Here is a 102,895-nt window from a genome sequence, read left to right on the forward strand (position 1 = left end):
TCCTTGGTCATGCTGAGATCAGCCTCGGACGGCGTCGGATCACCCGACGGGTGGTTGTGGATCAGGATCAGGGCGCTGGCGTTCAGCATCAGCGCCCGCTTGATCACCTCGCGCGGATAGACTGGGACATGGTCAACCGTGCCGGTCGAGAGAAGCTCATCAGAAATGATGCGGTTCTTGCGGTCGAGATAGAGGACGTGGAACCGCTCGATTGGGCCGCGAACGGTGAGCGCACAATAGTCCATCAGCGCCTGCCAGCTGCCGATCACCGGGTTCTGACTGAGGTAGCGGCCGAGGATGTCGCGTGCCTCGAGGATGACGGTTTCTTCCTGGGGGGTCATGAAGGTTCTCGCTGAATTGCGCAGGCCGAAGCCCCCCGCCCTCTCGGGGCGGGGCCAGTGGCGTGCATGTGGAAGGAGAAAGCGCGACCGCCGCGCGCGAGGGCGGTCGCGATGTCGGACCAAGCGTCAGCCGACGCGGTCGAGGAGCTTCTTGGCGCGCCCTTCCATATCGAGGCGGGCATCCTGCTGGGTCTTGTCGCGCGCAAGCCGCGTGATGCCCTGCACGAAGTCGAAGATGCTCTCGGGCGGGCGGCCTTCCTCCATCAGCACCTTCTCGATGATCTTGCCGGACTCGGCCTTCGAGAAGCCGCGCTTGCGCAGGAAGTCATCCCGGTCCTCGTCCGTCCGTGCCACGATCTGCTGCCGCGCCGCCTTGATCCCGTTCACGAAGCCCTGCGGCGAGGAATTGGCGAAGCGCGTCAGCGCGGGAGCCGCTTCATGGGCGAAGCGCGAGGCGGCGTATTTCGAGTGGCGGATCTTGATCTCCTGAAAATCCTCGACGCCCCAGAGGTTCCGGTTCTGGCACACCGCCCGCAGGTAAAAGCTCGCCATGCCGAGCGTCTTGGCGCCCACCTCGGAGTTCCAGCAATAGAAGCCCCGGAAATAGAGATCGGGGGAGCCGTCGGGCAGCCGCCCCGCCTCGATCGGGTTGCGATCATCGACCAAGAACAGGAAGACGTCGCGGTCCGAGGCATAGAGCGTGGTCGTGTCGCGGCTGATTTCGACATCGGGGTTGTAGACCCCAGTCGACCAGTCAAGCACCCCCGGCACCTTCCAGCGCGTGTCGCCGGTGCCATTGCCCGCGATGCGCTGTACCGCTTCGACCAACTCGTGATCATGGATGCGGCCATAGTCCGGGCCAGTCACCGCGCGCAGTTCGGTGCGGCCGTCTTCCGTCTCGAAGGTCTTCACCTGCTCAGCCCGGTGATTGGTCAAGCCGTATTGCAGGTTGATCCCTGCCAGCGGCGCGGGCAACTGCCGCAGGTAGGACGCCGGGGCACCGACGATGCTGGCAAGCTGGCCGAAGGCCCAGTGCGTGGGCGCGACCGGTTCATGCGCTTTCGGCAGCATAAGATGCAACCGCTCGGGGTTATCGCGCGCGGCCTCCACGCGGATGTCCGCCGTCTGCACGACCCGGCTGCGGCTGCGCTCGGAGCGACCTTTCACACTGGCCCAAAGATCGTCTAGCGACAGATACCGCTCGTCATCGGGCCGGTTGAACCATTCGGACGACACCCGCCCGTTCCGCTCACCCCGGCTTACATCCACTTTCCAGCCACCAGCCCGCGTCGGTGCGACCGGATCCAGAACTTCCACAACGCCCATCGGCTATCTCCCGCGACGGGCGCCGGGAGCCACTCTCCCAGCCTCAACCCGTCACCGGTAAACCGGCCAAACTCGGACTCTCAGACGCAGGACGCAAACGTTTGTTTCATGGCCAAAATGGAAAACTCCTGCGCTTGCTGTCCGGCGCCAACCTTCACACTGTGTGCCACTAGATGCTTTCGTCGCAACTGCCCATCGGCGGTGCGTAATCATAGACTTTCGAAGCCAATTGGACGAAAAATGAAGTTGAGTGGGCGGTTTGGGTCTTAGGTAGAATGGGGAGCAGTATGCTCAGGAACGCTTTGCTGCTGGACGCCAAGGGAAACCCGATCCACCAGGATCACAAGGTGCTTTCCGATGACTGGGATGAGATCAAGGATTGGTCGAGCAAGGTCTACATGCCTTATGACGTTTCACCGACGGGCAAATTCGACCGGCCGCTTTCCACAATGCACTCAGCGATGATCGGCCGGATCACCGTCACGCGCTTTGCCTATGGCATCCCGGTCAACATCCGCGACTGGTCGCAGGATGCCGGAAACGCCGTGGTGCTTACGACGATCGGGGGCACCGCGCGGCACTGGGTAGATACCGACAACGCGGTGGAAACACCGATCGGCGGGTCGTTCGTGGTGGATTGCAGCCGCACCGACTACAACGTTGATTTCGATCCCGACCACCTGCAACTGAACCTGACCATCCCCCACCGGGTGCTGGAACAGGTCTGCAAGGACTGGTTCGGCTTTGTACCCGGCGATGCACTCTGGCAGCACAAGTGCCGGATCGGCGGCGAGAATTCCAGTTGGCTGGCATTGATGCACTATGTCGTGGCCTGCCTTGCCGAAGCGCCGGACCGCCTGGCGCATGACCGGGCCGGGCGGCATCTGGAACAGACGATCTGCATCCATCTGCTGAACGAATGGGCCGCAAGGGCCGGGCTTGGTCTGGACGATCCGGCCCAGACCCTCGCACCAAAGACTGTGCGTTTGGCCGAGCAATACATGACCGATCACGCGGCCAGCCTGCCAACCATGGGCGAGGTCGCCGCGGCGGCCGGCACGTCAATCCGCAGCCTGACGGCGGCCTTTCGCAAGTTTCGCAACTATGCACCGTCAGACTTTCTGCGCGAACAGCGGCTGCAAGGCGTGCGGCGCGACCTGATTTCGTCCGAGGCAGGGAAAACCGTCTCGATGGTTGCGTATCGCTGGGGCTACATTTCGCTTGGTGAATTCGCCAAAGCCTACAAGGCGCGGTTCGGGGAACGTCCTTCCGATACCCTGCGTCGCTGAATATCTGCCGATGGCAGACAGGGCTTTCCGATGGCAGACAGACGGGCTGCCGTTCCCTTCCTAATTCTGGTGCATCCCGTCGAGGAGGACGGGCAAACGCACTCGGCCATCTCGGCAGCCGACCAAAGCGTGGCGGCGAAGATGATGGCGGAGTGGTCATTTGGGAGGATGAACATGAACACATCGCTGAAATCAGCCGCTGACGCGGTTCTGGCGCGGGCGGTTTCCGGCACACCCGGCGTTCCCGGCGTGGTTGCCGTTGCGACAGACGCAAAGGGCAACATCTATGAAGGCGCCGCCGGGAAACGGCAACTCGACGGATCGGTTGACATGACGACTGACTCGGTCTGCGCCATCTTTTCCACCACCAAGGCCATCACCGGCACCGTGTGCCTGCAACTGGTCGAAGAGGGCAAGCTGGACCTTGACGCGCCGGCCAGCACCTATGCCCCCGAAATCGCCAAATGCCAGGTCATCACCGGGTTCGACGCGTCGGGCAATCCGACCTTCCGCCCGCCCAAGCGCGAAATCACCACGCGCATGTTGCTGTTGCACACGGCCGGGTTTGCCTATGACTTCTTCAACGAAACCTACAATCGGTTGGCCACCGACCACGGGCAGCCGTCGGTCGTGACGGCATCGCGCGCGGCGATCACCACGCCCATCCTGTTCGATCCCGGCGAAGACTGGGAATATGGATCGAACATCGACTGGGCGGGACAGGTCGTCGAAGGCATCCTCGGCCAACGTCTGGGTGTCGCCATGCAGGACCGCGTGTTCGACAGGCTGGGCATGACCGACAGCGCCTTTGCGATGCGCCCCGACATGCGGGCGCGTATGGCAACCATGCACCAGCGCGATGCCGCAGGGGTGCTGTCGCCGCTGGTGGACTGGACCCTGCCGCAGCCGCCCGAGATCGACATGGGCGGGCACGGCTTGTATTCGACGGCGCTCGACTACGCCAAGTTCATCCGCATGTGGCTGAACGACGGCAACGGCCCAAACGGCCGCGTCCTGAAACCTGAAACCGTTGCGATGGCTGAAAAGAACGGCCTTGGCGAGTTGAAGATCAAGGGCTTGCCCAGCGTCATCCCCAGCCTGTCGAACTATGCCGAGTTCTTCCCCGGCATGCCAAAATCCTGGGCGCTGACCTTCATGGTGAACGAAGAAGACGCCCCGACCGGCCGCCCCGCAGGCGCGCTGGCGTGGGCGGGGCTGGCCAATCTCTACTACTGGATCGACCGAAAGAATGGCATAGGCGGCTTCTGGGCCACGCAGATCCTGCCATTTGCCGATCCGGCGTCAGTCGGGGGTTATGTGGACTTCGAAACGGCCGTCTACCGCAACGCGATCAAGGCCGCAGCTTAATGAAGTGAACCCGGCGGGTTTCCCCGCCGGGCCCCGAGGGGGAGACCCCGTTCTTTTCAGAACGGGATCTCGTCGTCGCGGTCGACCAGCTCGGGGGACTCAAACTCGGCCGATTTCGGGCGGCTCAGAAAGTCGACCTTCTCGGCGATGATCTCGCAGCCGTAGCGGTCGGTGCCGGTCGCGTCGGTCCACTTGGTGTAGTGAATGCGGCCGTGGACGAGGACCTTCATGCCCTTTTCGCAGTGCTCTGCGACAGTCTTGCCGAGACCGTTGAAGCAGGTGATGCGGTGCCATTCGGTGTCCATGACCCGGTAGCCGTTCTCGTCGCGCATCACGCGACCTTCCGAGAGGCGCGGTCGCGAGGTGGCCAGGGTGAAGTTGGTGATCTTCGTGCCGCTTTGGGTCGCGCGCACTTCGGGCTTTTGACCGATGTTGCCGGCGAGGATGACGATGTTCTGCATGGTAAGCTCCTGTGTTTTCTGTCCCTGGGACCGTCCCTTCGACAAGACCCGGAAAAAGCCAGTCGGCTGAGGCGTGCACGGGAGACGGAACGGCGACCGGAAACCTCCAGAGGGCCGGGGTGGAGCGGGCAGCCCTGAAAGGGCAACTCGGCCCGGACTGACGCGGGGTTGCGCGCCAGAGGCCGAACAGGCTTAGGGGATTGTCAGTCGAAGGGATGGCGCCGGGGACAGGAGCGACGTGGGGCTCTTGCAGAACTCGGCCTTCCTGGCCAAGGCAAAGGGGTTCAAGCCCTTGCGAAAGAATTGACCATGCGGCTCAAGCTAACCTCATCCCCCTGCCCTATCGCGGTGACCTCCGTGCGAGTTGCGATGTTGCGACCTGTCGGCTATCCCGGATGCATCATTCGGACACGAGGACCCAATGGCTGATTTCAATTTCGAGGCGATGTCGCTCAAGGAACTGCGGCAGTTGCAGAAGGACCTCGCCAAGGCGATTTCCACCTATGAAGACCGGCACAAAGCCGAAGCCCGCGCTAAGCTAGAGGCCATAGCCAAGGAGATGGGCTACTCTCTAGCCGAACTGATCGGCGTCGAGGTCAAAGCTATGCGTGCGCCAGCCGTGGCGAAATACCTGCACCCTGAGAACGCAGGCATCACCTGGTCTGGCCGAGGCCGGAAACCGCAGTGGTTCGCAGACCACATCAACGCCGGCAAGGACCCGAGCGCTCTGGCGGTCTGACGGAGTTGGGTGACCCCGCCCGGGCGAAGCATGGCCCAAGTTAAGGAAACCGGTTTTTGCTGACACGACTGTTCGATCATGTTAGAAAAACGACGATTTCTTAACACGACGCGGAGCACATGTTAAAGCCGACCTATGCCATTCCCGCCCTGCCACCCCCGGCCGAGATCGAAACCGTTCCGGTCCTGAAGGCGCTCGCTCGCGCCAGCCGCGCGCTTGCAGATCTGAAGGGTCAGGCCAAGACCATTCCGAACCAAGGCATCCTGATCGATACCTTAGCGCTTCAGGAAGCCAAGGCTTCGTCGGAAGTCGAAAACATCGTCACAACGCAGGATGAACTGTTTCAGGCGGATGTTTTCCCTGACGATCCGCAGTCCCCGGCGGCCAAAGAAGTAGCGCTGTATCGCGACGCTCTGCGGCTCGGATACGCACGCTTGGGCGAAACCGGCGGCCTGATCCCAAATTCGGCGCTCATCGACATGTTCCGCTTGCTGAAGGGCCGCAGCGATGGATTTCGAGTGACACCGGGTACTGCCCTCAAGAACGAGCAAACAGGGGAGATCGTCTTCGTCCCCCCCCAGGATGCGCACGAAATTGTCCGCCACATGACGGCGCTCGAACGGTTCATCAACGACGATGAACTCAGCGAGCTCGATCCGCTCATCAAGATGGCTTTGATCCATCATCAGTTCGAAAGCATCCACCCGTTTCCGGATGGCAACGGACGTATCGGGCGCATCCTCAACGTACTTTATCTGACCAGAACGGGGTTGCTCGACATCCCGGTGCTCTACCTGTCGCGGTTCATCACCCGTAACAAAGCGGACTACTACAGGCACCTTCAGGCGGTGCGCGACACGGGCGATTGGGAACCCTGGGTCATCTACATGCTGGAGGCCGTTGCAGAGACTTCTGCCACAACAGTCGAGATCGTCACCGGCATCCGACAGCAAATGGCGGACGTGAAGCATCGGCTACGTGAAGACTTGCCGAAGATTTACAGCCAGGAACTTCTGAACAACTTGTTTCGCCATCCCTACACCCGGATCGAATATCTGCAGAACGATCTGGATGTCAGTCGGCAGACGGCCGCGAAGTATCTCGATACTTTGGCTGAGCAGGGCTTTGTCGAAAAGCATCGCTCTGGAAAGCACAACTACTTCATCAACGTCGCCCTGGTGAAACTCTTCCTCGACGTTTCGGGCGGACCGTAAACTCGACACCGGGCGTTCGGCTCCTTGGGCAGTCGTGCCGACCTCCGCGTCGGTTCAGATTTCCGGGCCACCGAGAGGTCTGAAAGCCGAACGGACCGGATCGGGGACCCTGCCCCGATGCCGAGCTCTCGGGACAAACCGTGGGCCTTATGCCCACGGGTCGACCTCAGCGATCACTTGAACCTCGTCGCCGTCGATTTCATCAGCGGGGACGGCGCCGAAGGTTCCATCCCCTGCCTGGAAGACGACGATCGAGACCATGAGCGTGGCGGCGAGGGAGGCGGCGAAGGCGTGTGCATCTTTGCGGGACATCTGTTTGGCTCCTGTCTTGGAGGCGGGGGACCATCCCCCGCGCGACAGGACCCCGCAGGCCCGAAGACTGGCTGACATCATCGGGTGCGTTCGGCTCGCCCGAATCCACCCGGCGGCACGGGCTCGCCCGTAGTCCGACCCCTTGCGGGTTGATCTCGAAGACAGGATTCGGGGCAAGGAAGGGAATGGCGAGCGGGGGATGGTGCCCTGACGACTGGAGCCGGTTGTCCCGCTGATGCTTTCAACGCCGCAAGCCTCCCGGGCAGGCTCTTGGTTGGAGGCCTCCGTCTTGGAGGATGGATCCTTTGGTGCCCCGCGATTTCGCGGGACGAGAGTGTGGTCGGTGAGAGGCCCGCCCTTCGGCAGGCCCCTCACGCATTCTCAGGGCTCAGGCGGCCATGTCTGCGCCCCTGGCATTAGGAACCGGATGCGGTGCAAGAGCGCATCATCAAGGCCGACAGTTCTTCTCACGACATCCTCTACCCGACCGTCACGCCGAAGAGCATACCGACTGCTGCTGTCGCTGCCATGGCGAGCCCGCCCCAGAAGGTGACGCGGACGGCTCCCTTGACGATCCCCGCACCGCCGGCTGAGGCACCGAGCCCGCCCAGCACCGACAGCGCGATCAAAGTAGTGACCGCGACGATGAGAGTTATCTGAGCGGCAGGCACGAGGGCCGAGATGATAAGGGGAACGACCGCGCCGACGGCGAAGGTTGCCGCCGAAACGAGGGCGGCCTGGATCGGATGCGCAGTCACAGTTTCCGAGATGCCCAACTCGTCACGCGAATGGGCGCCAAGCGCGTCCTTCTCGGTCAGCTGAAGCGCGATCTGCCGTGCGAGACCTTCGTCGAGCCCGCGCCCGACATAGATACGTGTGAGCTCGACGAGCTCGGCCTTGGGCGTATTTTTCAGCTCGCGCGTCTCGCGGGCGATGTCGGCCTGTTCCGCATCGGTCTGCGAACTGACAGAGACGTATTCGCCGGCAGCCATCGACATCGCTCCGGCGACGAGGCCGGCAAGTCCGGCGATCAGGATTTCGGGACGACCAGATCCGGCCGCGGCGACCCCTACGACCAGGCTCGCAGTTGAGACGAGGCCGTCATTCGCCCCGAGAACGGCAGCCCGCAACCAGCCGATGCGATGCACCATGTGGATTTCTGAATGCGACAGACGACTCATCAGAGAAAACCTTTCCAAGCCGCAATCGTGCGTATGCGTTACGATAGCGGGACCATCAGACGATAGCCCATCAGCTTCGTCGCGCAATGCTCGGGGTCAGGTCTCATCTGGCCTTGACCTTCCAGTCACGGGAAGGTCCACATTGGCATCGAAGGCCATGCCTTGGCCTTCGCGCGGCACGGTCCGCGAAAGGAGAACGTCATGTCCACCGTCGATCCCCACGCAAGCCACGTCCGCACCGACGACGAAATGCCGACGCAACACGATGCGCCTGCAACCGGCCCGACGGACATCGACCCCGTCTGCGGCATGACGGTGACCCTGAAGCCGGACATTCGGACCGAGAACTTCGGCGGCAAGGACTTCCATTTCTGCTCGGGCAAGTGCCAGACGAAGTTCAAAGCCGATCCGTGGTTCTACGCCTCGGGCCGCGCCGCTGGCCGCAAGAAGGCCGCCCCGGATAACGTCCAGTACACCTGCCCGATGCATCCGGAGATCGTCCGAGATGCGCCGGGAGCCTGCCCGATCTGCGGCATGGCGCTGGAGCCGATGGTCCCCTCGGACGAGCCGAGCGAGGAACTGACAGACTTCACGCGGCGGATGTGGATCTCGGCCGCCGCGGCGGTGCCGCTCATCATTCTGACGATGGGCGAGCTGGTGGCGCTGCCGGTGCGTGACTGGGTCGGCCACCAGACGGCCAGCTATCTCGAGTTCGTGCTGGCGACGCCGATCATCCTCTGGGCGGCGCTGCCGTTCTTCCGGCGCGGCTGGGAGTCGGTTGTGAACAGGTCGCCCAACATGTGGACGCTGATCAGCCTCGGGGTGGGCGCGGCGTATCTCTATTCGCTGGTCGCGACCTTCCTGCCCGGCGTGTTCCCGGACGCCTACCGGATGGGCCACGGGGTCGGCACCTACTACGAGGCGGCAGTGGTGATCGTGGCGCTGGTCTTCGTGGGCCAGGTGCTGGAGCTGCGCGCGCGAGAACGAACCGGCGACGCGATCCGCGCCCTTCTGGACCTCGCGCCCAAGACCGCGCGGCGCATCTTGCCGGACGGTACCGAATACGACGCGCCGCTGGAAAACATCATGGCAGGCGACAGGCTGCGCGTCCGCCCCGGCGATGCGGTCGCGGTCGACGGGACGGTAATAGAGGGGCGATCGGCACTGGACGAGAGCATGCTGACCGGCGAGTCGATGCCGGTCGAGAAAGGCCCGGGTGATGCGGTGACCGGGGCCACGATCAACAAGAACGGCTCTCTCGTGATCGAGGCGGGCAAGGTCGGGTCCGACACTGTGCTCGCACAGATCGTGGCGATGGTGGCGAACGCGCGCCGGTCGCGCGCGCCGATCCAGGGGCTCGCCGACCGCGTGTCGGCGGTGTTCGTGCCGACCGTGGTGGTCATCGCCATCGCGGCCTTCGTCGTCTGGCTGACCGTGGGCCCCGAGCCCGCGCTGGTCTTCGCCATCGCCTCGGCGGTGTCGGTCCTCATCATCGCCTGTCCCTGCGCGCTGGGGCTGGCCACACCGATCTCGATCACCACGGCGGCGGGACGCGGGGCACAGGCCGGCGTGCTGATCAAGGACGCCGAGGCGCTGGAACGCATGGCGGGCGTCGATACGCTGATCGTGGACAAGACCGGCACCCTGACCATGGGCAAGCCGAAGCTGACGGACACCATCGCGATATGGAACCTGCCGGAAGCGGACCTGTTGTCGCTGGCCGCAGCGCTTGAGCGCGGTTCGGAACACCCGCTGGCCGAGGCGATCGTCGAGGGCGCCGAGGCGCAGGGTGCGCCGCGTCAGGAGGCGACCGACTTCGAGGCCGTCACCGGCAAAGGCGTGCGCGGCCAGGTCGGCGGACGCGCGGTGGCGCTCGGCAATGCCGCGATGATGCTGGAGATGGGGCTGGACCCGGGTGCGGCCGAGGTGAAGGCGGACACGCTACGCGCCGAGGGGAAGACGGCGATGTTCGTCGCGGTCGATGGCGCGCTTGCCGGGATTGTGGCGGTAGCCGACCCGATCAAGGACTCCACCGCCCAGGCCATCAGGGAACTTCATGCCCAGGGGCTGCGGGTGCTCATGGCGACGGGCGACAACGAGCGCACGGCGCAGGCGGTGGCGGGCAAGCTCGGCATCGACGAGGTGCGCGCGGGCATCCTGCCCGAGGGCAAGAAGGACCTGATTGAGCAGTTGCGCCGCGATGGCCACAAGATCGCCATGGCGGGCGACGGGGTGAACGACGCGCCCGCGCTGGCCGCCGCCGATGTCGGCATCGCCATGGGCACCGGCGCGGATGTGGCGATGGAAAGCGCCGGGATTACCCTGCTGGGTGGCGACCTCATGGGCATCGTCCGGGCCCGCAAGCTCGCCCGCGCCACCCTGCGCAACATCAAGCAGAACCTGTTCTTTGCCTTCGCCTACAACACGCTCGGGGTGCCGGTCGCAGCGGGGCTGCTCTACCCGCTCACCGGGATGCTGCTGTCGCCGATGATCGCCGCCGCAGCGATGAGCCTGTCGTCGGTGTCGGTGATCACCAACGCGCTTCGGCTCAGGCAGATCGACTTGTGAGGGACTGACGATGGCCGAGGAACCGAACCGCTGGGAAGACGTCTACCAGAGCAAGAAGGAGGGCGAGACGAGCTGGTTCGAGGACCGCCCGCAGGTCTCGCTCGATCTCATCGCCGCGACGGGCGTGGGCAAGGACGCGGCCATCGTCGATGTCGGCGCGGGATCCTCTCGGCTGGTGGACTGCCTGCTGGAACAGGGGTTCCGCGGGATAACTGTGCTCGACCTCTCAGACACCGCTCTTGCGAAAGCCCGCTCGCGACTGCCTCAGGATGCGCCGGTCGAATGGGTGGTGGCGAACATCCTGCACTGGCAGCCTACCGGCCGCTTCGACGTCTGGCATGATCGGGCCGCGTTCCACTTCCTGACCGGGGCCGCCGACCAGGACGCCTATCTGCGGGTCATGGATCGCGCCCTGCTCCCCGGCGGCCACGCCATCATCGGAACCTTCGCGCCCGACGGCCCGACGCAATGCAGCGGCCTGCCGGTCGCGCGCTATGACGCGGCCCTGCTTTCGGAACGGCTGGGTAGCGGATATCGGCTTGTCCGATCGCTGAACCACGAACATCGTACACCCTGGGGCAGCGTGCAGCGGTTCCATTTCGGGCTTTTTCGGAAGGTCTGACGGGGGTCGGGAAAACGTCAATCTGCAGCCGCGTTGGACCGCTGCGCCTGCGCGTCGCGAATGTGTTCGGGCCAGGTCGACTTGATGTAGTCGAGAATGGCTTCGATCTCGCTTTCCGCAAGCACGGACTCGAAGCCCGGCATGCTCGACGTGAAGGTCACACCCATGTCGTCCAGGACAGCCTGCCCGCCACGGGCAATGTAGTCGATGAGCATGGCGTCATCGTGATGCCAGGTGTGGCCCGTCTCGTCATGGGGCGGCGCCGGATAAAGGCCGTTGGCGTCAGGGCTGCGCCAGTCGGGCTGTCCCTCCAGATCCACGCCGTGGCAGGCTGCGCAGTGCTCGACGTAAAGCGCGCGGCCGGAGTCGGTGTCCGTCTCGGAAGCGTGGAGGAACGCCGCAGCCGGAACCGGCATGAGCCCGATCATCAGGGAGAATGCAGGCAACAGATGCCGACCGGGCAAGAGCGGTTTGACCGGCATTCGGTGCCCCTGTCGGCGCCACGACCCAGCCATCAGCGAAAGAAGACGTATTTGACCAGTGCGGCAACGACGAGCACCACTAGAACGGCGACCACCACGCCCCACAGCCCCATTCCCCACATCATGCCGTCGCCCATCATCGTTCCGATCTCCTGACTCCTAGTGGTCGCGCGACCTTCCCGAGAGCCCGTCGATGATCGGGCAATCCGGGCGGGCGTCGCCGTGACAATTCTCGACAAGATGCCCGAGCATCTCCCGCAACCCGGTCAGTTCCGCGATCTTGCGGTCGATCTCGCCAAGCTTCTCGGTGGCGATCGCCTTCACATCCGCGCTGGCGCGGTCCCGGTCGGTATAGAGGGAGAGCAGCTGGCGACATTCCTCGACCGAGAAGCCGAGGCTGCGGGACCGCTGGACGAAGCGCAGCCGGTGGACGTCCTCGTTGGAATAGTCGCGGTACCCGTTGGCAGCCCGGTCGGCGGTCAGCAGACCGATCTCCTCGTAGTAGCGGATCGTCTTGGGCGGCAGGCCCGATTGCCTAGCGGCAGTCCCGATGTTCATGGAGCATCTCCTGACCTTGCCGTTCCAGTATAGGGGTTCTAGTTACTGGAAGCTCAAGAAATTTCGAAGCGACAAACGGACGTGGCCGCGCGGCTGAACCGCGCGGCCATCCGGGTCTCAGTTGGCGTTCTCGGCCAGCCAGGCGGTCATCCGCTCGATCTCGGGGCCCTGCGCTGCGATGATCTCTTCGGCGAGCGCGCGCATCTGCGGATCGTCCCCATGTGCGAGCAGCACCTCCGCCATGTCGATGGCGCCCTGATGGTGGGCGATCATTCCACAGGCGAAAGCCACGTCGGCATCCTCCATCATCATGCCGTCGTGCATGGCCGGCATGGTGATCATCATCCTGCGCATGTTCTCCTGAACGTGTTCCGGCTGGGCCGCGAGGTCCACACCTCCCATGCCCATCATGTCCATCATGGCCGAGCCCATGGCGCCGCCATGATTACCGTGCATGCCGCCATGACCCATGGCCGAATGGTCAATGCCACCCGAGGCAGCGGCTGTCGTGCACTGTTCGGGCAGCTTGAACTCCGCGTCCTGCGCCAAAGCGGGCGCCGAGAAGGCAGTTGCGGCGACAGCCGCGGCGAAGATCGTCTTTGCGATGTTCATCGTGAGTTTTCCTGATTGTGTGAATTTCATTGGCGATCAGACAGCCATACGTCGGGGCGGCGGCAGCACCATCCCCGGATCGCTGCCCGTGTCATGGACTGCTGATGCAGAAGTCGCCCCGTCTCCGCAGACAATCACGGACAGGTCTTGCGGTCCGACCGAAATGCCCGGACGGAAGTGCGCCATCATGCAACAGGCCATTGCCGCAGCGCCACAGTCTGCGTTCGACTTGACGTTGAGATGGCCGACCTGATCATCCTGTTCCATGCGCGCATGGTTGCGATGCATTTCTGCCTGCACCACGTGGTCTTCGGCAGACGCGCTCTCAGTGCCGACGGGCGGCCAGACAAGGACGAAGGCCAGCGTGAGCAACGCTGCCAATCCCATTCTCCAGATCCACGCCGTCTTTTTCATCAGTACTGGTCCATCAAGGGAAACCGCTGTGCCAGAAAATACAACCCGCTCGCCATCAGCACGTTCCTCCTGGCATCGTCACCGACAGTCGGCAGGACATCACGCCGCGCGGCGCGGCGGAAACCCCGCGTCCTCAAGCACGGCCGCCACGGCGGACTGATCGGCGCCCGACACCACGGTGACGCGCTTCAAGTCGAGATCGATATCGACCTTCGCCTGCGGATCGACTGAATGGATCGCCTTGGTGACGCTTCTGGCGCAACCGCCACACGCCATGTCGTCGACTTGGAATTGCATGAGAGTCTCCCGAGCATCTGGTTTGCTTTGAAGATGGGGCTTCCAGTTGATGGAAGGTCAAGGGTGGCCTTGCTTTGATCCGCGCACTTCGGCTCAAGCTTCCGTGTATGGAAGTCGATTGCGTTGCGACTGGATGGATTTCCCGACTAAATCAGCAAGAATCAGGGCGTGGTACGGATGACCTGAAAACCACGCGACTTGGCGCGGGTGCGCTATTGCGAACAGGAGGGCCTACAATGCGATTGATGATATCTCGCCGCGGTTTCGTGCTTGGCGCCTGCGCTGTTTCAGTAACGGCAGCGGTGCCGGCCACGGCCGAGTCCAGACCTGGTCTTCACGTCCTCAGGGATCCCAACTGCGGATGTTGCTCGGCCTGGGTCGACATCCTGCAGGCCGATGGCTTCGAAGTAACGGTCGAGGAGAGCGAAGGAGCGGCGCTCGCGCAGTACAAACTCGACAACGGTATCCCGCCGGCCATGGGTTCGTGCCACACCGCCAAGATTGCGGGATACATGATCGAAGGACATGTTCCGCCTGCCGATATCCGCCGTCTGCTGGACGAGCGTCCGGACGCCATCGGAATTGCCGTGCCCGGCATGCCCTACGGGTCGCCGGGCATGGGGCCGGCAGGCGAACGTGAAGCCTATGAGGTGTTCCTCATCCGGCGAGACGGATCAACAGAAGTCTATGCCAGCTACGCCGCAGCGTGACTTCAGCGCGGGCCAGTTGATGACCGCGTCCGCATCATCCGGCCAAGGCTGCCGGCAGCTCCGGTCCGACAGGGACGATGCCGGTGGGATTGAGCGCCGTCATCGAGTAGTATCCGGCATTGATGTGGTCGAGGTTGACGGTTTCCTGCACGCCGGGCAGGCGCAAGACGCGTTGCATGTAGGCGGAAAGGCGCGGGTAGTCGGCGATGCGGCGCAGGTTAGTCTTGAAGAGGCCATGGTAGGCGGCGTCGAAGCGGATTAGGGTGATTAAGGTTGTCGGCCTCGGAAAAGGGAGAGCCAAAAAGGTATTCGCCGGTCAGGCGATTCTCCAGCTGGCCGAGCGTTTGGAACACGCCCGCTAACGCCTCATCATAGGCGGCTTGGCTGGAGGCAAACCCGGCCCGGACTGACGCGGGGTTGCGCGCCAGAGGCCGAACAGGCTTAGGGGATTGTCAGTCGAAGGGATGGCACCGGAGATGGGGGCGACCTGAGGCTCTCACAGAACTTGGCCTTCCTGGCCACGGCAACGGGGTTAAAGCATTTACGAAAACACCGACCCTGCGACTCAAACCGACCTCACCCCCCTACCCTATCGCGGTGACCTCCGTGGGATTTGCGATGTTGCGACATGACGGCTATCCCGGACGCATCATTCAGGACACGAGGGCCAAATGGCTGATTTCAATCTCGAGGCGATGTCGCTCAAGGAACTGCGGCAATTGCAGAAGGACCTCGCCAAGGCGATTTCCACCTATGAGGACCGTCACAAGGCCGAAGCCCGCACCAAGCTGGAAGCAATCGCCAAGGAGATGGGCTACTCCCTCGCCGAACTGATCGGTGTTGAGGTGAAAGCCACCCGTGCGCCAGCCGTGGCGAGGTATCGCCACCCTGAGAACGCAGGCATCACCTGGTCTGGCCCTGGCCTGAAACCGCAGTGGTTCGCAAACGCGCTGGCATCTGGGAAGACCACTAGCCAAATGGAAATCTAGTCAGGGGACGTGGAAACTGCGCAGGGCAGTTTTTCAGCCACGCTAGCGAGTCCACATCCGGCAAATGAGTGCGATCTAGAAACATCGGGTACGGCTGGGGCAGACAGATTTGGTCTGCCCCAGCCGAAGTGATCACGGAGCCTTGATCTCTGCGTAATCCCCACCCGTGCGCAGTGTCACGGTGACCGGCGCCTCGGTGCGGTTGCGCCAGAACCAGCCGTGGTTGCCAGTGAAGGCGGCAGTGAGGTCGCCTGCGGCATCGGGAATGGCGCGACCTTGCTCATAGCTGATTTTCTGGCCGCTGCCGTCGCCGTGAAGATCAAAGTTCACCACGCTGCCGTTCGCCGTCCAGAAGAACCGGGCGGTCTGGCCTTCCTCCATGGAGAGCTTCACCTCGATCCCCTCGCCAGGGTTCAGGGTGTAGCTGACCTCGTCGCGCCATTCGGGGGTGGCGGGTTCGGCGGTCGGTTCCAGAGCGGCGGCCTCGGCGACAGCGGCGTCGACCGGGTCGGGCGCAGGTGTTGCCGCCGCGTCGGGCGCTGGCTCTGCCGCGACCGGGGCCGCTTCCGCGGCCTCGGTCAGGCCCGGCGGGGTGCCGATCACGGCAGAGATGGCCGCAAGCTGGGCGTCGATCCGGTCAAGCCGCGCGAGGATTTCAGGCGCGGGGGCGGCCGTGGCAGGCGTGGCTTCAACGGCGGCGAGAGGCGCCGCTGCGGCTGCCTGTGCATCAGCCGCGGCTTCCGCAGCAAGCTGCTGCTTGATCTCGCCCATCTCGGTCAGCCCGGTCAGGGCACCAACCCCGGTCGGGTCGATCCCGTATTCGGCGGGCAGCCAGAACAGGACAAGGATCGCCCCTGCCGCGCCGGCGGCCAACAGGGTGGACCGGATCAGCCCGCCCGGCGTGGCCGGAACCGACTGGACAGGTGCGGCCGCCGCAGGGTGGCGGGGTTCGGCCCGCAAGGGGGCTTTCGAGATATCGAAACGGTTGGTCATGGGTCTCGCCCTCCTTTCAGGCGACGAAATAGCCGGTGATCTGCAGGCCCATCAGGGCAAAGCCAGCCACCATCATCAGGACATTCGCGGCATAGGCCTGCCGCGCGAAGGCAGGCCGCGCCCGCCAGTGGGTCATCGCCGTCAGGATCAGGGCGAGCGCCATCAACTGGCCAAGCTCGACCCCCAGGTTGAAGGCGATGAGGTTGCCCAGAAGGCCGTCGGCCGAGATGTCGTAATCCTGAATCTTGGTCGCCAGACCAAAGCCGTGCAGCAGGCCGAAGATCAGCGTCGCGGCCTTGGTGTTCGGCTGCACCCCGAACCACAGGCGGAAGGCACCGAGGTTGTCGAGCGCCTTGTAGACCACCGAAAAGGCGATGATCGCATCGATGATGTAGGCGTTGATCGAGATGGACCACCAGACACCGGCGATCATCGTGACCGAATGGCCGATGGCGAAGATGCTGACGTAGGTGGCGATGTCCTTCGCCCGGTAGAGAAAGAAGATCACCCCGGCGAGGAACAGCAGGTGGTCATAGCCCGTCACCATGTGCTTGGCGCCGAGGTAGATGAAGGCGATGGGGCGAAAGCCCGTCACCTCTTGCACGTACCCTGCGTCGCCTTCGGTGACGTTGTGGGCAAGGGCCGCGCCTGCAAGCAGCAGGGCGGTGAACAGCGTGGCGAGGGCGATCAGCGCCTGCCATGGCATCGGGGGGCGCCAGTGCGCCCGAAAAAACTGAATCATGTGATGTTTCCTGACGTGAGAGATCTGACCGCCCTGGATGCCGGGCGGCGGCTCAGATCAACGTCAGTCGGGGCGGCCGTCGCGGGCCATCACGGATGGTGCCGGAGGCGACAAGGGAGTCCGGGCGCAGCGTCCGCTCGGGTGGCGGAGGAACTTCCGCCTCGGGCGGTGCGAGCAGCGCGGCGCCGACATGGTCGTGGTCGCTTGAATCGTGATGATCCGCACCAGCGATGTCATGTGCATGGCCATGCTCAGCGTGATAAGCGCGGTGGTCGGCCTCTGCCGCCATCGCCCCCGGACCATGCTTGACGGCTTCAACGGTGGGGGCACTGGCCAGCGACAGAGCAAGGCATAGGACCGCCCAAAGCGCCCTTACCCCCCGCCATGCTGGTTCCGCTGCACGCATCATTTTTCTGCCGGGTTGACCCCGCTTCGCTTCTTGCCTCATCCCCCCTGGGGGGATAGCATCGGTATATGCCGGAAGATCACACCCACGCAAGCCACCCTGCCATCGCCACTCGGCTGAAGCGCGCCGAGGGGCATTTGCGCCGCGTCATCGGCATGATCGAGGAGGGACGGCCCTGCGTCGATCTGGCGACCCAACTGCATGCCGTCGAACGCGCCGTGGCCGAGGCGAAGCGGGCGCTGATCCACGATCACATCGACCACTGCCTGACGGGCGGGGGCGCGCATGATCTGGCCGAGATCAAGGCCCTGACAAAGCTGCTCTGATGCTTAGCACCCTGCGCAACCCCACATTCCGCCACCTCTTTGCCGCGCAAATCGTGGCGCTGGTCGGGACGGGGCTGGCCACGGTGGCGCTTGGGCTGCTTGCCTGGCAGTTGGCGGGCGACAACGCGGGTGCGGTTCTTGGCACGGCGCTGGCGATCAAGATGGTGGCCTATGTCACCTTGGCTCCAGTTGCAGCAGCTGTCGCCGAACGCCTGCCGCGCCGTGCGTTTCTGGTTGCACTGGACCTGGTCCGCGCAGCCGTGATCGCCTTCCTGCCCTTCGTGGATCAGGTCTGGCAGGTCTATGTCCTGATCTTCTTCCTGCAGGCCGCTTCTGCCGGGTTCACCCCAGCCTTCCAGGCGGTCATCCCAGACGTGCTGAAGGACGCGGATGACTACACCCATGCCCTGTCCCTCCTCCGGCTTGCCGAAGATCTGGAACAGCTCGCCTCGCCCATGCTGGCAGCGGCCCTGCTGACGGTCGTCAGCTTCCCGGTGCTGTTTCTGGGCACGGTCGCGGGCTTTATCGCCTCGGCCCTTCTGGTCGTGACAGCGCGCCTGCCCGCGCGGGCGAAGGCAGAACCCGGCCACTTCTGGGCCGACGTGACCAAGGGCATCCGCATCTACATCCGCACCCCCCGCTTGCGCGGGCTGATGGTGATGGAGGCCGCCGTTGCGGCAGCTGGAGCCATGGTTTACGTCAACACGGTCGTTCTGGCGCAGGCCCGGCTTGGACTGGGCGAGGAAGCCGTGGCGCTCGCCTTTGCAGGCTTTGGCGCGGGGTCGATGCTGGCGGCCTTCCTTCTGCCGCGCATCCTGAACCGTCTGGAAGACCGCTCCGTGATGATCGGTGGCGCTGCCCTAATGGTCGCAGGCGTCGCGCTGGTGCCCCTGGTGGGCAGCCTTCCCGCGCTGATCGCGCTTTGGGTCGTGATCGGCTTCGGCTTTTCACTGACGCAAACGCCCATCGGACGGATCATCAACCGATCCGCGCGCGAGGCCGACCGGGGCGCGGTATTTGCCGCGCAATTCGCCCTCTCTCACGCCTGCTGGCTGGTCACCTATCCTCTTGCTGGCTGGATCGGTGCGGGAGCCGGGCTCTCAACGGCCGCAGTTACTCTGGCTATGATCGGAACGGCGGGCCTTGCTGCCGTTTGGCACCTGTGGCCCGCGAACGACGAGTCAGTCCTCCCGCATGACCACCCAGACCTTCCACCGGGGCACCCGCATCTGGTCGAGCATGGCGAGCACCACACCCACGTCGTAGTGATCGACGACCTGCATCGCCGCTGGCCGAAGGCTGCCTGATCCCGCCTAGACAAGTCCCGCCAAATGTAGCGCCACACCGAGCGCGGCGGCCCCACCCAACACCGTGGCCATCCCGAGTTTCAACCGGAAGACCGCCAGCAGTGCCAAGGCGGACAGGATCGCCGCAGCCCAGTCAACCGAGGCGATGACCGGCAGTTCGAGAGACAGTGGGCCGGCCTCCACACGCGCCACCTCGCGCCAAACGACGTGGATCGCGAACCAGATGGCAAGGTTGAGGATCACGCCGACCACCGCCGCTGTTACAGCCGAAAGGGCCGCCGACAGCGCGCGGTTTTGGCGCAGCCGCTCCATGAACGGTGCACCGAGGAAGATCCACGCGAAGCAGGGCGCGAAGGTGACCCAGGTGGCAAGGAGCCCGCCGAGTGTTCCGGCCAAAAGTGGCGCGGCCCAGCCCGCCTCACGAAACGCCCCCATGAATCCGACGAATTGAAGAACCATGATCAGCGGCCCTGGCGTCGTTTCCGCCATGCCAAGGCCGTCCAGCATCTCACCCGGTTCCAGCCAGCCATAGGTGCCCACTGCCTCCTGCGCGACCCAGGCGAGAACCGCATAGGCGCCGCCGAAGGTCAGAACCGCGAGTTTCGAGAAGAAGGTTGCGATGTCAGCGAAGACACTGCCGGGCGCCAGCAGGACCAGCGCGATCACGGGCAGAACCCACAGAACCAACGCGGCTGCCCCGGCGCGGAAGGCGCTCGCACGGGCCGCGCCGGTGAGGTCGCCATGTTCCTCGCCCAGAAGCGTGGTCGCATCATCCACATGGGTCTTGCCGACCGATCCGTGTCCGCCGCCGCCCTGAAACGCCGCAAGTCCCGCTTTGGCACCCGCCCAGCCGATCAGCGCCGCTGCAGCGACGATCAGTGGGAAGGGCGCGGCAAAGGCGAAGATTGCGACGAAGGATGCCGCCGCGATGGCCTGCATCGCGACGTTCTTCAGCGCCCTCTTGCCCACCCGCACCACGGCCTGCAGGACGATGGCCAGCACCGCCGCCTTCAGCCCGAAAAATAGCGCCGAGACAAAGCCCACGTCGCCCCAGATCGCATAGACCCAGGACAGGGCCATGATCGCCACGATCCCGGGAAGGATGAACAACAGCCCCGCCACCAGCGCGCCGCGCACGCCGTGCATCAGCCAGCCGATGTAGGTTGCCAACTGCTGCGCCTCCGGCCCCGGCAGCAGCATGCAAAAGTTCAGCGCATGCAGGAACCGCCCATCGCCGATCCAGCGTTTTTCCTCGACCAGGATACGGTGCATCACCGCGATCTGACCTGCCGGACCGCCGAATGACAGCGCGGCGATACGCGCCCAAACCTTCGTTGCCTCGGACAGGGTGGGATAGGTCGTCTCGTTGTTCATTTCTGTTTGCCCGTGTTGGTCGGCCAGTTGTGTTGTTCTTCGGTCGCGTCCCGGGCCCAGCGATAGAAGGCGTCGTAAAGTGCGATCCCGGCCTCCAGTTGTTCGAGGTCGTCGGAATACATGCGCGATAGGCCCAGCGAAGCCGCCAGCAGACCGGCACATTCGGGTGCAAGATCGGGACGCGACGTGTCTGCGCCCCGCACGATCAGTGCGAGCCGGTCCAGCGCCGGGGTCGACAAGCCAAACTCGGCCAGCAGCACATCGAAGGTGCACAGGTCGTCCCGGTGGCTCCAGAAGACGCCCTCGATGTCATAAGGCATGGCGCCGAAGCGTTCGGCTACGCCCTGCACCTCGGCGGGTGCCACGAACAGGAACACCGCGTGCGGGTCGATGAAGCGGCGAATGAGCCATGGACAGGCGATGCGGTCGATTTTGGGCCGAGACCGGGTGACCCAGATTGACCGCTCCTGTGCATCACGAGCAGTGATCTTGCCGGGGTCGATGAGCGGAAGATTTGCCGCCGTCCACGCGGCCTGTCCACCCATCAGATACTCGGCATGCACACCCTCATGCCTCAGCCAGGCCGCAGTGCCCTGGCTCAAACGGTGGCCCTCGGCGCAGACCACGACCACGGGGCCTTGGAACCCGGCGGCAATCCGTGCCAGCCCCTCGAGCGACAGATCCACCTCGGCCAAGGCGCGCGCGCCAGGCAAAAGGCGGGGATCGCCCGCCCGTACGGCTTCGCGCCGCACGTCGAGGATGGTAGGGGCTTTCGGTGTGCCCACGAGGCGGGCAAGTTGTTCACAAGACATGGCGTCGGGCGCAGGCATATGCGTTCCTCCTCGGAAGAAATCGGTCGGGAATGGAACGCGATCTTCAGCTGACGCCTCGTGGGGAGGTCGCGGATCCCCATGCCTTTTTGTCGCGGGAAGGTGGCGGATTGTCAATCACTTGAACCGGAGCCTTGCCAGCTCCGTTCGCAGGGCAAGAAGCTGATCCGATTGGCAACCAATGGCGCAAAGCCTAAATGATGGCGACGACTTTTGGGAAAGAACTGAAGGGGACCACAGCCAAATGGAACAGCGGCCGTTGGTTGAACCGAGTGAGCTGGCCGGTCTCGGCCCGATCCGCCTGCTTTACGTACCCGCAGCAGACGAAAAGATCGAGGGATTGCGGACCGTTCCGATTGCCGATTGGGTCCGCCACGCCCTGAAGAGCCGGTCAGGTCTGGATGACGACGCATATTGGCTGGAGGCATTCACCCGGCTCGGTGTGGGGCCTGACGCTCTGACAGTCGTCATAGACGATGGCCGCATGACCGAAGCGGCGCGCGTCTGGTTCATGCTGCAATACTTCGGTCTTCCCGCTGCTGTGCTGAACGGTGGTGTGGATGCTCTCGATATGTCTCCACAGCAGGCTCCGGACTACACTGGACAGCTTGTTCTGGTTCCGGGTTCGGGATCGGTCGAATTGCGTGACCGGGATACGCTGAAGGGCGAACTGGATCGGGTGCAGATATTCGACGCGAGGACGCAAGCCGAGTATCGCGGGGAGGATCTGAAAGGGAACAACCGTGGCGGACACCTGCCTGGTGCACGGAACCTCTCCCATGCCGACCTTCTGGACGGAACGCGCCTGAAGCCAGCGGCAACTATTGCGCGGATGCTGGATGAAACGGGTCTCGACGGCGGTAAACCCATCGTCAGCCACTGCAACGGCGGGGGTCGCGCCGCACTCGCCGCCCTTGCGGCCATGGTCTCCGGACGTTCGAGAGTCAGCGTCTACTACTTGAGCTTTGCCGATTGGGCCGCTGACGAAAGCTGCCCAATCCATCTGCAAAGCTAGGGAAATCAATCGGGCCACGGTGGGCCATGTGGCGCACCGCTACCCTTCCCAGGCCCTCGAGAAGTGAGGCCGAAGCCTCACCCGAAGGGATCGTATTCCGAGACGATCACAACCTCGTCGCCGTCGATTTCATCGGCGGGGACGGCGCCAAAGGTTCCATCCCCTGCCTCGAAGACGACGATCGAGACCATAAGCGTGGCGGCGAGGGAGGCGGCGAAGGCGTGAGCATCTTTGCGGGACATCTGTTTGGCTCCTGTCTTGGAGGCGGGGAACCATCCCCCGCGCGACAGGAGCCCGCAGACCCGAAGACTGGCTGACATCACCGGGTGCGTTCGGCTCGTCCGAATCCACCCGGCGGCACGGGCTTGCCCGTAGTCCGACCCCTTGTGGGTTGATCTCGAAGACAGGATTCGGGGCAAGGAAGGGAATGGCGAGCGGGGGATGGTGCCCTGACGATTGGAGCCTGTTGTCCCGCTGATGCTTTCAACGCCGCAAGCCTCCCGGGCAGGCTCTTGGTTGGAGGCCTCCGTCTTGGAGGATGGATCCTTTGGTGCCCCGCGATTTCGCGGGACGAGAGTGTGGTCGGTGAGAGGCCCGCCCTTCGGCAGGCCCCTCATGCATTGTCAGGGCTCAGGCGGCCAGGTCCGGGCCCCCTGCCCTATCGGCCTCCTCGGCACCGACGATTTCGAGCCGCGCGTTGCGATAGCCCTCCCGCGCAATCCAGAGCTCGGCCGCGGTGACAGACTCCGCCAGATGCAGCAATTCAGTGTTGCCGCCGAAGTCCAGAAGCACGCGGACCTGCCCGGGCTTCGGTTCCTCGGCCACCTCGAAGACCAACCGGCTGTCGGCCGAATGGCTGCGCATGATGGTGACGAGGATCACCCCGTCCGTAGAGAAGTTCCCTTCATGCAGGGTGAAGGAGGCCGGAGCGGTCCAGGTCGGATAGACCCGGGGAGGCTCCTTCTTCACAAGGCGGCCGACGCCGTTCGAACGCTCCCAAGCTGCCAGCCGCTTGGTGAAACGTGCCGGCGGCTTGGGACTGCCGTCGGTATAGCGGATCAGCGCCCCCAAAGGTGCTGAGTCGATGATGTTTGTTGCAGACATGATTCCTCATACCGAATGCGAGTATTCGCATTCATCATATTGATATTGCTGTATTTTGTGAGATTGGAGGCGGGTTTCCCCGCCTCCACGGATGGCTCAGGTCACTCCGCAGCCATCATCGACGCGGCGGTCTCCGGCAGATCAGCCGTCAGGAAGGCCGGGAGATCGACATCCTCGGCCTCGCACGCGTCCTCCCCCTGCCCTTCTGCAATCCCCTCGCCGTCGTCCACCGCCAGATCAGCGCGGCGCAGGACCTCGGGCAACCAGCCGCTACCCTTGAGAAGCCGCTCGGCCTCTGTGGCCATCTCGCCCTTCTTGAGGTGATCAAGAAGTTGCGCGGTGCTGTCCCCCTTCGCCTCGCGCACGGCCTCGAGGATCCGGGCCTTGGGCACGCGGTTGAGGTAGCCATCGACCGTCGGCTCCCAGCCCGCCTCGACCATGTCGAGATCGACCGCCCGCGCCACCAGATCTGCATGGGCCATGCGGCGGGTCAGGCCGCTGGCGGAGATGCCCGCCCCATAGGGGTTCACCTTCTCATGGAGCGCGTTGATCCCGAAGCTGAGGCAATGCGCCAAGAGCGCCAGACGGCTGCTTTGGTCGAGAACGGACAGATAGTCCCAGAGCGCGGCATCATCGCCAAGAGGCAGATCGGCTTCCCAGGCTGCATGACGCTCATCGACGAGCTTCGCCACGATGCTGTCCTTCAGATCGGACGCCTGGGCCGACATGTAGACGTGACGCACGGAAGCTTCGAGACAGCTGCCCGTGGCAGAGGAGGTGCGGAACGTATCCGTCACCAGCTTCAGGAGCAGGAGCGTCAGCGCCACGTCGGGCGAGCGCCCGATGGCCTCCCGCAGCGCCAAGGTCCGGTGGGCCGTCAGTTCCATGATCAGTCGCTCGGGCAAAGGCTTCTGCGCGCCGTCATCTTCCTCATCGGACGCATCCGCACTGATAGGCTGACCACCCGAGGTGATGACGGTGCCCGGTGTGGAGGAGGCAGTGGGCTGCCAGCCCGAACCAGCGACATCACTCCCCTGCCCCATCGCGTCCGCGCCATCGCCATCCTGGACCGCGGTCTCCGCACGCGGCTCGTCCTCGGGCCGGATATAGCCGCGATAGACCGCGAGACTGCCATCCCGATCCAGCGTGACGAAGACGCCCGCGCGCGTAACCTCGGCCGGGTCGTAGATCAGCGGCCGCTGTTCGAGCGATTCCATCGCCATCTCGAGCTGCCCGAGCCGGGCATCGATCTCCTCGGGGTATTCGTCCTGACCGGAGTATTCCTCCTCCAGCCCGCGATACTCGGCGAGGAGAACAGCGTGGGCAGCGCTTTCCTCGTTGGTCATCGGTGCCGGATCACCGGCCAAGCGCCGCAAACCATGGCTGTAGCCATAGGGCAGGTCGGTCGCCACCTCGATCCACTTCCAGCCCTCGGAGACCAATGCCTCGGCTTCGGCCTGAAGCGTCTCGGCGACCAAGCGGTCGAGCAGGGCAGGGTCCTCCAGCCAGCCTCCGTCGTCGCTTTGGAAGAGATCGCGCAGGACAACACCGCCCGCGGTCTCATAGGCATCGACACCAACGAAGACCGCGCGACGATCCGAGGCCCGGACCGAGGTCTCCGTGAGCATGCGCCGGATGGCATAGGGTTCCTTGTTCCAGGAGTTCTTCACCGCATCCCAGACCTGGACCTGACGCGCATGATCCGGGTTCACCGTGAAGGCCATGAGCTGTTCGAGCGTCATGCCATCCTCGGCATAGACCTCGAGGAGGGCAGGGGCCACGGAAGCGAGTTTCAGGCGCTGCTTCACGATCTGCGGCGTGACGAAGAAGGCCGCCGCGATCGCTTCCTCGCCCTGACCCTTTTCACGCAAGGCCTGAAACGCGCGGAACTGGTCGAGCGGATGCAGTGCGACGCGCTGCATGTTTTCTGCGAGCGAGTCGTCCTCGGCCAGGATCTCCGACGCGGCATCCCGCACGATGCAGGGGATCGGCGAGGTCTTGGCCAACCGCTTCTGCTTGACCAGCAGCGACAGTGCCTGAAAACGACGACCACCGGCCGGGATTTCGAACATGCCGGTCTCGACCCCATCGGCATCGAGCATGGGCCGGACGTTCAAGCCCTGCAGCAGGCCGCGCCGCGCGATGTCCTCGGCCAGTTCCTCGACCGAGACGCCTGCCTTGATGCGCCGCACGTTGGACTGGCTCAGCACGAGCTTGTCGAAGGGGATGTCCCGCGAGGGGGACAGGGTGATGTTCTGGGCAACTTTCGCCATCAGATCTTCTCCACGACGGGCGCCGGAAGCCACTCTCCCGATCTCACCTCCCGTCACCCCTCAAACCCCCAACCTTTCCCTCTTCGAAGTGGGCTCCATGTTTACCGGGGTATACATGGATCAGAGGGGCTATGTTTACCCGGGTATACATCAAGCACTGGTCATACGACGCGCTGACGCAGCGCTGCAGTTTGTGAGGGAGCGGAACATACGGACAAAGTCGATGCCTTCACTGGCCGCCCGATTGGCTAGTGCTTGTAGATAGGCCCTCGGTTGCCGAATTCTGTCGAACGCCTCAATGATACCAAGAATGGCGAGTGCTGACCCAAGAGCGCCCATCGCTTTTCGTGCAGTCTCTACGTCGGTTTTCGCTAGTCCAACCGCCGGAGCAAGGGTGTCGGACAATCGAACGACATCGCCCCAATCCTTTGCAGTTACGGCAGCGAAGGATGCTGCATTCTTGGCCAGGGCCATGCACTCAGACACCGTGATATCGTTGGCTTGTCCGACATCAGTGCTTTCTGGATCGCTGGATCGATTGGCCGTGCTTACTTTCTCAGGCGCAGCTTCAGATTCATAGTTTTCTTTTTTTGACTTCTGAATGTGCCGGTCATTTTGACTGTCGTTGGCGGTCACTGCATCTGCAACGGACGATGTCTCAGCGCTTGTCTGGGGAAGGTTTTCCTGCAGTTCCTGAATGAGACCGGCCAGTTGTTCTGAAGACAATGAACGACGCAGTGAGCGGCACGCAAGGCCGTGAAGTGCGGGCTGAATGGTCGCAGCCCCGTGGTAAAGAATGTCCCTGATCACTGACCGGAGCGCTTTGCACCGAATTTCTTCTCGGGAGCATTCTTCTGCAAGTGCGATTAGGTGATCGCGGATGCCGAAAAGTGGCGCGAGGTCGATGCCGTAGGTTAGTTTGGCTTCGGCGCACTCATCTTGTACCCGATATCGCTTTCCGTTTGGGCTCGTCTTTCGAGCCAGCAATCCGTTTGCCTTCAGATTGGTGAGGCGGCGCCTGAGTGTGCGTTCGTCGATCCCGTCACAGCGCTCGATCAACGCCCTGTTGGAGGCAAAGACAACAAGTGAGTTTGGGTCGGCCGACTGGGGCACGAACGACAGAAGACCTCGCAGAACCGCAATGTCGCGGTCTCTCAGACCAAGAGGTTTGCGGCAACGGCGTACCAAATCCAGAAGTGACCAGCGCGCGTCTTCCGTCTTAACCGGCGTCACAGTGCTGCGGTCGGTCAGATATGAGGAATTGGTGCGCCGAACGTGCCGCTGCACGGGCGAAGACATGACATGTTCCATGTTGAATCGGGCGGAACGCTCGGGTCAGCCGAGTGAAGACCTTGCAACCCTGCCTGTCGGTGTCCGTTCTTCTCCAGAAAAAGGATAAAAGATATCGGATCACCGCGAAGCGATGTTGCGTGCGATTCGGGCCTGCGCTAGTCTGCTCGTGCTAGAAGATGAGCATTCTCAGGGTTGGCGCCCTGTGTTTTGCGCGGGCCTTCCGGGTGGTTTCCATTCGGGAGGCCTATCCTTTTCCGACACTGCTCCTCTGTTGTTGTCGTTGCATTCCCTCAGTCCTTCTTCTTGGACTGACTGAGAAATTCTTCATGTAGGCGCGAGAAGACGTCATCCGCATTTGCATGCAGCCAGGCCACGAAATCCCTGTGTTGCGCCGTTGGCCGGAAGCCCAATGCCCCTTTGGTAAGGGCGACCTCTCCCAGAGCAGACCCATCTTGCGCCATCAGCGTGAAGGGCGTTGTGCCCCTCGGTTGGCGTTTCTCCTTAGGGGTATCCGGCCTTGGAAGAGCTTTCACCCAGGCCGCAAATCGCTCGTCCGAGCTGGAACCTTCAGGGAAGGGGGCAGGGTGGACGGAAAGAACGTCGATCTTCTTCTCAAGCACCACAACGGCGAGTTCGTACCAGCGTTTCCATCCGATCGACGGCGCGGCACCGATGCGTTCCAGCACTTGTCTCGGAAATGCCTCGCGCACCTTGCGCATGTGCGACGTATGGCTGCGGTTCACGTTTAGCGCGTCCTGAACCACGCGCGCATCGTAGCCCGCCTCCTCCAGATCGCCTGCAAACAAGGCTTTCTCGATGAAAGACGGGTCCTTGCGAAGGTTGTTTTCCTGGCCTTGCGCCAGGACCGCCTCTTCGTCGGAAAGGGTGCGGATCAGGGCTTTGACCGGCGTTCCTAGGCCACGGATTGCAGCAAGCCTGCGCCGCCCGTATACCACCTGATACCGACCGCTCAGTTTCGGGTGCGGCCGCAGCAGGATCGGAACCTGCTGGCCGTGGTTGGAAATGCTTTCGCGCAGGTCGGCAATGTCGTCGTCTAGCGCTCCGATGCGATCCTTTAACCCGGTGTCTTCAATCAGCTCAGGATCGATGTCCTGCACTGATCGAGACCCGACACTGCGCAGATCGTTGCGGATGGCTGCGATCGGCCCAGCACTTTGAAATACTTCTGGCATCTTGGCGGCCGGGCGGGGCAGGGGTGCCTTGGCATCTTCTTCCGACCGAGAGGCAGGAGTGATGCCTTCGAACATGTTCTTCCTGGCCATATCAGCCGCGCCCCCATGCTCTGTGGATGTCTTGTTCCAGCTCCCGCGCGACAGCGTTGATTGATTCCATCGCGCGGTCATAAGTGTTGCGGTTCATGCTACCGCGACCGACCTCGAACAACGTCTGATGTGTAAGGCCAGCGTCCGAGACGGCTGTGGACTTCAGAAACGTCTCGGTCAACACGCGTTTGCCAAAGTTGGCGCGTAGCAGTCCGGCAACCTGCGCTTGCGGCCCGTCAGAGGGTTCGAAGCGAGAGACCAGGTAGCGGAGAAAGTCGTACTCCAACGTCATTCCAGCGTCCCTGATCGTATCAAGCAAGGATGAGGTCATGGTCAGGAACTGGGCCAAGGATGCCACGTCGATAAAGTTCGGCACCACTGGAATGATGATCGAAGACGAGGCCACAAGAGCCGAGAGCGTCAAGAACCCAAGCTGTGGAGGGCAATCGATGAACACCAGATCATAGTTGGCTTCAACCGAGAGGATTGCTTCGCGAAGCCGCAGGTAAAAGGGTGGTTCGGAGCCACGTCGAAGGGCGTAGGGGGTCTCGGTCTCATACTCCGACAGGATCAGGCCACCGGCGGCTATGTCCAGGCCGTGGAAGTAGGTTTTCCGCACCACCTCGCTCATCGGCACAGGGTTCTCATACCGGATGGCATCATAGATCGTGCCTTGATGCGTGAAGTCGATTTCAGGCCGCAAACCGGTCATCGACGAAAGCGAGGCCTGCGGGTCCATGTCGATAACGAGCACCCGGTAGCCGTGCAGGGCATACCATTGGCTGAGATATGCCGCGGTCGTCGTCTTCGCTGACCCGCCCTTGAACGACACGCAAGAGATTATCTGCAGCGGCTCTGATCCGACCCGCCCGCGCAGATAAAGCGAAGGGTCGCGGGTGGTTCGCGCCAGAGCCAAACGGATCTGCGCAAGGTCGTCGGCTGAGTACAGTTTCCTTCCACGCTCATCGAGCGGGACGTCGGGGATCTTGTCCTCCGCGTGGAGTTTGCGCAGGTGACCAGGCGCGAGCCCGAGAAATTCCGCCGCTTCTGTCGATGAAAAGTTTCTCAAGTACTTCCGGGCGTCAGGCGCAAAATTGCGCTCCAAATGCATCCGGATCGACTCATGCAGTGTGGATGCGTCGCTCTGGAGCTCTGCAAAAACACGCTCTTCGGTCATACTGCCCTCATCTAGATCGTGGTGCGGTTTACCCACACTCACTGTGCTCCTTGGAGCAACGTTTTCTTTGTAGCGCAGAAAACCGAAATTCTCGCGATTTTCTGCTACGACAATGAATGCGTTATGTCTGACAGTGGTGCAAGAAAATTCTACAGCTCGTGGCTGATGCTGACGGATGATCGGGCACGTCGTCAGCCTTACTGACCGTCATGACATTGAAAAACATGAACTTCTACCAGCTCAGGCAGAGTTCACGCTTGCTACATGTTGTGGTGCTGTCGCCCGTACTGCCTTCTAAGGATGAGCGCACTTTCGAATCGTCAAGGCAACAGCCCTAGCTTCTCCGCCCGTTCCAGCAGCATCGTCACCGAAGAAGGCTGCCAGCTTGTCCGCCCGCGAGGCGTGCGCTCGCGCATTGCTTCCAATCGAGTGCAGATCGCCTGAAGCGTGATGTCGGGGTCCGCTCCCTTAATGGCGGCGACGATGGCGGGCAGGCGGTCGTCGGTTTCGCGGCGGCCAGCGCGGTCCAGTACCGTCGGCGGTAGGAAGCCGTCCCGGACATAGGCGTTGACCGCGCGCAGAAGCCGACCTTGCGTCCATTGGCGCTCGCGGGGCAAGGGACCGTTGATGATGCGCACTAAGTCTTCCCAGGCCAGGTCCGGGCGCAGGCGGCGAACATGGGGAACCCAGTCCTGCGCCGTCTCGTTCAGGCGCTCCATGTATCCGTCCCGCCGCGCCAGCCGTACCTTGCGCAGCGCGGCGGGATCACCGGCGCGCAGGCCCGGATTGCCGCCAACCCGACCTTTGGTCCGTGCGCTAGCCAGCCCGGCCTTGGTGCGTTCGCGGATCAGGGCGCGCTCAAACTCAGCTGCGGCGCCGAGGACCTGGAGGGTGAACTTGCCCTGCGGCGAGGACGTGTCGATCGGGTCCATGAGCGAGCGGAAGAATGCGCCCTTGGCCTCCAGCCGTTCAATCACCTCCAGCAGATGCGACAGCGACCGCGCCAGGCGGTCGATGCGCACAACGACCAGCGTGTCGCCCTTGCCGATCCGCTCCAACACGCGCGCCAGCACCGGCCGCGCGCGGTTCCCGCCCGAGGCCTGCTCCTCGTAGATCTCGACGCAGCCTGCGGATTTCAGGGCCTGCGACTGGGGCAGGGGGGTCTGATCCTCGGTCGAGACGCGCGCGTAGCCGATCAGGGGCATAAAATCAGGCCGTTTGCAGTTTCATCTACTACGAATAAACGACCGTTTGTAAACGGATGCAAGGGCGCTCTCGACGGCCGAGGTCCGCGAAATGCCGCTGGTTTCCTCAGGCTGTGCGCGATCAGAGTGGTCTCGCAGGCAGTCGAGCGCGCGTGCTATGTAAGGAGTGCAGACGCAGTCCGAGAAAACCATTGAGTAAAGTGCAAAATGTACGTATTTTGCACATATGAAGCCGCAAGCATCTGCTCCACATGATAGTTTTGACGAGCCCCTGACCTGGGTAGAAGAGGTCGAGGAGAGTTCCGAAGATGATCTGTGGTTCCTGCCCGGTCCGATCGAAGACGAGCCCGACGATCTGCCGCCTAGCCCAAGGGGCGAACCCCGCGAGACTGCGATCCTCGACGACTGGCGCAAAGCCGAGGCGGACAATGCCGCGCGGCTCGCCCATGTCGCAGGTCGGCTCGGTGGGCTGGACGAGCGGTTGCGGAGGGGGCCTGAGGGCTGGCGCCACAGGCTCGCCCTGATCGAAGCGGCCGACCTAAGCTGGTTCGCAGGCGACCGTATCGGGCCGGATCGACTGGCGCTCTGGATCGCCCTGCGCCTGTCTGGCGTGCAGGACGACAGTGTCGCCCTGGCGCGGGTCGGATGGGCGGTTCGGCGCCTGATAGGGGGGCCAAGGCCGGAGGTGGACCTGGCTGCTTTTGTGGATCGTCGTGACCCCGAGAACTTGGCGGATGAGGCGGAGCCCTTTGCGGATCGCGCGGGCGGTTGGCTGGACCTGATGGCGCAAGCTGCCGACCTGCACCCGATCAGCCGTGCCTGCATGGGCTTTCACATTTGGAGTTTGGCGGGTCTCGGGCAGCACGGAGACCGGATGGAAGCGGCTGTCACGGCCGCGCGGATTGCGACCGGAGAGGGCAGGGGAGCGATATTTGCCCCTCTCGCCATGGGCGGGGCAGGCGGGCTGCGCGCCGGTGGCACTGCTGCTGACCGACTGGTGCGATGGCTCGACGGGATGGAGACAGCAAGCCGGACCGCGATGCGGCACCTTGACGACATCGAGGCTTGGTCAGCGCGGTCCGAAACCGAGATGGTCACGCTCTCGGGCAAAACGCCCCCAGCCTTGCGCGCAGTTCTGACCGAATGGCCCCTTGTCTCCGCCCCAATGGCCGAGGCAATCACCGGCGCCAGTCGCGCGGCCGTTCAGCGGAACATGGCCTGGATGCAGGCGCGAGGTTTGATCCGAGAAGTGACCGGGCAGGGAAGATTTCGCATGTGGTGTGCACGCGCAGCCTAGGTTGCCTTCTCTCACCCCGGCTCCGTCAAACCGTCAGCATCGGCCTTCGCGCCTGCTTCTGGCAAAAGCCGCAAGAGTGCGATGGCCAGCACCAGCCAACCGATCAGGTTCACGCTTAGCACGCGCGCCGCATAGAGCGCCGCAAGGTCGGGCGGCACTGCCGGGGCAGAAACGGGTGGCAAGGGCGCTCCGAAAAGGTGGGGTGCCAGGATCAGGGCAAGGCCCGCGAGCCGCCCGGGCCAGGACCGCAACCCCGCAGCAAAGAAGATGCCGGCAGCCGTCATCGCGACAGTCGCAACCCACTAGAGTTGCCGGTCCGCCAGTTCCGCTGCCTCCATTCCGGGCAGTTCGGGCGGAAGGTCGATTGCAGGCGCAAGGGACAGGACGGCAAAGCCGATAAGGCCGAGGGCTGTGGCCGGGATCCTCCCGCCGCCGGGCAGAGCCCGGAACGCGGTCAGGCCGGCTCCGGCCAGCAGGCCAAAGCCCGCCCAGGTGAGGATCAGGGTCAGGACCGTCAAGCCATTGCGCACAAGCAAGTTGTCCGTATTTTCCGCGCCCTGCGCATCATGGCCGGGCGTTTCTAGCGGGTTAGGTGCAGGGTCGGGCTTGTTGCTCTCGATCCCGATCAGAACGAGTTCGCCCGTCTCATACCGTTCAGCCTCGACGATCAGGGGTTGGATGAGAAAGAACTGAAAAACGGCAGCCACGAGGCCCGCGATGGCACCCGCGATTACCCCGCCGGACAGCGAGGTCTTTGTCATGTCGATTATCCAGAAACGTCAGTGGCAGGGAAAACCGGTCGCATGACGTGTGTCATGCGTTGCAGCGTGCAATGCGTCAGGCGAAGCAAAACCAGCGGCAAAGATCAGCACTGCGCCAATAAGCGCGCTGGTCAGGATTGGTCCGAACTGGCTCTTCGATTGCTCCGCTGTGGCGGACAGGATTCTGGTGGACATGAAGGTTCTCCGCCCGTCACACCCGACGGGATTAGGGTTGCGCCATCGCTTGGCCGGTCTCCTGGCTCGCGGATTAACACAGTCCTTCGCCTTCCCGGGCATTGGCCCAGTGGCACGATGAAGGACCGCTACCGCATACAGTCGCGGGGGCGGCTGAGGCCTTGGGCGCCGCAATTGGGTCCGCCCTTCCTCATTCCCGATTGAGTTCCAGGACGCTGCGCCCCTTGAACACCAAACAATGAGAGCTTTGCGCCGAACCCCCGCGAAGTCAACTGACTACCGGGAGTGAAAATGCTGCACCGGTACTTCTTTGCCGCTCTGCTGTGTCGTGCAATCAGATCCATGCTCCACCCCGTGCCCGAGGTCAGCCAGGATTGGGCATTCGGGCCGGTGATCGCCGCAGCATGCGTCGGCTAGGTGGCGCAGTGTGTCGATCATGGCCTGCATCTCGCGCACTTTGCGTTCGAGGCCGTCGATCTGCTCCGTCGCCAGACGCTTCACGTCCGCGCTCTGGCGGGTGCGGTCGCGCCAAAGAGCGAGCAGTTCTTCGATCTTCTCGACGGGAAAGCCCAGGTCGCGGGACCGGCGGATGAAGCGCAGCATCTGCACTTCGGTTGGAGCGTAGACCCGATAGCCCGACTCGGTCCGTCCTGCTGCCGGGATCAGGCCAATGGATTCGTAGTAGCGGATCATCTTGGCGGACACGCCCGAGGCCTTTGCGGCTTCACCGATGTTCATGACAGGTCTCCCTCAGTTGACGACCGCTGGCGCGAACCGCCGCAGCCGAAGTGCGTTGCCGAGCACGAAGACGGATGAGAGGGCCATCGCGGCGGCGGCGAAGATCGGCGACAGCAGGAGGCCGAAGGCGGGCCACAGGACACCTGCGGCAACCGGAATCAGCGCCGCGTTGTAGGCGAAGGCCCAGAACAGGTTCTGCCGGATGTTGCGCATCACTGCCTTGGAGAGTGCGATGGCGTCCGACACGGCGGTCAGCCGCCCGGTCATCAGCACCACATCCGCCGCCTCGATAGCGATGTCGGTGCCGGTACCGACGGCAATGCCGACATCCGCCTCGGCCAGCGCGGGCGCGTCGTTAATGCCGTCGCCGACATAGGCAAGCTGGCCGATGCCCTTCAGCCGCTTCACTGCATCGACCTTGCCGTCGGGCAGGACCTCGGCCACCACCTCGTCGATGCCAAGCTGGCGGGCGATGGCATTGGCGGTACGGGCATTGTCGCCGGTGATCATGGCGACCTTCAGGCCAAGGGCGTGCAGGGCGCGGATCGCTTGCGGTGTGGTGTCCTTGATCGGGTCGGCGACGGCGAGGATCGCAGCCAACTTCCCGTCGATAGCGGCATATAGCGGCGACTTGCCTTCGTCGCCAAGCCGCGCGGCGGTGTCGGCGAAGGGGGTTACGTCAAGGCCGAGCTTCACCATGTAGCGGTCGGCCCCGACTTCGATCTTCTGCCCGCCCGCAACGGCGGTGACACCGAAGCCAGTGACGGAGTCGAAGGTCGTGACGTCGGGCAGGGGCAACCCTTCCTCGGCCGCCGCCGTGACGATGGCGCGGGCGATCGGGTGTTCGGACTTCGCCTCGACCGCCGCGACGGCGGCGAGGACCGCGGCCCGGTCAAAGCCGTCAGCCAGCACGAGGTCGGTCAGCCGGGGCTTGCCCTCGGTCAGCGTGCCGGTCTTGTCAAGCGCCACCACCTTCACGCCTTGCAGCGATTGCAGCGCCTCGCCCTTGCGGAAGAGGACGCCCAGTTCCGCACCGCGCCCGGTACCGACCATGATCGAGGTGGGCGTGGCCAGACCCATCGCGCAGGGGCAGGCGATGATCAGGACGGCGACGGCGTTGACGAGGCCGAAGGTCAGCGCGGGGTCGGGGCCGAAGACCAGCCAGACGGCGAACGTCAGCGCGGCGAGGGCCATGACAGCGGGCACGAACCACATCGTCACCTGATCGACCAGCGCCTGGATCGGCAGCTTGCCACCCTGTGCGGCCTCGACCATGCGGATGATCTGCGCGAGCATCGTCGCTTCGCCCACCGCTGTCGCGCGGAAGGTGAAGGCGCCGGTCTGATTGACGGTGCCACCGGTGACGGCGCTGCCTGCGGTCTTTTCGACGGGCACGGGTTCGCCCGAGATCATGCTTTCGTCGATCCAGCTTGCGCCGGACGTGACTTCGCCGTCGACCGGCACCCGCTCACCGGGGCGGACCTCGACCACATCGCCGGGGCGGACCTCGGCAACGGGCACCTCGACCGTCGCGCCGTCCCGGACGACGCGGGCGGTCTTGGACTGAAGGCCGACCAGCCGTTTGATTGCCTCCGACGTGCGGCCCTTGGCGCGGGCCTCGAGATAGCGGCCAAGCAGGATCAGCGTCACGATCACCGCTGCCGCCTCGTAGTAGACGAAAGTGGTCCCTTGCGGCAGCACGCCGGGGGCGAAGGTGGCGACCAGCGAATAGCCGTAGGCGGCCGAGGTGCCCACCGCGACCAAGCTGTTCATGTCGGGGGCCAGACGGGCCAGCGCGGGCAGGCCTTTGCGAAAGAAGCGCAGGCCGGGGCCGAACAGGACGGCGGTGGTCAGGGCGAACTGGATCAGCCAGCTGGCCTGCATGCCGATGGTGTTCATCACCGCCATGTGGACCCACATGAACAGGTGCGACCCCATCTCCAGCACGAACACCGGCAGCGTCAGCGCGGCGGCAATCAGCACGTCGCGCTTGAGCAACGCCTCGTCTGCGGCTTTCTTCGCGGCGGTCTCGTCCGCCGCAGCCATGGCAGGCGCAGCGGGGCGGGCCTCGTACCCCGCATCAGCAACTGAACGGATCAGCGATGCCAGATCGGCAGACCCGGTCACTGTCGCCCGCTCGGTCGCAAGGTTGACGGCGGCAGAGGTCACGCCCGGCACCGTTTTCAACGCCCGTTCCACCCGCGCAACGCAGGAGGCGCAGGTCATTCCCTCGATCTCCAGATCCACGGGACGCGCGGGTACGGCGTAGCCTGCACCCTCCACCGCCTGTACCAAAGCCGCGCGGTCCAGCGCCGGGCCGGTCACTTCGGCGCGCTCGGTCGCGAGATTGACCGATGCCGTTGCCACCCCCGGCACCGCTTTCAGGGCCCGTTCGACATGCGCCACGCAGGAGGCGCAGGTCATGCCCTCGACGTCGATCACCATCCGGGCTGTGGCGGTTACGGATGGTTGCCTTGCCTGCATGTTCATTGCGGGACTCCTTTCAAGGTGCTTCCGCAAACGGAGATAGGGCTTCCCATCATGGGAAGGTCAAGGGGTAACTTCAATTTTCACCTCACGGCTTTGTGGGGTTGACCTTACAACCGTGGGAAGCCCTATCTGATGGCGCATGAGGCAAAACGCTGAAGGAGGCACTCATGCAGTTCCATATCGAGAACATGACCTGCGGCGGCTGCGTGCGCAGCGTGACGAAGGCCATCCAGTCGGTTGATCCGGCGGCGGAGGTCAGCGCGGACCCCGGAACCCACAAGGTCGACGTCAAGTCTGTGGCCCCCCGTGAGCGGCTGACAGCGGCGCTGACCGAGGTCGGCTACGCGCCCGCCTGAAGCACAGACTTTCCACAACAGAGAAAAGGAAACGACCATGAAGAAGATCGCAATCGGTGCTGTTCTCGCCGCGATGGTGGCAGGCGGAACTTACGTGTATGCCCAGTCGGACGGCATGGCCGGGATGGACCACTCGGGCATGAACATGGGGGGCGATGGCATGGCGATGATGAGCCATGCCACGCTGATCCCGCCGGAACTGGCCAATGATCCGGCAACCGTGGCCTATGCGGCCGCGATGGACAAGATGATGGCGGACATGATGGTGCCCTATACGGGTGACGTGGATGTCGATTTCGCCGCGGGCATGATCCCGCACCACCAAGCGGCCATCGATATGGCGAAGATCCAGCTTGAATTTGGCACGGATCCCGGGATGCGCGAACTGGCCGAGGCGATCATCGCTGCGCAGGAATCCGAGATCGCCACGCTCAAGGCGTTTCTCGCCTCCAAGGGCATGTAAGCCCGGGATGATGACCTTGGGCGGCGCGGTCGGGATTGGCCGCGCCCCCTGCAAATCCGGGACGCAGGGAGTTCGGTTCCATGACCAACAACGCGCAGCAACCGGACACCCCGCCGCCGATGGCCGGAATGGACCATGCCGCAATGGGGCATGGTGCAAAGTCCTCAATTGATCACGCTGCGATGGGCCTTGGCGCGAAATCCGTCGATCATGCTGCGATGGGGCATGCGCCGCAGGGCGGTGGTGCCGACGCAGGCCACGGCGACATGGTGGCCGATTTCCGCCGCCGGTTCTGGGTCTGCCTCGTCCTTACCATCCCGGTCCTGGTCCTGTCGCCAATGGTGCGCGATTTCCTTGGGCAAGGGATGGCCCCGCTGTTCGCCGCCGAGGAATGGGTGGCCCTGGCCCTGTCCTCGATCATTTATTTCTGGGGCGGCTGGCCCTTCCTGACCGGCGCGCTTCCCGAAGTTCGCAGCGGCCGTCCGGGGATGATGACGCTGGTCGCGCTGGCGATTTCCACCGCCTATTTTTACTCCGCCGCCGTCACCCTTGGCCTTCCGGGGGGCGAACCGTTCTACTGGGAACTCGCCACGCTGGTGACCATCATGTTGCTGGGTCACTGGCTGGAAATGCGGTCGGTTCTCGGTGCATCGCGGGCGCTGGAGGAACTGGTGCGCCTCTTGCCCGACACCGCGCTGCGGGTGACGGCCGATGGCGGCACCGAGGAGGTGGCGGTGGCGGCGCTGATCGCCGGCGACCGGGTGGTGATCCGCCCGGGCGCGAAGGTGCCAGTGGACGGCGTGATCACCGACGGCGTCTCGTCGTTCAATGAGGCGATGCTGACGGGCGAGTCGAAGCCCGTGACGCGCACGGCCGGCGAGACCGTTATCGGCGGGGCGGTCAACGGCGAGGGCGCGGTCACCATCGAGGTCAAGGCAACTGGGGAGGCGACCTACCTTTCGCAGGTCATCGCCATGGTAAAGGCCGCGCAGAACAGCCGGTCGCGCACCCAGGACCTTGCCACCCGCGCGGCCACAGTTCTGACCTGGGTCGCCATCACCGTCGGCCTGGGTTCGTTCGTCTGGTGGATCTGGGCGGGCGAAAGCGTCACCTTCGCACTGGAGCGGATGGTGACGGTGATGGTCATTGCCTGCCCCCACGCGCTTGGCCTTGCCGTGCCGCTGGTGGTGGCAGTCTCGACGTCGCTGGCGGCCAAAAACGGCCTCCTGATCCGCGACCGCGCAGCCTTTGAGCGGGCGCGCGACCTGAACGCTGTGGTGTTCGACAAGACAGGTACACTGACCGAGGGGCGGTTCGGCGTCAGCGATATCGTCATGCTTGAGGGTGGCGACGAGGCTGCGGCGCTGCGCATGGCAGCCTCGGTCGAAAGCCAGTCGCAGCATCCGATTGCGCAGGGGATCGTGGCGGCTGCAACGGGCAAGGGAATCGCCTTCCCGGCACCGGAGGGGTTGCAGAGCATCACCGGCGCGGGCGTGACCGCGAGGGTGGACGGGCAGGAGGTGGCCATCGTCAGCCCCGGCCACCTGCGCCGACAGAACACGCCCGTCACTGATCCGCGCCTTGCGGCATTGGAAGAGGCAGGCAAGACGGTGGTCGTTCTGGTCAAGGACGGCAAGCCGCATGCGCTTTTCGCGCTGGCGGACATCGTTCGGGCGGAATCGCGCGACGTGGTTGCCCGGCTCAGGGCCCGCGGTGTGCAGTCGATCATGATGACGGGCGATGCCGAGGGTGTTGCAAAGTCGGTCGCAAAGGAGCTGGGCCTCGACGAATACTTCGCCCAGGTGCTGCCGGACCAGAAGGCGGCCAAGGTGCGGGAACTGCGGGCGCGCGGGTTGAAGGTCGCGATGGTCGGCGACGGGGTCAACGACGCCCCGGCGCTGGTCGAGGCTGATCTCGGCATCGCCATCGGCGCAGGCACGGATGTGGCGGTGGAATCGGCCGACGTCGTGCTCGTCCGCTCCGACCCGCGCGATGTCGAGGCAATCCTCGGCCTGTCGCGCGCAACCTATTCCAAAATGGTGCAGAACCTGATCTGGGCCACGGGATACAACGCCTTTGCCATCCCGATGGCGGCGGGGATCACCTTCGGGACCGGGTTCATGATGACCCCGGCAGTCGGGGCGGTGTTCATGTCGGCCTCGACCATCATCGTCGCGATCAACGCCCAGCTTTTGCGGCGCTACCAGGGCTGACGCGCTTATCCCATACCATGCAGCCCATGCAGGCTGCCGGTCATCAGAACTGGAAGCAGGACCGGCGCGGCGACGACAAGGACCAGCAGACGCTCCCGCCATCGCGCCAGCCGCCAACACAGGAAGGCGGCCAGCGTCACGACCAAGGCGACCTCGAACAACCCGAAAACATTGCCGTAGAACCGCGCGTCCCAATAGCTGACCGGACTGCGGAACACCCAGTCCGAGACGGGCCAGAATTGGCGGCGGGCGTCATCGTGATGGGTCAGGAAATCCGCAAGGGCATGCAGGAGACCGGCACCCGCAAAGGCGCGCAGGATGATCTGTCTGCGCCAGACAGCCAACCCGAGCAGCCCTCCCCAGAAAAAGAAGCTGTGGTCAATCGCAAAGACCGACTGCCAGGTCTCTGAGAAGAAAAGCGTGCTGAAGACCTCATGTTCTGGCACGCCAACAACCCGGGTCGCCCAGAGCACCATCGCAAACATCGGCAGGTCCGGGGCTAGCCCTCCTGCGAGCGCTGCGATCAAGGTTGCCGGTGCTAGTGGCCGCGTGCAGACGGCAGCCCCGATCAGCATGTGCGACGGCGTGTTCATGACCTCAGCAGACCGGGTCCGGCATGGATGCTTCGTCCTCTGCAATCCGGCGCAGCAGCGCATAGGGGATCGCGCCGTTCAGGACGGTCCGTCCCACCACCAAGCCCGGAGTGCCGACAAACCCGAATATGTCGGCAAGTGCCCGCGTCCGGTCGAGGTCTGCCTGCACTTCCGGGGATGTCATGTCGCGGGCCAGCCGGTCGGCGTCGAGACCGACGTCGGCCGCCACGCGCAGGACTGAGGCCTCCTCGGCCACGAGCGGTGTTCGCATGAAGCGGCGGCGAAGCTCCTGCTGCTTGCCTTGCCGTGCAGCCGCGACCGAAGCGCGCGCGGCAAGCTCGGAGGGAGGTCCGAAGATGGGGAGTTCATGTTGGACAAGGCGGAAGGAGGCAGGAAATTCGGCCAGCAATGTGTCGAGGTCCCGCTCCAGCACCCGGCAGTAGGGGCAGCGGAACTCGCTGAAATAGGCAATCGGCACGACTCCCGGTGTCCCGTCGGTGCCAAAGAGGGCAGGGCAGGGGTCGACACGCACAACTTCAGCACGCGCGAGGCGCTGGTCTGCATCTTCTGACGGCGGATCGAGGCCAATGAATGCCGGCGTTGCTCCGGACGTTTGGCCACTCCCTTCATGGCGGCGAAACGGCGGCAGATCCGCAATGTCGGCATAGCGCGGCCCTCGGCCCGGGAGCCGGTCCCAGGGAAGGGCACGCAGACCATAGATCAGGGCAACGATCCCGCCGAAGACAAGAAAGTCGCGGCGTCTCACGTTCACACCACAGTCACCGGTGTTCCAACCGGCACCTGTTCGTAGAGCTGGATCACATGCTCGTTTAGCATCCGGATACAACCGTTCGACACGGACTGGCCGATGGACCACGGCTCGGTCGTGCCATGGATACGGTAGTAGGTATCGCGCCCTTCCCGGTAAAGGTAGAGCGCGCGCGCCCCAAGGGGGTTGTTCGGCCCGCCTGGGACACCATCGGCGAACTGGGCATAACGGTCAGGATTGCGGCGGATCATGTCGTTCGTCGGACGCCAAGCAGGCCATTCTGCCTTGCGCTCGATGATCGCGGACCCCCTGAAGGCAAGTCCGGCCTTACCGACACCGACGCCGTAGCGGATCGCACGCTCGGTGTCGAAGACATGGTAGAGGAAGAAGCTTCGCGGGAACACGAGGATCTGTCCGGGCGCGTGCTGCTCGCGGACACGCACCTCACGCGGCTGGAACTCGTCGGCCAGCACGAACGGTTCTTGGGTATGGGCCCGAAGGATGGTGGGCGAGGACAGCGCTGCAAGTGCGGCCCCGCCAATGAGGAAGCGTCGGGAAATCATGCTGTCTCCTGAGAGGAACGAGAAGGATCGGGTTCGTTCAGGAGACGCGTCGCGGCGGAGGGGTATGGGGGTCCAAACTGCGGCTGGAGCCCATGACCGGCGTGATCTCGAAATGCGACGATCCGGCCACCGCCATCAGAGTGACAAGCAATGGCTCGCCGGGGAAAACAAGATGACACGTCCCGTGTCCTGACCCCTCGCCGCAGAGCGCATCCTGTATCAGGGGCTGGGCGTGAAGTGTGTCAGCATGCGCTCCGTTCGGCGATCGTTCTGAATGCGCCAGTCCGAAAAGGATGGCGAGCAGGAAGAAGCTGCACAGAAGGGCGGTAATCAATCGCATGGTTGGAGCATACACCCTCTCACCTAAGTGCCGACTGATCACATCTAGGTGAAGCACCAAATTCCTTCCAGGATTGGCGAAAACGCAACGCATTCACCTGTTTGTGACCCGGCCGCGATGCAAAGCCGTTTGACCTTCCCACGTTGGAAGGAAGCAAACCTTGCTCAAAAAGGAGCAGAACATGCGATTCACTCGACGGCTTTTTGTTGCCGGAGCACTTGCCGCGCCTTTCGTGACCGGTCGCGCCGCCAGCGCGTCGGAAGACACGCCTGGCCCGGTCCGTAACAACATCTCGGCTTTTCGCACCCACGAGTGGCAGGATCACTTCGATGCTCTGGGCGTCGGGATCATCATCTCTGACACGACGGCCAAGGTCCTCCAGCACTGGACGAGCGACGGTCAAATGTACCTCTACCCGACCTCGGTCCCGCTGTCGGACGAGCTGACCCGCCGGGGCTATACCGAGGTCGTCGAGAAACGGGTGAACCCGAGTTGGGCCCCGACACCGTCGATGCGGGAAAGGAACCCGGAATGGCCGGCCTTCGTGCCTGGCGGCGACCCGACCAACCCGCTCGGCACCCGCGCCCTTTACCTGTCGTGGCAATACTACCGCATCCATGGTACACACGACACGCGCAAGATCGGTCGCCGCTCGTCGAACGGCTGCATCGGGCTCTACAACGAACATATCGAGGAAGTTTTCGACCGGACGCCGGTCGGGACGCAAGTGAAGCTGATCTAGCAAGATGAAACCTTCGTCGACCTCACCGAACCCACTCAAGAACCTGTTTTCGCACAGGTTCTTGCGGTTGGTGTCGATGTGGCTGTTGTCCCTGGTCCTGGCGCTTGGCCTGATCCTGGGACAGACCGCAGAGGCGGGCCCTGTCGAGGATCATCATCCCGAGACGTCAATCGAGATCGCGAGTAACTTAGGGCAAGAGACCACGCCGGCACCTGCATGCCACCCAGGCCTCGCCTGCACTGTTTTCGTCGTGTCCGAGGGGCCGGTCACAGCACTGTCCCTTTCAATCGTGATCACTCTGCGACCGGACCCGAAGCAGTCGCAACGCCGCTTCGGCGGCCCGTCTGTGACCCTGCCTCCCCCCCGAACCCGGATCTGACAGTCAGGCCGGACGTGCGTCTGACGGTTCGATAGGCTCTCCGCAGCTCTGTCGACAGTTCAATCTCTGTCAGCCTGACACCAGACAGTTGCGCAAGCCGCGCGACCCGCCGGAGGCGGGACGCGGGATCGGTCAACAACAAGAAACCAAGGGCAGTCAGGCAGATGAAACCACAATGGACAGGCGCTTTGGCGCTTGCCGCTTCCGCAGTTGCGGCAGTGGCGCTGGCACATAACGGGGCGACGGGTGTCGTCCTGGAACGGATGAACGGTATGACGGCGATGCGGGACACGGTGGCGGAGCTGGCGCCGATGATGCAAGGCACGATCCCCTACGACACATTTATCGTGTCGGAGGGTGCGAGCGTCATCGCTGGTCACGCGGGCGAGACGATGCTGTCGCTGTTCCCGGAAGGCAGCCTCGAAGGGGTGACCTATGCCAAGCCGGAAATCTGGTCCGACTGGCAGGACTTCGCAGCGCTTGCCGAGGAATTGAAGACCTACGCCGACGCTCTCGCCGTGGCGGCTCCGAACGGGCTGGAACCGGCGCTTCCACCCGCCGACGATATGGCCGGGATGGATCATTCGGCAATGACGATGACCCCGGCTCCGGAAGTCAAGAAGGGCTTCACGGTGGCAGAGTTGATGGGGTATGGCGAGAGGATCCCAGAGCTTCAGGTCACGCGCGGCACATCGAACCCAGCGACGCTCGAGTTTGATCTGACGACGCTCGCGGCGGACGATCTTTTCACCAGGATCAGTGGAACCTGCTCGTCTTGCCATTCGCAGTTCCGTGCGGGCCGGAACTGACCATGCGGGGTCTGATCCGCACGTCCGTCATCTTCCCCACCGTGGCGGCGAGCCTCGGGGCCGGTGTCCTGGTGCTATGGCCCATCGGCGCACCAGAGCCCGCCGCATTCCCGCCGGGGGACGCGGAACGCGGCGCCTATTTAGCCCGCGCCAGCGGTTGCGTGTCCTGTCACACCAACGCGACCGCCAAGGGGCTGGCGCTCGCTGGAGGTGCCCCGCTCGACACACCCTTTGGCACTTTCGTGCCCCCGAACATCACCCCGCACACCGCTGCGGGGATCGGTGCATGGACCATTCAGGATTTCGCCAAGGCTGTTCGCCAGGGAGTCTCTCCGGAGGGCGACCCCTACTATCCGGTGTTCACATATTCTTTCTATGCAGGCTTCACGGATCAGGAGATCGCCGACCTGTGGGAAGCGTTCCGCACCGTTCCGCCGGTTGCGGATGCTGCCCCGGCGCATGATGTCGGGTTTCCGTTCAATTTCCGCTCGGGCCTGAAGCTCTGGCGCGCCGCCTACCTCGACGCGCCGAAGACGGATGCGCTGATGGGCACATCATCGCCATGGAACCGCGGGCGTTTGCTGGTCGAAGGGGCGGCGCATTGCGCGGCCTGTCATACCGGCCGAACGCTTGCGGGCGGCTTGGACGACTCCGCCCGGTTCGCCGGAAACGACAGCCTTCCCGGCGGCAGCAAGGCACCGTCGATCCTGACAGCCGACCTTCTAGAAGGCGGCTGGACGGTCGCGAACCTCGCCTATGCGCTCCAGTCGGGGCTGCTGCCCAATGGGGATGCTTTCGGCGGCAGCATGGCCGAGGTCGTGGCTGAGGGCACCTCGTACCTCACCGACGCCGACCGCGAGGCAATCGCGACCTACCTGCTCGACCCCGACGGCAGCGGGGACATCCCGGAACCCGCGCCTCCTGCCACGGAGACCCCGATGGCGGGGATGGACCACTCGCAAATGGAGATGGGCAATGAGAACTAGAGTGCTCGCAGTGGCGCTTGCTCTGTGCGTCTTTGCCCTTGTTGCCGCGTTCATCTGGGCAACGGTGCGCACACTCGATCTGCGAGACACCGTTGCGGATCAGAGCGTGCCGACAGCCGAAGTGTCGGAAGTCCTTCCGGATGGTCGGATCGACGTCCAGGTCTATGCGCTCGGAAACCGGGATGTCCGCCTCGAGATCCAGTTCACACCGGATGCCGATGCCATCGAATCTGCTGCCATGAGGCCGGACGTGAACTTCGCGATGTTGGAGATGCATATGGACGGCTTTGATCCGCCGCTTCAGTTAGTCGAGGCCGGGGTCTGGCGAGCAAATCTCAAGTTGCCAATGGCTGGACGTTGGGTGGTCAGTGTTGGCTTTGGCGAGGATCGTGCAGAGGTTGAATTTGATGCACAGTGACGGAGCGACACAACAGGCAAAGCAGGACGACACCCTGCGCAGGGGGCTTCGCGGCACCGCCGTCGGTGTCGCGCTGTTCGCCGTCCTCGGGACGGTGACCGCAGTGTGGGCGAACCCCCTCTTTGTCCGCATGACCCCGGTCGGCCCGTGGGAGTTCGGGGCCACCGTCCTGACGGCACTCTTGGCTGGAGTGACAGTCGCGCTCTGGGTTCCCAGATGCAGACTGCGGACGTCCGGGGCAGGCGGTCTTGCGAGTTTCCTCGGGATTGCCTGTCCGACCTGCAACAAGATCCTGATGCTGATCTTCGGCGGACCGGCGTTGCTTGCTTGGTTCGACCCGGTAAGGCCCTGGCTCGCCGCGGCCGGGGTCATCATCATGAGCATGGCGGCGCTCAGGACGTGGCGTGCGTTTCGCGATGACAGGGCAGGTGCCGCCGTCGTCGTCAGCAGCGAAAATCCTCCCATGGGAGGGCTAAAGTGAATACTTCAACAGGTTCGCTTTCTGGGATGCGCCGACTTGTGCGGAAGGTGATGGTCCGACACGCGCTTGTGGCCATGGTCGCGACGGGTCTCTTGATCGGCTTTGCTTCGGTTCATGCGGAATGGAGCCCGATGCACCGCTGGAACCGCGCGTTCGGTGATGCCTCGCTCGTCTTGATTGCCCTGTCGATGGGTTTAGGGCCGCTGACACGCTTCCTGCGGGTGGCGGTTCCGCTTCTGCCCTTCCGCCGAGAGATGGGCATTTACGGCTGCCTTCTAGTACTTGTGCATGCATCAATCATCCTCGTCGGCTGGGTCCAATGGGATCTGATGCGGCTCTTAGGGTTCGAATGGCATCCCGAACTTCTGGCCTATGTCATGTACCAGCATGGCTTCGGTCTCGCCAATGCCATCGGCATCGCTGCGCTGGTCCTCGCGGCACTGCTGGCGGCAACCTCCAGCGATTTCGCGATGCGCCGTCTTGGCGTCTCGGGATGGAAGTTCCTGCAGATGGGTGTTCTGCCGATGTGGTGGCTGACCGTGGTCCATGTTGCCTATTTCCTGTTCATGCATTTCCTGAGCTTCCACCGGGCGACACCAGAGCCGAACCCCCTGCAGTACTGGTTCGTCGGGCTGGTTGTGATCGTCCTTGGGCTCCGCACCGGGGCCTACCTGCGTACGATTCGCGCCAAGGCTGCTCTTGAGCCGCAAAGAGAGCAGGGAAGCCATGCGTAGATCGGAACGTGACCTCGTGCAGGCGGCGAAAAAGACAACCCGCCGGGCACTGATCGTTGGTAGTGCGATGACGTCAGTGGTGGGCGTCCTTGGTGTCCGGATGTGGCAACTGAGCGTCCGTGATGCCGAGCAATACTACCTGCTGGCCGAGGAAAACCGGATCAGCCTGCGGCTGGTGCGACCGGACAGGGGGCGCATCCTTGATCGGGCTGGAAAAATCGTTGCGGACAATGAGCAGGCATATCGCATCACGCTGGTGAAGGAAGAAGCCCGCGATGTCGACGACGTTCTGGAAAAGCTGCAGGTGCTGCTCGGCCTGGACGCAGAGACTGTCTCCAAGGTCAAGGCGCAGATCGACCGTGTTCGAGCCTTCGTGCCGGTAACGGTGAAAGACCGCGTCACGTGGGAAGAATTGTCGATCGTGGCACTGAACTCACCTGTCCTTCCCGGTGTGCAGCCCGAGATGGTCCTGTCGCGCGTCTATCCTTTCGGGCCGGATTTCGCGCATCAGGTCGGTTATGTCGGGCCAGTCAGCGACAGCGATCTGGAAAACGAAGCGGCTGACAATGAGCCGTTGCTCCGCCTGCCCGATTTTGAATTCGGCAAGACAGGAGTTGAACGAAGCCACGAACGCACCTTGCGCGGCTTGCCAGGCACGCGCCGCGTCGAGGTCAACGTGTCCGGCCGCACAATGCGCGAACTCGCTCTCGATCCGGCCACCCCGGGCCCGGACATGCAGATCACGCTCGACCACCACTTGCAGAACTTCATGCGCGTCCGGCTGGAAGGCCAAAGCGCGGCCGCGATCGTGATGGATGTGACGAACGGCGATCTGCTCGGCTGCACGTCCGCCCCCTCGTTTGATCCGAACCTTTTCGTGCGTGGGATTTCCAGCCGAGACTACAATGCGCTCCGAGACAGCGAGTATCGGCCGCTCGCCGATAAGTCGGTGCAGGGCGCGTATCCACCTGGATCGACGATCAAGATGTCGAATGCGCTGGCCGCGCTGGAAACCGGGCTGATGGACCCGGAAGAGACTGTCGCCTGCAATGGCTATGTCGAGATCTCCGGCCGAAGGTTCCACTGCTGGAAGCGCGGTGGTCATGGCCGAGTGAACATGGTCGGCGCGCTGCGCGAGTCTTGCGACGTCTACTTCTACGAGGTCGCGCAGCGCATCGGCATTGACGGCATCTTCGCGATGAACGACCGGCTGGGGCTTGGCCAGAAGTACGACCTTCCGCTGTCCGGCATGGCGCACGGCAACAATCCATCGCGTGCTTGGAAGCAGGAACGGTACGGGCAGGACTGGCTGATCGGGGACACCATCAATGCCTCGATTGGGCAAGGCTTCACGCTCGCCTCGCCGATCCAGCTTGCCACCATGACGGCGCGACTGGCTTCGGGGACCGCGGTGTTGCCCCGACTGGTGCGACCGCGTACCGGGCAGGACCAGGATACGGCTGCTCCGGCCCCGCTCGGCCTGTCGGCCGATGCACTGGCCATTGTGCGACAGGGCATGTTCGAGGTCTCGAACCACGAGCGCGGGACGGCCTATTCCTCGCGGATCGCCGATCCGACATTGGCGATGGCCGGCAAGACGGGAACGAGCCAGGTCTTCTCGATCACCGCTGCCGAGCGGGCGGCAGGCGTCCGCTCGCAGGACGAGCTGCCGTGGAACCGGCGCGATCACGCGCTGTTCGTGGCCTTTGCACCCTTTGACGCGCCCCGCTTTGCTGTCACGATCGTGGTGGAACACGGCGGTGGCGGGTCAACGGCAGCGGCGCCAATTGCGCGCGACATCATGCTGTTTGCACAGCATGGCGGCCTGCCGCCTGAGGACGCCTATCCGGCATCGCAGAGGGCGCGCATACGGGAGGACCTCGCCCTGCTGTCCGAACGCATCCTGCCGCCGGACGGCATCACCGCCACGGTGAGCCGGACATGATGCACCGTCTCAGAAGGGTGTCCTGCCGAAGCTTTCTTGGGGTCGCCATGACCGCAGTCGCCCTAGTTCTTCCGCCGGTTCCCGCGCGAGCGTTCTTCCATGATGCGCCCGACATCGAAGACGGGCGAGTCATTTACGCGGCCAAGTGCGCGTCCTGTCACGGTGCCAACCTGGAAGGGCAGCCGGACTGGCAGTCGGCGAGGGAGGACGGCACCTATCCCGCGCCGCCCCACGACGAGACGGGCCACACCTGGCACCATGGGGACGCGATGCTGCGGGACTACATCCGTCGCGGCGGGCAGGCGGTGCTGGACGATATGGGGGTCGACTTCACCTCCGGCATGCCCGGGTTTGGCGGTGAGCTGACCGAGGACGACATCGAGGCCGTCCTCGCTTATATCCGGTCGACCTGGCCCGACCGCATTCGTGCCGCACAGGCTGAACGCAGCCAGATGGAAGCAGGTTCGCCTTGAAGCCGCAAGTAAGGCCACCGACCTCCCAATTCCCGCTTGCCTCTCCAGGGACTAGAGGGTGCAGACCGCCTGAAACTCAAAATCTTAATCCGTCACACAAGGCTCTTCCCATGCGCGTCACGTCAATCCTGTTTGCTATCACGCTCGTTTTCGCTCCCGGCCTCACCCTGGCGCAGGAGATTACGGAAGATCGGATCAAGGAACTGGTCGCCGAAACCTTGCGCGAGAACCCGGAGCTTGTGCTCGAGGCTCTCCAGACGCTGGAGGCGCGCCAGGCAGAGGCCCAAGCTGCCGCCGTTGCCGCGACCCTGGCCGACGAGCGCGCCCTGCTGGAGCGCGACCCCAACGCTCCGGTCCTCGGCAACCCGGAAGGCGACGTGACGGTGGTGGAGTTCTTCGATTACAACTGTCCCTATTGCAAACGCGCGATGCCTGAAATCGACGCCCTGCTGGCCGAGGACGGAAACATCCGTCTTGTTCTGAGAGAATGGCCAATCCTCAGCGAAGGATCAGCGATCGCGGCGCGGGCCGCTTTGGCTGCACGGAAGCAGAACAAGTATGCTGAACTGCACAATGCACTGATGGGTGCGCGGGCGAAGTTGGACGAGCAGTCGGTGCTGCGGATCGCGGGCGAGGTCGGACTCGATGTCGAGCAGCTCAAGGTCGACATGCAATCGCCCGAAGTCGAGGAACATATCGCCACGTCGCTACGTCTGGCCGAGGCTCTCGGCTTCAACGGCACACCGTCATTCGTGGTGGGTGATCAACTGATTCCGGGCTTTGTTGAGAAGGCTCAGCTTGCCGAGGTGGTAGCCGCCGCGCGGGCCGCCGAATGAGTATCCGTCTTACGCGTCTTTTCGGTTTCCGACTTCAGCGGCCTTTCACGATCACCGAGACGGTCTTGGGCCGGATCAGGCATTCCGTCGTGGCAGCCACTTTGTGGATCGCCTTGACAGGGATTGCTTCGGCGCATTCATTCACCGTCGGCCTTCTGGTCGTCGGCGAGGACGTTGACGCAAGTCTGGCAGAAGCGGTGCGCGGTTTCCTCCTAGCGGCCGACGAACGGGACGGGCACGCCAACGAAACATCGGACGGACATCTCGGTGGGGTTGATGTGCAACTGCTGCCGCTGCCACGAGATGCGGCGGGGCTGGTCGAAGGACTGTTCGGTACGCCCGACGAGCCGACCGATGTCGTCATTGTCATTGGCGCCGAACCCGCGGCCAGCGACGCCGCGCGCGCGTATGCCTCGGCAAGCACGGTCTTGCGGCAGTTCGTACTGCCGGATGGGTGGGACAGCGCAGACGGAACCGACGGTTTTGTGTCGCGTTACCGGCTCGCCTATGGCGCGACGCCCGGCTTAATGGCGGCAACGGCCTATCATTCGGCTCGCAGGCTCGACGCCGCAGTCAGACCGTTGGACGGTGTGGTACCCAAGGAAGCACTGCTAAACGCCTGGAGGTCAACCGAATCCGGTCTGTCCTGGTGACCCGGGAACCAATGGCGCAAGGCGTCATTGGTTCTGGGCAGTCCTTGCACGACTGAGCGGGATCAGGCTGCAGGGTAGCTCGTGAAGACGCTACTGCTGCCGTCGAACCCGACAAGGATGACGTCATAGGCTTCGCGCTCGGTCTCGGGTCCCATGCCGGGTGACCCGTAGGGCATGCCAGGCACGGAGAGACCGACGGCGACGGGTCGTTCAGCCAAAAGACGGCGGATGTCGGCGGCGGGAACGTGCCCCTCGACAGTATAGTCGCCGATGGTGGCGGTGTGGCAGGACGCGAGGTCTTCCGGAATGCCACGCTCGCGCTTGAACGCCGCAAGCTCTTCGATGCTGCGTTCCTCGAAGGATACCCGAAAGCCGCTGTCGCGCAGATGTCCGATCCACCCGTTGCAGCAGGGGCAGCCGGGGTCCTTGACGACGTGGATGGCTTCGTCGCCCTCGGCAAGTGCTGGGGTAGCCGCAATGGCGGCCAGCCAAGGAACGGCGGCGAGAACCTTGCGCCGGGACAGTGTCATGATGTCGGCCTTTCGTTGGAACTTTACGGGAAACATAGCTGCAAGTGCGGGGATCGGCGAGCAAAGTCTGATGAACCCGGCGACTGATCACCGAAATGCTACTCCAGCCGCGGGTCCCCGGCTTGAACCAGCAGAACCCCGTGGTTCTCGTCGGCGTCGTCGTCGGTGATCGTCCGTGCGGAGACGCCCGGCAACTCGGCAAACCCCTCCATCATCCGTTTCGGAAACCAGGTCATCGGCAGGCTTTCAAATCCGGGCACCCCTTCCAGCACCCGCGACAGCGCGATGGTGCAGTTTGCTTTCGGCACCGCGCCATAGGCCATTGCCCGCTGCATGATCAGTGCCGCAACCTCGGGCGATACCTCGATAGTCTGTTCAACCACGTCGTAGGTCTCGCGGGCATGGTAGTCGATGTAGAAATCCACCATCTTCGGGGTGACCCCGAAGTGCACGTCGTTGCGCTCGGGCAGCCGGGGATGCCGCCAGGTGCCAGCCGGATCGAACAGCACGCGCTGCGATCCGTTGATGAGCAGGCCCGCATGCGCTCCCGCTCCGCTGCGTGTCGAGAGGACCGTGAAGAGCGTGACCGAGGTCGGGCCGGGATGCTCGTAGCGGGCGGCGGCCACGGCCTCCTCGGGTGCCCAGATCGGTTCGGCACCGCAGGATGCCAGGCCAAGGATTGCCGCCATGGCGAACAGAAGTTTCCACATCGATTCACTCTCCCGCGTTTTGCGCAGGTTCTGCGCAATCGCGACGGATTCCAGTAAACTCTGCGATAGTGGGGCAGGGAATTCGGAAACTCGGCTTTGATGCCGCAGCTTTAGAAATCGGGGGGCCGATCAGGGACACCAAACTGTCAGGTGACGGAAGCGGGCCATCCTGATAGATGTCTCAGATATGGCGCTTCTCACGTTTCGCATGCATGTCCTGATCCTCGCCGCCTACGTCCTGGCGGCAATCCTTCCCGTATTGGCTCTGGGCGAACGGCAGCAAGCTCAGGCAGACCATGCGCAGATGATGGCGATGGCCGGCCACCTGGCGCACATGCCCGCGACTGACGGCCCGAAGGACCTGACGCAGCAGCTGATCTGTCAGCAACACTGCCTGTTCGCGGCAGCGACCTTTCCTGCGCCGGACCGGGTTGCGGAAACTGTCGCGCGGTCCTCCGATGTGGAGGCTAGTGTCGACATCCTTGCCGCCTCGCTGGCCATTCCGCCCCCAGGTCCGCCTCCGAAGATCGCCGTGATCTGAGCCTGCGGCTGCGGCATTCGCCGGGGACCGCTTGTCCAATTCACGACGCGATACAGGAGAATTCGCATGTCGCCCTTTTCTCGCCGCGGCTTTCTGGCCGCTTCTGCGGCCACGGCCGCTTCACTGATGCTTCCCGCACGGGTCCGGGCCCAGTCCGGCCGAATGTCGCTGACCGCCGCCACCCGCACCATTGACGTGCGGGGCAAAGCCGCAACCGTCTGGGGGCTTCTGGACGGCGCTGGCCGGTCCGGCCTTGTCCTCGATCCGGACCAGGCGTTCGCGGTCGATTTGACAAACGCGCTGGCCGAGCCAACGATTATTCACTGGCATGGTCAGATCCCCGACAACGCGCAGGATGGAGTGCCCGACCTGCCGATGCCGATGCTGCAACCCGGTGAATCCCGCGCCTACGATTTCGCGGCACGGCCCGGAACACACTGGATGCACGCCCATATCCCCGAGCATGAAATGATGCTGCTGGCCGCGCCTCTGGTGGTGCGGCGAGCCGAGGATGTGGCGGCAGACCGGAAGGAAGTGACGCTGTTCCTGCACGACTTTTCCTTCAAGCCACCTGCCGAGGTGCTGGCCGAGATCACCGGCGGCGCGTCGATGGCCGGGATGGATCATGGCCAGATGGGGCAGGGCGGCATGGACCATTCCGGAATGGACATGGGTGCCATGGGTCAGGGGGACATGATGGCGATGCCGGGGATGGATGGCATGGCGATGGACCTGAACGACTACAACTTCGACGCCTATCTTGCCAATGATCGCACGCTGGACGACCCCGAAGTGGTTCCGATCGACAAGGGCGGCCGCGTTCTCGTCCGCGTCATCAACGCTGCGGCCGCCACCGTGTTTTGGATCGACACTGGCGCGCTGCCGGGACGGCTGGTCGCGGTGGACGGCGAGCCGGTGCGGCCTTTGCCCGGCAGCCGCTTTGGCGTCGCAATGGGCCAGCGGCTGGATATCGAACTGGATGTGCCGGGCGAGGGCGGGGCCTTCCCGATCCTTGCCCTGCGCGAAGGTGCCAAGGAAAGGACGGGTGTCATCCTTGCCACGCCGGGCGCGGCGGTGACCAGGATCGCCGAGATGTCGGAGGCCGACCATCCGGCCTTCAGCGGTGATCTGGCGCAGGAGGGTGCTCTGCGCGCCGTCACCCCGCTGCCCGAACGCGCGCCAGCCTCGCAGCCGATGCTGATGCTGGGCGGCACCATGATGCCCTATGTCTGGACGATCAACGGCCAGACTTGGGGGTCCCATGTGCCGGTGACTGCGAAATCCGGCGACCGAGTCGAGATCATGTTCCACAACATGTCGATGATGGCGCATCCGATGCACCTGCACGGCCACGCCTTCCAGGTAGTGGGTGTCGGCATGGACCGGATCGCAGGCGCGGTCCGCGACACCGTGCATGTGCCGCCGATGGGCATGGTGACGGTCGCGGTGGACGCGGGCGAGGCGGCGCGGTGGATGCTGCATTGCCACCACATGCCGCACCTTTCGACCGGCATGATGACCGAGTTCGCGGTGTCGGCCTGACGCACGGCCGGACCCGCAGCCTGCCTGCGGGTCCGGGCCATTTCCCGGAGAGAGCGGACCCATGCCAACACTCATCGGACGCCGTGCCGTCCTTGGTGCCCTCGCCGCGCCCTTCCTTGCAGGGTCCGCCGAGGCGCGCCCGCCCTTCCGGCTGCGCGAAGACCCGCAACCGCTGCTGTCCCCGCCGATCCTCGACGAAGCAGGCACAACGCGGAAACTCGACGATTTCGCCGGCCGGGTGATCCTCTTGAACATCTGGGCGACCTGGTGCCCGCCCTGCAGGGAAGAAATGCCGACACTTGACCGGCTCCAGTCCCGGCTGGGCGGCGCCGATTTCGCGGTGCTTCCGCTCTGCATCGACGACGCGGGGATCGGAAGGGGGCGGCGCTTCTACGACGAGATCGGCCTCGTCGATCTGCCGCTCTATTGGGCCGAGCAGCTGCGGGTTCAGCTTGCCCTTGCCTTCATCGGCTTGCCGACAACTCTTCTGATCGACCGGCAGAGCCGCGAGATCGGACGTCTTCAAGGCCCGTTTGCGTGGGACAGCGAGGACGCCGTTGCCCAGATCGTTGGTTCCTTCTGAGGGATAAGTCGGTGTTGGTCGAAGACCATCAGCCAAAGATCGGACCCTAGACGGATGTGATCTCAGGCCGCCGGATAGCTGGTATAGACCTCAAGCTCGCCATCGCGCCGGATCAGTACCATGTCATCGGCATCGCAGTTTTCTTCTGACCCAATGGGTCTCGGGTAGCGTTTGAACGCGACGCTGGCAACTCGAAAGGATCAACGGTCAAGCGTCGCTCAGTTGCAACATTCTACCTTAGTGCAGCATTCTCTCCTCTATACGTGAGACGAGGTCACAGGGCTGATCAGTCAATGATGAAGCTAAGCAATAACGAAAAAGATGAGAATCCCGTCGCGGAGAGTCCGCGACGGGCATCGATCTTGCGCCGACTGGTCGTGGGCTATTCTTCCAGGCCCGGCAGTTTCGAGAGCTGAAACTTCGCGCTCTGACTTACTCTTGGTGCGCAATCAGATTCTGGAATTGAAGCGTCCAAAAAAACCTTTGTGAGATTCAACACAACCAAGTTGAAAAGTATGTCACAGAACGCCCGTCAATACACTCTCACCTAAGGAAAATCCCCCCTGCCATAACTGAAACCCATCGTTTGGGCTTCCGAGGGTCCTGCATTCTCAAAAAGGTGTATCCTGTCTTGTGCCATGGTACGATCTTGTTGGTTAGGTTGTCCAAAACGAGATCATTGGCGCCAGTGCGCACGACGAGAACAGCATGAGACGCTCTGTTCAAATCAAGAAGAGTTGCGATCAGTAGCTGCTCGGCCGGAAATCCAGCGCGCGTCAATTCGTACTTCTTGTAAAGGGCATAGTCTTCGCAATCACCCTTTCCTTTGGTCGGCAGCGTCCAGCGTTCAGCGATACCGTACTGTTGTAAGTCACTCACCGAACGAACCGACTGATTGATTCGAGTATTAACTTTCCGCAGCTCTCTAAGTTGCAACTCGCCAATCTTCAATGTGCGACCAGATTGCGCGCAAGCCCAAACGTAAACATTGCACACATTTGACGCCCCATCTGGAGCTGAGGTGACTGCCCCTATAGGTAGCATTTCAGTGTCAGTCTGTCGGTTATCGATCGCGAAGGAGGGTTGAGCCGAAAGAAATGCAAGCGTTGTGGCGAGGAGAGCCAGTCTTGATCGCACATTGTGTGATAGTTCACTCACTTTTCTGAGAAGTCGCATAGGTGCCCCCCGCGCGTTTCATAATCGAGCGATGTCAGTTAACGGGTGCGCATTGGCAACTCTGCGGCTACTTTTGGGCTTTTTATAGTAAGCTCACTATTGCTCTCTTAGTGCTGGTTGACACCGCTAGTTCGTCTATAATTTAGGCCGAGTTCAAATAGCTTCGGTCAGATACTATAAATGCGCTTGATCGCGCGATTGACAATTGGTTCATGCTCCCAAAGTTGGGATGGGTCACGAGCGGCTTGTTCTGGTTGTCTTCAACTCAGGTCGAGCGGTTGCGGCCACTCTCCTCAAAGTCGCCAAACCAGCCGCGAGCTGATTCTTGACGGGTACTAAGCGGGATAGTCTGCCGACACCTCATTATTCAGGTCGTCAGAACTGTCCCGCCGTATTCGGCTGCTGTACAGCGCCTACGGCAAAAATTGACGTCGATAATCCGACGTTGTGCTGAAACCTCGGTTAGTCAAAATAACATGACCGGACACCATTTTCTGCGTGAGCACCAAAAGACGCACAGGCAGTCTGGCTGATCCGATATAATTACAGTTCATGTCAGGCGGCCGGATAGCTTGAAAAAACTTCCAGGCTTCCATCCCGGCGAACCAGCAGAACGTCATAGGCGTCCCGACCGTCTTCTGATCCCATGCCCGGCGAGCCGTAAGGCATGCCGGGCACGGCGAGGCCAACTGCGTCAGGGCGCTCGTCAAGAAGCCTGCGGATATCCGCAGCCGGGACATGGCCTTCTAGCGCATAGCCGTCAACAGTGCCCGTGTGACAGGAAAACGCCTTTGCTGGTATGCCCTGATCCATCTTGAAGCGGATTAACAAGGTTCCCATCGACACCTCATCCGTAACCGTGAACCCCTGTTCGCGCAGATAGTCCACCCATGCATCGCAACATTCGCAGCCACGCCCCTTTACGACATGGATCGGCGGTTCTTCCTGTGCCCTTGCAGCAGGGGCTATGGCCAAGGCGGTCGCTGCCAGAATGACCTCGCGGCGGCCGATGCGATAGTCCGTCATCCACGTTCTCCATCGATCGCCGTCATGAAGCCGGTTTCGCTGCGCCAGGTGGCGAGGGTATCGAGATCTTCTGCCGAAGCAATCTCTTGTTCCGGCAGGGCATCCTGATCTTTCGGGTCAACCGGTCGGCCGTCGACACGAACTTCGTAGTGAAGGTTGGGGCCGCTCACGAGCCCGGTCGCGCCGACGGCACCAATCTCGTCTCCAGCCTTGACCCGTGTGCCCACGCGAACGTCTTCGGCAATTTCAGAGAGATGCGCATATCGCGTCACAACCCCGCCGCCGTGATCGATGTCGATCGTGGTGCCGTAGCCGCGGATCGTTCCCGCAAAGATCACCCGCCCGGCACCAGTTGCCGAGACGTCGGTCCCCACAGGTGCCGCATAATCGATCCCGGTATGCATGCGCACGCCGCCCAACACCGGATGGTTTCGGCGGCCGAAAACGGATGACAGTCGTGCGCCAAGTATGGGCGCCGCTGAACGCTGCACGGCTTCACCGTCTTCGAAGACTATGACTGGACCCGCGGCTTCGGTCGCAACGAGTTCGAGCACGCGATCCGCAAGTTCAAGTCTGGCGTAACTCAGGCGAGGCTCTCCCGCGATGCTGCCATCGGGAAGCTGATCTTCCTGCCAGACCAGCGCGAAGGTTTCTCCGCCTTTGAGATCGCGCCTGAAATCGACCTGACCCGCAAGCAGTGCGGTCAAATCAACCGCAAATCGTTCGGGTGCATTTCGTGCCATCAGGGCGTCATAGAGAGTTCCGTTGAGGGTCAAGGTCTCTCGCCGGTCTGTCTCACGAACCGGCGGGTCAAGACGCTGTGCCGCGATCGGCCCGTCGAACGAGAGAGCGATCTCCACACCATCTTCCACGAAGAGCGATAGGCGTGTCAGCGATGCCGGATCCCAGGACGCCGTAGTCCATTCGATCCGGTGGCCAGGTCGCAGGTCCGTCAGGTCGTAGACACCTGAGAGCGCAAGGGCTGCTTCTGCCCGGACCGTCCCGGGGATTCCTGCGTGACCAAGGACGCTGTCCAGGGTGTCACCGGGGGCGATTGTGGCTTCGAATGCCACGGGCAAATGCGCCGTCGGAGGATCGGCCACTGCCTGGAGCGGGGCGAAAGCCGCGATAGCAAGGATCAGAAATGCGGAGCGGATCATCTGGCAGAATGACCTTTCAACTGAGGGTTCGGCGGAGTTTGGGGACGGCGAAACGCCGGTCTTCATGGAAGTCTATGATGCTGGCAAAGCGCCCATCGGGGTGGAAAAGAAATACACCGGCGGTGTGGTCCATCGTGTAGTCGCCGCCCTCCTTATCGACGCGGCGATAGGTTGCGCGAAAATCTGCGGCCGCCTGAGCGACCTCGTCAGCAGGGCCCGTCAGCCCAATGATGCGTGGATCGAAGTTGCTGACGTAACCGGCTAGGACATCGGGCGTGTCGCGCTCCGGATCGACCGAAATCAACGCCACGATCAAACGATCCGCGTCGGCACCCAGCTCCTCGAGCCAGAGCGATATGTCGCTCAATGTGGTCGGGCAGACGTCCGGGCACCAGGTGAAGCCGAAAAATACCATGACAGGGCGACCGGCCCAGTCAGAAGGTCGGACCAAGCGACCCTGGTGGTCGGTCAATGTCCAGGTCATCTGACCGATCGGCACGGGCAGGACCTCGCTGCGGGCTGGCCGATTGCGCGTGCGATAGGCCCCGACGCCCAGCATGAAGGCGACGGCTCCGACTGCCCCTCCCGCACCCAGGATTATTGCCCTGCGTCGGCGCAATCCGGACCCTCCGCGCGCAACGAGAGGACGTCGACATTCACGGTAACCTCGCCAGACTTTTCGAAGGAAAGGGTAACCGGAAAGCTGTCGCCCTCCTTGAGGGCCGTCGTCAGCTCCATCAGCATGCCGTGGTAGCCACCCGGCGCGAGCTGGACACTCTGACCGGCAGGGACCGGGACTGACATCGCATGCGGCATCGATGCGATGCCATCCTGTACGACAGTCTCGTGCAACATCGGCATTCCGGCTGCTGGCGTCGTGATGCCAACGAGCGCATCGTCGGTCGTCCCGGAGTTCTTGATCTCGACATAGAACACTCCGGGCCGTCCCGCGCCGATTGTCGCCTTGGACCAAGCATGTTCAACGGTAAGATCGCCGATTGTCACGGTCTCACAGGCCATTGCTGCAGGTGCGGAGAAGATCAGTGTTGTGGCGAGAAGGAAGTGTTTCATGGGTCAGAGCCTTGTTAGAAGGTCGGAAACGATTTCGGCAGCAGATGTACCGTAGGTGAATTGACGCAGCCACTCCCCGTCTGGGCCGATGAGATAAAGGCTAGGGCTGTGCGCCATCGTGTATCCGTCCGGCGACGAAGTGTCGGCCTCCTGCTCGTAGAAGATCTTGAAGCTTGCGGCCGCAGACTTTGTATCCTCTTCGCTTCCTGCCAAAGCAAGGATCGCTGGATGAAAGGCCTTTGTGTAGTCATCCAGCCCTAAACGCCTGTCCCGTTCTGGATCGATTGAAATGAAAATCGGCTGCACCGATCCCGCGGCAGATCCAAGATCATCCATGACCTGAGCGACTTCGGAGAGCGTCGTCGGACAGACATCCGGGCAGCTTGTAAAGCCGAAGAACACCAACAGGAACTTTCCGCGAAATTCGGCAGTCGTGCGCATACGGCCTTCGCTGTCTGCAAGCGCGAAGGTAGGCATAAAGGCTGAATCAGCTGTTGCGGTGTCGTCCGTTGCAGGCCACCACCGCACCGCCAAAAACGTGATGACCGCCGCAGTGGCGGCGATCCAAAGGATAATCCGAAGAGAACGAAGACGCATGAACAGTCCGGAAGGCGAGATCAGCCTGTCGTCTAGAACCTCGAGCAACTAGAGGTTCAACCGACGAAAAAGTGAGGATTTCAGGATCGGCGATGTTTCGCCGATCAGGCTGCCCCAAGATACCTTGCGAGAGCGATTCCAAGGAGAGTGCCGAGCAGCCCGAAGGCGATGGCGAAGCCTGCGCCGTACTGCAGGCGGTCGACGGTCTTTCCGCCCCGCCGCCGTGCAACGAGGTAACCCCAAAGGAACCCGATGATTGCGAAGAGCGGCCCGATCATTTCGATGCACCTTTCAGGTTTGCCTGTTGCTGCCGGGCCCAATAGCCACTGATCGCCCACGAAGTGAGCATGAGAAAGAGAAGCGCCCAGTCTCCGAAGCGGGCGTAGATGGTTGCGGGCAATGGGCGGGGCAAGCGGATGTCGATCACGCCTGACGTGTCGATTTCGAGCATGGCCAATGTTGCCCCGTAGGAATCAACCACTGCCGAAATTCCCGTGTTGGCGGCCCGGACGAGAGGCAGGCCCTCTTCAATGGCCCGCATCCGGGCCGATGCCAAATGCTGCCACGGCCCGATCGAGGCACCGAACCAAGCGTCGTTTGTCGCGTTGAAGATCCAGTCCGGTCTGATCGCATCATCGACCACGTGTCCGGGAAAAATGATCTCATAGCAGATTGCGATCCCTGCATAGGGGTGTGGGCCGAACGCCAGTGTCCGGGGCCCTGGCCCCGGCGTGAAGTCTCCGAGCGATTGAACCAGACGCTGAAGGGGCAAAAGGCTCCGCCACGGAACGTATTCACCGAACGGGACGAGATGATGTTTGGCATAGCGGGTCAGGATGGTGCCGTCACGAGAGATAGCAAGCACGGCATTCCGGTAGACTGTCCCGGCCCCGGTTTCCTCCCGTTCCGGGCTGCCTGTCAGCAAGACGCCGGTCTCGGGCAAGAGCCAGCCCAATATTGCCCGGGCACCGGCATCCTCTGCCAGGAACCCTGGCCAAGCGGTTTCCGGCCAGAGCAGAATGTCGAAGTCGCCGGGCTGGGCCGAAAGCGCGATGAGTTTCAGGATGTTTGAGTTTCGGGTGGCATCATCCCATTTGGCACTCTGTGCGATGTTCGGCTGGACGACACGGATTTGCGCGCCGCGCTCTGACGGCACATCGGCGAACAGCAAGCGCATTGCACCAAATGCGGTCACCGACAAGGCGATCGCGCCCGCAGTGGCGAGGCGGCTGATGCGTTTCCCGTCGGCGGCCGAGACAAAAGCCAGTCCGGCCAGCGCGGCGCAGAGCACCAGAAGAAATCCCAGGCCGTAGCTTCCGAAGACAGAGGAAGCCTGCGCAGCGACCGGCCAGTCAGAGAGTGTGTAGGCAGCCAGGTTCCAGGGAAACCCGGTGAGAACATGGCCTCGCAGCCACTCCGTGGCGGTCCAGCTTGTCGCCATCGAGAGTGCCAACGGCAACCCGGCGCGTTCCATCCGTGCCGCCAGAGCGCAGGCCAGGGCAGGAAAGACCGACAGAAGCGCCGAAAGACCAAGAACCGCCGGCAGAGCCAGCCAACCGAACCGGTCCGCCTCAACCTGAAAACTTTCGGTGATCCAGAAAAGCCCGGGCACGAATTGACCGAGGCCGAAGAAGTATCCCAGCCTGAACGCGATGAAACCGGATGCGCGACGCACCAACACTGCCAGCAGAGCAAAGGCGATCAGCGCAAGTGGCAAGATCGAGTATGGCTGCAGAGCCAAGACGAAAAGGACACCTGCCACGATGGCGGCCCCCAAACTGGCCCAGCTTTGGACAGGCTTCCGGCTCGAGAACTGGTGTGCGCTTGAAACGTACATTCTTGCCACAACCCCTAAAATGGGAGGGATGGATAGCTGCTCTAGTAGCTTGAGGTGCAACGCATATGTTCGAAGATCACGGCATTGTCAGATTGGTGGCGCAGCGGTCGATTTTCGACGTGGGCTTGAAACTGTGGAAGGATCTTCCGCTTAGAACAAAACGACCAAGAGTTGGTGGGACATCTTCGTCGCTTGCAAGCCGCCAGATAAACTAGTGTGCGGTTGCGGGGAGAAAGGATGGTCGCGCTCATCGCCCCGAGTGCCGCGTGCTAACGGCTGTTTGATTTGCCTCGTCCACGAGCGAACGATACTCACACTCGAAAAGCGCTTGGAGGAGTGTTCCATGACCAGCGATTTGATGAAGCGGCGGGCTTTGCTGAGGGGCGCAATCGGGGTGGCCAGTTTTGCATCCCTGCCAGCCTGGGCGCAAGAAGGCAGCACGGAGTTTCAAGCTCCCGTCTCCAGCAGCGTGCGGAACAACGTGTCCAGCTTCCGGATGCCTCAGTGGCAGGATTACTTTGAGAACACCCGCGGTGGCGCGATCCTTGCGGACACCAAGTCACGTGCACTGCACTTTTGGTCAGAAGATCAATCGATCTACCTTCTCTATCCATCGTCCGTCCCTCTGTCCGTGGAACTGACCCGGCTCGGGCGAACCGAGGTTGTCCGCAAGGCCGTGAACCCGCCGTGGCGCCCGACGGCTTCCATGCTCGAGCGAAACCCAGATTGGCCGAAGATGGTGGAGGGCGGTGCACCTGACAACCCACTGGGTGTTCGGGGATTGTATCTGTCATGGCCAGCCTACTTGATCCACGGTACTCACGACACTCGAAAGATCGGACGCAGGTCATCGAATGGCTGCATCGGTCTGTACAATGAGCATGCCATAGAACTCTACGACATCGCACAAGTAGGCACTCAGGTGCTGCTGATCTGATTTCTCTGCTAGGCCACGCCCTTGGACTTCAAGCGGGATTCCGTGACCGGTTTCACCTTTGGTATCCGGTAGGAGCTGGCTGGCGTTAGCCCAACAGAACAGTCGACAGCAGGTTCACGTTTAGCACGATGATCACCGCCGCGATCAACCAGCACAAGGCAGTCAACCACCGCGGAGCCACCAGTTCGTCCATCTTGGCGCGGCTGGCGGTGAACATGACCAAAGGCACGATGGCAAAAGGCAGCTGGAATGATAGCACTACCTGACTGAGGATCAGAAGCTGCCCCACGCCTTCGGTGCCATAAAGCAGGATCACGAAGATCGCGGGCACGATCGCAAGGCAGCGGGTGATGAGCCGCCGTGCCCAGGGGGCGATGCGCAGATTGATGAACCCTTCCATCACGATCTGGCCTGCCATGGTGGCGGTGACAGTGGAATTGAGGCCGGCGCACAGCAGCGCCACCCCGAACAAGATCGGCGCCAGCGATGACCCCAGCAAGGGCTCCAGCAACAAATGCGCCTTGTCGATCTCGGCCACATCGTTTTCACCGACGGTGTAGAACGCGGCGGCGGCAAGGATCAAGATCGAGGCATTGATCGTCAAAGCGAACATCAGCGCGATGGTGCTGTCCCATGTCGCCAGCCGCAGGGCCTCGCGCTTGGCGGGCAAGTCAAGGCCGAAGGCGCGGGTCTGCACGATGCCGGAATGCAGATACAGATTGTGGGGCATCACGGTCGCACCGATGATCCCAAGCGCCAGATAGAGCATGGTCGGGTTGCCGAAAATCTCGCGGCTGGGGGCAAACCCGGCGATGACCTCGCCCCAGACCGGATCGGCCTGCGCGATCAGCACGACGAAACAGGCGGCGATCAGCGCCATGAGCGAGATGATCAGCGCCTCGATCCATCGGAACCCCTTGTTCTGCAACCACAGGATCAGGAATACATCGGCGGCGGTGATGAAGATGCCGATCTCCAGCGGGATGCCGAACAGCAGGTTCAGGCCGATGGCGGTGCCGATCACCTCGGCCAGGTCGGTGGCGATGATCGCCCCTTCCGCAAGCACCCAAAGCGGGACCGACATCCACTTGGGGAACGCATCGCGGCAGGCCTGCGCCAAATCGCGCCCCGAGGCGACAGCCAGCCTGGCGCAGAGCGATTGCAGCAGGATCGCCATGATGTTCGACAGCAGGGCCACGAACAAAAGCGTGTAGCCAAAGGCCGCCCCGCCTGCGAGCGAGGTCGCCCAGTTGCCGGGGTCCATGTAGCCCACGGCCACAAGGTATCCGGGGCCGATGAACGCAAGGAAGCGCCGGAACCGACTGGTGCCGCCATTGCCAACCGCGATGCTGCGGAAGACCTCGGACAATGAAGGCGTCTCTCGCTCTTGTCGCCAGGCGTTTGCGGGCATGGGTTGATGCTTTCTATAGTCGCAAGGTCGCACCAAAGGCTCGGCGCATAAAGTTAGACATTGCTAACAATCAGTGGCGCGACTTTACTTGTCAATCCTCCCTGTGCGACACTCAACGGATGACACAGCACGATCTTGATCCCCAGACGCAGCCCGCAACCCATGACCGCCCTACCGATGCGCGGGCAGAAGCGTTTCAGGGCGTGCGCGAGGCGCGCAGCCGCGAATTGGCCGAGGATTATGTCGAGCTGATTGCCGAACTGATCCACGATCACGGCGAAGCCCGCCCGGTGGACATCGCCGCACGGCTTGGCGTGAAGGTGCCAACCGTCAGCAAGACCCTGGACCGTCTGGCCCGCGAGGGTTTGATCACGCGCGCCAAGTATCGTTCGGTCTTTCTGACGGATGCGGGCCGCGCGCTTGCGAAGGAGTGTCGGCGGCGGCACGAGATCGTGTTGCGCTTTCTCATCAACCTCGGATTGGACGCCGAGACGGCCGAACGCGACGCAGAAGGCATCGAGCATCACGTCAGCGAGCGTACGCTGGCCTTGTTCGCAGCCTTCGCCAACAAGTCCTGAACGCCGATCGTCAGGCGTTTTCCACCGCAAAACGCACATCGGCGATCAGGCTGTCGGCGCTGAAGTTTTCCAGCCGCTTGCCGTTCAGGAAGAACGTTGGGGTCTGACGGATGGCCAGTGCTTCGACATCGGCCGCGTCCTGGTTCAGAATGCCGGTGATCCCCGGGAAGAACTGGTCGGTTTCCGCCTTCTCTAGATCGAGACCTGCGGCACCGGCGATTTCCCAAGCGACATCCATCTCCGGTGAGCCATGAACGGCCCAACCGGGCTGCTGCTCGAGAAGTGCGTCCAGCACCGGCTCGAACTTGTCCTGCATCCGCGCGGCCTCGAGGATGCGCACGGCCTCGTCCGAGCCTTCGTGGAAGACGGTGTAGCGCAGCACAACGCGGACCTGCGTCGGAAACTGCCGTCGGATTTCCTGCACCACCGGGTGGTAAGCGCGGCAGGCCTCGCAAGAGGGATCGAAGAACTCGACCAATGTGACGGGCGCATCGGCGGGACCGAAGCTGGGGGAATACTCTCGGACCAAAAGCGCTTGATCTGCGGTGGGCGTGGCGGCTGCCAGTGCCTCTGCCTCGGCTGCGCGGCGACGGTTCAGGATGATGGTGCCAGCTGCAAAGGCGGCAAGCCCGACTGCGGATGCTCCGATCAGGAGGTTGCGACGGTTCATGGGCGGTGCCGTTTCGGCAAGAGGAGACAAACAAGGATCGCCGCGAAGGCGACCGCTGAAAGATAGGGGATGGGCAGGCCGAGGATCATCTGTGCCTCGCCGGTGCAGGATGGGCCATTCTCAGTGCAAGGCACGATAGGCGCGGGCAAGAGGCCGGCGTATAGGCCCGAATGCCAGGCCGCTAGCGCCAGCCCGGCCAAGGCCAACGGCAAGGCGTATGTGCGCGCTATGCCGTCTGCACGCCAGAGCGACAGACCAAGGATTGGTACGAGCGGGAACATGGCGATGCGCTGATACCAGCAGAGCGTACAGGGCATCTGTCCCAACACTTCGCCGATAAAGAGCGCACCAAGCGTCGCCGCCAATGCAATCAGGAAGGCGGCGATCAGTGAGAGATCGTCGCGCGACAGACTCTGCGGGTCAGCTTTGGTCAAGAACAGGCTCCTTGCGGCGTCGAAGGGGAAGAGAGGCGGCAAGGATCAAGACCGCGCCCAGAGTGATCGCAATATCGGCGACGTTGAACGTGGGCCAATGCCAGTCGCGCCAATAGAAATCAAGAAAATCGGTCACGGCACCCTGTCGCAGGCGGTCGATGATGTTGCCAAGCGCCCCACCCACAACCAGGCCATAACCTATTCGTTCCAGCGGGTGCTGCGCCCGAAAAGCCATGACGGCGAAGGCAAGCGTCAGCGCGCCCGTCAGCGCCGCCATCAGGAGCGGCTTGCCCGCCATGACGCCACCCATCATACCAAAACTCGCACCCTCGTTGAAGCCAAGGGTGAGGTTGAAGCCCGGAAAAACCGGGACCGCAATCCCCTGCGACAGCGCAGACAGGGCCGCTGCCTTGGTCAATTGGTCTGCCACCACTGTGGCAGCGATCAGGCAGATCAGCACCGCTCGGGTCATCGTGCAGCCTTTCGGTTTATGCCGATCCAGCGCGGGACCGATGCGGCGTAACGGTCATAGTCAGACCCGATTGCGTCATGCAGGGCGGCCTCTTCCGACCGGACTTGCGTGCTGGCCGACCAGAGAAACAGGATTGGCGCGAGGACTGTCGGGACTGCCGGAACCGCCATCGCAACACCTGCCAGCAGGGCAAACTGACCGACAAAGGTTGGGTTGCGGCTAAAGCGGTAGAGCCCGTTCGAGACCAGATCGCCGGTCTCGCCGCCTGCCACGCCGACGCGCCAGGAGGATCCCATCGACATCTGCGCGGCAAAGGCCACCATCGCGCCGAGCCCTGCGACAAAGACCCCGACCAGACCAAGGAGGAGGGCGCGCCCCTCGGTCCAAAGCGGATCGATCTTGTGCAGGATAGGCACGGCGAGCCAGAGAAGCGGCCCGAAGAAGGCGAGCGCAAAGGCCACGCGGAACCCCATGGCGGCCAGTCGGTCGCGACCTGTTGCGCGGGCGAAGAGCCACACAGGCCGCCCTGCCGCTTGTGCGGCCAGCGCGCTGCCCCAAAAGAACAGAGCCAGGTAGCCGAAGAGAAGGGCCAATGCTGCCCAGCCAAATCCAGAGATCATCTGCTCAGCTCTCTCGTTCCGGGTTGAACCGCAGCAAGCGCAGGGCATTCAGCGTCACCAGCACGGTCGCCCCGGTGTCGGCCAGAATTGCAATCCACAAGCCGGTCAGACCGAAAACCGAGGTCACCAGAAACACGGCCTTCAGCCCCAATGCGATGGTCACGTTCTGGCGGATGTTGGCCATCGCTACACGCGACAGGCGGATCGTGGCGGGGATGTCTGTCACCCGGTCGCGCAGGATTGCCGCATCGGCGGTTTCCAGCGCCACATCGGTGCCCGAGCCCATCGCCACGCCGACCGACGCCTGCTTCAGCGCCGGCGCATCGTTGATACCGTCGCCAATCATCATGACGCCGCCCTTGGAGCCGATCTCGCGGATATAGGCGAGCTTGTCTTCGGGTAGCATGTCGGCCTCGAACTTCAGGCCGAGGCTTCCGGCAATCGCGGAGGCTGTGCGGGGGTTATCCCCGGTCAGGATCACCGAGGTCACCCCCATGGCCGTCAGCTGGCGCACAGCATCCTTGGCGTCCGCCCGTGGCTCGTCTCGCATGGCGATCAACCCAAGTGGGGTCTTCTCGCGGAACACCGCAACAGCGGTCTTGCCATCCTCTTCGAAGATTGTGGCCTGTCGCAAACCAAGGCCTTCAAGCCCACCATTTTCCATCGCGTAACGCGGAGAGGCGACCCATGCCGGCGCACCACCCACCGTCGCGACCACGCCTTTCCCCGTCAACGCCTTTGCATCCTGCGACGACAGCGCGGCCACGCCTGCGTCCTTTGCCTTGTTCAGGATGGCGATGGCCAGCGGGTGGCTCGACCCCGTCTCGACCCCGGCCGCAACGGCCAGAAGCTCGGCTTCGGTGGTGGCCCCGAACGGCACGACGTCCGTCACCTGTGGACGACCATGTGTCAGCGTCCCGGTCTTGTCGAAGGTCACGACATCAACCTTCGCCGCCGCCTCGATCACGGCACCGCCTTTCATCAAGAGGCCGCGCCGCGCGCCCGTGGACATAGCCGAGGCAATGGAAGCGGGGACCGAAATGACCAGCGCGCAAGGGCAACCGATCAGCAGTAGGGCAAGACCGCGGTAAACCCAGGTGTCCCAAGGCTGGTCGAACGCCAGCGGCGGCACCAGCGCCACCAGCGCCGCCACGGCAACGATGGCGGGCATATACCAGCGGCTGAAGCGGTCGATGAAGCGCTCGGTCGGCGCGCGGGCCTCCTCGGCCTCTTCGACCAGACGGATGATGCGGGCGATGGTGTTGTCTTCCGCGCCCTTGGTGACTTTTACCCGCAGCGCTGCCTCGGTGTTGATTGCGCCTGCGAAGACCGCATCCCCCGGCCCGCGCGTCTTGGGCACGCTTTCGCCAGTGACCGGGCTTTCATCGACGCCCGACGTGCCGTCCACGATCTCGCCATCCGCCGGAATCCGGTCGCCGGGGCGGACCAGCACGGTCTGGCCGACGTTCAGGCTTGCGGCAGGCACCTCGCGCGTGGTGTCGCCGGTGACGAGTTGCGCGGTCTTCGGGACAAGATTTGCCAGTGCCCGGATCCCGTCGCGCGCTTTGCCTGCCGCGACGCCTTCCAAAACTTCGCCCACGGCGAAGAGGAAAACGACCAGCGCCGCCTCTTCGGCCGCATTGATGAACAGCGCGCCGATGGCAGCGATGGTCATCAGGCTTTCGATGGTAAATGGTTGCCCCATCCGCAATGCCGCAAAGGCACGCTGCGCCACCGGGGCCACGCCGATCAGACAGGCCGCGACGAAGGCCCATTTGCCGATCTCGGGCGCAAGATATTCGATGATCCAGGCGGCACCCAGCAAAAAGGCAGTGAAGATCACCAGCCTACCCTTGGCCGTTTGAAACCACCGCTTGCTCCGGTCAGCAGGGTCGTCATGGATATGGCCGGCGCTACCGTGGCTGGACTCGTCCTGCTTGGTGCCGGCTGCCTTTAGGCCGTGATCGTGACCGGCATGATTGTGACTGGCATGATCGTGTTTGGCGTGATTGACATCCGCATCCGCGTCAGTCTTTTCGACTGCAGCTTGTCGGGGCAAAACGAACTCCTTCTTCGCCGATGCCGTGCGTGGCGCAATCTCGTAGCCAAGTGCGCGGACAGTCTTCTCGATCCTGTCTTTCCCGGTCTGTGTTTCATCGAGCGTCAGTCGCAGGCGCTCCGACATGATCCCGACCTCAACGCCGCTTACTCCCGGCAGACGCGCGACAGCATCTTTGATTTTAGTTGCGCAGGACCCGCAGTCCATGCCTGTCACTGTCCAGTCGCAGGACGTTTCGCGTGCAGCTTCTGGCATCGTCATTCCTCCTGCCGCAGGGCGGGCAGTTGATTTCATCGAATCAGTAACCTAATGTCTCTAGCAACTATAGCTTCAAGAGGAATCTGATGCTGACCATCGGAAAATTGGGCGAAGCCGCCGGAGTGAAGGTTCCGACGATCCGCTATTACGAGCAGATCGGCCTGCTTCCCGAAGCCGAACGCAGCTCGGGCAACCAGCGGCTTTATGGCCGCAAGGCGATGGAAAGGCTCGCCTTCATTCGGCATGCGCGCGATCTGGGCTTCACGCTCGAGGCGATCCGGGATCTCCTCAGCCTGTCGGACAAGCCCGACCAATCCTGTGCCGCCGCCGATGCCATCGCCAAGGCGCAACTGGCTGAGGTCGAAAGCCGTCTTGCGAGGCTGACGGCGTTGAAAAGCGAACTGGAACGCATGGTCGTGCAATGCGCAGGCGGGAAAATCGCCGATTGCAGGGTGATCGAAGTTCTGGGCGACCATTCCCTGTGTGCGACCGATCATCGGCATCCGGAGACAGAGGCGACGCAATGACCGCACCCTCAACGCTCGCCATTTACGCCGGAGCAGCCATCGCCGAAATCGCCGGTTGCTTCGCGGTCTGGGCTTGGATGCGGCAGGGAGCGAGCGCACTCTGGTTAATTCCCGGCATTCTAAGCCTTGCGGTCTTTGCTTGGCTCCTTACCCTCGCGCCATCGGATTTCGCAGGGCGTGCCTATGCGGCCTACGGCGGTGTCTACATCGCCGCCTCTCTCGCCTGGCTCTGGCTTGTCGAGAAACAGCACCCGGATACCTGGGACATGACCGGTGCCGCCATTTGTGTGCTTGGCGCGGCAATCATCCTCTTTGCGCCCCGGGCAGCCTGAGCACCAAATGCACTCGTTCAAGCGGATGTGCGTTGCCGAACTTGTGTCCACATGGCATGGATTATTAATGTCGTGGTTTGTCCGATCCTTTATGGCGGTGCTTTTGGCCGTGTCCCTGTTCGGGGCCACAGTCAGTGAGGTATCGGCCGGACTTGCGGCAGAGATCGCGGCAGCCGCCGATCCGTGCTGCGAAGGCGATTGCCCTGATGATCAGGCATGCGGCGTCGCCTGCGAAATGATGGCGCGTGGCGGAATGACAATGCTCGCTCTGGTACAAGTCCCAGGGCTTTCTGTTACCGAGGAGGCATCTGCTGCAGTCCTGATGCTTCCTGACCTGCATCCTCCATCCGGGCTTCCGCCGGATGGCTTGAGGCGACCTCCCCGCATTTGACCCGGCCGCGTGCGCAAGCGCGCGGATGATGCCGTTTGCACCTGCGCCGATTGGCTTCGCGGGTGCGCGATCGTTGCAATCAAAGGGTCTTCCTCATGACAAACATGTTCCGCCGCATCTGCGGCTCCGTTCTGGCACTTCTCATCGGCGCATGTGCCCTCTGGGCAGGTGCCGACGACTACCGTTTCGAAGTCGTCTCGACCGACCATCGAGTCGGATCTGGGGTGACGATTGAACTTCGTCTGACCGATCTTCGCACCGGCCAGCCGGTCGAGGGCGCGGTTATCTATGCCACGCGCATGGACATGGCCCCCGACGGGATGGAGACGATGACCTCACCCGTCACCGCATTGCCGGCCCAAGTTCCGGGCACTTACTTGTTCAGCACGGATCTCACCATGGCGGGCGGATGGCGGTTTTCGGTGGCGGCCAAGGTGCAGGGTGAACCTGAAACCGTAGAGGCAGAGCTGGAACTGCGAGCCGAGCCATGAGCGCATTTGGCAAGCTGACAGCCGCAGTCCTTGTCGCGGGAACAGCCGGATGGGTCGGGCTGACCGCTGGCGAAAAGGGGATCACTGTGGCCAGCCTGACAGCCATGGCCGAGATGCAGCTTGCCATGTTTACAGGCAATGATGCGGCCGCCATGCCGAGTGTCGATGCTCCGCAAGCAGAGCCAACCGGCCCGGTGATCTACTGGAGGCATCCAGACGGATTCCCCGAATGGTCGGCCACCGCGCGGCAAACGGCGGATGGGCGGGCCTTCCTGCCTGTCCTGGCCAGCGAGGATCTCTCGCTGGGCCCTGCACCAGAGCCCGCTGCAGAAACGGCCATGACGGAACCAGGCGAGCGGACCATCCTTTACTACCGCAACCCGATGGGACTTCCAGACACCTCGCCGGTGCCAAAGCAGGATTCGATGGGGATGGACTACATTCCCGTCTATGAGGGCGGCGACAGCGATGACGGGTCGGTCACCGTCAGCCCTGGCAAGTTGCAGCGCACTGGGGTGCGGACGGCCGAGGCGGTGCTAGCCCCGCTGGCGGCCACATTGCGCGCGCCGGGAATCGTAGAACTGGACGAACGCCGGATCAGCGTGATTTCGCTGCGCGCCGATGCCTTCATCGAAACCGTCGCCGATGTGACAACCGGCAGCATGATCAGGGAAGGTGCGCCGCTCGTGACGCTCTATTCGCCCGAGATCGCTGCCGCCCTTGCACAGTTCCTAACCGACGTGCGGTCGGAAGGGCGGTTAAGGGAGGGTGCGCGGCAACGATTGGAAAACCTCGGCGTGCCGGGCGAAGTGATTGACCGCATTGCGACTGAGGGCCAGACGACGGTCAGCATCCCGATCATGGCCCCGCGAGGTGGCGTCGTGCTGGAACGGATGGCTGTCGAAGGGATGATGTCGGAGGCAGGCGAGACCTTGTTCCGCATCGCCGACACCTCGACCGTCTGGGTGATCGCCGAAGTGCCGGAAGCGGCGCTGATGGATATCGTGCCGGGGACCGAGGTGCGCGTCAACTTTCGCGGACTGGGCGGGGATCCGATGACGGGCCGGATCGACACGATCTATCCGGAAATCGACATGATGACCCGCACCGGCAAGCTCAGGATCGAGCTACCGAACCCGGACGGCCGCCTGTTGGCGAACATGTTCGCTGATGTTGAGATCATGCTGGCGGGCGCGCCAGTGGTACAGGTGCCGGAAGGGGCGGTGATCGACACCGGTGATCAACGGGTGGTGATCCTCGATCTGGGTGAAGGGCGGTTCCGGCCCGAACCGGTGACGGTCGGCCGCCGGGGGGACGGCATGATCGAGATTGTCAGCGGTGTGGCGGCGGGTGACCGCGTGGTCAGTGCCGCGACTTTCCTGATCGACGCCGAAAGCAACCTGAACGCGGCCCTGGCTGCGCTTGCTGCGCCGGAGGCCGAGCAATGATCGCCAACATCATCGCCTGGTCGGCCCGCAACGTGGCCTTGGTCCTTTTCGCCACCGTCTTCACCGTGGCTGCGGGCCTGTGGTCGCTGCGTACGCTGCCGATCGACGCCATCCCCGATCTGTCGGACGTGCAGGTGATCGTGCTGACCGAATACCCCGGCCAGGCGCCGCAGGTGGTCGAGGATCAGGTGACCTATCCGCTGACCTCGGCCATGCTGACCGTGCCGCAATCGCGCGTGGTGAGGGGGTTTTCCTTTTTCGGCATCTCGTTCGTCTACATCATCTTCGAGGACGGGGTGGACCCCTACTGGGCGCGGTCCCGCGTGCTCGAATATCTCAACGCCGCAGCCGCACGCCTGCCGGATGGGGTGACGCCCGCCCTTGGCCCCGATGCCACTGGCGTGGGCTGGGTTTATCAGTATGCGCTGAAAGGCGAAAACCTGAGCCTGGCTGAGCTGCGGTCCTTGCAGGACTGGGTGATGCGCTTCGGCATCAGTCGCGCCGACGGCGTATCCGAGGTCGCCAGCGTCGGCGGCTTCGTCAAGCAATACTCGATCACGGTCGATCCGGTGCGGATGCGGGCGCTTGGCATCACGCTGTCTGACATCGGCAGCGCGGTCGCGGCCAGCAACATGGACACCGGCGGGCGCACGGTCGAGCTATCGGAATTCGAGTTCATGGTGCGCGGGCGGGGCTATCTCGACGGCGTGGCCGATCTTGAGATGGTGCCGATCCGTGCCGAAGGGGGCGTGCCCGTCCTCTTGCGCGACGTGGCGCGGGTCGAGATCGTGCCGGATGAGCGCCGCGGCATCGCAGAACTCGACGGCGAGGGCGAGGTGGCGAGCGGCATCGTGCTGCAACGCGTGGGCGCCAATGCGCTCGACGTGATCGACAATGCCAAGGCCGAGATCGACACCATCGCTCAAAGCCTGCCTGAAGGGGTGGAGGTCGTGACCGTCTACGACCGGTCCGACCTGATCCTATCGGCGATCAAGACGCTGCGCACCACGCTGATCGAGGAAATGCTGGTGGTGGCGGCGGTCACCTTCCTGTTCCTGCTGCATGTCAGGTCATCGCTGGTGGCGATCATCATGCTGCCGGTGGGCCTCTTGATGGCCTTCATCGCCATGCGGGCGCTTGGTATGGGGGCAAACATCATGAGCTTGGGAGGCATCGCCATCGCCATCGGCGCCATGATCGACGCCGCCATTGTGATGGTCGAGAACGCGCACAAACACCTCGAAAGGGCCGCACCCGGCAAGCCACGGCTTGAGGTGCTGATCGAGGCCGCCTCCGAGGTTGGACCGGCATTGTTCTTCAGCCTGCTGATAATCACCGTGTCCTTCCTGCCGATCTTCGCGCTGGAGGGGCAGGAGGGACGACTCTTCGGCCCATTGGCGGCGACCAAGACCTTCGCCATGGCGGCGGCGGCGCTACTTTCGGTCACGCTGGTGCCCGCGCTGATGGTGATCTTCGTGCGCGGAAAGATCGTGGCAGAGCACCGTAACCCGGTGAATCGCGTGCTGATGGCCGCCTATCGTCCCGTCATCAAGTGGGTGTTGAAGGCGCGAGTCCTGACGCTGGTGCTGGCGCTTGCGGCGCTGTTCGCCACCGTCTGGCCCGCCCGGCAGCTGGGGTCCGAATTCATGCCCACGCTGGACGAGGGCACGATGATGTACATGCCCACAACTTTGCCGGGCCTCTCGGTCACCAAGGCGGCAGAGCTGATGCAGATGCAGGATCGCATCATCCGGTCCTTCCCCGAAGTGGCGACCGTCTTTGGCAAGGCGGGCCGCGCGCAAACCGCAACCGACCCTGCTCCAACTGAGATGTTCGAGACGATCATTCAGTTGAGACCGCGCGACGAATGGCGCCCCGGCGTCACGATGGAAAGTCTGCGATTGGAAATGGACGCCGCGCTGCAATTCCCCGGTGTGTCGAACGCCTGGACCCAGCCGATCCGCGCCCGCATCGACATGCTGGCGACCGGCATCCGCACGCCGGTCGGGGTCAAGGTCTATGGTACCGACCTTACCGAGATGGAGGCCGTCGCGCGGCAGGTCGAGGCAGTGCTTCGGAATGTCCCCGGCACAACCAGCGCCTATGCCGAGCGGGTGATCGGCGGCTATTACCTTGACATCGTGCCGGACCGGGAACGGCTGGCCCGCTATGGTCTGTCGATTGCAGACGTGCAGGAGGTGATCGCCATGGCGCTTGGCGCGCAGGCGATCACCCAGACGGTGGAGGGGCGAGAGCGCTATAACGTGGCGCTGCGCTATCCAGCGGCTCTGCGGCAAGACCCCGACGCCATCGCGCGTGAGGTGCAGGTGGCCTTGCCCGGTGGCGGCACAGTGCCGTTGGGCGAGATCGCCGCCGTGGAACGCACGCGGGGTGCCACGTCCATCCGCACCGAAAACGGGCAGCTGGCCGTCTACATCTTTGTCGACATTGCGGGCCGGGATCTTGGCGGCTATGTCGCCGAAGCGCAGGCGGCAGTTGCGGGCGAAGTGACCCTGCCGCACGGCTACTCTCTGGGTTGGAGCGGACAGTTCGAATACTATGAGCGTGCCAAGGCGCGGCTTGCCGTCGTGGTGCCGATCACGCTGGCTGTGATCTTCCTTCTGCTCTACCTCAACTTCCGCAGGATGACTGAAACCCTCATCGTGATGCTGTCGCTTCCTTTCGCGCTGGTCGGCGGCGTTTGGCTGATGTGGGCCATGGGGTTCAACCTGTCGGTCGCGGTTGCCGTGGGCTTCATCGCGCTGGCGGGTCTTGCCGCGGAAACCGGAGTGATCATGTTGATCTACCTCGATCATGCTTTGAATGAAGCCCGGGCCAAAGCCGCAAGCGACAAGCGGCCCTTCACCAGCGATGACCTGAACGCCGCGATCATGGTCGGCGCGGTCGAACGGCTGCGCCCGAAGATGATGACAGTGACCACTGTCATTGTCGGGCTGATGCCAATCCTCTGGGCCACCGGAACAGGGTCCGAGGTGATGAGCCGCATCGCCGTGCCGATGATCGGTGGCATGGTGTCGTCGACGATCCTCACACTTGCCGTGATCCCGGCGGTCTATGCGCTGATCAAGGGGCGGGGGCTGGCGCAAGCAGCAGTCAAAGCACCCGACCACAGGTTCGTGGAATCAGGCGGTCGGTCCAGACCCGGTTGAAAACTGTAGACCCCGGGTAGTGGGCAGGGTTCAGACAGGCGCGCATTGCAGGCCACGCGCCAAGACTGGGTCATCGTGATATCTCGCCGGCTAACACAGCTCGCCCATGGACCGCGAGCGTCGCCGTGAATCTGGGGCATGAGAACTGCCGGATGACGTCATGGATACGCGCTTCATAGGCAGTTTGCCCGATGAGGCGACACAAGTCAGACGCGTGAAACTGCCTGTTGCCACTTGGCGCAGCCTTTATCTGATTGTGTAGATCGCGCGCCCATGGATTGGGCGCTCTCTCCGGCGTGGCCGCTGTCTCCGGTCGGCTTACCGTGCCTGGTGATGTTCGCCATCTGCGCATGAAGCCTAGGAGGAAGCCGGCCGGAACCTTGTCGTTCCCTCGCGATCGGTTGAAGGCTAGGAAACGGTCCCAGATTACCTGGGTGTCGACGTTCCAGCAGGGCAGGGCCTTCTTTGCCGCCTTGATCAGCTCCGCCCAACAGGTCTGGAAGACGTTCGACTCGGCGCCGATGGTGATCTGTCCTGAGAATACATTTTTGTTATCTTCTTTTCTAGATAGTGATGTGTCGCCTGTGCCTGACTCAACATCCTGATTTTCACCCTCTGCATCAAAGGCCGTGAAGCGGAAGAGCCATGGGGCGAACTTGCCGTTTGGCTTCTCTCGCCTCAGCTCCAGCTCGGATGCCTCGAGTTCAGCCAGCAGTTCTGTCAGGTACTGACGGGAGATGCCCATCTTGGACGCAAGATCAGCGAGGGTGAAAGCGGCCGTCCCTCGCGGCAGCCCGTTGTAGCCCTCCTTCCACGCGATGGCGTCGAGGATGACGGTTGCCAGCTTGTGGGCGGAAACGGATAAGTCTGTCTGGGTGATCCTTCGGAGGATCAGGCCGGTCGTGGGTTCCATGGTCGGTGTCTCCTATGAGAGACGACCCCATGCCGAGAGCAAACAACATTCTTGCCAGCAAAACAACTTTGCCGGTTGCAGAGGTTCGGACGGTGCGCTAGAAGATCCTTGTTCACGGGTTCTTCTAGCGCGGCGTCAGGCTTTACGGTCTGGCGTCGTTTCCCTTTTTGGGTTCAGTGCACGGTCTCCGGTGCACAATGTATTGGAAGCGGGCCCGCCAGATGGAGGCCCGCACAGGTTCAGTAGCGGACCTCTTCGAAGCCGTAGTTCCCCTCATGATCCCGCCAATCGACGAAGACCGAGCGGTAGTTGACCTGTCCGCAGCCGCTTGGGCGAGGAAGGTCAGATGCTGTAGGCACGGCGGCTACGCTCGAACCTCGCCAGTGGTAATCACCTTGCGTGCCGTAGGAACCAAGACGTGTGCCGTCGGATCGGATGCAATCGCCATCTCGATTTTGGCGCTGGCTGAACTGGATGTGAAAGACGCGGATGCTGCGAACGAAGTCGAAAGCATCACCCGAAATGTCGATGTCGGCTCGCTCGTCAGACTGGACCTGAACCAAGGGCAAGGGATCTTGCGGCACGCTGACCTGAGGCGCATCCCGGAAGGCGATGTCGTACAACCGTTCCATTGGCGACTCCACGGCAGGGGCGCTGAACGACGCCCCCATCGGGCAGCGCCAGATCTGCAAGGGCGGCTCGATCGGCCAGGGCGTGATCCTGCGGATGAAGACCGCCCTTGCATGGGCACAAGGCGCCGATGCTGGCCAGCCGCCTGCCAGACAGAGCAAGATGGCGCAGTCGACCTGATAGGCTTGCGCCGGCTCGACCGACCCGACGAGGCTCGATACGGTGATGGCCGCGGCGGCTGTCGCGGTTCTGACGCTGTGCTTCATGACGCCGACTCCTACTACAATGGTTCGGCGATACAAAACAACACTAACGATAGCAAGGATATTTCATCGCATGAGTTGTGGTGTGACCCCCCAAGGGCGGGTCGCAGATGACGGTCTGACGCGTGACGTGGCTACAGGGCGCCGATTGCGCCATGGGATCCCAAAGCCAAGCGCAAGTGGAAAGAGAACCGGCCAAATCACCGGACGTGATCTCCGTAGCCTGTAGCCCACTACTATGATAAATATTCATTTTGTGGAGATTGCGTACGGCCAAGAAAGCGGCCAGAGGGAAGGTCATGTGATGGTCCGTGATGACGGCGAGACGGTAGGCTTGTTCGAGCCTCTCATGGTCTCAGATGGCTCTCCTGCCCGCGCGGGGTTAAATGATCTTGTGCTCGATCTGGCGGAGAAGTCCGCTGCGTTCCGCAGCAGCTTGCCCGCTTCAATTGCAGAGCCGCTTGCCGATCTCGTGCGGGCGATGAACTGCTACTACAGCAACCTCATCGAGGGTCATGACACCCATCCCATCGACATCGAACGCGCGATGCGGAACGACTACAGCGCCGATCCGAAGAAGCGAAACCTTCAGCTTGAAGCCAGGGCGCATGTCGCCGTGCAGAAATGGATCGACGAAGATAGCATGGCGGAACCACCGACCGCGCCTGCGTCAATCATCGAACTGCATCGCCGGTTCTGTGAACTCTTGCCGCCCGAGCTTCTCTTCGTCGAGAACCCAAAGACAGGCGAGAAAATCCCGGTTGTGCCCGGGGAACTGCGCACAAGATACGTTGAAGTCGGACGGCATATCGCCGTCAGCCCTGGTGCCGTCCCCCGCTTCCTCGACCGAATGCACACAGCCTATAGCCTTCCCGGCAGGATCGAACCGATCCTTGCCGCGGCTTGCGCCCATCACCGGCTTCTCTGGGTGCACCCCTTCCTTGATGGGAATGGGCGCGTTGCACGTCTCATGTCCTACGCCATGCTGCGCAAGACCCTGGACACGCGCGGCCTTTGGTCAGTGGCGCGCGGGCTGGCGCGGCAGGAGGCAGCCTACAAGGAGCACCTCGCCGCGTGTGACGGCCCCCGCCGTGGCGACCGTGACGGCCGCGGCACGCTGAGCGAGGCTGCGCTTGCCTCCTTCGCGCAGTTCTTTCTGCGCATCTGCATCGACCAGGTGGAGTTCATGGCAGGGCTCATGCGGCCCGACCGATTGCGGGACCGCATCTTGATCTGGGCGGAAGAGGAGATGCGTGCTGGAGCGCTGCCACCGAAAGCCGATACCGTGCTGAAAGCTGTGCTCTATCAGGGGCAGATCGAGCGTGGGGAGGTCGAGACCATTCTTGGCACAAGCGACCGCACTGCGCGGCGGGTGACATCTGCGCTCCTCGAAGCGGGGGCGCTTTCGTCAGCATCGACCCGTGCGCCGCTGAATCTGGCCTTCCCTGCCAAGTATGCTGGGCGGTGGATGCCGGGGCTGTTTCCAGAACGAGATGAGTGAGAGAATGATGAGTGGCACCATAGAAAACAATGAAGCAATTGAGGTAAACTTTTGATTAATTTCAGAAAAGGAAGCAAAGACGAGTTTGCCAAGCTTCCACCAGAAGCAGGGTTTGACGACCGCGCTGATGTCATCCGGCGGCATCTGGCAGAGGTATTCGGTTCCAAGAACCTGTCTTTTCTCATTGGCTCAGGTTGCTCTTCTTACGTGCATGACGGCCATGAGCTTGGCATCCCGACGATGGGACCACTTGCGGCAGAGTTCCAGACAACGCTTCAGGGTATGCCTGGTCTCCCCGGCGTCGGTGCTTTTGTCTCGGCTGAACAACGAGATGCGCTCAGGGACCAGCTTGGTATCGATCTAACGCACGAAGACTTCAAGAAAAACCTTGAGCGAATGATGGAAGTCCTCATGACGGCGCAGAGATTTTGCAGGACGAGCGCCAAGAGTGAGTTTCAGGAAGCGCATGAAGCTGTCGAAGCCGTCATCGCGGGTGTTAAGAGGTTCATCCTACAGAAATGCACCGAGGGACGATTCGCCCACGGAGATGAAACCATCGTAACGCTTTACCGGCGCTTCTATCAGTCTCTGGCGACTCGATCCCGTGGGCTCGCCCCACCTTGGGTCTTTACCACCAACTATGACCTGTTCAACGAACGGGCGATGGATCGATCTGGCATCCCCTATTCCAACGGGTTTGCGGGCACGGTTGAGCGCCGATTCAACCCTTCCACTTACCGCCGTGCCCTGGCCGAGCAGCTCGATATTTCGTCAAAAAGATGGGCGGCGGTTGATGGATACGTGCATTTCTGCAAGCTTCACGGGTCTGTAAACTGGACGGAAGAGGAGATGGGTCTTTTCCCGATCCGGGAGTCTTCTGACAAGCTCGACCCTTCCAAGGATCGCGTCATGATCTATCCGACGCCCTCAAAGCAGACGGCGAGTTTTGGCTCGCCCTACTCGGACATGTTCCGTGAATTTCAGCGCCAGATCGTTCAAGACCAAAGCGTCCTTTTGGTGATGGGCTTCAGCTTTGGCGACGAGCACATTAACAACATCATTTTTCAAGGGCTGACCCTCCCCGGCTTCCGCCTGGTCGCGTTTCTCAACCCTGACGACCTCAATAATCCGGTGACTAAAGAACTCGCAGCGCTCGGCGACCCGAGGATTTCCTTCATTTGGGGCAGCGACGAGGAGACGGGCAAGAAGGCACACTACTTCAACAGTATCGTCCAGGACTTGATGCCAACGAGCGCTGACCAGAAAGAAGAACAGGCTATCGAAAAAGTCTTCAAGAAGCTGCTTTCCAAGCAGCAGGGTGGCGAAAATGGCGAGGGATGATGCAAGCCGCGCCATAGGCAAGATAGTAAGCGTTGCAGCGGATCGCTTGGTCGTCGAGCTACATCGTGGCAGCGATAACTTCACGGTCGTTGGCTTTGACGACGTCCACTATGTCGCGACCTTGGGATCATATCTCATGGTGCCGACCCAATCCGAGTATGTCGTCTTGGAGGTTATCGGCCTCAGCGAAAAGGATTTTTCGCGAGCCTATGTCAGCGGCCCAGAAATGGACAAAGCCACAGCGGCAAAATTCCTTGATGTGGTCCCTGTTGGCTCTATGCCTGTCCTGGGAGGCTCCTTCAAGTTCGGTGTCTCGACGTTTCCCCCGCTCTATGCAGACGCCCTCTATGCGCGTGATGAAGACCTAGACCGCATCTTCAACGTGGAGCAGCCGGCAGATAGACAGACAAAAATCGACGCTGATGGCGCTGCAAGTGAAGGAACGGTTCCCCATACGATCGAAATAGGCACCTCGGCCGTGTTCAAAGACTACCCTGTTAAGGCGCAGCTTGATGCCCTGTTCGGGGGGCACATCGCCGTTCTGGGCAATACTGGAAGCGGAAAATCTTGCACGGTTGCCTCGATTTTTCAGTCTGTTTTCATGAAGCCAGACGACTTCGGAGCACTTGGCGCAGCTTTTGTGATCTTTGATGTCAATGGCGAGTATCGACAAGCGCTCGACAACCTGCCGTTGTCGATCAATTCAAGCTATCTCAAAGCCACTGATCCAGGCGCAGAGATAGAGGGTTCAACGAGGAGCATCTTGGGAAGCGAAGGAGTAAGCCGCTTCCGGCTGCCGCACTGGTTCATGACAGTTGATGAGTGGGCGCTTCTTTTGCGCGCCAGCGACCGATCACAGCAACCCGCGCTTCGAACTGCACTCGGCCTAACTACCCTCTTCGCAGAGAAGGACGATGGTGTCGTTGAGGGCAACGACGGGATCGCGGCGATCCAAAACCACGTCCTTGCCAAAATTGTCCTCGCGATCCTGCAAAGTGATGCAAGCAGCGCCAGCAAGTCAGACCGTATTTTGTCGATTCTTGCATCGTTCAATACGCAGGACATCAGCATCGCAGCTATCAGGCACCGAGTCGGCGTGAATTATGGACAGCTCGCCGACGCCGAAGGGCTGGCAGAGTTTCTGTCGAACTTTGTCCAGGAAGAGCCGGTCCTACCAACCTATGCGAACAAGCCGTTCACCTTTGACAGGCTACTTGCGGCGCTCGATCTTGCGCTTCACTACGAGGAGGCAAACGGAAACAAGCAGATACGCGACTACTGCTCGCAAATGGTGACGCGCTTGAAGTCGGTTTCCGATAACCCTGATTTCGAATTTTTGCGGGCGGCAGTCGAGAATCTCGAAGATCACGATAGAGAGCCAACCCACTTCGTGGATCGGCTTTTGGGAATTGCCAGGCAAGGGAAAAACTACCGGAAAGAACGGCAGCTTTGCATCATCGACCTGAACGATGCTTCGGACGAGATCGTCGAACTAGCCTCTGCCGTTGTTGCACGGCTGATCTTCGACCGGATGCGCCGCGCGACGCCCCGAAACAAGATGCCTGTCCATCTGATCCTTGAAGAAGCGCACCGCTACATCTCTGAGCGCCCGAGCCGCTTTGCCATTGACGCGGGCATCACCTTTCAGCGGATTGCCAAAGAGGGCCGGAAATACGGGGCTTTCTTGATTGTGGCTTCGCAACGGCCGAGCGAGCTCTCAAAGACGGTCCTCTCCCAATGCAACAACTTCATCATTCATCGGATTCAAAATCCTGATGACCTCTCGCAGATCAAGCAGATGACGCCATTTATTTCGGAGACCGTTCTGAGGCGGCTTCCATCTCTGCCGAAGCAACATGCATTGATTTTTGGGAGCGCAGTGAAAATCCCAACGACATTCCGAGTTCGGGACGCTAATCCTACCCCTAACAGCGACGATACACAGGTTCGAGACCTTTGGTATGTCCCACAGAATCCAAGACTTGGTTGGAAACCGTAGCCAAAGCCCGTCGATCTGGATGCCTTTTGGAAAGAAGCGGAGCGCATTTACTCGACAGCATTCAGGAACGTGGCATAGTCGTCGCTGACCTCGCGAGCTTCCATGAATGTGCGGGCGCGTTCCTCGTCGAGGCAGCGGAAGTAGTCCTGCACTTCAGCGATGTAGGCCTCAAAGTCCCCGCGGATCAGATCCGCATAGGCGCGCATGTCTTCGCGTGATGTGGGCAGGAACGGCCGCTCCGGCGGGGTGCAAGCGTGAGCCGGACCACCCGCCACGAGCACGGTGATCAGCAGCACAAGGGTAATGTTGCGCGCACAGGTCATGTGCAGGGCAAAACTCCTTTGCCGCCTTTAAGATCACGATTTTGTCAGTTATCACCGTTATCGGAGCAAGGTGATCTTCGTCAAGTCGTCTTAATTGTCTTGCTATCGTTCATGTTGTCTTGTATCGCCCGCGGTGTTGCGACCCCGTGGGCCCGAGACTGCACCTCAGGCAGAGAAAGGACCCAAGGGAAGGCCATGATAGAAGAAGCCCCGAATGTGGTTACAGAAGACGGACTGCGCGGCCTCCTTGCCGAAGGCTACCTTATCGAGGTGGTCTGCAAGGAAGGGGCCGAGAAGCGCCACAACAGTTGGTACGGCGCCTGGGTCATCCGGGCAGTTGCTCCGGACGGTAGCTCCGACAAGATGCTCGTCACCAGCCGCAGTGTCCTCAAGCTGCGCGATTTCAAGACCATCGTTGGCCTTGTCAGCTTCCTTGCCGACATGGGCTGCACGACCGCCAGCATCCCGCTCGTCGAGGGTGCCCGCGAGCGTCACGCAGCCCCCGGACGGACATCCGAGCCAAGGACCGGCCCGGTTTTGGTCAAGGACAACTGACTGCGCGTTTGCGCTCGTCGTTGCATTGGGTACAGGTGTTTGTTCCGCACCCCCGGCCCTTGCCGACGGTTTCATCTTCCAGGTCAGCCCCGATGGCCGACTGATCGACACCGCCGAGACTGCGAGTAACCTGCGCTCGTTCACCGGCGACGAAGACGCCCAGATTGGGCCCCTTCCAGATCGTCTCTTTCTCTTTGCCGCACCGCAGTCCCGTGGGAATGATGCTCCCCTGAGCGATATGACAGCTGCCGCAGCGATCACCCCACGCGCCGTTCGCGCCTCCCCCGAAATCCTCCATGCCATCGAGACCACCGCCTTGCGTTACGGCAGTCATGATGCTTTGCGCCAGGCGGGTCTGTCGGTCACCGATTGGGCGCTGTTCTATCGCGCCAACATCGAGGTCGAGAGCGCCTATAACCCGCGTGCGCTGAGCCCGGTTGGAGCCATTGGGCTCGGCCAGCTGATGCCCGACACCGCGCGCGATCTCGGCGTCGATCCCCATGACGTCGCCCAGAACCTCGACGGCTCGGCGCGATACCTGTTGATGATGCTCGAGCAGTTCGGCGATCCCGCGCTGGCGCTCGCGGCCTACAATGCCGGTCCCCATGCGGTCACCCGCCATGGCGGCATTCCCCCCTTTCGAGAAACCCAAGGCCATGTGGCCCGTGTGACAGCCGTGTTCCAGCGGCTGAGAGGAGACCTTTCGTGACGTCCAAACCTTCTATTGTCGCGCTCGGCGCGATGGCCCTCATCGTCCTGGCAGGACCGGCGCTTGCGCAAAGCATCGACCTCTCGCCCGTGCAGACCCTGCTGCAAGGCATCGTCGATGCGATCACCGGTCCTTTGGGCATTGTGATCGGCACGCTCGCGCTGATCGGCGTCTTCCTCTCCTGGCTCTTCGGCATCCTCGATTTCCGCCAAGCGCTCTGGGTCGTGGTTGCGATCGCGGGCATCGCCGCAGCGCCCACCATCGTCGCAGCCATCTGGACGACCTGAGCAAGACCCATGTCCGACCAGTCCCGCGTGTTCATCGGCCTTCTCAGGCCGCCCAAGCTGATGGGCTTGCCGATCATGTACGCCATGGTCTGGCTCTTCGGCTCGACGCTGCTGTTCCTCTGGGTGCAGAGCTGGGTGGTGGCCGTCTTCGCGGGGCTGGCCTGGCCGGCGCTTTGGAAAGCCGCGGACTGGGATTCGAACTTCCTCGATGTCCTGGTGATCACCTTGCAGGAAACCCCGCCTACGACGAACCGCAAACTGCACGGAGGCGACAGCTATGCCCCGTGATGGAGTAGCCGATGACGTGGCCGACGCCCTCGAGCCGCTGACGGCACTGCCGGCATGGGTCAAGGGCGAGAAGCGGCTCTCGTCGATGTTGCCTTATGTGAGCCTCGTGACCGACCGGACGATCCGGACGAGGGGCAACGAACTGATGCAATGCATCCGGCTCGAGGGGGTGAACAGCACCACGAGCGAGGACGCCCATCTCGACCGGATCGGCGGGCTCTTGGCAGGCATCGTCGCGCAGGTCGGAACCGAGTTCTCCTTCTACCTGCACAAGGTGTCGAAAGCGGTCGACGTGACCCTGCCGCCCATCCCGGGCGAGGGGTTCGCGGCTGCCGTCGATCAGCGGTGGCGCGCGCATCTGGGTCAAGCTGGCCTGCGCGACAAGACACTGACCTTGACCGTGCTGAAGCGCCCGGAGGCGGGCAGCCGACTGCCCTTCGGTCTGGGCGCGTTGCGTGCGCGTCACGCAGCGGACACAACACGCCGCTTGCGCAAGCTCGACGAGGTCGTGGGGTTTCTCCTGTCGTCCTTCGACGAGTTGAAACCCCGGCTGCTTGCCGCCAGCACCGGCGAACTTCTGGGCTTCCTTGGCTCGCTCAACACGGGCGAGGAGCATCCGCTCTTCCCCCGCTCGCGCCTCGGTGTGATCGCCGAGGATGTCGCCAATACCCGGGTCACCTTCCGCGGCACGACCATAGCGCTGTCCGATGGCGCCGTGGGCGACAAGCTCGGCGCGATCTTTGCGGTGAAGAACTACCCCGCCAAGACCGACAGCCTGATGCTCGATGAGCTGAACCTGCCCGTCGACATGGTGGTCACCCATTCTTTCGTGCCGATCAACGCCAACATCATGGCCGGCCGGATCAAGCGGCAGTTGCGCCTGATGCAGGCCGCCAATGACGGTGCCGTCAGCCTCGCGCAGGAGTTGGAACTCGCCCAGGACGATCTGGAATCGAAACGTCTGATCTTCGGCGAGCACCACATGACGGTGGCTGTCTATGCGCGATCCCAGGCCGCGCTCGACGACATCGCGGCCGAGATCCGCAACATCTCGGCCACCTCCGGCATCAACCTGATCTCGGAAGCCTTCGGGGGGCGGGCGCATTTCATGGCGCAGCATCCTGGCAACACCGGTGCGCGCAGCCGCAAGGCTGCGATCACGAACCACAACTTCGCCGATCTCGCCACCTTCCACCGCACGCCGCTCGGCAAGACTGGTCGGGAAGTGCCCTGGGGCGTGCCGATCACGCTGTTCCCGACGCCAGAGCGCAGCGGGTTTCGCTTCAACTTCCACGAACAGGGTGCACCGGACCGTGAACCCACTGGCGGGCACACCCTGATCCTCGGCCGCCCCGGCTCGGGCAAATCCGTGCTGGCGGCTTTCCTGATGACCATGGCCCGGCGCGCTGGTGCGCGGGTCTTCGTCTTCGACTATCGCGCGGGTATGGAAATGGCCGTCCGCGCGCTTGGCGGCAGTTATTCGACCGTGCGGGCAGGGCGACCCACGGGGCTCAATCCCCTGCAGACCGAGATAGATGCCCGCGGTCAGGCGTGGTTGGCCGATTGGCTGGCAAGCCTCCTCGAGCGCCGCGACCGGCCGCTGACCCCAGTGCAGACTAACCGCCTGCAGGAGGTCGTGCGCCAGAACGCCAGTGCGGGGAACGCGGGGCTGCGCAACTGGTCTGATTTCGCCTCGCTGCTGGTCTCGACCGATGACGAAGGCGATCTCTTCGAGCGTATGCAGGAATGGACGGCCGAGGGTCGCTACGGCTGGATCTTCGGGGCGAACGCAGAAGACACGTTCCAGATCGGGGGCAGCACCGACGCTGACGTCGCGGGCTTCGACCTGACCGGCATCCTCGATTCCGAGAGCGAGCGGGAACGCATGGCGGTCCTCTCCTACCTCTTCCGCCGGGTCGAGCGGGTGATCGAGGACCGCAAGCCCACGATCATCGTCATCGACGAGGCCTGGAAGGCGCTGGACAACGCGTATTTCGCGGAGCGGCTCTCGAACTGGCTGGTGACTGCCCGCAAGCAAAACGCGGTCGTCGTCATGATGACCCAGTATGCGAGCCAGCTCGAACGTACCCGGACCGGCAAGACCATCGTGGAAGCCGTCCCGACGCAGGTGCTCTTGCCCAACATCCGCGCCTCGGCTGCCGATTACGCGATGCTCGGCCTCAGCGAGAAAGAACTCGACGTGCTTCTGGGCGTTGGCTCCGCCTCGCGGCTGGCCCTCGTGCGCGATGACCGGGGTTCGGTCGTGATCGACGCCGATCTCAGCGCCCTCGGCCCCCTCGTGACCATCCTCGGTGGCATGGAGAAGGGCGAGGCCCTTGTCGGCCCTGACTACCGTGATCGCCCTGATTTCTGGAGAGTGACATGACCCGTACCATCACGCGCAGCGCCGTGCTGCTTGGCATCGGCCTGAGCCTGGCAGCCTGCGCGCAGCATAATCCCGCAGAGGCCAATTGCTTCAACTTCCGCGATGCGCCCGGACAGGCGGCTACCGCCACGACCACGATCTCGACCATGGGTGCCGCCGTCACACGGCGTGACACGGCCTGCGATTTCGTGATGCTGGGGACGGGCGGCTGAGCCAATGCGGAGCTGGCTTCCCCTCTGGATGATTGGCCTTGCGCTGGCAGGTCCCACAGCGGGGCTAGCAGTCGCCCAGGGCGTGCCGACCTTCGACCTGCGCCTCTTCGCGGAGCGGCAAGCGATCGTCGATCAGACCGATCGCGACCTGGCGATGCAGCAAGACCGACTGACCCGCGAAGAGGAACTGGCCGAGATTGAACGCCAGCAACTCGCCTCGCTCGAAGGGCTGATGGATGCGATGTCCCTCGGCTCCGGCGATGTCGCAGGCACAGTGGCCGGGCTCGAGGCGGGGCAGGGGGCTGTTAGCGACGTCGAGAGTGCTGCGGCCAGCCTCTATGCGCCCGAAGACAACAACCCGGCCGCGGCCCGGATGTTCGGCGATGCCCGGGAAGGGATTGAGGAACTGATCATCCGCGCGGCACGTGACACGCATGGGCTGCCAGGGGTGAGCCGCGCGGGACTGTCGCTGGTCCAGTGGCGCTGCCTGCTGCAAGCGCTGATCTGGCAGGAGAGCCGCTTCCAGATCGGGGCACGCTCCCCCGTGGGGGCCTTCGGGCTCACGCAGATCATGCCCGCCACCGCGAGCGACCTTGGCATCAATCCGGCCTACTACGACGACCCCTATCTGCAGGTCACCGGCGGCGCGCGATACCTCGCGATGATGCTGAACATGTTCGATGGCAACATCATTCACGCGCTTGCCGCTTACAACGCGGGCCCTGGCAACGTGCAGGACTACGGCGGCGTCCCGCCCTTCGCAGAAACCCAGCACTACGTCGTGGTGATCCCGCAGCAGTACAACAGCTACCTCGCTGCCGTCGGCGGCATCGATGCGCTCGGCACGATCGATCCGGTCCTTCTGGCGAATGCGAGCTTCAGCCTCTCGGCCCATGGGGCGGGTGTCTATGGCGACTATTCGCTGGTCTCGGTCCGCGCGGCCGCCTTGCGGGTGCAGGATATCATCACTCGCATTGGCGAGACGGAAGATCTGCACGAGGCGATCGCGCTCAACACTTATGCGCGCGCCGAGCTGGCCCGGCTGGTCGCGATCCGCACCCGGATCAAGGCCGCCCATACCCAGCCGCTGAGCGAGGAACAGCTCGCCATGGCCGCGGCCCAAGCCGCTGAGCGGCAGTTCATGGATTTCACCCAGGAGACATTGCGATGATCCGGCGTTTGTTCCGTTCCCTCACCACCACCGCCGCGACCCTCGCGCTGACCGCTGCCCTTGCGGGGCCAGTCACCGCACAGGGCGTGCCCACGGTCGATACCCAGAACATCGCCCAGGAAATCCGCCAGCTTCAGCAGATGCTGCAGGATTTCGGGATCCAGACCGATCTTCTGGACAATGCGCTGGCGCAGCTTGACCTCCTGCAGCAGCAGTTCGATCAGCTCGAGGAGATGTATGCCTCGCTGACCGGGCCACGCAGCATTCTCGGTCTCGCCATGGGCGGTGACCTCGACGGCCTCCTGCAGGCCAATTTCGAAGACATCCCCGGTCTGATCCGAGGCATCCAGGCGGGTGACTGGTCGAGCCTGATCGGCCCCAACGCGGGGCCCCTGCGCACGCAGATGGAACAGGCGCTTGCCAGTGCCGGGTTCGACGAGGACTCGCTGCGCGAGATCGCGACCAGCGGCAATCCGGGGGCAGAAGGTGTCGCCACCCGCGCCACGACCGGCGCCGTGATGTCGGCGGCGGCCCAGAACAGCCATGCTGAGGCGGCCCAGTCGCTCGAACGCGTCGAACAGCTCGTCGCGATGATCCCGGAGATGGAGGACCTGAAGGCGTCGATGGACCACAACACCCGCGTCACGGCGGAACTGGCCATCGCGATGACGCGGATGTGGGAACTTGAAGCCATCCAGACCCTCGGCGCGGGCAATGCCGGCGTGGTGGATGCTGCCACCGTCGCTGAAGAGCGCCGCTACATGGACTTCACCCTGCCGAGCCTGCGGCCATGAGCAAGGCACCGGACGTGACGGCAGGTATGAGCACGCGGGAACTCGTCGAAGAGGAACTGATCCATGGCGCGCTGCGCCGGGAGCAGCTTTGGCGGATGATCGGCCTTGGCGGGGCGGGCTTCGGGGTCTTCGGCTGCCTTGCCGCTGCAGCCGTTGCCCTGATGGTCGAGACACCGCCGCCGGTCGTCGTCCCCTATGATCCCGCGACGGGTATGGCCCTGCCCAATGCCACGGTCGAAACGGTGCGGCTTGCCGAGCGGCCCGCCATTATCGAGGCACAGATCTACCGCTACATCCTCGACCGCGAGGCCTACAACCAGCTCGACAACGATCTGCGCGTCCGCCGGGTGCTGGCGCAATCCACCGGGGCTGCCGAGGCCAGCATGCGGGCCATGTGGACCTCGGGACAGGAGAGCTATCCGCCGACCCGCTACGGCCCCGCGGCAGAGATGGCTGTCGAGATCGCCTCAATCACGCTCATCGGTGAGAACCGCGCGCAGGTGCGCCTCAGAAAGCGCCTGACCAGCCCGCAAGGGGCGCAGGACGGATCATTCACCGCAACATTGATGTTCGCTTTTCAGCCCGAACGGACCCGCTCGATCGACGATGTCTGGCAAAACCCTTTCGGCTTCACCGTCACCCAATATGCCATCCGATCGGACCGTTCCGAATGACTTCTGTTCCAGTTCTTGCCCCTGTTCACGCCCTGCTCGTCGCCGGTGCCCTCGTGCTCTCCGCACCCGCAGCCTTTGCCGAGACCACGCCGCGCCCCGGTCCCCATGACAACCGCGTCCGGATCGCCACTTGGGAACAGGGGCAGGTCTACCGCGTCGTCACCACTCTGACCCGCGTCACCACCGTCGAATTCGGCGAAGGCGAGACGATCCGCTCGATCATCGCGGGCGACACAGTCGGCTTCCAGTTCGATGGTGTGCCCGGCGGCCGCGCCTTCGCGATCAAGCCTGCGGCCTCAGGCGTCGCGACCAACATCACGGTCTACACGAACCGCCGCTCCTACTACTTCCACGTCGTCGAGGCGCGCGAGACGCCCCATTACGTGGTGCAGTTCCGTTATCCTGAGAGCGGCGTTCAACCGGCCCGGGCTGTCGCGGCCGAGGCGCCGAATGCAAACTATGCCGTAAGCTCCCAAGAGGAGTTCACACCGACGGCCGTTTGGGATGACGGCACCTTCACCTATTTCCGCTTCGCGCGGAACGCGCCGGTCCCGGCGATCTTTCGCTATGCCAATGGCGGCGAGCGGGCGGTGAACAGCACCGCGCTCGAGGACGGTGTCATCCGTGTCTCGGGGGTGAACCGCCAATGGGTTCTGCGCCTCGGCGAAGACGAGGTCTGTGTTCAGGATATGGGTGGGTCCGCGTCATGAGCCAGGACACCGAAGACCTTGCTGCGCGTCTCGCGGCGCTTGAAGCAACGGGCGACAAGAAGCGCGGCGCAGCACGTCCCTCCCCGCTTAGCGCCATCCTTGGCGTTGCCGGGATCGTGACCGCAGGTGGCCTGGCCTGGGCCGCCCTGCAGCCATCGCCAGAAGCGCCTCTGCCGACCGCCTCCCCGGAAGAGTTCCAGACCGCAGTATCGGGCTTCGGCGACCTCGCGCCCATGCCCGTGGTTGAGCCTGCACCGCCGCCCCCGGCTGAGACTGGCCCCACCGCGTCAGAACTGGCGCTGATGGAAAGTCTCGCAACGCTGCGCGCAGAACTCGAAGACCTGCGTGCGCGGCCCGTCGAGGCATCGGATAGCGGCGCAGAGCAGGCCATCGCCGATCTCACGGCGCAGATCGCGGCGCTACAGGAGGCCTCGTCTGAAACGCAACGCGCGCTCGAGCGGCAATTGACCGAACGCGGCCGCGAGCTTGACCAGCTGCGCATGGACCTTGAAGTAGCGCGGTTGACGCCGCCCGCGCCGACGGACCTCGGGCCGAACGAGGAGGAGTTGCGGCTTGCCGAACTTGAACGCCGCCGGATCGCGGAGGCCGAGGCGCGGGCCGAGCGCATCGCCTCGCCCATGATCGCGTTTTCCGGGATGGGGGCAGGGACCGACCGGGAGAACAGCCTCGAGGCCGCACGCCTGAATGAGGACGAAGCTTTCGTCCGCGCAGGCGCAAGGCCCGCCCCGGTGACGCGGGCTGAAGTAATCGTGAACCCCGGCAACACCGTCGTGCAGGGCACGATGATCCAGGCCGTGACCGAGACGGCGCTTGACAGCACGCTGCCCGGCGCGATCCGCGCCATCGTCTCCGAAGACGTTCATTCCTTCGACGGCACGCGCGTCCTGATCCCGCGCGGCGCGCGTCTCGTAGGCCGCTATCGCTCCGATGTGGCGCTCGCGCAATCGCGGGTGATGGTGGCCTGGGACCGCATCATCCTGCCCGACAACCAGACCGTGGAAATCAGCGCCTTCGGTGGGGATGAACTCGGCCGCACCGGCACCACTGGATTTGTCGATACCCGCTTCGCGCAGCGTTTTGGCTCGGCCGCGTTGATCTCTCTGATCGGGGCCTTGCCCGCAGCCGCGGCCGGACAGATCGAGGATGAGGCAGCAGCCGACATCGCAAGTGACGTCGGCACGGACCTGCGCGACAGCACCCAAAGCGTCATGCAGGATTATCTCGCGATCCGGCCCGTGATCCATGTCGACCAAGGCACCCGGATCACGGTCATGGTCGACCGCGATCTGGAGATTTTCTGACATGGCGGCGAGCTATCTCGAAGCCTCGCTCGACCGGCTGGGCGCGCCCGTGCAGCGGGACGACACGATCGAGATCTGCATCAACCCCGATGGTCGGGTCTGGGGCGAGTTTCAGGGCGATCATTTCATGCGCGGCCTCGGCACGCCGCTGACCCAGACCGAGATCAAGGACCTCGGCAACCAGATCGCCTCGGCTGCGTCGACGACGCTCAGCCAGAAGAAGCCCATCGTCTCGGTCTCGATCCTCTATCGCGACCGGCCGATCCGGGCGCAGGTCATCCAGCCGCCTGCTGTGGAAGGGGGCTTTTCGATTTCGCTGCGGTTCTTTTCCTCGCTGCCACTGAAGGCCATCAAGCTTGGCTTCCTCTATGACAAGGAGCGCAGCCTCGAAGGCCTGCGTCGCGAACGGAACGCCGCGCTCCGCGATGTGGTGGCCTCCGGCGACATCGATGCCGCCCTGCGCTTCTGCGTCGAGAACAAGCTCAACATGATCGTTTCAGGCGGCACCTCGACCGGCAAGACAGTCGCGGCGCGCAAGATCCTCTCCCTGATCCCGCCCGAAGAGCGGATCATCACGATCGAAGAGGCTGCAGAATTGCGGCCCGAGCAGCCGAATGCCGTGACGCTGATTGCTGATCGCGACACGGAGGCCCGCAGCGCCGATGTGCTTCTGGCCTCGACCCTGCGGATGCGGCCGGACCGGATCGTGCTGGGCGAAGTTCGCGGCCGCGAGGCCATGACCTTCCTCGAGGCGATCAACACCGGCCACGGCGGCTCGCTCACAACGCTGCATGCCGAAACCCCGCAACTGGCCGTCCGCCGTCTCGCCATAGCCGCGCTCAAGACCGATGTGCCGATGACCTATGCCGACATGGTCGACTACATCGAGGGCTCCATCGACGTGATCATCCAGGCCGGCCGCCATGACGGCGCCCGCGGCATCACCGAGTTCTTCCTGCCGGTGCAGGCGAGACATCCAGACCAGAACAAGGCCGGAACCAGGGGCACAAAGCGCCCCGCAGTCGCCGCCGAATGAAGAACCGAAAGGAAATTCCCATGCGCAAGATCACCCTCGCCGCAGCTGTCACCCTGCTCGCCGCGCCCCTCGCGGCCCAGACCGCACCGCAGGTCACGAACGATCTCACCGTGACCATGTCGCCTCAGCAGTACCGGATCTGCAACGACCGGCCCGCACGACCGACCTGGATGGATGAAGTCCACCCGCGCGAGGCCTACAAGGCACTGACGTTGATGGATCTGTACGAACTGCGCGCATGGGAACAGATCGTCGAGACGGGCAACTGCGGCTGCGAAGTCCGCTTCCCGGCATGGGAAGATGCCTCTGAAGAATTCAACGAAAGGTATCGCCTGGCATCAGCCTCGGAACATACGGCAGCGCAGCGGGAGATCCGGCAGCAGCGCAACGATCTGCGCCAAGCGGTACAAGACATCTGCGAAGCTCAGGGCAACTGGTAATGAGCGTCGTCAGTTGGATGGTCGAAACCGCCGACGGTTTCCTTGTCGATGCTGCCGAGTCCCAGTTCGGGGCTGTGGCCAGCAATACCGGCACGATCGTCCTTCTGATGGTCACGCTTTCCCTGATCGGCGTCTGTATCAACATGGCCTTCCAGTTCCGCAGCATGGATGGGGCCAGCTTCTTCTGGTACCTGATCAAGCTGACGCTGATAGGTCTCTTCGCGTTTAACTGGGCCAATTTCAACGCGGTGTCCAACGCCGTGATCGGAGGCCTCGACTATGTCGCCGGCGCGCTGGTTTCGTCGGTCGGCGGAGGTGGCGCAGGCGCAACCCATTTCGCGGGAGAATTCGACAACCTGATCGAGCGCTTCGCGACATATTTGAACGCGATCGGCAGCAATCTGAACTGGATGACGGGCGCGATCCTCGGCGGCATCGGCCTGGTGCTCCTCAGCCTCCTTGGCTTCATGACCGGGATCGTCCTCATCTTCGCCAAGATGATGCTGACCCTGATGCTCGGCCTTGCGCCGATCATGATCGCGCTGTCGCTCTTCGATGCGACCAAGGATTTCTTCCACAGATGGGTCTCGACGACGATCAGCTACGCCTTCTACCCTATCGTCATCGCCGCCATGTTCTCGACCGTCGTCGGAATGGCGAATTCGCTCTTGGCCCAGCTCGGCGACCCTAACTCAGCCACAAACATCGGCTCGCTGGTCCCGTTCTTCGTGATGGTGTTCCTGGCCAAGGGTTTCGTCGCGGCAACACCCCTGATCGTGCGGGGGATTTCGGGGAACCTGATGGTGGCTGCAGCACCTGCGATCGTCAGTGGGTCTGCTGGGGTATTACGGGGGCTGATGAACACCTCTGGTGTGCAGGGCAGGGCGAGGATCGGTGCGCTCACTACGGGGGAGGCGATCGGGCGGGGGGCAGTGCAAGCGCCTGTTGCCATGCGAAGCGCAGCGGCGACCGCGAGCGCGCAGGTGGTCAGGGTGGCTGAGAGAGCGAAGCGGTTGGGGCGGTGAAGTCCAACGCGGCGTCGCAGCGATGTGTTCTTATCGACATGGACGGAAAGCTGCCTGTTGGTGTGCGGCGTGGCATTCGCCGCGACAGCGGAGAAGCGGTGAGGCACAACTCGCCCTGCAAGCGTTAAGACATTGCTAGAGACCACACTTGCGACGATGAAACGAATGACGCCGCAGGGCTACCGGGAATTGAACGCAGGAGCTATGCTTTGGCGGCAGAGGTTTCCTCCTGTGCGATGACATTCTCGATCCGGCGCTCAAGGTTGCCAATCTGGGTCTCCAACCTGGTCTTGAGATTCTCATCCATGCTTTCGACATCGGCAGGAACGCTCTGCTTCCATCTCGGACTTGTAATTTCTGTAAAGTGATTGATATGTGAGCGATGTCGAATGCACTTCACATCGCACGTGGCCGCTTCGGGAGGGTGGCGCTGCTGGATATGGATCGGCCTCTGGTGCGGCACGCGCACCCGCATTGCCATGTCCTGTTGAAGGTCGAGGGCGCCGACACGCAGTTTTCGGTGCGCGACAAGCTCGTACCGCTCACGAACGAAAGCGCGGTTCTCATCAACGCCTGGGAACCTCATGCCTATGCGCACGACCCGACGCGGCCGAAGACAGTAATCCTTGCGCTCTACATTGAACCGCAGTGGCTTGGTCATTTCCGGCCGAACTGGGCGGCGAGCCACGCGCCCGACTTCTTCTCTTCCAACGTCGGCTCGATCACCCTCGATATCCGCTTGCGCACACGCACGCTTGCGGAGGCCATGGTGCAGGAGCCGAACCGTGCCGCCATGCACGAGGTGCTTCTCGGCGAGCTGATGGTCGCTGTCATCGAACGCTTCGCCGACTGGCGGGCAGTGCCGAATTCGATCCGTGACCTCGCCGCCCACCATCGGGTTGATTTCCGCATCCGCAAGGCCGTCGAGCGCATGAAGGCGGCACCGGGCAAGATCGCCGATCTCGATCGTCTCGCGGCCGACGTGGGCCTGTCGCGGGCGCATTTCTTCCGGCTGTTCGAAACCTCGATTGGGGTGACACCGAGGGTCTTCCTCAACGTGCAGCGGCTGGAACAGGCGGTTGCGGCCGTCGCCGACGGAACGCAAAGCTTCGCGGCGATCGGCGATCAACTCGGGTTTTCCGTGCCGGCGCACTTCTCGCGCTTCTTTCACGATCATGCCGGCTCCTCGCCCAGCATCTTCCGCAGTGTAAGCCGCCTCTCGACCGAGGATTTTGAGACTCCTCGGTAAGGTCTGATACACGGCGGTATAGCCCGATCACGCCCCCTTCTTCACTCTTCCCGCTACGGCACCCCTTCACAAACGGGTGCGGGAGGGGCGAATGATGAAATTGGAAACAGCGGAGGGCCTCATTGGCCGGCCCGTCCAACGGGTCGAGGACTTCGGACTTCTGACCGGCCGCGGCCGCTACATCGACGACCTGCCAGTTCGGCGCGACACCGCGCATCTGGCGGTCCTGCGCTCGCCGCATGGCCATGCCGAAGTCCGTGCGATCAATACGACTGCCGCGCGTGCACTGCCCGGCGTCTTCGCCGTGCTGACCGGCGAGGATGTGGTGCGGCTTACCCGCAGCATGACCGTCGGGGTCAAGGCCAATGTCGAATGCTGGCCGATTGCCCGGGACCGGGTACGCTATGTGGGTGAACCCGTCGCCCTCGTCGTCGCCGAGAACCGCTATGTCGCCGAGGATGCGCTCGACCTGATCAAGGTGGAGTACGAGACGCTGGTCGCCATTGTCGATCCCGACAAGGCACTCGCCGCAGATGCGCCGGTCTTGCATCCCTCGCTCGGCACCAACCTCATCAACGAGCGCACTTTTCGCTACGGGAACCCGGAAGCGGCACTCGCGACTGCCGCCCACCGAATTTCCATCCGCATCGCCTATCCGCGCAATTCCTGCACGCCGATCGAAACCTACGGCGTCATAGCGGAATACGATCCCGGTGAGGACGCCTATGACGTCACGGCGAATTTCCAGGGACCGTTCTCGATCCATGCCGTGATTTCTCGCGCGCTGAATGTGCCCGGCAACCGCATGCGACTGCGCACGCCACCCGATTCCGGCGGCTCCTTCGGCATCAAGCAGGGCGTGTTTCCCTATGTCATCCTCACCGCCGTCGCCGCCCGCGTCGCCGGCCGGCCGGTCAAGTGGATCGAGGACCGTCTCGAACACCTGACGGCTTCTGTCTCGGCAACCAACCGCGTCACGACGCTGGAGGCGGCCGTTGCCGACGACGGCCACATCACCGCGCTTAGCTGGGATCAACTAGAAGATTGCGGGGCCCACTTGCGTGCACCGGAACCGGCGACACTCTACCGCATGCACGGCAACATGACCGGCGCCTATGCGATCGACAACGTCGCCATCCGCAACCGCGTTGTGCTCACCAATAAGACGCCGACCGGACTGAACCGTGGCTTTGGCGGACCGCAGGTCTATTTCGCGCTCGAGCGGCTCATCCACAAGATCGCCGATGACCTTGGCCTCGACAGGCTTGCGGTCATCCGCCGCAACCTCGTGCCGGCCGACGCATTTCCCTATCGCACAGCGACCGGCGGGCTGCTGGATTCGGGCGATTATCAGACAGCAATCGATCGCGCCTGTGCGGAAGGCGGCCTAGAGGCGCTGAAGCTGCGTAGGGATAATGCGCGTGCCGAAGGACGTCTCTACGGCATCGGCTATGCGACGGTTGTCGAGCCGAGCGTCTCCAACATGGGCTACATCACGACGGTTCTGTCGCCGGACGAGCGGGCGAAGGCAGGGCCAAAGAACGGCGCCCAGTCCGTCGCGACGGTGGCCATCGATCCACTGGGTTCTGTCACCGTCAAGGTCGCCTCGGTGCCACAGGGCCAGGGCCACCGCACCGTTCTGGCGCAGGTGGTCGCAGAGCGGCTCGGACTGCCCCTGGAGGCCGTGCGTGTCAACACGGAACTCGACACGGCGCGCGACGCCTGGTCGATCGCGTCGGGCAATTATGCAAGCCGGTTTGCCGCGGCCGTCGCCGGCGCCGCGGCCCTCGCCGCCGACCGTATCAGGGAGCGTCTTGCAGCGATCGCCGCCGCGCAACTCAATGTCACGGCGGAGAGCGTGGACTTCAGGGCCGGAAAACTCTTTGATCGCAACAATCCGGAAAATGCCATTTCCTTCGGACGTGTGGCGGCGGCAAGCCACTGGGCGCCCGGCACCCTGCCGGATGAAACAGGCCAGACCATCCGCGAGACTGTCTTCTGGACGCCGGAGCAACTTGAGGCGCCGACGGCAACGGACGGTATCAACTCATCGCTTTGCCATGGCTTCATCTTCGACATCTGCGGTGTGGAGATCGACCGGGCGACCGGCCAAGTGCGTATCGACCGCTACGTGACGATGCACGACTGCGGCCGCATCCTGCATCCCGGCATGGTCGATGGCCAGGTGCGCGGCGGCTTCGCACAGGCCGTCGGTGCCGCACTCTACGAAGAATATGCCTATGGTAGCGACGGCAGTTTCCTGGCCGGCACGCTCGCCGACTACCTGATCCCGACCGTAATGGAGACGCCTGAGCCGCTGATCCTCCATCACGAAACGCCCTCACCTTTCACGCCGCTTGGTGCCAAGGGCGTCGGCGAAGGCAATAGCATGTCGACGCCGGTCTGCATTGCCAACGCCGTTGCCGATGCGCTCGGTGTCGAGGACGTCCGGCTGCCACTATCGCCGAGCCGGGTCAGCGAATGGCTCTACGCCGAGGAGCAACGGCCGTCCAAGCCGCAGGAAGTGGTCCCGGTTGCCGCCGGCACCTCTGGCGAACGGTTGCTGACGGGCTCAGGCTCGGCCGATGTGGTCGCCACCCGCGAATCCGTCTGGGCGATGCTGCTCGACCCGAACACGCTGAAGGCCATCATTCCCGGAGCACACGAGGTCCGAAAGATCTCTGACACGCAATTCCGCGCCGAGGTCACGCTTGGTATCGGTCCGGTCAAGGGACGATACCGCGCCGACATCCGCCTGTCCGACATGGTCGCGCCGGAAGCGGTCACGCTTTCCGGCGGCACCGAGGGCGCGCTTGGTTCCGGTCACGGCACAGGCCGCGTGACGCTGACCGAAACCTCGACCGGCACCCGCATCGACTATCGCTACGAGGCGGCCATCGGCGGAAAGGTCGCCTCGGTCGGCGGCCGCCTCCTCGACGGCGCGGCGCGCGTGGTGATCGGACAATTCTTCCAGGCGCTCGCCCGTCATGCCGGCGGCGGCGCGCCTCCCGGCGCCGCCGCCGGCCTCATCCAGCGGCTTTCAAACCTTTTCAGGAGACGCAGATGAAGCCCGCATCCTTCGATTTCATCTGTCCGGACACGCTGGACGAAGCGCTCTCGGCACTCTCCGAAGCGGGCGGTGACGGACGCATCATCGCCGGCGGCCAGTCGCTTGTGCCCATGCTCAACATGCGCCTTGCCCGCCCCAGCGTGCTCATTGACATCATGCGGCTTGAAGCACTGCGCCGGATCGAGATGTCCGGCGACGAGATCACCGTCGGCGCGGGCGTTCGCCAGGCGGAACTGGAAGCCTGGCCGAACCTCTTGCGCGACCTGCCTCTGCTGACCGCCGCTTTCCCCTGGATCGGTCATGTACAGACGCGGGCGCGGGGCACGGTCTGTGGCTCGGTCGCCCATGCAGACCCAAGCGCCGAATTGCCGCTTTCTCTGGTGATACTCGGCGGCGCCGTCAGCCTGCGCAGCCGCAAGCAGAAGCGCAAGGTCACGGCGGACGACTTCTTCATCGGCATGATGGCGACGGATCTCGCTGAGGGCGAGATGATCGAAGCCGTGCACTTTCCGAAGGCTGTACCTGGCAGCGGCTATGCCTTTCGCGAGATCGGTCGCCGGCATGGCGATTTCGCCATCGTCGCCTGCGCTGCCGTCGCCGACGACAACGGATTGCGGCTCGGCATTGCCGGGGTCGATGACCGGCCTCGTGTCTTCCCGTTGCCGGCCCTTGACGACGACCAGTTCGACGATGCCCTCAACGACATCGCCTGGTCTCTGAATGCTCGAGAAGACCTTCACGCAAGCGCCCGCTACCGGCGCGAACTAGTCCGCAATCTTGGCCGCGAGACCCTCAAGGAGGCTAGCCGATGCCGCGCATGAACGCTGCCCGGAGGCATGTGATCGATTTCACGCTGAACGGCCAGAAGGTCCGCGCAGAGGCTGAAAACCGGATGCTGCTCTCGGATCTGCTGCGCCACGAGATCGGGCTGACCGGCACCCATGTCGGCTGCGAGCACGGCGTATGTGGGGCATGCACCGTGCAGATCGATGGAAAGCCGGCCCGCGCTTGCCTGACGCTCGCCCAGCAAGTGCGCGGCAGTGATGTGCGGACAGTCGAAGCGCTGACTCCCGACCCAGCCGAGCTCTCTCCGCTTCAGGCTGCCTTTCGCCGCCATCATGGCTTGCAGTGCGGCTTCTGCACGCCCGGCATCCTGATGTCGCTCGACGTCCTTTTGCGAGAGCAGCCGAACGCGGGCCGGGAAGAGATTCGCGACTACCTCTCCGGCCATCTCTGCCGGTGCACGGGCTACGCGACCATCGTCGAGGCGGCAATAGCTGCCGCGGAGGAACAACGGAAGGAGGAGATACCGAATGCTTGATCTTGGGACTAGCTTCCTCGCGAGCGTCGAGCGCGACCCGGACGCGCTCGCGATTGTCGACGGGGAGATGCGACTTAGCTATCGTCAATGGTATCACAAGGTTTCGGCGCTTGCCGCAGCTCTGGGCGAAACCGGTCTGAAGCGCGGCGACCATGTGCTGAGCGCCATGCAGAACCGCTGGGAGAACGCGTCATTGCATTGGGCCTGCCAGTTTCTGGGCCTGATCATCACGCCCCTCAACTGGCGGGCAAAGGCCGACGAAATCGACTTCGGCATCGAGGATGCCGGCGCGAAGGCTGTTTTCTACGAAGCGTCGACAGAAGAGGCCGTGCGCCTGTCGCGCCTCGCGCAGCACGTGCCGCGGTTTTCGTCCGAGGCGCTCGCGGGCATCATGGACGGCAGAGCACCCGATGCGGTGCCTGTCGCAGAGGCCGCGGACTGGTCGTTGATGCTTTATACGTCTGGAACGACGTCGAAGCCGAAGGGTGTGCCGCGCCGTCACCAAGCGGAACGCGCCGGCGCAGTCGCCCATGTCGCCCAGAACCTCTACCGGCATGGCGAGCGCACATTGGGCGTCATGCCGCTCTATCACACGATGGGTGTACGCTCCCTGATCGCATCCTCGCTCATCGGCGGCACCTTTGTGTGCCTGCCGCGCTTCGACGCGGCAAAGGCGCTCGATCTGATCGAACAGGAAAAGATCACCAATCTTTATCTGGTTCCGACGCTTTACCACGACCTCGTGCATCACGAGGCTTTTTCGACCGAGCGCGTCGCCTCCGTCACCAAGCTCGGCTATGCCGGCGCCTCGATGACCGACGGATTGCTGAAACGGCTGGACAAGACATTTCGTCCAGAGCTCTTCGTCAACCACTATGGTTCGTCTGAAATCTACACCTTCACAATCGAGCAGAAGGCGGGCGAGAAACCCGGCTCCGCCGGCCGCGCCGGGATCAACCAGACGATCCGGGTGGTGAAGCTGGGCAGCCGCAACCCGGACGAGCGGGCGGCCGTCGGCGAGGAAGGCGAGATCATCGCGCTGAAGAAGAGCGACGAGGCCTTCGACGGTTACTGGAAACGGCCTGATGCGGATGCCAAGGCACTTCACGGCGGCTGGTACTTCACCGGCGACACCGGCTTCTTCGACAGGGACGGTGATCTCTTCGTCACCGGCCGCGCCGACGACATGATCATCACCGGTGGCGAGAACGTTTCGCCGGTGGAGGTGGAAAGCTGCCTGTCGCTGCACGACGGCGTCGCCGAGGTCGCGGTCGTCGGACTGCCTGACGAGCGCTGGGGCAAGATCGTTGTCGCCTTCATCAAACGGCGCGGCGATGTCACGGCCGAGGATCTCGACCGCCATTGCCGCGATTCCGGTCTCGCCAATTTCCGTCGCCCACGCCGCTTCGTCTTCGTCGAAGCGATCCCGAAATCCCCTGTCGGGAAGCTGCTGCGCCGCCTGCTGGTGGCCGGCGAATACTCCGAAGAACGCATTTCCGAAAATCAGTGAGTGGCACTCCGCCGCCAGACCAACGAAAGGACATTCCATGGCCGAACACGCCACATTCCAGGACCCGCGCCTGGCCAAACTCGACGGCTTCACCGTCACGATGGATGCGGCCCGACAGCGCGCCGACATCACCCTCGACTATCCGCCTTACAACGTGGTCTCCATGCTGGCCCGCGACCAGTTGCGCCTCGTCTTCGAGGCGCTCGACGAGGACGAGCGCGTCCGCATCATCGTCGTTGCGGGCAAGGGCGAGCACTTCTCGTCCGGCGGCAACATCAAGGGCTTCCTGGAGGCGAGCCCGGAGCATGTCTCGCACCTCGCCTGGAACATCGCGGCACCGGCCCGCTGCTCCAAGCCGGTCATCGCCGCCAACCGCGGTTATTGCTTCGGCGTCGGCTTCGAACTGTCGCTTGCCTGCGACTTCCGCATCGCGACCGACACCACGCGCTACGCGCTGCCCGAGCAGAAGCTCGGCCAGATCCCAGGCTCCGGCGGCTCGGCCCGCCTGCAGAAGATGGTTGGCGTCACCCGCACCAAGAACATCGTGATGCGCTCGAAGCGGATCACCGGTCAGGAAGCTTACGACTGGGGCATCGCGTCGGAGGTCGTTGCGGATGCCGATCTGGAAAAAGCCGTCGACGCACTTGTCGAAGAACTGATCGGCTTCTCTCCGCTGGCCCAGCGCACGGCGAAGAAACTCCTGAACGACACGGACGACGCGATGCTGTCGACGGCCATCGAGCTTGAGGGCCATTGCTACAGCCGGCTTCGCACATCGGAGGATTTCCGCGAAGGCGTGCTCGCCTTCCACGAAAAACGCGCGGCAGCCTTCGTCGGGCGCTGAACCAACGGCCGGACGGGAGCCCGGCTTTATTTCCACGAGGAGGGAGCGGCTTCGGGTCCGCTTCGGGAGGAATGAACATGGAAACCATCGACCAGACAACGCAAGAAAGACGCCTTGTCGAACGGGGACCCGGCCTTGCGTCGGGTCTGCGCGACCTGCCGAAACATCTCGGCATCAAGACGATGAGCGCGGGGCTCGTCGCCGCCATCTTCGGCTGCTCCGGTCCGGCCCTGATCGTCATCGGGGCTGCCGAGGCGGGCCGTCTCAGCAATGGGCAGACCGTCGCCTGGCTCTTTGCGATCTACGTGCTCGGTGGGCTCATCAGTCTGCTGCTCGCGCTCTATTACAAGCAACCCATCAACGGCGCCTACTCGATCCCGGGCGCGGCCCTGGTCGCCGGCTCGCTTGCGACCATTCCGTTCAACGAGGCCGTCGGCGGCTTCATCGTAGCGGGCCTGCTGGTTCTGCTGCTCGGCGTCACCGGACTTATCGGCAAGGTTATGCGCTGGCTGCCGATGCCAATCGTCATGGCGATGATTGCCGGTGCGCTGATCCGGTTCGCCGTCGGCACAGTGACGGCGCTCGGCTCGGCGCCACTGATTGCCGGCGCGGCAATCCTGGCCTTCTTTGTCTCGATGCGGCTGACCAAATCCATTCCGCCGGTTCTGGCGGCCCTTGTCGCAGGCCTGATCGTCGCGCTTGCGACGGGTGCGGTCGGCGGCGGCGCGGCCAACATTTCCTTCGCCGCGCCTGAATTTACGATGCCGGTGTTTTCCGTCGATGCCTTCTTCGCAATTGCCATCCCACTCGCTCTTCTGGTGATCGGCGCCGAGAACGCGCAGGCGACCGGCGTGCTCATGGCCGAGGACTACAGGCCACCGGTCAACGCGATGACGATCATTTCCGGCATCGGCGGTGTCGCAGCCGGTTTCCTCGGCGGCCACAATGCCAATATTGCGGGCCCGATGACGGCGATATGCTCGTCCGAGCAGGCGGGCGAGAACAAGGAGGGGCGTTATGCCGCGACCGTCGTCAACGGGGTGCTCTTCGCCGCCTTCGGCCTCCTCGCCGGCGCTGCAGTTCCGATCGTGCTCAGCCTGCCGTCCGCTCTCATCGGCACCGTCGCCGGCCTCGCCATGATCGGCGTGCTGCTGTCGGCCTTCCAGAACGCTTTCGGCAAGTCGCTCGGCAACCAGACAGGCGCCTTCGTGGCGCTCGCCGTCGCCATGTCGAACGTCTCGTTTATAGGCATCAGCGCACCCTTCTGGGCCCTGGTGGCGGGCGTGATTGTCTCCGCTTTGGTCGAGGCCGGAAATCTCGGGGAAAAACAGGCTGCTTGATTGCGGGTAATCGCCATCGACGTCTGATTGAATGCGCCCCCATTGATGTTCGATATGGGGGCGCGAAGCTGTCGTTCATTGAGAAAAAAATCGAACGGTCGCTCTGGGCCGACCGGCGCGGGGCGCGCCGGCCGGGAAGGTTCGTCAAAGATCGATCCCCTCTGAGAGCGTCAAGGCATCCTCGATGTCGACGCCGAGGTAGCGCACAGTGCTGTCCATCTTCATGTGGCCGAGAAGACGTTGAACAACCCGGAGGTTGCCGGTCTTCTTGTAGACCTGCGCCACTTTGGTCCGCCGCATTGAATGCGTGCCGTAGGCGCTCGGCTCCAGGCCGACCGACATGATCCATCCCCGGACCATCCGGGC

110 protein-coding genes and 1 riboswitch (1 of these 111 only partly in view) are annotated in these 102,895 nt (G+C 63.1%); of the genes, 59 read left to right on the plus strand and 51 right to left on the minus strand.

The window, feature by feature from the left end; genetic code table 11:
- Positions 1-341, minus strand: partial view of a RadC family protein gene (locus CUR21_RS05485; RefSeq protein WP_100196025.1) — the 5' portion only. Its footprint begins 100 nt before the window's first position; 341 of the gene's 441 nt are visible here — the first part of the coding sequence; the start codon lies at positions 339-341; the stop codon falls past the left edge of the window.
- A gap of 126 nt (positions 342-467) precedes the next feature.
- Complete coding sequence (locus tag CUR21_RS05490) at positions 468-1,667, minus strand: DUF932 domain-containing protein (RefSeq protein ID WP_100196026.1); 1,200 nt, start codon at positions 1,665-1,667, stop codon at positions 468-470.
- A 287-nt stretch (positions 1,668-1,954) separates the two neighbouring features.
- Between CUR21_RS05490 and CUR21_RS05495 the strand changes: the two genes are divergently transcribed.
- Both CUR21_RS05495 and CUR21_RS05500 read left to right on the plus strand, forming a co-directional pair.
- Positions 1,955-2,956 (plus strand): helix-turn-helix transcriptional regulator, encoded by a 1,002-nt coding sequence (locus tag CUR21_RS05495; RefSeq protein WP_100196027.1) that lies wholly within the window; start codon positions 1,955-1,957, stop codon positions 2,954-2,956.
- 30 nt (positions 2,957-2,986) lie between these two features.
- On the plus strand, positions 2,987-4,324 hold the full coding sequence (locus tag CUR21_RS05500) for a serine hydrolase (RefSeq protein ID WP_232622700.1): 1,338 nt from the start codon (positions 2,987-2,989) through the stop codon (positions 4,322-4,324).
- Between the two features lie 56 nt (positions 4,325-4,380).
- On the opposite strand, the gene CUR21_RS05505 is transcribed toward CUR21_RS05500, so the two are convergent.
- Positions 4,381-4,785: a single-stranded DNA-binding protein gene (locus CUR21_RS05505; RefSeq protein ID WP_100196028.1), complete on the minus strand. Its 405-nt coding sequence runs from the start codon at positions 4,783-4,785 to the stop codon at positions 4,381-4,383.
- A 421-nt stretch (positions 4,786-5,206) separates the two neighbouring features.
- Here CUR21_RS05505 and CUR21_RS05510 point away from each other — a divergent pair, with 421 nt between their 5' ends.
- Positions 5,207-5,524 (plus strand): H-NS family nucleoid-associated regulatory protein, encoded by a 318-nt coding sequence (locus tag CUR21_RS05510; RefSeq protein WP_100196029.1) that lies wholly within the window; start codon positions 5,207-5,209, stop codon positions 5,522-5,524.
- A 119-nt stretch (positions 5,525-5,643) separates the two neighbouring features.
- Positions 5,644-6,738, plus strand: a complete 1,095-nt coding sequence (locus tag CUR21_RS05515; protein ID WP_100196030.1) for a Fic family protein — start codon at positions 5,644-5,646, stop codon at positions 6,736-6,738.
- Positions 6,739-6,885: 147 nt separating this feature from the next.
- Here CUR21_RS05515 and CUR21_RS18755 read toward each other — a convergent pair whose 3' ends face one another.
- Positions 6,886-7,050 (minus strand): hypothetical protein, encoded by a 165-nt coding sequence (locus CUR21_RS18755; RefSeq protein ID WP_167384016.1) that lies wholly within the window; start codon positions 7,048-7,050, stop codon positions 6,886-6,888.
- 479 nt (positions 7,051-7,529) lie between these two features.
- Positions 7,530-8,231 (minus strand): VIT family protein, encoded by a 702-nt coding sequence (locus CUR21_RS05520; protein WP_100196031.1) that lies wholly within the window; start codon positions 8,229-8,231, stop codon positions 7,530-7,532.
- A 249-nt stretch (positions 8,232-8,480) separates the two neighbouring features.
- On the opposite strand from CUR21_RS05520, the gene CUR21_RS05525 reads away from it, so the two are divergent.
- Both CUR21_RS05525 and CUR21_RS05530 read left to right on the plus strand, forming a co-directional pair.
- Positions 8,481-10,799 (plus strand): heavy metal translocating P-type ATPase, encoded by a 2,319-nt coding sequence (locus CUR21_RS05525; protein ID WP_100196114.1) that lies wholly within the window; start codon positions 8,481-8,483, stop codon positions 10,797-10,799.
- A 10-nt stretch (positions 10,800-10,809) separates the two neighbouring features.
- On the plus strand, positions 10,810-11,421 hold the full coding sequence (locus tag CUR21_RS05530) for a trans-aconitate 2-methyltransferase (RefSeq protein ID WP_100196032.1): 612 nt from the start codon (positions 10,810-10,812) through the stop codon (positions 11,419-11,421).
- A gap of 17 nt (positions 11,422-11,438) precedes the next feature.
- On the opposite strand, the gene CUR21_RS05535 is transcribed toward CUR21_RS05530, so the two are convergent.
- The 5 genes from CUR21_RS05535 to CUR21_RS05560 form a co-directional block, all read right to left on the minus strand.
- Positions 11,439-11,903 (minus strand): cytochrome c, encoded by a 465-nt coding sequence (locus tag CUR21_RS05535; protein ID WP_232622701.1) that lies wholly within the window; start codon positions 11,901-11,903, stop codon positions 11,439-11,441.
- Between the two features lie 159 nt (positions 11,904-12,062).
- The gene (gene cueR / locus CUR21_RS05545) at positions 12,063-12,461 is read right to left on the minus strand and encodes a Cu(I)-responsive transcriptional regulator (protein ID WP_072342258.1); all 399 of its coding nucleotides are present in this window, start codon (positions 12,459-12,461) and stop codon (positions 12,063-12,065) included.
- Between the two features lie 117 nt (positions 12,462-12,578).
- A complete protein-coding gene (locus tag CUR21_RS05550) occupies positions 12,579-13,073 on the minus strand; it encodes a DUF305 domain-containing protein (RefSeq protein ID WP_100196034.1) in 495 nt (164 codons plus the stop codon).
- A gap of 36 nt (positions 13,074-13,109) precedes the next feature.
- Positions 13,110-13,487, minus strand: coding sequence for a hypothetical protein (locus CUR21_RS05555; RefSeq protein ID WP_157791943.1), 378 nt, complete (start codon positions 13,485-13,487; stop codon positions 13,110-13,112).
- Between the two features lie 99 nt (positions 13,488-13,586).
- Positions 13,587-13,784, minus strand: coding sequence for a heavy-metal-associated domain-containing protein (locus CUR21_RS05560; RefSeq protein WP_100196036.1), 198 nt, complete (start codon positions 13,782-13,784; stop codon positions 13,587-13,589).
- 236 nt (positions 13,785-14,020) lie between these two features.
- On the opposite strand from CUR21_RS05560, the gene CUR21_RS05565 reads away from it, so the two are divergent.
- The gene (locus CUR21_RS05565; protein ID WP_232622702.1) at positions 14,021-14,494 is read left to right on the plus strand and encodes a DUF411 domain-containing protein; all 474 of its coding nucleotides are present in this window, start codon (positions 14,021-14,023) and stop codon (positions 14,492-14,494) included.
- Between the two features lie 34 nt (positions 14,495-14,528).
- Here CUR21_RS05565 and CUR21_RS18565 read toward each other — a convergent pair whose 3' ends face one another.
- The gene (locus CUR21_RS18565; protein WP_157791944.1) at positions 14,529-14,795 is read right to left on the minus strand and encodes a hypothetical protein; all 267 of its coding nucleotides are present in this window, start codon (positions 14,793-14,795) and stop codon (positions 14,529-14,531) included.
- Positions 14,796-15,165: 370 nt separating this feature from the next.
- Here CUR21_RS18565 and CUR21_RS05575 point away from each other — a divergent pair, with 370 nt between their 5' ends.
- Entirely contained in the window at positions 15,166-15,483 is a 318-nt protein-coding gene (locus CUR21_RS05575; protein ID WP_100196038.1) for an H-NS family nucleoid-associated regulatory protein, read from the plus strand.
- A 132-nt stretch (positions 15,484-15,615) separates the two neighbouring features.
- On the opposite strand, the gene CUR21_RS05580 is transcribed toward CUR21_RS05575, so the two are convergent.
- Genes CUR21_RS05580 through CUR21_RS18570 form a run of 3 tightly spaced genes read right to left on the minus strand, consistent with a single transcriptional unit; the run spans position 15,616 to position 17,627 of the window.
- The gene (locus tag CUR21_RS05580) at positions 15,616-16,476 is read right to left on the minus strand and encodes a hypothetical protein (RefSeq protein WP_100196039.1); all 861 of its coding nucleotides are present in this window, start codon (positions 16,474-16,476) and stop codon (positions 15,616-15,618) included.
- A 16-nt stretch (positions 16,477-16,492) separates the two neighbouring features.
- A complete protein-coding gene (locus CUR21_RS05585; protein WP_100196040.1) occupies positions 16,493-17,218 on the minus strand; it encodes a HupE/UreJ family protein in 726 nt (241 codons plus the stop codon).
- A 52-nt stretch (positions 17,219-17,270) separates the two neighbouring features.
- Positions 17,271-17,627, minus strand: a complete 357-nt coding sequence (locus CUR21_RS18570; protein WP_157791945.1) for a hypothetical protein — start codon at positions 17,625-17,627, stop codon at positions 17,271-17,273.
- Between the two features lie 65 nt (positions 17,628-17,692).
- Between CUR21_RS18570 and CUR21_RS05590 the strand changes: the two genes are divergently transcribed.
- Positions 17,693-17,950, plus strand: a complete 258-nt coding sequence (locus CUR21_RS05590; protein ID WP_100196041.1) for a metal-sensing transcriptional repressor — start codon at positions 17,693-17,695, stop codon at positions 17,948-17,950.
- The gene (locus CUR21_RS05595) at positions 17,950-19,257 is read left to right on the plus strand and encodes an MFS transporter (protein WP_100196042.1); all 1,308 of its coding nucleotides are present in this window, start codon (positions 17,950-17,952) and stop codon (positions 19,255-19,257) included. The genes CUR21_RS05590 and CUR21_RS05595 overlap by 1 nt, the downstream gene beginning before the upstream one ends.
- Positions 19,258-19,263: 6 nt before the next feature.
- Here the strand turns inward: CUR21_RS05595 and chrA are convergent, their stop codons facing one another.
- Positions 19,264-20,631 carry a chromate efflux transporter gene (gene chrA / locus CUR21_RS05600; protein ID WP_100196043.1) on the minus strand — a complete coding sequence of 456 codons (1,368 nt, stop codon included), beginning with the start codon at positions 20,629-20,631 and terminating at the stop codon, positions 19,264-19,266.
- Complete coding sequence (locus CUR21_RS05605; RefSeq protein ID WP_100196044.1) at positions 20,628-21,461, minus strand: sulfurtransferase/chromate resistance protein; 834 nt, start codon at positions 21,459-21,461, stop codon at positions 20,628-20,630. The genes chrA and CUR21_RS05605 overlap by 4 nt, the downstream gene beginning before the upstream one ends.
- 244 nt (positions 21,462-21,705) lie before the next feature.
- Between CUR21_RS05605 and CUR21_RS05610 the strand changes: the two genes are divergently transcribed.
- Positions 21,706-22,476, plus strand: coding sequence for a sulfurtransferase (locus CUR21_RS05610; protein WP_100196117.1), 771 nt, complete (start codon positions 21,706-21,708; stop codon positions 22,474-22,476).
- A gap of 77 nt (positions 22,477-22,553) precedes the next feature.
- Here CUR21_RS05610 and CUR21_RS18760 read toward each other — a convergent pair whose 3' ends face one another.
- The 7 genes from CUR21_RS18760 to CUR21_RS05640 all read right to left on the minus strand — a co-directional run bounded on the left by CUR21_RS18760 (position 22,554) and on the right by CUR21_RS05640 (position 30,811).
- A complete protein-coding gene (locus CUR21_RS18760; protein ID WP_165496651.1) occupies positions 22,554-22,718 on the minus strand; it encodes a hypothetical protein in 165 nt (54 codons plus the stop codon).
- A 388-nt stretch (positions 22,719-23,106) separates the two neighbouring features.
- Entirely contained in the window at positions 23,107-23,580 is a 474-nt protein-coding gene (locus CUR21_RS05615; protein WP_100196045.1) for a hypothetical protein, read from the minus strand.
- 101 nt (positions 23,581-23,681) lie between these two features.
- Positions 23,682-25,853: a ParB/RepB/Spo0J family partition protein gene (locus CUR21_RS05620; RefSeq protein WP_100196046.1), complete on the minus strand. Its 2,172-nt coding sequence runs from the start codon at positions 25,851-25,853 to the stop codon at positions 23,682-23,684.
- Positions 25,854-26,003: 150 nt separating this feature from the next.
- Complete coding sequence (gene repC, locus CUR21_RS05625; RefSeq protein ID WP_198431624.1) at positions 26,004-27,152, minus strand: plasmid replication protein RepC; 1,149 nt, start codon at positions 27,150-27,152, stop codon at positions 26,004-26,006.
- A 284-nt stretch (positions 27,153-27,436) separates the two neighbouring features.
- Positions 27,437-28,414 (minus strand): plasmid partitioning protein RepB, encoded by a 978-nt coding sequence (repB, locus tag CUR21_RS05630; RefSeq protein ID WP_157791946.1) that lies wholly within the window; start codon positions 28,412-28,414, stop codon positions 27,437-27,439.
- Between the two features lie 16 nt (positions 28,415-28,430).
- A complete protein-coding gene (gene repA, locus CUR21_RS05635) occupies positions 28,431-29,606 on the minus strand; it encodes a plasmid partitioning protein RepA (protein ID WP_100196049.1) in 1,176 nt (391 codons plus the stop codon).
- Positions 29,607-29,926: 320 nt separating this feature from the next.
- Entirely contained in the window at positions 29,927-30,811 is an 885-nt protein-coding gene (locus CUR21_RS05640) for a recombinase family protein (protein ID WP_100196050.1), read from the minus strand.
- 226 nt (positions 30,812-31,037) lie between these two features.
- Between CUR21_RS05640 and CUR21_RS05645 the strand changes: the two genes are divergently transcribed.
- On the plus strand, positions 31,038-32,108 hold the full coding sequence (locus tag CUR21_RS05645) for a hypothetical protein (RefSeq protein WP_100196051.1): 1,071 nt from the start codon (positions 31,038-31,040) through the stop codon (positions 32,106-32,108).
- An 11-nt stretch (positions 32,109-32,119) separates the two neighbouring features.
- On the opposite strand, the gene CUR21_RS18870 is transcribed toward CUR21_RS05645, so the two are convergent.
- The 5 genes from CUR21_RS18870 to CUR21_RS05670 all read right to left on the minus strand — a co-directional run bounded on the left by CUR21_RS18870 (position 32,120) and on the right by CUR21_RS05670 (position 36,292).
- Positions 32,120-32,290, minus strand: a complete 171-nt coding sequence (locus CUR21_RS18870; protein ID WP_232622703.1) for a hypothetical protein — start codon at positions 32,288-32,290, stop codon at positions 32,120-32,122.
- 120 nt (positions 32,291-32,410) lie between these two features.
- The gene (locus CUR21_RS05655; protein ID WP_100196053.1) at positions 32,411-32,869 is read right to left on the minus strand and encodes a CbtA family protein; all 459 of its coding nucleotides are present in this window, start codon (positions 32,867-32,869) and stop codon (positions 32,411-32,413) included.
- A gap of 18 nt (positions 32,870-32,887) precedes the next feature.
- Positions 32,888-33,064 (minus strand): CbtB domain-containing protein, encoded by a 177-nt coding sequence (locus CUR21_RS05660; RefSeq protein WP_084450957.1) that lies wholly within the window; start codon positions 33,062-33,064, stop codon positions 32,888-32,890.
- Positions 33,065-33,097: 33 nt separating this feature from the next.
- A riboswitch (cobalamin riboswitch) is annotated at positions 33,098-33,315 on the minus strand.
- Between the two features lie 25 nt (positions 33,316-33,340).
- A complete protein-coding gene (gene cueR, locus CUR21_RS05665; RefSeq protein WP_100196054.1) occupies positions 33,341-33,802 on the minus strand; it encodes a Cu(I)-responsive transcriptional regulator in 462 nt (153 codons plus the stop codon).
- 12 nt (positions 33,803-33,814) lie between these two features.
- Positions 33,815-36,292, minus strand: coding sequence for a heavy metal translocating P-type ATPase (locus CUR21_RS05670; RefSeq protein ID WP_100196055.1), 2,478 nt, complete (start codon positions 36,290-36,292; stop codon positions 33,815-33,817).
- Positions 36,293-36,459: 167 nt separating this feature from the next.
- Here CUR21_RS05670 and CUR21_RS05675 point away from each other — a divergent pair, with 167 nt between their 5' ends.
- The 3 genes from CUR21_RS05675 (at position 36,460) to CUR21_RS05685 (ending at position 39,324) form a co-directional block, all read left to right on the plus strand.
- Complete coding sequence (locus CUR21_RS05675; RefSeq protein WP_035714032.1) at positions 36,460-36,648, plus strand: heavy-metal-associated domain-containing protein; 189 nt, start codon at positions 36,460-36,462, stop codon at positions 36,646-36,648.
- 37 nt (positions 36,649-36,685) lie between these two features.
- Complete coding sequence (locus CUR21_RS05680) at positions 36,686-37,111, plus strand: DUF305 domain-containing protein (RefSeq protein WP_051911381.1); 426 nt, start codon at positions 36,686-36,688, stop codon at positions 37,109-37,111.
- Positions 37,112-37,191: 80 nt separating this feature from the next.
- A complete protein-coding gene (locus CUR21_RS05685) occupies positions 37,192-39,324 on the plus strand; it encodes a copper-translocating P-type ATPase (protein ID WP_198431625.1) in 2,133 nt (710 codons plus the stop codon).
- A gap of 5 nt (positions 39,325-39,329) precedes the next feature.
- On the opposite strand, the gene CUR21_RS05690 is transcribed toward CUR21_RS05685, so the two are convergent.
- The 3 genes from CUR21_RS05690 to CUR21_RS05700 form a co-directional block, all read right to left on the minus strand.
- Positions 39,330-39,809, minus strand: a complete 480-nt coding sequence (locus tag CUR21_RS05690) for a hypothetical protein (protein ID WP_051911383.1) — start codon at positions 39,807-39,809, stop codon at positions 39,330-39,332.
- A gap of 112 nt (positions 39,810-39,921) precedes the next feature.
- Positions 39,922-40,689, minus strand: a complete 768-nt coding sequence (locus tag CUR21_RS05695) for a DsbA family protein (RefSeq protein WP_198431626.1) — start codon at positions 40,687-40,689, stop codon at positions 39,922-39,924.
- Positions 40,686-41,249, minus strand: coding sequence for a L,D-transpeptidase (locus CUR21_RS05700; protein WP_100196057.1), 564 nt, complete (start codon positions 41,247-41,249; stop codon positions 40,686-40,688). The genes CUR21_RS05695 and CUR21_RS05700 overlap by 4 nt, the downstream gene beginning before the upstream one ends.
- A gap of 521 nt (positions 41,250-41,770) precedes the next feature.
- Here CUR21_RS05700 and CUR21_RS05705 point away from each other — a divergent pair.
- From CUR21_RS05705 to CUR21_RS05755, 10 genes are all read left to right on the plus strand, one after another.
- A complete protein-coding gene (locus tag CUR21_RS05705) occupies positions 41,771-42,331 on the plus strand; it encodes a L,D-transpeptidase (RefSeq protein ID WP_028030802.1) in 561 nt (186 codons plus the stop codon).
- 543 nt (positions 42,332-42,874) lie between these two features.
- A complete protein-coding gene (locus tag CUR21_RS05715; protein WP_100196059.1) occupies positions 42,875-43,519 on the plus strand; it encodes a cytochrome c in 645 nt (214 codons plus the stop codon).
- 2 nt (positions 43,520-43,521) lie between these two features.
- Complete coding sequence (locus tag CUR21_RS05720) at positions 43,522-44,505, plus strand: cytochrome c (protein WP_232622704.1); 984 nt, start codon at positions 43,522-43,524, stop codon at positions 44,503-44,505.
- Position 44,506: 1 nt separating this feature from the next.
- On the plus strand, positions 44,507-44,923 hold the full coding sequence (locus tag CUR21_RS05725; RefSeq protein ID WP_100196060.1) for a FixH family protein: 417 nt from the start codon (positions 44,507-44,509) through the stop codon (positions 44,921-44,923).
- Entirely contained in the window at positions 44,913-45,404 is a 492-nt protein-coding gene (locus CUR21_RS05730) for a hypothetical protein (RefSeq protein ID WP_051294564.1), read from the plus strand. The genes CUR21_RS05725 and CUR21_RS05730 overlap by 11 nt, the downstream gene beginning before the upstream one ends.
- Positions 45,405-45,454: 50 nt before the next feature.
- Entirely contained in the window at positions 45,455-46,138 is a 684-nt protein-coding gene (locus CUR21_RS05735; protein ID WP_229825818.1) for a ferric reductase-like transmembrane domain-containing protein, read from the plus strand.
- The gene (mrdA, locus tag CUR21_RS05740; protein WP_100196061.1) at positions 46,131-48,083 is read left to right on the plus strand and encodes a penicillin-binding protein 2; all 1,953 of its coding nucleotides are present in this window, start codon (positions 46,131-46,133) and stop codon (positions 48,081-48,083) included. Before CUR21_RS05735 ends, mrdA begins: the two co-directional genes overlap by 8 nt.
- 47 nt (positions 48,084-48,130) lie before the next feature.
- The gene (locus CUR21_RS05745) at positions 48,131-48,556 is read left to right on the plus strand and encodes a cytochrome c (RefSeq protein WP_232622705.1); all 426 of its coding nucleotides are present in this window, start codon (positions 48,131-48,133) and stop codon (positions 48,554-48,556) included.
- A 110-nt stretch (positions 48,557-48,666) separates the two neighbouring features.
- Positions 48,667-49,392, plus strand: a complete 726-nt coding sequence (locus tag CUR21_RS05750; RefSeq protein WP_100196062.1) for a DsbA family protein — start codon at positions 48,667-48,669, stop codon at positions 49,390-49,392.
- Positions 49,389-50,045 (plus strand): hypothetical protein, encoded by a 657-nt coding sequence (locus tag CUR21_RS05755; RefSeq protein ID WP_100196063.1) that lies wholly within the window; start codon positions 49,389-49,391, stop codon positions 50,043-50,045. The genes CUR21_RS05750 and CUR21_RS05755 overlap by 4 nt, the downstream gene beginning before the upstream one ends.
- A 62-nt stretch (positions 50,046-50,107) precedes the next feature.
- Here CUR21_RS05755 and CUR21_RS05760 read toward each other — a convergent pair whose 3' ends face one another.
- Together CUR21_RS05760 and CUR21_RS05765 are read right to left on the minus strand one after the other, a co-directional pair.
- A complete protein-coding gene (locus CUR21_RS05760; protein WP_100196064.1) occupies positions 50,108-50,575 on the minus strand; it encodes a DUF411 domain-containing protein in 468 nt (155 codons plus the stop codon).
- 98 nt (positions 50,576-50,673) lie between these two features.
- Positions 50,674-51,285: a hypothetical protein gene (locus CUR21_RS05765; RefSeq protein WP_100196065.1), complete on the minus strand. Its 612-nt coding sequence runs from the start codon at positions 51,283-51,285 to the stop codon at positions 50,674-50,676.
- 187 nt (positions 51,286-51,472) lie between these two features.
- Between CUR21_RS05765 and CUR21_RS05770 the strand changes: the two genes are divergently transcribed.
- The 3 genes from CUR21_RS05770 to CUR21_RS05780 all read left to right on the plus strand — a co-directional run bounded on the left by CUR21_RS05770 (position 51,473) and on the right by CUR21_RS05780 (position 53,951).
- The gene (locus CUR21_RS05770) at positions 51,473-51,826 is read left to right on the plus strand and encodes a hypothetical protein (protein ID WP_100196066.1); all 354 of its coding nucleotides are present in this window, start codon (positions 51,473-51,475) and stop codon (positions 51,824-51,826) included.
- A 66-nt stretch (positions 51,827-51,892) separates the two neighbouring features.
- On the plus strand, positions 51,893-53,368 hold the full coding sequence (locus CUR21_RS05775; RefSeq protein ID WP_100196067.1) for a multicopper oxidase family protein: 1,476 nt from the start codon (positions 51,893-51,895) through the stop codon (positions 53,366-53,368).
- Positions 53,369-53,429: 61 nt separating this feature from the next.
- A complete protein-coding gene (locus CUR21_RS05780; protein ID WP_100196068.1) occupies positions 53,430-53,951 on the plus strand; it encodes a TlpA disulfide reductase family protein in 522 nt (173 codons plus the stop codon).
- A gap of 543 nt (positions 53,952-54,494) precedes the next feature.
- Here the strand turns inward: CUR21_RS05780 and CUR21_RS05785 are convergent.
- The 8 genes from CUR21_RS05785 to lnt all read right to left on the minus strand — a co-directional run bounded on the left by CUR21_RS05785 (position 54,495) and on the right by lnt (position 60,743).
- On the minus strand, positions 54,495-55,127 hold the full coding sequence (locus tag CUR21_RS05785) for a transglutaminase-like cysteine peptidase (protein ID WP_084450963.1): 633 nt from the start codon (positions 55,125-55,127) through the stop codon (positions 54,495-54,497).
- A gap of 555 nt (positions 55,128-55,682) precedes the next feature.
- A complete protein-coding gene (locus tag CUR21_RS05790) occupies positions 55,683-56,153 on the minus strand; it encodes a DUF411 domain-containing protein (RefSeq protein ID WP_100196069.1) in 471 nt (156 codons plus the stop codon).
- Positions 56,150-57,313 carry a M23 family metallopeptidase gene (locus tag CUR21_RS05795; RefSeq protein ID WP_157791948.1) on the minus strand — a complete coding sequence of 388 codons (1,164 nt, stop codon included), beginning with the start codon at positions 57,311-57,313 and terminating at the stop codon, positions 56,150-56,152. Before CUR21_RS05795 ends, CUR21_RS05790 begins: the two co-directional genes overlap by 4 nt.
- A gap of 16 nt (positions 57,314-57,329) precedes the next feature.
- The gene (locus CUR21_RS05800) at positions 57,330-57,872 is read right to left on the minus strand and encodes an SCO family protein (protein ID WP_198431627.1); all 543 of its coding nucleotides are present in this window, start codon (positions 57,870-57,872) and stop codon (positions 57,330-57,332) included.
- A gap of 38 nt (positions 57,873-57,910) precedes the next feature.
- Positions 57,911-58,384, minus strand: coding sequence for a copper chaperone PCu(A)C (locus CUR21_RS05805; RefSeq protein WP_089258459.1), 474 nt, complete (start codon positions 58,382-58,384; stop codon positions 57,911-57,913).
- A 3-nt stretch (positions 58,385-58,387) separates the two neighbouring features.
- Entirely contained in the window at positions 58,388-58,981 is a 594-nt protein-coding gene (locus CUR21_RS05810; RefSeq protein ID WP_100196120.1) for an SCO family protein, read from the minus strand.
- 104 nt (positions 58,982-59,085) lie between these two features.
- Positions 59,086-59,259 (minus strand): hypothetical protein, encoded by a 174-nt coding sequence (locus CUR21_RS18765; protein ID WP_100196071.1) that lies wholly within the window; start codon positions 59,257-59,259, stop codon positions 59,086-59,088.
- The gene (gene lnt / locus CUR21_RS05820; RefSeq protein WP_232622706.1) at positions 59,256-60,743 is read right to left on the minus strand and encodes an apolipoprotein N-acyltransferase; all 1,488 of its coding nucleotides are present in this window, start codon (positions 60,741-60,743) and stop codon (positions 59,256-59,258) included. Before lnt ends, CUR21_RS18765 begins: the two co-directional genes overlap by 4 nt.
- Positions 60,744-61,161: 418 nt before the next feature.
- Between lnt and CUR21_RS05825 the strand changes: the two genes are divergently transcribed.
- A complete protein-coding gene (locus tag CUR21_RS05825; protein ID WP_100196073.1) occupies positions 61,162-61,755 on the plus strand; it encodes a L,D-transpeptidase in 594 nt (197 codons plus the stop codon).
- 85 nt (positions 61,756-61,840) lie between these two features.
- Here CUR21_RS05825 and CUR21_RS05830 read toward each other — a convergent pair whose 3' ends face one another.
- The gene (locus CUR21_RS05830) at positions 61,841-63,166 is read right to left on the minus strand and encodes an Nramp family divalent metal transporter (RefSeq protein WP_100196074.1); all 1,326 of its coding nucleotides are present in this window, start codon (positions 63,164-63,166) and stop codon (positions 61,841-61,843) included.
- A gap of 119 nt (positions 63,167-63,285) precedes the next feature.
- Here CUR21_RS05830 and mntR point away from each other — a divergent pair, with 119 nt between their 5' ends.
- On the plus strand, positions 63,286-63,744 hold the full coding sequence (mntR, locus tag CUR21_RS05835; RefSeq protein WP_100196075.1) for a manganese-binding transcriptional regulator MntR: 459 nt from the start codon (positions 63,286-63,288) through the stop codon (positions 63,742-63,744).
- Positions 63,745-63,754: 10 nt separating this feature from the next.
- Here the strand turns inward: mntR and CUR21_RS05840 are convergent, their stop codons facing one another.
- From CUR21_RS05840 to CUR21_RS05860, 5 genes are read right to left on the minus strand one after another with little or no spacing between them, the layout of a single operon-like run.
- Positions 63,755-64,414 (minus strand): thioredoxin domain-containing protein, encoded by a 660-nt coding sequence (locus tag CUR21_RS05840; protein ID WP_100196076.1) that lies wholly within the window; start codon positions 64,412-64,414, stop codon positions 63,755-63,757.
- On the minus strand, positions 64,411-64,848 hold the full coding sequence (locus tag CUR21_RS05845; protein WP_100196077.1) for a disulfide bond formation protein B: 438 nt from the start codon (positions 64,846-64,848) through the stop codon (positions 64,411-64,413). The genes CUR21_RS05840 and CUR21_RS05845 overlap by 4 nt, the downstream gene beginning before the upstream one ends.
- On the minus strand, positions 64,835-65,320 hold the full coding sequence (gene lspA, locus CUR21_RS05850; RefSeq protein WP_089258443.1) for a signal peptidase II: 486 nt from the start codon (positions 65,318-65,320) through the stop codon (positions 64,835-64,837). Before lspA ends, CUR21_RS05845 begins: the two co-directional genes overlap by 14 nt.
- Positions 65,317-65,940, minus strand: a complete 624-nt coding sequence (locus CUR21_RS05855) for an isoprenylcysteine carboxylmethyltransferase family protein (RefSeq protein ID WP_157791949.1) — start codon at positions 65,938-65,940, stop codon at positions 65,317-65,319. Before CUR21_RS05855 ends, lspA begins: the two co-directional genes overlap by 4 nt.
- 4 nt (positions 65,941-65,944) lie before the next feature.
- Positions 65,945-68,254: a heavy metal translocating P-type ATPase gene (locus tag CUR21_RS05860; RefSeq protein ID WP_100196079.1), complete on the minus strand. Its 2,310-nt coding sequence runs from the start codon at positions 68,252-68,254 to the stop codon at positions 65,945-65,947.
- Between the two features lie 89 nt (positions 68,255-68,343).
- Here CUR21_RS05860 and CUR21_RS05865 point away from each other — a divergent pair, with 89 nt between their 5' ends.
- The 5 genes from CUR21_RS05865 (at position 68,344) to CUR21_RS05885 (ending at position 74,616) form a co-directional block, all read left to right on the plus strand.
- Complete coding sequence (locus CUR21_RS05865; RefSeq protein WP_100196080.1) at positions 68,344-68,784, plus strand: helix-turn-helix domain-containing protein; 441 nt, start codon at positions 68,344-68,346, stop codon at positions 68,782-68,784.
- Positions 68,781-69,116, plus strand: a complete 336-nt coding sequence (locus CUR21_RS05870) for a YnfA family protein (RefSeq protein WP_100196081.1) — start codon at positions 68,781-68,783, stop codon at positions 69,114-69,116. The genes CUR21_RS05865 and CUR21_RS05870 overlap by 4 nt, the downstream gene beginning before the upstream one ends.
- A 486-nt stretch (positions 69,117-69,602) precedes the next feature.
- Entirely contained in the window at positions 69,603-69,998 is a 396-nt protein-coding gene (locus CUR21_RS05875) for a FixH family protein (protein WP_198431628.1), read from the plus strand.
- Entirely contained in the window at positions 69,995-71,446 is a 1,452-nt protein-coding gene (locus CUR21_RS05880; RefSeq protein WP_100196082.1) for an efflux RND transporter periplasmic adaptor subunit, read from the plus strand. The genes CUR21_RS05875 and CUR21_RS05880 overlap by 4 nt, the downstream gene beginning before the upstream one ends.
- The gene (locus tag CUR21_RS05885; protein ID WP_100196083.1) at positions 71,443-74,616 is read left to right on the plus strand and encodes an efflux RND transporter permease subunit; all 3,174 of its coding nucleotides are present in this window, start codon (positions 71,443-71,445) and stop codon (positions 74,614-74,616) included. The genes CUR21_RS05880 and CUR21_RS05885 overlap by 4 nt, the downstream gene beginning before the upstream one ends.
- A 70-nt stretch (positions 74,617-74,686) precedes the next feature.
- Here CUR21_RS05885 and CUR21_RS05890 read toward each other — a convergent pair whose 3' ends face one another.
- Positions 74,687-75,529, minus strand: a complete 843-nt coding sequence (locus CUR21_RS05890) for a hypothetical protein (RefSeq protein WP_100196084.1) — start codon at positions 75,527-75,529, stop codon at positions 74,687-74,689.
- A 239-nt stretch (positions 75,530-75,768) separates the two neighbouring features.
- Positions 75,769-76,425 (minus strand): hypothetical protein, encoded by a 657-nt coding sequence (locus CUR21_RS05895; RefSeq protein ID WP_100196085.1) that lies wholly within the window; start codon positions 76,423-76,425, stop codon positions 75,769-75,771.
- A 301-nt stretch (positions 76,426-76,726) separates the two neighbouring features.
- On the opposite strand from CUR21_RS05895, the gene CUR21_RS05900 reads away from it, so the two are divergent.
- Genes CUR21_RS05900 through CUR21_RS05910 form a run of 3 tightly spaced genes read left to right on the plus strand, consistent with a single transcriptional unit; the run spans position 76,727 to position 81,263 of the window.
- Positions 76,727-77,923 carry a Fic family protein gene (locus CUR21_RS05900; protein WP_232622707.1) on the plus strand — a complete coding sequence of 399 codons (1,197 nt, stop codon included), beginning with the start codon at positions 76,727-76,729 and terminating at the stop codon, positions 77,921-77,923.
- A 51-nt stretch (positions 77,924-77,974) separates the two neighbouring features.
- Positions 77,975-79,264 (plus strand): SIR2 family protein, encoded by a 1,290-nt coding sequence (locus tag CUR21_RS05905; protein ID WP_232622708.1) that lies wholly within the window; start codon positions 77,975-77,977, stop codon positions 79,262-79,264.
- Positions 79,251-81,263: an ATP-binding protein gene (locus CUR21_RS05910; protein ID WP_100196087.1), complete on the plus strand. Its 2,013-nt coding sequence runs from the start codon at positions 79,251-79,253 to the stop codon at positions 81,261-81,263. Before CUR21_RS05905 ends, CUR21_RS05910 begins: the two co-directional genes overlap by 14 nt.
- A 47-nt stretch (positions 81,264-81,310) precedes the next feature.
- On the opposite strand, the gene CUR21_RS05915 is transcribed toward CUR21_RS05910, so the two are convergent.
- A complete protein-coding gene (locus CUR21_RS05915) occupies positions 81,311-81,586 on the minus strand; it encodes a hypothetical protein (protein ID WP_100196088.1) in 276 nt (91 codons plus the stop codon).
- 195 nt (positions 81,587-81,781) lie between these two features.
- Between CUR21_RS05915 and CUR21_RS05920 the strand changes: the two genes are divergently transcribed.
- From CUR21_RS05920 to CUR21_RS06020, 21 genes are all read left to right on the plus strand, one after another.
- The gene (locus CUR21_RS05920) at positions 81,782-82,141 is read left to right on the plus strand and encodes a hypothetical protein (protein ID WP_100196089.1); all 360 of its coding nucleotides are present in this window, start codon (positions 81,782-81,784) and stop codon (positions 82,139-82,141) included.
- Positions 82,142-82,271: 130 nt separating this feature from the next.
- Positions 82,272-82,850: a lytic transglycosylase domain-containing protein gene (locus tag CUR21_RS05925; RefSeq protein ID WP_369802508.1), complete on the plus strand. Its 579-nt coding sequence runs from the start codon at positions 82,272-82,274 to the stop codon at positions 82,848-82,850.
- Positions 82,847-83,137 carry a TrbC/VirB2 family protein gene (locus CUR21_RS05930; protein WP_100196091.1) on the plus strand — a complete coding sequence of 97 codons (291 nt, stop codon included), beginning with the start codon at positions 82,847-82,849 and terminating at the stop codon, positions 83,135-83,137. Before CUR21_RS05925 ends, CUR21_RS05930 begins: the two co-directional genes overlap by 4 nt.
- A gap of 9 nt (positions 83,138-83,146) precedes the next feature.
- Positions 83,147-83,425 carry a type IV secretion system protein VirB3 gene (locus CUR21_RS05935; protein ID WP_100196092.1) on the plus strand — a complete coding sequence of 93 codons (279 nt, stop codon included), beginning with the start codon at positions 83,147-83,149 and terminating at the stop codon, positions 83,423-83,425.
- Positions 83,415-85,811: a type IV secretion system DNA-binding domain-containing protein gene (locus CUR21_RS05940; RefSeq protein WP_100196093.1), complete on the plus strand. Its 2,397-nt coding sequence runs from the start codon at positions 83,415-83,417 to the stop codon at positions 85,809-85,811. Before CUR21_RS05935 ends, CUR21_RS05940 begins: the two co-directional genes overlap by 11 nt.
- A complete protein-coding gene (locus CUR21_RS05945) occupies positions 85,808-86,023 on the plus strand; it encodes a hypothetical protein (RefSeq protein ID WP_100196094.1) in 216 nt (71 codons plus the stop codon). Before CUR21_RS05940 ends, CUR21_RS05945 begins: the two co-directional genes overlap by 4 nt.
- A 4-nt stretch (positions 86,024-86,027) precedes the next feature.
- Positions 86,028-87,194: a lytic transglycosylase domain-containing protein gene (locus tag CUR21_RS05950; RefSeq protein ID WP_100196095.1), complete on the plus strand. Its 1,167-nt coding sequence runs from the start codon at positions 86,028-86,030 to the stop codon at positions 87,192-87,194.
- Positions 87,191-87,988: a type IV secretion system protein gene (locus tag CUR21_RS05955; RefSeq protein WP_100196096.1), complete on the plus strand. Its 798-nt coding sequence runs from the start codon at positions 87,191-87,193 to the stop codon at positions 87,986-87,988. Before CUR21_RS05950 ends, CUR21_RS05955 begins: the two co-directional genes overlap by 4 nt.
- Positions 87,989-88,014: 26 nt before the next feature.
- Positions 88,015-88,662: a virB8 family protein gene (locus CUR21_RS05960; RefSeq protein ID WP_100196097.1), complete on the plus strand. Its 648-nt coding sequence runs from the start codon at positions 88,015-88,017 to the stop codon at positions 88,660-88,662.
- A complete protein-coding gene (locus tag CUR21_RS05965; protein WP_157791950.1) occupies positions 88,659-89,372 on the plus strand; it encodes a TrbG/VirB9 family P-type conjugative transfer protein in 714 nt (237 codons plus the stop codon). Before CUR21_RS05960 ends, CUR21_RS05965 begins: the two co-directional genes overlap by 4 nt.
- Positions 89,369-90,694 carry a TrbI/VirB10 family protein gene (locus tag CUR21_RS05970; protein ID WP_100196098.1) on the plus strand — a complete coding sequence of 442 codons (1,326 nt, stop codon included), beginning with the start codon at positions 89,369-89,371 and terminating at the stop codon, positions 90,692-90,694. Before CUR21_RS05965 ends, CUR21_RS05970 begins: the two co-directional genes overlap by 4 nt.
- A 1-nt stretch (position 90,695) precedes the next feature.
- Positions 90,696-91,730, plus strand: a complete 1,035-nt coding sequence (locus tag CUR21_RS05975; RefSeq protein ID WP_100196099.1) for an ATPase, T2SS/T4P/T4SS family — start codon at positions 90,696-90,698, stop codon at positions 91,728-91,730.
- A 20-nt stretch (positions 91,731-91,750) separates the two neighbouring features.
- Positions 91,751-92,170 carry a hypothetical protein gene (locus CUR21_RS05980; protein ID WP_100196100.1) on the plus strand — a complete coding sequence of 140 codons (420 nt, stop codon included), beginning with the start codon at positions 91,751-91,753 and terminating at the stop codon, positions 92,168-92,170.
- A complete protein-coding gene (locus CUR21_RS05985) occupies positions 92,170-93,195 on the plus strand; it encodes a type IV secretion system protein (protein WP_100196101.1) in 1,026 nt (341 codons plus the stop codon). The genes CUR21_RS05980 and CUR21_RS05985 overlap by 1 nt, the downstream gene beginning before the upstream one ends.
- Before the next feature lie 382 nt (positions 93,196-93,577).
- Positions 93,578-94,444, plus strand: a complete 867-nt coding sequence (locus CUR21_RS05990; protein WP_100196102.1) for a helix-turn-helix transcriptional regulator — start codon at positions 93,578-93,580, stop codon at positions 94,442-94,444.
- Between the two features lie 91 nt (positions 94,445-94,535).
- Positions 94,536-97,511: a molybdopterin cofactor-binding domain-containing protein gene (locus tag CUR21_RS05995; RefSeq protein WP_100196103.1), complete on the plus strand. Its 2,976-nt coding sequence runs from the start codon at positions 94,536-94,538 to the stop codon at positions 97,509-97,511.
- Positions 97,508-98,335: a xanthine dehydrogenase family protein subunit M gene (locus CUR21_RS06000; RefSeq protein WP_100196104.1), complete on the plus strand. Its 828-nt coding sequence runs from the start codon at positions 97,508-97,510 to the stop codon at positions 98,333-98,335. The genes CUR21_RS05995 and CUR21_RS06000 overlap by 4 nt, the downstream gene beginning before the upstream one ends.
- On the plus strand, positions 98,323-98,835 hold the full coding sequence (locus CUR21_RS06005; protein WP_100196105.1) for a (2Fe-2S)-binding protein: 513 nt from the start codon (positions 98,323-98,325) through the stop codon (positions 98,833-98,835). Before CUR21_RS06000 ends, CUR21_RS06005 begins: the two co-directional genes overlap by 13 nt.
- Entirely contained in the window at positions 98,828-100,345 is a 1,518-nt protein-coding gene (locus CUR21_RS06010; protein ID WP_100196106.1) for an AMP-binding protein, read from the plus strand. Before CUR21_RS06005 ends, CUR21_RS06010 begins: the two co-directional genes overlap by 8 nt.
- 37 nt (positions 100,346-100,382) lie before the next feature.
- A complete protein-coding gene (locus CUR21_RS06015) occupies positions 100,383-101,189 on the plus strand; it encodes an enoyl-CoA hydratase/isomerase family protein (RefSeq protein WP_100196107.1) in 807 nt (268 codons plus the stop codon).
- Positions 101,190-101,266: 77 nt separating this feature from the next.
- A complete protein-coding gene (locus CUR21_RS06020) occupies positions 101,267-102,529 on the plus strand; it encodes a benzoate/H(+) symporter BenE family transporter (protein WP_100196124.1) in 1,263 nt (420 codons plus the stop codon).
- Between the two features lie 144 nt (positions 102,530-102,673).
- Here the strand turns inward: CUR21_RS06020 and CUR21_RS06025 are convergent.
- Positions 102,674-102,895, minus strand: a 222-nt coding sequence (locus tag CUR21_RS06025; protein ID WP_232622710.1) for a tyrosine-type recombinase/integrase, incomplete at its 5' end; no start/stop codon positions are given.

The organism is Pseudorhodobacter sp. MZDSW-24AT, assembly GCF_002794355.1.
GTDB lineage: Bacteria > Pseudomonadota > Alphaproteobacteria > Rhodobacterales > Rhodobacteraceae > Pseudotabrizicola.

What these genes read in the sequence shown, in the direction of transcription:
- CUR21_RS05490 (WP_100196026.1), bottom strand. Translation starts at nt 1,667, where the DNA reads ATGGGCGTTGTGGAAGTTCTGGATCCGGTCGCACCGACGCGGGCTGGT.
- CUR21_RS05495 (WP_100196027.1), top strand. Translation starts at nt 1,955, where the DNA reads ATGCTCAGGAACGCTTTGCTGCTGGACGCCAAGGGAAACCCGATCCAC.
- CUR21_RS05500 (WP_232622700.1), top strand. Translation starts at nt 2,987, where the DNA reads ATGGCAGACAGACGGGCTGCCGTTCCCTTCCTAATTCTGGTGCATCCC.
- CUR21_RS05505 (WP_100196028.1), bottom strand. Translation starts at nt 4,785, where the DNA reads ATGCAGAACATCGTCATCCTCGCCGGCAACATCGGTCAAAAGCCCGAA.
- CUR21_RS05510 (WP_100196029.1), top strand. Translation starts at nt 5,207, where the DNA reads ATGGCTGATTTCAATTTCGAGGCGATGTCGCTCAAGGAACTGCGGCAG.
- CUR21_RS05515 (WP_100196030.1), top strand. Translation starts at nt 5,644, where the DNA reads ATGTTAAAGCCGACCTATGCCATTCCCGCCCTGCCACCCCCGGCCGAG.
- CUR21_RS18755 (WP_167384016.1), bottom strand. Translation starts at nt 7,050, where the DNA reads ATGTCCCGCAAAGATGCACACGCCTTCGCCGCCTCCCTCGCCGCCACG.
- CUR21_RS05520 (WP_100196031.1), bottom strand. Translation starts at nt 8,231, where the DNA reads ATGAGTCGTCTGTCGCATTCAGAAATCCACATGGTGCATCGCATCGGC.
- CUR21_RS05525 (WP_100196114.1), top strand. Translation starts at nt 8,481, where the DNA reads ATGCCGACGCAACACGATGCGCCTGCAACCGGCCCGACGGACATCGAC.
- CUR21_RS05530 (WP_100196032.1), top strand. Translation starts at nt 10,810, where the DNA reads ATGGCCGAGGAACCGAACCGCTGGGAAGACGTCTACCAGAGCAAGAAG.
- CUR21_RS05535 (WP_232622701.1), bottom strand. Translation starts at nt 11,903, where the DNA reads ATGCCGGTCAAACCGCTCTTGCCCGGTCGGCATCTGTTGCCTGCATTC.
- cueR (WP_072342258.1), bottom strand. Translation starts at nt 12,461, where the DNA reads ATGAACATCGGGACTGCCGCTAGGCAATCGGGCCTGCCGCCCAAGACG.
- CUR21_RS05550 (WP_100196034.1), bottom strand. Translation starts at nt 13,073, where the DNA reads ATGAACATCGCAAAGACGATCTTCGCCGCGGCTGTCGCCGCAACTGCC.
- CUR21_RS05555 (WP_157791943.1), bottom strand. Translation starts at nt 13,487, where the DNA reads ATGAAAAAGACGGCGTGGATCTGGAGAATGGGATTGGCAGCGTTGCTC.
- CUR21_RS05560 (WP_100196036.1), bottom strand. Translation starts at nt 13,784, where the DNA reads ATGCAATTCCAAGTCGACGACATGGCGTGTGGCGGTTGCGCCAGAAGC.
- CUR21_RS05565 (WP_232622702.1), top strand. Translation starts at nt 14,021, where the DNA reads ATGCGATTGATGATATCTCGCCGCGGTTTCGTGCTTGGCGCCTGCGCT.
- CUR21_RS05575 (WP_100196038.1), top strand. Translation starts at nt 15,166, where the DNA reads ATGGCTGATTTCAATCTCGAGGCGATGTCGCTCAAGGAACTGCGGCAA.
- CUR21_RS05580 (WP_100196039.1), bottom strand. Translation starts at nt 16,476, where the DNA reads ATGACCAACCGTTTCGATATCTCGAAAGCCCCCTTGCGGGCCGAACCC.
- CUR21_RS05585 (WP_100196040.1), bottom strand. Translation starts at nt 17,218, where the DNA reads ATGATTCAGTTTTTTCGGGCGCACTGGCGCCCCCCGATGCCATGGCAG.
- CUR21_RS18570 (WP_157791945.1), bottom strand. Translation starts at nt 17,627, where the DNA reads ATGATGCGTGCAGCGGAACCAGCATGGCGGGGGGTAAGGGCGCTTTGG.
- CUR21_RS05590 (WP_100196041.1), top strand. Translation starts at nt 17,693, where the DNA reads ATGCCGGAAGATCACACCCACGCAAGCCACCCTGCCATCGCCACTCGG.
- CUR21_RS05595 (WP_100196042.1), top strand. Translation starts at nt 17,950, where the DNA reads ATGCTTAGCACCCTGCGCAACCCCACATTCCGCCACCTCTTTGCCGCG.
- chrA (WP_100196043.1), bottom strand. Translation starts at nt 20,631, where the DNA reads ATGAACAACGAGACGACCTATCCCACCCTGTCCGAGGCAACGAAGGTT.
- CUR21_RS05605 (WP_100196044.1), bottom strand. Translation starts at nt 21,461, where the DNA reads ATGCCTGCGCCCGACGCCATGTCTTGTGAACAACTTGCCCGCCTCGTG.
- CUR21_RS05610 (WP_100196117.1), top strand. Translation starts at nt 21,706, where the DNA reads ATGGAACAGCGGCCGTTGGTTGAACCGAGTGAGCTGGCCGGTCTCGGC.
- CUR21_RS18760 (WP_165496651.1), bottom strand. Translation starts at nt 22,718, where the DNA reads ATGTCCCGCAAAGATGCTCACGCCTTCGCCGCCTCCCTCGCCGCCACG.
- CUR21_RS05615 (WP_100196045.1), bottom strand. Translation starts at nt 23,580, where the DNA reads ATGTCTGCAACAAACATCATCGACTCAGCACCTTTGGGGGCGCTGATC.
- CUR21_RS05620 (WP_100196046.1), bottom strand. Translation starts at nt 25,853, where the DNA reads ATGGCGAAAGTTGCCCAGAACATCACCCTGTCCCCCTCGCGGGACATC.
- repC (WP_198431624.1), bottom strand. Translation starts at nt 27,152, where the DNA reads ATGTCTTCGCCCGTGCAGCGGCACGTTCGGCGCACCAATTCCTCATAT.
- repB (WP_157791946.1), bottom strand. Translation starts at nt 28,414, where the DNA reads ATGTTCGAAGGCATCACTCCTGCCTCTCGGTCGGAAGAAGATGCCAAG.
- repA (WP_100196049.1), bottom strand. Translation starts at nt 29,606, where the DNA reads ATGACCGAAGAGCGTGTTTTTGCAGAGCTCCAGAGCGACGCATCCACA.
- CUR21_RS05640 (WP_100196050.1), bottom strand. Translation starts at nt 30,811, where the DNA reads ATGCCCCTGATCGGCTACGCGCGCGTCTCGACCGAGGATCAGACCCCC.
- CUR21_RS05645 (WP_100196051.1), top strand. Translation starts at nt 31,038, where the DNA reads ATGAAGCCGCAAGCATCTGCTCCACATGATAGTTTTGACGAGCCCCTG.
- CUR21_RS05655 (WP_100196053.1), bottom strand. Translation starts at nt 32,869, where the DNA reads ATGACAAAGACCTCGCTGTCCGGCGGGGTAATCGCGGGTGCCATCGCG.
- CUR21_RS05660 (WP_084450957.1), bottom strand. Translation starts at nt 33,064, where the DNA reads ATGTCCACCAGAATCCTGTCCGCCACAGCGGAGCAATCGAAGAGCCAG.
- cueR (WP_100196054.1), bottom strand. Translation starts at nt 33,802, where the DNA reads ATGAACATCGGTGAAGCCGCAAAGGCCTCGGGCGTGTCCGCCAAGATG.
- CUR21_RS05670 (WP_100196055.1), bottom strand. Translation starts at nt 36,292, where the DNA reads ATGAACATGCAGGCAAGGCAACCATCCGTAACCGCCACAGCCCGGATG.
- CUR21_RS05675 (WP_035714032.1), top strand. Translation starts at nt 36,460, where the DNA reads ATGCAGTTCCATATCGAGAACATGACCTGCGGCGGCTGCGTGCGCAGC.
- CUR21_RS05680 (WP_051911381.1), top strand. Translation starts at nt 36,686, where the DNA reads ATGAAGAAGATCGCAATCGGTGCTGTTCTCGCCGCGATGGTGGCAGGC.
- CUR21_RS05685 (WP_198431625.1), top strand. Translation starts at nt 37,192, where the DNA reads ATGACCAACAACGCGCAGCAACCGGACACCCCGCCGCCGATGGCCGGA.
- CUR21_RS05690 (WP_051911383.1), bottom strand. Translation starts at nt 39,809, where the DNA reads ATGTTTGCGATGGTGCTCTGGGCGACCCGGGTTGTTGGCGTGCCAGAA.
- CUR21_RS05700 (WP_100196057.1), bottom strand. Translation starts at nt 41,249, where the DNA reads ATGATTTCCCGACGCTTCCTCATTGGCGGGGCCGCACTTGCAGCGCTG.
- CUR21_RS05705 (WP_028030802.1), top strand. Translation starts at nt 41,771, where the DNA reads ATGCGATTCACTCGACGGCTTTTTGTTGCCGGAGCACTTGCCGCGCCT.
- CUR21_RS05715 (WP_100196059.1), top strand. Translation starts at nt 42,875, where the DNA reads ATGAAACCACAATGGACAGGCGCTTTGGCGCTTGCCGCTTCCGCAGTT.
- CUR21_RS05720 (WP_232622704.1), top strand. Translation starts at nt 43,522, where the DNA reads ATGCGGGGTCTGATCCGCACGTCCGTCATCTTCCCCACCGTGGCGGCG.
- CUR21_RS05730 (WP_051294564.1), top strand. Translation starts at nt 44,913, where the DNA reads ATGCACAGTGACGGAGCGACACAACAGGCAAAGCAGGACGACACCCTG.
- CUR21_RS05735 (WP_229825818.1), top strand. Translation starts at nt 45,455, where the DNA reads ATGGTCCGACACGCGCTTGTGGCCATGGTCGCGACGGGTCTCTTGATC.
- mrdA (WP_100196061.1), top strand. Translation starts at nt 46,131, where the DNA reads ATGCGTAGATCGGAACGTGACCTCGTGCAGGCGGCGAAAAAGACAACC.
- CUR21_RS05745 (WP_232622705.1), top strand. Translation starts at nt 48,131, where the DNA reads ATGACCGCAGTCGCCCTAGTTCTTCCGCCGGTTCCCGCGCGAGCGTTC.
- CUR21_RS05750 (WP_100196062.1), top strand. Translation starts at nt 48,667, where the DNA reads ATGCGCGTCACGTCAATCCTGTTTGCTATCACGCTCGTTTTCGCTCCC.
- CUR21_RS05755 (WP_100196063.1), top strand. Translation starts at nt 49,389, where the DNA reads ATGAGTATCCGTCTTACGCGTCTTTTCGGTTTCCGACTTCAGCGGCCT.
- CUR21_RS05760 (WP_100196064.1), bottom strand. Translation starts at nt 50,575, where the DNA reads ATGACACTGTCCCGGCGCAAGGTTCTCGCCGCCGTTCCTTGGCTGGCC.
- CUR21_RS05765 (WP_100196065.1), bottom strand. Translation starts at nt 51,285, where the DNA reads ATGTGGAAACTTCTGTTCGCCATGGCGGCAATCCTTGGCCTGGCATCC.
- CUR21_RS05770 (WP_100196066.1), top strand. Translation starts at nt 51,473, where the DNA reads ATGGCGCTTCTCACGTTTCGCATGCATGTCCTGATCCTCGCCGCCTAC.
- CUR21_RS05775 (WP_100196067.1), top strand. Translation starts at nt 51,893, where the DNA reads ATGTCGCCCTTTTCTCGCCGCGGCTTTCTGGCCGCTTCTGCGGCCACG.
- CUR21_RS05780 (WP_100196068.1), top strand. Translation starts at nt 53,430, where the DNA reads ATGCCAACACTCATCGGACGCCGTGCCGTCCTTGGTGCCCTCGCCGCG.
- CUR21_RS05785 (WP_084450963.1), bottom strand. Translation starts at nt 55,127, where the DNA reads ATGCGACTTCTCAGAAAAGTGAGTGAACTATCACACAATGTGCGATCA.
- CUR21_RS05790 (WP_100196069.1), bottom strand. Translation starts at nt 56,153, where the DNA reads ATGACGGACTATCGCATCGGCCGCCGCGAGGTCATTCTGGCAGCGACC.
- CUR21_RS05795 (WP_157791948.1), bottom strand. Translation starts at nt 57,313, where the DNA reads ATGATCCGCTCCGCATTTCTGATCCTTGCTATCGCGGCTTTCGCCCCG.
- CUR21_RS05800 (WP_198431627.1), bottom strand. Translation starts at nt 57,872, where the DNA reads ATGCTGGGCGTCGGGGCCTATCGCACGCGCAATCGGCCAGCCCGCAGC.
- CUR21_RS05805 (WP_089258459.1), bottom strand. Translation starts at nt 58,384, where the DNA reads ATGAAACACTTCCTTCTCGCCACAACACTGATCTTCTCCGCACCTGCA.
- CUR21_RS05810 (WP_100196120.1), bottom strand. Translation starts at nt 58,981, where the DNA reads ATGCGTCTTCGTTCTCTTCGGATTATCCTTTGGATCGCCGCCACTGCG.
- CUR21_RS18765 (WP_100196071.1), bottom strand. Translation starts at nt 59,259, where the DNA reads ATGATCGGGCCGCTCTTCGCAATCATCGGGTTCCTTTGGGGTTACCTC.
- CUR21_RS05825 (WP_100196073.1), top strand. Translation starts at nt 61,162, where the DNA reads ATGACCAGCGATTTGATGAAGCGGCGGGCTTTGCTGAGGGGCGCAATC.
- CUR21_RS05830 (WP_100196074.1), bottom strand. Translation starts at nt 63,166, where the DNA reads ATGCCCGCAAACGCCTGGCGACAAGAGCGAGAGACGCCTTCATTGTCC.
- mntR (WP_100196075.1), top strand. Translation starts at nt 63,286, where the DNA reads ATGACACAGCACGATCTTGATCCCCAGACGCAGCCCGCAACCCATGAC.
- CUR21_RS05840 (WP_100196076.1), bottom strand. Translation starts at nt 64,414, where the DNA reads ATGAACCGTCGCAACCTCCTGATCGGAGCATCCGCAGTCGGGCTTGCC.
- lspA (WP_089258443.1), bottom strand. Translation starts at nt 65,320, where the DNA reads ATGACCCGAGCGGTGCTGATCTGCCTGATCGCTGCCACAGTGGTGGCA.
- CUR21_RS05855 (WP_157791949.1), bottom strand. Translation starts at nt 65,940, where the DNA reads ATGATCTCTGGATTTGGCTGGGCAGCATTGGCCCTTCTCTTCGGCTAC.
- CUR21_RS05860 (WP_100196079.1), bottom strand. Translation starts at nt 68,254, where the DNA reads ATGCCAGAAGCTGCACGCGAAACGTCCTGCGACTGGACAGTGACAGGC.
- CUR21_RS05865 (WP_100196080.1), top strand. Translation starts at nt 68,344, where the DNA reads ATGCTGACCATCGGAAAATTGGGCGAAGCCGCCGGAGTGAAGGTTCCG.
- CUR21_RS05870 (WP_100196081.1), top strand. Translation starts at nt 68,781, where the DNA reads ATGACCGCACCCTCAACGCTCGCCATTTACGCCGGAGCAGCCATCGCC.
- CUR21_RS05875 (WP_198431628.1), top strand. Translation starts at nt 69,603, where the DNA reads ATGACAAACATGTTCCGCCGCATCTGCGGCTCCGTTCTGGCACTTCTC.
- CUR21_RS05880 (WP_100196082.1), top strand. Translation starts at nt 69,995, where the DNA reads ATGAGCGCATTTGGCAAGCTGACAGCCGCAGTCCTTGTCGCGGGAACA.
- CUR21_RS05885 (WP_100196083.1), top strand. Translation starts at nt 71,443, where the DNA reads ATGATCGCCAACATCATCGCCTGGTCGGCCCGCAACGTGGCCTTGGTC.
- CUR21_RS05890 (WP_100196084.1), bottom strand. Translation starts at nt 75,529, where the DNA reads ATGGAACCCACGACCGGCCTGATCCTCCGAAGGATCACCCAGACAGAC.
- CUR21_RS05895 (WP_100196085.1), bottom strand. Translation starts at nt 76,425, where the DNA reads ATGAAGCACAGCGTCAGAACCGCGACAGCCGCCGCGGCCATCACCGTA.
- CUR21_RS05900 (WP_232622707.1), top strand. Translation starts at nt 76,727, where the DNA reads ATGGTCCGTGATGACGGCGAGACGGTAGGCTTGTTCGAGCCTCTCATG.
- CUR21_RS05910 (WP_100196087.1), top strand. Translation starts at nt 79,251, where the DNA reads ATGGCGAGGGATGATGCAAGCCGCGCCATAGGCAAGATAGTAAGCGTT.
- CUR21_RS05915 (WP_100196088.1), bottom strand. Translation starts at nt 81,586, where the DNA reads ATGACCTGTGCGCGCAACATTACCCTTGTGCTGCTGATCACCGTGCTC.
- CUR21_RS05920 (WP_100196089.1), top strand. Translation starts at nt 81,782, where the DNA reads ATGATAGAAGAAGCCCCGAATGTGGTTACAGAAGACGGACTGCGCGGC.
- CUR21_RS05935 (WP_100196092.1), top strand. Translation starts at nt 83,147, where the DNA reads ATGTCCGACCAGTCCCGCGTGTTCATCGGCCTTCTCAGGCCGCCCAAG.
- CUR21_RS05940 (WP_100196093.1), top strand. Translation starts at nt 83,415, where the DNA reads ATGCCCCGTGATGGAGTAGCCGATGACGTGGCCGACGCCCTCGAGCCG.
- CUR21_RS05945 (WP_100196094.1), top strand. Translation starts at nt 85,808, where the DNA reads ATGACCCGTACCATCACGCGCAGCGCCGTGCTGCTTGGCATCGGCCTG.
- CUR21_RS05950 (WP_100196095.1), top strand. Translation starts at nt 86,028, where the DNA reads ATGCGGAGCTGGCTTCCCCTCTGGATGATTGGCCTTGCGCTGGCAGGT.
- CUR21_RS05955 (WP_100196096.1), top strand. Translation starts at nt 87,191, where the DNA reads ATGATCCGGCGTTTGTTCCGTTCCCTCACCACCACCGCCGCGACCCTC.
- CUR21_RS05960 (WP_100196097.1), top strand. Translation starts at nt 88,015, where the DNA reads ATGAGCACGCGGGAACTCGTCGAAGAGGAACTGATCCATGGCGCGCTG.
- CUR21_RS05965 (WP_157791950.1), top strand. Translation starts at nt 88,659, where the DNA reads ATGACTTCTGTTCCAGTTCTTGCCCCTGTTCACGCCCTGCTCGTCGCC.
- CUR21_RS05970 (WP_100196098.1), top strand. Translation starts at nt 89,369, where the DNA reads ATGAGCCAGGACACCGAAGACCTTGCTGCGCGTCTCGCGGCGCTTGAA.
- CUR21_RS05975 (WP_100196099.1), top strand. Translation starts at nt 90,696, where the DNA reads ATGGCGGCGAGCTATCTCGAAGCCTCGCTCGACCGGCTGGGCGCGCCC.
- CUR21_RS05980 (WP_100196100.1), top strand. Translation starts at nt 91,751, where the DNA reads ATGCGCAAGATCACCCTCGCCGCAGCTGTCACCCTGCTCGCCGCGCCC.
- CUR21_RS05985 (WP_100196101.1), top strand. Translation starts at nt 92,170, where the DNA reads ATGAGCGTCGTCAGTTGGATGGTCGAAACCGCCGACGGTTTCCTTGTC.
- CUR21_RS05990 (WP_100196102.1), top strand. Translation starts at nt 93,578, where the DNA reads ATGTCGAATGCACTTCACATCGCACGTGGCCGCTTCGGGAGGGTGGCG.
- CUR21_RS05995 (WP_100196103.1), top strand. Translation starts at nt 94,536, where the DNA reads ATGATGAAATTGGAAACAGCGGAGGGCCTCATTGGCCGGCCCGTCCAA.
- CUR21_RS06000 (WP_100196104.1), top strand. Translation starts at nt 97,508, where the DNA reads ATGAAGCCCGCATCCTTCGATTTCATCTGTCCGGACACGCTGGACGAA.
- CUR21_RS06005 (WP_100196105.1), top strand. Translation starts at nt 98,323, where the DNA reads ATGCCGCGCATGAACGCTGCCCGGAGGCATGTGATCGATTTCACGCTG.
- CUR21_RS06010 (WP_100196106.1), top strand. Translation starts at nt 98,828, where the DNA reads ATGCTTGATCTTGGGACTAGCTTCCTCGCGAGCGTCGAGCGCGACCCG.
- CUR21_RS06015 (WP_100196107.1), top strand. Translation starts at nt 100,383, where the DNA reads ATGGCCGAACACGCCACATTCCAGGACCCGCGCCTGGCCAAACTCGAC.
- CUR21_RS06020 (WP_100196124.1), top strand. Translation starts at nt 101,267, where the DNA reads ATGGAAACCATCGACCAGACAACGCAAGAAAGACGCCTTGTCGAACGG.